The following is an 86,926-nucleotide window of genomic DNA, read 5'->3' as shown; positions in this document are numbered from 1 at the left end:
TTCGACCAGGGTTGTAACGCGCGGATTGCCGCATAGTCTGTGAGCACAACGTAAATGAGCTGGGCGATCACCGGCAGCTTAGGAGACACCTATGAGCGAAGAGCGGTCCAAGAAGAAGCGTCACTATTATGCACGGTATTGCGATTGGGGGATCAATGTCGTTTTCGAACGCGACGGCGCCATCGATCGTTTTCCGGGCGAGATTTTGCGTTTCAAGACGCGGCAGGCCCGTGATGCTTGGGTGGCTGACGAGGTCTGGGACGGGACGTGTCGGCGTGAGGGATTGAGTGCGCGCGACCTGAAGCGGGCTTGTGGCTCGGCAGAGCGGTTTTGGTATCCTTCTGTGCGGGGGGAGGGGGACGAACAGGAGACCCATTATGAGGTGCTTGGTTAGTTGCGCGCTTCTTGTGCATGTGTCGGTGCAGGCACAGCCTGCACCGGAGCCGGGTTGAGTGCTGCGATATTGCGGTTTGGGTGGAATTTATCACATAATTCACATTACCGGTGTAGGACTTTTAGCCGGGGCACATTCTAAACTGGGTTGCGACAAATCCCCTATCTTGCTGGAAAGCAAGGAGAACGGACATGGCCCACACAGAGTTAGGATTGCGTGAAAGACGCGCGATTGAAGACATGTTGAACGCGAAGATGTCAGTGGACAAGATTGCAGCTGAGATTGGGAGACATCGTTCGACCGTGTTTCGCGAGATCAAGCGAAACAGATACATTGATAATGAGCTCCCCAATCTTAGCGGTTACTACGGTGTGACTGCACAGAGGTCCGCCGTCGACCGGCGCGCGTGTCGACGCAAGCTGGTACGGTTTATTGAATTGCGAGATGCCGTGATCAAACAGCTCAAAGTTGGCTGGTCTCCGGAACAGATCGCGGGTCGACTTCAGTTGGACGGCCAGGAACTTCGTGTCAGCCACGAGACAATCTATGCCTACATTTACGGACCCGATGGCCAGTCCGAAGAATTGGCGCGGTATCTACCGCATCGCCGTAAGAAGCGGCAACCAAGACGCAGGCGAACGCCTCGAGGCCTTGCTTTCCCACCAGATCGGTCGATTCACCAGCGGCCTGACTATGTTAAAACCCGCGAAACATTTGGTGAATGGGAAGGCGACCTCATGATTTTTGAGAGAGCGCAGGGTAAAACCAATGTTGCTTCTCTGGTGGAACGCAAAACGCGCTTTGCCGTTCTGTTCCGCAACAACGACCGCAGTACGACGCACCTGATGAACAAGCTGATGAGTGTGATGGAACCCCTGCCCCAGTCGGCGCGAAAATCGATCACCTTTGATCGAGGGATCGAATTCCGCGACTGGCGCAAGCTGAAGCCCGGTATCGGAACCGAGGCGTGGTTCTGCGATCCGCAGGCTCCGTGGCAAAAGGGTGCAGTCGAGAATCTGAATAAGCGCGCACGGCGGTATCTACCACGCGATGCACCCGTGGCCGCGCTCTCAAATCGAGACATGAAATCGATTTGCGATCGCTTGAACGGCACGCCAAGAAAGTGCCTGGGCTGGCGCACGCCAACGGAAGCCTTCAGAGAAGAACTGATGAAAATGAGATAGAGGAACGCGTCGCAACGGGTCTTGAAATTCTACGGGTGAATTCACGAACGAAGTGCAAATTCTGTACGAATACAGAGCGTTGCATGGAGTATGAAGAATGGGAATCCACTACTGTCACCTGAAGCTGGTCGAACGTCGCAAGCTTGCAAAATGGCTTGAAGCCGAAATGCCGATCGCGGATCGCTTGGATCGCGACCCTTCCACGATCTACAAAGACATCAAGCGGAACCGGTACACGGACGACGAACTGCCCAAGTTGAACGGCTACTACGCCTTAAACGCTCAAGGCATGTACGAGAAGCGCCGCGCCATCCATCGAACAATGATCGTTCTCCCTGAACTCAAGGCTGCCATTGAAGGACGCCTGAAAGCTGGCTGATCGCCCGAACAGATCGCGGGCCTTCCTGCACCCTGTTCGTTTTCATCGACGATGCCATCAGCACATCGATACAGCTGCGGTTTGTCGATTCCGAGAGCACATTCAGCTACTTTGAAGCACTGGAGCTTTACTTGGGGCAACACGCTCGTCCGGTGGCGTTCTATTCTGACAAACACACGGTGTTCCGGGTTGCCAATCAACAACAGACCTTCGGTGTTGGCAGGGTCCGACTTGTTGAGCCATGCCGACAATCTTATGTGCGCCTTACGGGCATCAATGCAGGTCGCTGGCAGAACGAAACCAGCCGGCCGCGCGCTACGGTCTCGCCGTCCCTGTCTACAACGCAGATCGAAATCTCTTTCAGCGGCACGTCCAAACCGCCATAGTATTCCATAGGTCGTTCTCCTCTACAGAATGGGCGTCTGCTTTACCGCTTTGCTTGCGCTGTTTTGAGGTCAATCATACTTTGGTTCAACAAAGCCCCGGCTCTTCTAAGATCGCTGATAATAGGTCATACACTCCGGCTGAAAATGCCTCATTACGGCGATAGAATGCCACGATATAGATTTCAGTGATGTCGCGTATTGGAAGCCAATGTAGGGTTTGATCGGCGGCTCCCCGCGCGGTCATCTCGTCAACGATGCCGATGCCACCACAATCACGCACCAAAGAACAAACGTCAGCACAGAAGGGCGTGGTGCAGGCAGGTTCGTAGTCAACATTGCAAACGCGAAAAGCGCTGCGGATGTGCGCTCCCATTGGAGACCAGTCGGGATCATAGCAGACCAGAGAAAATTTCGCGATTTCCTTACACATAAGTTCGCGCGCTCGTGCGAGGGGGTGATCGGTCCGCATCACTGCAACGAGAGAGGTCTTGCCTACTATGTGGGCTTTAAATTCTGCCTTTGGCGGGACTGCCATCTGCAAGCCGATATCCGCAACTTGATTTCGCAAATCTTCTTCCGGCGCATGTATCAGCAGTTTAAGCGATTTCCTCCAGTCGCGGTAGCCGGCGCGCCTTAAGATGGGCCCTAGAAACCCGTCTACCAAAGCTGGTGTGACAGATAACACAGGAGGTTTCGTTCGCTGGTTTCGTAGGGCTGGTAGACGTCCGCGTATTTTCGCATGAGCGTCAAATATGGGCTTGGAGAGGGCGTAAATTTCTTCAGCCTCTTTGGTGGGTGTAAGCCGTTTACCGTTTCGGTGAAACAAAACGACGCCTACTCTTTCTTCGAGGCGTTTAAGTTGGGCGCTTACACCTGGCTGCGAGATACGCAATAGGTGCGCGGTTTCGGTCGTTGTACCGACGCGCATCAGCGTTCCTAAAAGTTGAATTTCGCGCAATTCCATATATCAGCCCATTAATAAGAAGCCCTCTATTTATTATTATCCTTACAGGGTTACGCTGTCTAATATGATGTTCAAGCCAAGATCTGGTTTATCGAATGCTCGCTATGGGTGCCAAAATGTTCTATACTTTCGACCCTTTATGGAGCGGCACCTGTGACAAGGCTGTTGCTCAAATTTTGGATCATCCCGGCGCATTCGGGCTGACGAAAGAAACCTTCGGGCTCGTCGCTCTGCGCGAAGATACAAAGCGACCAGCAGGATATGTACTGAATGGGAGCTGGCAGTGCTATCCGTGTAGCGTGGTAAAGGCTTTTCATCTTGTGCATGCGTTGCACCGCCTAGAAGAGGGGACGATTTGCGCCCCCGACGATTTAGATCAAGCAATCATCGATATGATCCGCTGGTCCTCTAATACCGCCACAAACTACGTTATCGATTTTCTGACGGGTACCACTGGTGACACGGTGTTAGGCCAAGCAGAATTAGAGGCTTATAGGAGGAAACGACAGGGCCTCAACCGCTATTTCGCTGCGTTAGGCTGGCCAGAATGGGATGGATGCAATATCGCAATGAAGCTGAGCGGTGACACACGTTATGGACGCGAAGCGCAGTTGGCTGGCGCGAATGGAGAGAACCTGAACAGACTAACTCCGCTGGTCGGGGCCCGACTATTTTTTGACCTTTTCGCGGGCAATCTTCCCTTAAGCCGAGCAAGCGCTAAAAAAGCAAAACAGATATTACTGCGGGATCGAACAAGCTTAGACGCTGACAATCCATTATTCCAGGTTGCAGATTTCTTGGGGGGTGGGATGCCCAGTGACGCGAAAATTTGGAGCAAAGCAGGCCATACGGGCTGGACCGGTGATCCGCGCACTTCGTATTTCCGGCATGATCTGATCCGCGTTGCTGTGCCAGATGCAAAGCCCATCATCCTATCTATGATGACCCAGGGTCCCCTGATGGCTGAATATGGTAACGAACTCTTCCCCCAAATAGGGCGCATTCTCTTGTCAAACCTTCTCGATGCTAGCGATGCGCACTGAGTTAGCGCCGCGCTCTACACCTCACAAAATAGGAGAGACCCAATGCCACTAAAAAGATATCTCAGCTCAGCCGCGTTTATAGCCGCATTTGCGACGTCCCCGCTGGCCGCTAAATCGCTGGTATTCTGTTCGGACGCTTCCCCTGAAGGGTTCGACCCGGCGCTATATACCTCGATCACGACCTTCGATGCTTCATCTCGGACCATTTTCAACCGTATTGTGGAATTTGAAACAGGCACTACTAATGTTGTGCCCGGCCTCGCGGAAAGCTGGGAAGTGTCTGACGACAAGCTGGAATATACGTTTCACCTGCGCAAAGGAGTGAAATTTCATTCCAATTCGAGCTTCACGCCAACCCGTGATTTCAATGCGGATGATATTCTCTTCAGTTTCAACCGTCAGCGTCTAGCAGATCATCCCTATCATAGCGTAGCTGAGAGCAACTGGAGCTACTTCGAAGCCATGGGGATGAGCGAACGGATCGCCGATATCATTAAGGTGGACGATTATACCGTTAAGCTGGTTCTCAATCGCCCCGAGGCACCGATGATGTCGAACCTTGCAATGGATTTTGCGTCGATCCAGTCTAAAGAATATGCTGACCAGATGCTCGCGGCCGGCACGCCGGAGAAACTGAACCAGGCGCCGATCGGGACGGGACCGTTTGTTTTTGTGAACTATCAGAAAGATGCGGTCATTCGGTACGAGGCCAACCCAGATTATTGGGAAGGCGCCTCTCCGCTAGACACGCTGATCTTCGCCATCACGCCCGACGCTTCCGTACGCTATCAGCGATTGAAAGCAGGTGAGTGTCAAATTATGCCTTATCCCAATCCTGCTGATATTCAGGCTATGCAGGATGATCCTGAGATAAAGGTTCTGACGCAGGAAGGCCTAAATGTCGGATATCTCGCTTATAATACATTGATGAAGCCCTTCGACGACCCGCGGGTACGCAAGGCGCTCAACATGGCAGTAGACAAAGCCGCGATTGTCGATGTTGTCTATCAAAGGTCCGGCCAAATCGCGAAAAATCCGCTTCCGCCGACGATCTGGTCCTATAATGATGCCGTTACAGACGAGCCTTATGATCCGGAAGCCGCCAAAGCGCTTTTGAAAGCTGCTGGTGTCGAAGATTTGACAATGAAGCTCTGGGCTATGCCTGTTTCGCGTGCGTATAACCCGAATGCGCGGCGCATGGCTGAAATGATGCAGTCTGACTTTGAAAAGGTTGGCGTTACCGCAGAAATCATTTCCTACGAATGGGGGGAGTATCTTAGTCGGTCAAAATCAAAAGACCGGGACGGCGCAGCTCTTCTTGGGTGGATAGGCGATAATGGCGATCCGGATAACTTTCTGTCAGTTTTGCTGGGTTGCGATGCAGTCGGTGGCTCGAATGCTGCAAATTGGTGCTTTGAGCCCTACGACGAGCTGATCCAAAAAGCCAAAACAACTTCCGATAAGGCAGAGCGTACAAGGCTTTATAAGGAGGCCCAGATCATTGCAAAAGAGCAGGCTCCCATGTTGAATATTGCCCATTCGGTAGACTTCATGCCAATGTCACAGAAAGTAGATGGATATAAGATCCATCCGATGGGCACACATATTTTCTACGGCGTCGACATTCAGGATTAAGCAACTTGGGCGGTGCCGCATTTTGGTGCCGCCCGCCACAAGGCAAGATACCACGCGACTTTCAAAGCCGCGTGGGAATGATCATCAGCACAAATGATTGGTTATTATTCTACGCTGTCATAAATACTTGTCTTAGGCTTTGAGCCCTTGCAAACCATCCCGCGATACATTCCCTGGGAGTTGAACGGCATTGCAATATTACCTGCCGCATCCACCGCGATGATCCCACCTGAACCGTCGTTGTCGGCGAGATCCTGCATCACCACATGATCGGCAGCAGTGGCAAGGTCTTCGCCCGCGTGTCGCATCCGCGCTGCGATTTCTCCGGCCGCGTTCCAGCGGATGAATATCTCTCCGTGCCCCGTCCCAGAGACCGCGCAGGTTGCGTTATCCGCAAAGGTGCCCGCTCCGATCATCGGCGTGTCGCCCACGCGGCCTGGCGCCTTGGCGGTCATCCCTCCGGTCGAGGTGGCGGCGGCGATATTGCCGTCCTCATCCCGCGCCACCGCGCCAACGGTGCCATGGCGGCGCGCCGGGTCGTCAGACACCTCGCCACGTGCGCGCATCTCCAGCGTCTCCTGAAGCGCGTCCCAGCGGGACTGGGTGAAAAAATAGTCCCGGTCGCCAAACTCGAGCTCTGCCTGCCGCGCGACCTCAAGCGCATTGGGGCCGATAAGGGTAACATGCTCGGTCTGATCCATCACTGCGCGGGCCAGTTTCACCGGGTTCTTCGGCCCGAATACGCCAGCGACGGAACCCGCACGACGGTCTTTGCCATCCATCACGGCAGCGTCCATCTCTTGTTTGCCCTCAGAGGTATAAACTGCCCCGCGCCCTGCGTTGAACAAGGGCTCATCCTCCAAGGCGCAGACCGAAGCGATCACCGCGTCCAAGGCACTGCCCCCGTTGCGCAGCACTCCCTCGCCCGCTTCGAGCGCGCGGGCGAGGCCAGCGTGATAGGCGGCCTCTTTCGCGGGCGTCATGTTCTCTTTCAAAATGGTTCCGGCACCGCCGTGGATAGCAAGGGAATAGGTCATTTTGGTCCTTTCAGTCCGGCCTGCTCGGCGCAATAGGCCGCGATTTCGGCATGAGTGGCGATCCAGCAGTCGCCTTTGGATTTGATGTGGTCGATCAGCTCGTCGAGGATGAAGATGCGCGAGCGGTAGCCGGTGATATGCGGGTGCATGGTCAGCAAGAACAGCGCGCCTTCGTCGTAGGCCCCGTCGAATTCGCGGCGGAAGATGTCGAGCACATCAGTAGGCGGCGTATAGGGCCGCTGCGCGCCGAAACGGTTCATCATGAAATAGACGGCATCATCGCGGATCCATTCGACGGGCAGTTCGACGATCCCGGTCGGTTCGCCTTTTTCTATGATCTCATAGGGGTCATCGTCCGAGAACAGTGAACTGTCGTACAAGAGCCCCATCTCGCGGGCGATCGACAGGGTGCTGGGGCTGTAATCCCAAGACGGGGTGCGCATGCCGACAGGGCGGGCGCCGGTGATCTTTTCCAGCGTGTCAGCAGAGCGTAGCATCAAGTCGCGTTCTGCCGCGCCCGAGACCTGTGTGTTACGTTCGTGAATCCAGCCGTGCAGGCCGATCTCATGTCCCTCGCCGGCGAGGCTACGCTGCTCTTCGGGGTGTAGGAGAGCGGAGACGGCGGGCACAAAAAAACTGGCCTTCACCCCGTGCTGGTCAAGCACCTTGCGAATGCGCGGAATGCCTCGACGGGCGCCATATTCGCCCCAGCCGAGGCGGGCGATGCTTTCGCCGCCGTCGCGCAACTCATTAGTTTCATGGTCACTGTCAAAGCTCAGCGCCACGGCACAGCGCGCGCCGCCGGGCCAGGTTTGGGGCAGAAGATTCTGCCCCGCGCGCACTTGTTCGACCAGCCCGCGCCAATGCGCTTCGTCCCATTCATGCGGCTCGCTCATACGTGACCTCCATCGACGGATAGAATTTGTCCAGTGATCCAACCCGCACGGTCGGAACAGAGGAATGTGACCGCGTCCGCGATATCCTGCGCACGTCCCAATCGGCGCATATGGATGCCGCCAATGATCTGCTTTTGCCGCTCTGTTCCAAAGGCGTCCCACTGCTTTTCAGTCGAAGGGTTCGACAGAACGAAGCCGGGAGCGACGGAATTGACGGTGATCCCCTGCGGCCCCAGTTCCAGCGCCAGTTGTTTGGTGAGACCGACGAGCGCGTGTTTGGCAGCTGCATAGGCCTGGATACCCGTAAGGCTAGGCCGCAAACCCGCGCCGGAAGAGATTGTTACAATCCGCCCACTGCCCGCTTGTTTCATCGCCGGGGCAAATCCTTGGGCGCACCATATAGCAGCATCGACGTTGGCCTGAAAAATGGCGTGCCAATCGGCTTCACTAATTTCTTCGAGCGGGCGGCCTACCTGACCACGAACGCCGCCGGCAGAGGTGATCAGCCCATCAACGCGCCCATGGTGTTCAGTGATCTCGCGACAAAGGGCCAAAGTTTGGGCCCGGTCGCCCAAATCGCCCTGATGCAGCGTGACGCCTTCTGCCTCGAGCGGGGCGAGCCCGGCTGCGTCGATGTCCATCGCTGCCACAGTAGCACCTGCGGCGTGCAGCTCAGTCAGGATCGCTGCACCGATGCCCTGAGCAGCACCGGTGACGACAAAGACCTTACCTGTCAGATCAATCTTCATGCGGGCAGCAATAGGTTGACGAGGTCGGCGGATTGTTCGCGCTTTCCGTCCTCAATGTCATGAATGAGATCAACCATCCGAGCCAAGGTCGGCACGGAAATACCCGCTGTCCGGCCCAGATCGACCATGACGCCGATTTGCGCATCCACCTCGGTCTTGCGCTTGCGCACAGCAAGATCGCGCCAGATGCCGGAATGGGTTTTGGCCGTTTTGCGGTTATGCGCGACCATCCTGTCCATCGCCACTTCGATCGCGGCAATATCATTCGCGAGGAACGCTTCGGGATCGAAGCCGTTGAACCCCAGCGGTGCGACACCTTCATGTGCTGCGAGGGTCATCACCTCATGCCCGAGCGCCCTATAAGCGGCGCGATGTTCAGGACGGGCCATGGCGTCGGACATGCTGTCCGGCGTGAGAGCAGTGCAGAAGAGCAGAGAGCCATAGCCCATTTTGCCCCAGAGATAGCCCCAAATATTATCGGTTGCTACGGCATCCGGCTCGACCAACTTTAACAGCGTGTGAACCTCGGCGACGCGGTCGGTCATGCTGCCGTCCAGCTCGCCCACCGCCACTGCCGCGCGATTGCCGAAGAGGATACGCCCTGGCTCCAGCCAATCCGCCCCATAGTTGACGAAACAGCCCACCGTGTTTTCTGCGCCGATCCGTGCCGCGATGACTTTTTCATTTAGCCCGTTCTGTGCCGAGACGACGTAACCCCCGGGGGCTAGATGAGGGACGAGCATTTCCAACGCGGCGGTGGTGTGATGCGCTTTCACGCAGAGATAGATGCGCTCGTATTGTCCGGCCAGTTCGCTCGGTGTGCTGGCTGGCAAGACCTGAGAGAACTCCTCCACCGGACCTTCGATACGCAAACCGGTGGTGCGCATGGCCTCGACGTGCTTGTCGACAACATCGACCATGTGAACAGCATGGCCAGCGCGTGCGAAGTAGGCGCCGAGAATGCCGCCGATGGCCCCGGCGCCCCAGATCAGAATGGGTGTGTCGCTCATGCCCAATCTCCTTCCAACTGCGCGCGGGTCTCGCGCACGGCGATCTCCCATAGACGGTCCGTATCGGCCTCTGGCTTTTGATAGACCCCGCCATAGTTGCCATCACCAATCAGCTCGCGCACACCCGCGGCATTCCGATCGCGGAGCTTGTCGAAGGGAACAAAAGGCTTTTGCTTATCCGGCAATTCACGGCCCGGTAGGCGGGTCCAGGGAAAGTTTTCCATCCAGGAAGCGTGGCTTGCGATTGGATCGATCTCCTGCACACAGCTCCACGTTTCGGGTGCGCGCCACCAGTCATGGAAGCGGCAGCGGGCGCCTTCGTTAGCTTCCATCCACTCCATTGTAACCGGCTGCACCGGGCTGTTGCCGCCGTGTCCGTTTACGATCAGCACGCGACGGAAACCAGTCGCATAAAGACTGTCGAGGATGTCGCGCAGGAGCGCCGCATAGGTGCTGAGTTTCAGCGATACCGAGCCAGGGAACCCCATGAAATATGGTGTGAGGCCGTATGCAACCGCTGGAAAGACCGGCACGCCGAGCGGTTCAGCAGCATCGGCCGCGACTTTCTCGGATAAGATGGAATCGACCGAAAGGCTGAGATATGCATGCTGTTCGGTGCTGCCGAGCGGTAGCACACAGCGGTCATCGGTTTTCAGGTAATCTTCGATCTCGAACCAGTTGCTTTCAGATATCTTCATTCTGTGGCGGCCTTTGTATCTTTGGTGGTGGCCCGGCATCGTTCGATGGCAGGCAGGATTTCTGTGCGAATGGCGTGAATGTCGGGGGTGTGGCGGTATTCGAATGCAGTTTGCTCCGCGCGCAGCGCACCGCGCAGATAGTCCGCCCCGGTGGCATAGATAACGACGTCTGCGTTGCGCATGGCTGCGGAAAGGCCTTCTTCGTCGCGTACCTTCATGGTCAGCTGTGTCACATGCGGCGCGAACCGCAGAATGCCTGCTTTCATGATTGTGACGAAGCCTGGGAAATAAGAATAGGCCAGCGTTATAGCGTCGGGCGGAATGGAGGCGAGCGCTACGCGGGTTGCTTCATTTGGGATTAGCGTAAGGCCGATGACTTCCACATCGGGCAGAATCTCTCGCGCTTTGGCGAGCAGGGTTTTTGGCGCGATCACCAGATCGACGTCGCTGGGTGGAGCGGCGGCGATGTCTTCCAGCACAGCGGCTTCGATCTGATCGCCTTCGGGCAAATAGGCGTGCAATTCGTCCGCATAGGCGCGGGTGGCATCGATAAAGTTGCCGACCATCAAAATGCGGATCGGACGGGGCCGCGCGGTGCTTGCCATCGATATGCGCACCGCCAGTTCCGAGGCGTTGACGCCACAGGCCCTGGCAAGAGTGAGCAACTCGGCAATTTGTTGATCAAGTTGGCGAAAGCGCCCGTCCGTCGCGCGGCTACCGCCTCCGCTGACGAAGGTGCCTGAACCGACCCGCCCTTCGACCAGCCCTGAGGCTTGTAGTGCCGCATAGACATTGCTGACGGTGACGGGCGAGATCTTCAGCCGCGCGGCCAGCGTGCGCACCGACGGTAGCCGCGCGGCGGCGGGCAGTTCACCCGAGGCGATTCCAAACTCCAGCGCGCCGCGCAATTGCACCGAAAGCGAGACTGAAGACTTGCGGTCCATCGCCTGGATAATGCGGTCCATCGCCCGTTCAAAAATATCTTGCTCTCGCATCATGGTGTTACAGTGACCGAAAACAGTTCATTCGACAAGATAATTATATACGTCATATTAAGAGGTTTTGCGGGGGTATCCCGCAATATTGTTACATTTAAATGTTGACCGCTCTAAAAATAGCGGTCTAGTGTGACTGCAAGATATAACACATGGAGGATGACCAATGACTAAACTTACCTTGAAATCAGCCGTAGCGGCCTTAGCGCTGGCGTCGGCTGCCCCGGCGGTTATGGCGGCTGACCTCGTGGTCGGGCTGCGTGCAGGTCCAGATTCCATTGATCCGCATTGGTCAACTCTGGGGTCGCAGGCAGAGGCGCTGCGCCATGTGTTTGATACGCTTGTGGACGTTGACGAAAAACTGCAGCTCAAGCCTGGCCTCGCCGTGAGCTGGGAGCCGATCGACGACACCACATGGGAATTCAAGATGCGCGAAGGCGTGAAATTTCATGACGGTACCGACTTCACAGCCGAAGATGCGAAGTTCTCGATTGAGCGTATCCCCGAGGTTACCGGCCCGATGCCAATGACCCTCTACACCAAATATGTAGACAGTGTTGAAGTGGTCGACGACTATACATTGCATGTAAAGACCAAAGGCATGGCCCCCTCGTTGCCGAATGACTTTACTCGATTGTTCGTTGTGCCTTCTGAGACCGGCATGGAGGCTGGCAACGAAGAATTCAACTCCGGCGAGAAGGCCATCGGTACCGGCCCTTACACATTCGTATCCTGGCAGCCCAAAGGCGATCTAGTCCTTAAGCGCAACGATGATTACTGGGGCGGAGAAACCGCTTGGGAAACAGTCACACGACGCGAGATCCCAGAAGATACTTCGCGTGTTGCGGCTCTGCGCTCCGGCGAAGTTGATCTGATCAACTACGTCCCCGCGTCCGATTATCTCGCGATGAAAAACGACGACGAAATTGATACTTTCGTTTCTGATTCCATTTACATTCTGAACATCGCGCCTTCTGTGAAGGACGAAGAACCTCAGCCGATCAAAGTCAACGGCGAAGAGGTTGAGGGCAACCCGCTGCAAGACCTGCGTGTGCGGAAAGCGCTCGATCTAGCGATCAACCGTGACGTGCTGGTGAACGTGGTGCTTGAAGGTCTCGGCACCCCGGCCAATCAATTGATGCCGGAAGGCTTCTTCGGCTACAGCCCGGAGCTGGGCAAGCGTGAGTATGACATTGAGAAAGCCAAGGAGCTGCTGGCCGAGGCCGGCTACCCGGACGGTTTCGAGATTGATTTCACTTGCACCAACAATCGCGTGCCTGGCGATGCCGTGGTCTGCGAGGCCCTGGCGCAGATGTGGTCGCGTCTCGGTCTGACCGTGAACGCGCAGGCGCTTAACGGTACCGTGTTCTTCCCCGCTGCCGCGCGAGAGGAATACACGATGACCATGTCCGCCTGGGGCACGCTGACCGGTGAGGCAGCCTATACCTATGGTGCGCTGGTTCACACAAAGGACGCCGAGAAAGGGTTTGGTAACTTCAACCGTTCGGGCTACTCCAACCCTGAGTTTGACAAAGTGTTTGGCGAAGGCTCTCAGACCCTCGAACCAGAAGCGCGTAAGAAGCTCTACGAAGAGGCGTCTTTCATTGCGATGGATGACCGCGCGCTGATCCCAACGGTGATCTTGCAGACTGTATGGGCGGCGAATGCCGATACCATCGACATGACCGCACGGGTGGACCAAGAAACCCGCACTTACGCGATCAAACCGGTCGAATAAGGCCTCACCAACCCGGACGCCCGCAGCTTTGCTGGCGGGCGCCTTCCCTTTTTGCTCTCATGGGCGAGGTCGAATGCTCAGCTACTTTATCACCCGAATTGCACAGGCCATTGTCGTGGTTTTTGCCATGTCGGTCATTGTCTTCGTCGGGGTCTTCGCCATCGGCAATCCGATCGACGTGATGATCGACCCTGGTGCCACGCAGGCGATCCGCGAAAAGCTGATCGCGCAATACGGCCTCGATCAGCCCTTGGTCGTGCAATACTGGACCTTCCTGCGCAATGTCTTCGCGGGCGATCTGGGCACTTCGATGGTCTATAACATACCGGTCGTCGATCTGGTCTTCTCCCGCTTTCCAGCTACGCTTGAGCTTGTCGCCGTCTCGGTCCTGATCGCCGTGGGCGTGGGCATTCCTGCTGGTCTCTGGGCCGGGTATCGCCCCGACAGCTTTGGTGCGAAACTCGTCATGGCGCTTTCGGTGCTTGGTTTTTCGGTCCCGACCTTCTGGATCGGCATGCTACTGATTATGGGCTTTGCCGTTGAGCTAGGCTGGTTGCCATCGGGAGGACGAGGAGATGAGGCGACCTTCCTTGGCGTGTCCTCCTCGCTCTTCACCCTGGATGGCTGGAGCCATGTGATCATGCCCGCGATTAACCTGTCTCTGTTCAAGATGGGCCTGATGATCCGCCTCACACGCGCTGGAATGGTTGAGGCGATGGGCACCGACTACGTCAAATTCGCCCGCGCCCAAGGACTGCCGGACCGGCAGATCGTTTTCAGCCACATTTTGCGCAACATCTCGATTCCGATCGTGACGGTGCTGGGGCTTGAGCTTGGCTCGACGCTGGCCTTCGCCGTGGTAACTGAAAGCGTGTTCAACTGGCCTGGTGTCGGCAAGCTGATCATTGATTCGATCCTGCAACTCGACCGCCCGGTGATGGTCTCTTACCTCATCATGGTCGTGATCCTCTTTGTCCTCATCAACCTTGTGGTTGATCTCGTCTATGCTCGTCTGGACCCGCGCGTCCGTCTGAAAGGAGGCGCATGATGTCCGAGATTATCGCTGAAAATATCGCCGCCGTGCCCTCGGCCCCCCCTGTGGAAACCCGCGCCAAGCGGCTGCGCAACTTTTGGTCCGACTTTCGCGAGTCTTGGGTGGCTGTGGGCGCCTTAACCGTCATCGCTGTTCTGCTATTTCTGTCTTTCGGCGCGCCGCTGGTGTCGCCACAAGATCCCTATGATATGGCGATGCTTGATTGGCTCGACGCTTTCCTGCGCCCCGGCACCGAAGGGTCGGGGGGCTATACCCATCTGCTAGGCACCGACAACGCAGGCCGCGATATGCTTTCGGCGATCTTTTACGGGCTGCGCACAAGCTTTGTGATCGGTCTCTCCGCGGGCGCCTGTGCGCTGCTGGTTGGCATCGTTGTGGGGCTGACGGCGGCCTATTTCGGAGGGCGGATCGAAGCTTTGCTAATGCGGATCGTTGATCTGCAACTCTCGATGCCCGCAATTCTGCTGGCGCTGGTTCTGGTGGCGATGCTGGGTCAGGGGATTGGCCAGATCATTCTCGCACTCGTCGTCGCCCAATATGCCTATTTCGCCCGCACCACTCATGGCGCCGCGAAGGTCGAACGCGGCAAGGACTATATTGAGGCCGCCCGCTCCACACCTTTGCCGACGCACCGTGTGCTGTTTAAACACCTCCTGCCCAATGTGCTGCCCCCGCTGATCGTTGTGGCTACGGTGCAGGTGGCAAGCGCCATCGCGCTGGAGGCAACGCTGTCCTTCCTTGGCGTGGGGCTGCCGCTGACCGAACCCTCGCTGGGATCGTTGATCTCTAACGGATTCAAATACATCCATTCGGACCGCTACTGGCTGTCTATCTATCCCGGATTGGCTCTGATGGTGACCGTAGTTGCAATCAATCTTGTGGGCGATCAAGTCCGCAAAGTACTCGATCCGAGGAACAGCCGATGAGTGCCGCACTAGAGGTCAAGGGACTGACCACGCAATTCAGCACTCGCAAGGGCGCGGTGACAGCCGTGAACGACGTGAGCTTTTCGGTCCAGCCAGGGCGGATTCTCGGCCTGGTAGGCGAAAGCGGCTCGGGTAAGAGCGTTACAGGCTTTTCCATCATGGGACTGATTGACGAGCCGGGCAGAATCATCGGCGGGCAAGTCATGGTACAGGGTGCCGACATGCGCAAGATGAGTACCGAAGAGCAGCGCAAGATGCGCGGCCGCGCCGTATCGATGGTGTTTCAAGACCCGATGATGACCCTGAACCCCGTGCTGCGCGTTGGCGATCAGATGGCGATGGCAGTGCGGGTGCATGATAAGGTCAACAAAGCCGCCGCATGGGAACGCGCCCGCGAAGCTTTGGAGATCGTCGGCATCCCAGCACCTCGGGAACGATTGCAGGCCTATCCGCATCAGCTGTCAGGCGGCATGCGCCAGCGGGTGGCGATTGCGACCGCACTGTTGCACCGACCAGCAGTGATCATCGCCGACGAGCCGACCACCGCACTTGATGTCTCGATTCAGGGCCAAATTCTTGCCGAGGTGCGACGTTTGGCCGATGACATCGGCACCGCCATTGTCTGGGTGACCCATGACCTCGCCGTGGTCTCATCGCTCGCAGACGATATCGCAGTGATGTACGCAGGCCGCATCGTCGAAAGCGGGACGGCCGAGCAAGTCATTGCTAACCCACGCCATCCCTATACGCGTGGGCTGATCGATTCGGTGCCGGGCTTACATGAGCCGGGTCAAGACCTGCCGCAGATCCCCGGCTCGACCCCGCAACTGGTGAACCTGCCGTCGGGCTGTCCGTTCCGTTCGCGCTGTCCGCGTGCGACCGACATTTGCGCGTCGTTCCCACATAATACTGGAACCGAGGCACATTCCGTTCTGTGCCACCATCCGCTTGAGGCCACATGACCGATCCCATCCTGAAAATCGACGGCGTTTCTAAGCGGTTCACCCGAAAGCCGGGGCCGATAGTTAGCGGAATCGATAAGCTCACGGGCCGAAATTCGACCCAGACTGTGCATGCGGTCAATGATGTAACACTGAGCGTGGCGCGTGGCGAGGTGCTCGGCATCGTTGGAGAATCCGGCTGTGGAAAATCTTCCATGGGCCGCGTCGTTTCTGGCATCTATGCGCCAACTGAGGGTACGGTGACGCTCGAAGGTAAGCCGGTGGCACGTGATCATCGCGGAAATGTTGAAAAACTGACGACGCGCGTTCAGATGATCCACCAAGATCCGTTTGCCAGCCTCAATCCGCGCATGAAGGTGGGCGAGATCATTGCCGAAGGTCCACGTATTCACGGGCTGATCCCGGCGCGTGAAGTGCAGGAACGGGTGCGCAGCCTACTGGAACAGGTGGGGCTTGAGGGTGCCTATGCCAACCGTCTGCCACATCAGTTCTCAGGTGGGCAACGTCAGCGGGTCGCCATTGCGCGGGCCTTGGCAATGCAGCCAGATCTACTGGTGCTGGACGAGGCCGTGGCCTCGCTCGACGTGTCCATTCAGGCGCAGGTGCTTAATCTCTTTATGAAGCTGCGGCGCGAGTTGGATCTGACGGCGCTGTTTATTAGCCATGACCTCTCGGTCGTGCGCCATGTCTGCGACCGGGTCGCGATCATGTACCTAGGCCGCGTGGTTGAGACCGCGCCAGCGGATGAACTCTACGCCAAACCATTGCACCCCTATACCGAGGCGCTGTTCGGCTCGGTCCCGACGCTCGGCACGGGGCGCGCGCGTTTTCATCCGATCAAGGGCGAGATCCCCTCCCCAATCAACCCGCCTAAGGGCTGCGCCTTTCATCCGCGCTGTCCGTTGGCCGGGCCGCGCTGCAAGGCCGAAGTGCCGCGCCTTGTGACCCCATCCGACAACCGCAGCGTCGCCTGCCACCTACAGGATGGTGGCACCGGCACGCAGACTGGAGCCACCGCATGAGCCATTCCTTGAACACCCGGGTGGCACGGTTGAACGATGTGCTGGTTTCGGTGAACCTGCTGAACTGGGATGCGCGGGTGATGATGCCCGCAGGCGGAGCCGAAACCCGCGGCCATCAGATTGCCACCTTGATGGGAATCGCGCGCGAGATGATTTTGGACCCCGGCATGGGCGAAGCTGCCGAGGCTATGCTGAATGGGAAGCCATCCGACCTCGATCGCCGCGCTGCGCTTGCGGTGCAGGATGCGCGCGCCCATCACGGCCGCATCCCCGCTGATCTGTTGCGTCGACAGGCCGAACAGTCGATCACCGCCGGGGCTGCCTGGACCGAGGCGCGACGGACCGGCGATTTCGCGCTGTTTCAACCGCATCTGCAGAGTATCGTCGATCTGGCGCGCGAGAAGGCGCAGGCGCTTGGCTATGACGATCATCCCTATGATCCTATGGCCGATGTGTTTGAACCGGGGGCAACGGCGGCAAAACTCACCAGTTTCTTCGATCAATTGCGCGATGGTATTCGCCCTATTTTGGATGCCGTCTTGGCCTGCCCTGCCCCGCGCAGTGATTTCCTGTTCCGCAATTATCCGGTAGAGGACCAGCAAGCCTTCTGTGCCTATATTGCCGAAGCACTTGGCTATGACATGGCCCGCGGGCGGCTTGATACGGCAGTGCATCCGTTTGAGATTTCCATGACGCGCAACGACGTGCGGATCACCTCGCGCTGGAACCCAAATTACCTGCCGATGTCGATCTTCGGCACGATCCACGAAGCGGGCCACGCGCTTTATGAGATGGGCGCAGCCCCGGCGCTGACACGCGGGGCGCATGCGACGGATATGATTGGGCTATACGCTGTCGCGGGCACCAGTTTTGGCATGCACGAAAGTCAGTCGCGCCTGTTGGAAAACCACATTGGCCGCACGCCGGCGTTCTGGGCGGTGCATTACGGGCGGCTGCGTGACACCTTCCCCGAACAACTCTCCGACGTTAGCGAGGACGAGTTCGTCGCCGCGATTAACCGCGTCTCGCCGGGTCTTACCCGGGTCGAGGCGGATGAGTTGACTTATGATCTGCATATCATGCTGCGGGTGAAGATCGAGATGGCACTGATGGACGGCTCGCTGGACGTTGCAGATGTGCCCGAGGCATGGAACGCGGCGATGAAGTCCGATCTGGGACTAGATGTGCCGGACGATGGCATGGGGTGCTTGCAGGACGTGCATTGGTCGCACGGCTATATCGGGTCTTTCCCGACCTATACGCTGGGAAATTCGACCGCGGCACAGATCATGGCGCATCTGGATCAGACGCGACCCGCCGTGCGCGAGGGGGTGATTTCGGGCGACTATGCGCCGGTGCAGGCCGCACTTGGCGATTTAGTTTGGCAGCACGGGCGGTCGTGCAGCCGGGCGGAGATACTCGGCGGTATCGGAGCCGAGGCTTATGACCCAACGTCCTACCTTGCTTATCTTCGGGGAAAGTTCGCCGAATAGGTTTAGCGCCCTTGCTGAGTCACGCTGGCAGAGACAGTTCGCGCGGGGCGGTGATAACGCAATCCGCGTCCGCATAGACCCAATCGCCGGGTTTTATGGTAATGTCGCCAAAGCTGACGCGCACGCCCATCCGCCCTTCGGTTGGTGTATTACCGCGCCGGGCGGTGGTGCCGAGCGCATGAACGCCTATCTCCAGCGCATCAATCCCCCGGCTGTCACGGATCACCCCGTTGATCACTACCCCACGCCAGCCGTTGCGTGCCGCGATTTCCGCCAATCGGTCCCCCATCACCCCCACGCGCATCGACCCGGCTGCATCGACGACCAGCACACGACCCGCGCCAGGCTGCTCAAGCGCGCGCAGCACCGGGCGGTGGTCCTCGAATGTTGAGAGCGTCTGGCATGGGCCAAAGTAGCTCAGCGGCCTGCCAAACTGGCGGAACTGGAGCGCGCAGACCTGTAGGTCGGTGTGGTATAGGTCATAAAGATCAGGGGTCACGATCACGGGTTGGGTCATCTGGAGGGCTCCTTATGGCCTGTCATTTGTGGCCCGCGCGGGGGCGAAGATCAAACCCCGATCGGCTTACCCACCGCTGCCACATCCTCGAGACTGGAAACGATAGCTACCGCTTCAAGGCCAGCGCTGAGGCTGCAAAGAAAACAGGAAAGGAGACCAAAACATTGACCGCGTCATAAACCACGACGCATAACTGAGGGTGGGTCAAATCTCGGTGAAAATACCGGGTCAGTTCTCAATGACAATCAACAGGCCTGGGCGCTGTTCTGTGACAAGACCTTAGTTGCTGTCGCGATATATTCTTGTACAGGTTGCAACCAGAGTGGTTAAAGGCCACTTTGCTGCAGTTTTCCAAGTTCACTATGAAAGGTCATGTCGTTTATGACGTCCCGCAAAGATCGAAGGCAGGAACTGCGTCGGCAAGCCATCCTTGAGTTGGCCGAAATTTTCTTTGCAAGACAGGGTATAGCAGCAACTACCCTAGACCAAATTGGCGCTGAACTAGGCGTTACAAGAGCAAGCCTCTACTATTATTACAAGGACAAGGACGACCTTGTTGTAGCCGTCCTTCAAAAGGCGCTCGACAAAATGAACCGCAAAGCGGCGCGGGAGATGGCAGGGCTGGATGATCCTTTGCTTAAGTTGAAGGCGAAGGCCCGCAGCTATGCCCTCGCAACGGTGAGCATGCGGCCCGGCAAGATAATCTCTTATAGCTTTGATTTTCTCATGCAAATTCCAGAGGCGGCGATACTCTTGAGGAATGACATGGATAGCATAAGGATACTTCTTGATGAAGCGCTACATCAAGGTCTCATCCGAGATGTCGATCTAACTATCTTTACTCGACTTTTATATGATGCGCTCAATCGGACCCCTATGCTGTGCGCAGTGGACGGCGCATCAGCTGAGAATGTGTTCGATAGAATTTGGGACATATTTCTTGGTGGGATTGAACAAACCTAGGAGCAATTCCCCTGAACGTACTGCGCTATCTAGTAACTTTTAACAGAAGCGCTAATTCCTGCGCCTATACCGGTGTACGAGGTTTCGAGGGCTTGAATTTACTTGAGTGAAGAAAGCCCGGACTCTCACGGTGCCGCCCCGATCAAAGAGCTTCCTCCCAGATTTTAACCCTATGATAGTATATATGGCTTTATAACCTGACGCGGGCCGACGGATATGCCCGCATCAATGTTTTGCTGTGAGGGGTAGAGAGTTGAGTGATCCAGAACGGATAGAGTTGCTTGAGAAGGTTCTTGTGAAATACATCGAGCGTTTTGGGCTCATAGATGAGGCTCGCGCGTACTTCATCCATCATGCAAGTACCAAAGATGTCCCGCCTTCAAAAATGCACTAGGCACCATGGTCTGGTGTGAGATCTATCCCACTATTCGCGGTGGGCGGGGAGTGCCAAAGTTGGTCATTGCGTCATTCGAGCGCTAAAGCCCTATTTTCGACTGCTTTCCGTCCTGTTAATGGCATATTGTGGTGGTGCCTGTAGAGGCAGCTCTGACTTTAGGTAGCTGCAAAGCGTGCTTTACGGACTGCGGTCTTTAGAGAAAAGCGCTTAGACGCATTTAAGGCTGGAGAAATTGGTGCCCCCACGAACCAAAATTGACATCGCGACAAATCGGCGAGACGCCCATGAAACTGTTTTTGGTATTCGAGAAGATACCGTATCGCGTGGCGTTGACTTGGCAGGGGCCGAAGTTACGGCCATTTTCGCGGATGGTACTTCAGAAGAGCTGATCTGGCGTGCGCTCGACCAATGGACGAGAGGTGGGGCGGCCGGTAAGAGTGTGGCGCTATCCTATAGTTTTGGTGTCCATGAATTGTCAGCCAGCAAGCGGTTGGCATCTCTTGAGATCGACCTGTCCCCGGCCAGTTCGGTGTTTGACATCTCATTGGCCAGTGAAGGCTCAGCTGGTGGTAACACACCTACATCACATGTCGGGTTTCCATTCAGACTGGCACCGGGTTTCGAAGAAATGGGTGGCCGCGTAACAGCGACGTACTCTGGTGAGGTGAATCTCGTTGAGCGGCCTGCCCAGGGGGACCTTTATACAACATTGACGATCGATTTCACCAACCTTCCGGCCGGCGGTCTATTGGGGAAGGCCGAGTGGGATTCAGATATCGATACGACGAAATATGCAGGAGATCTTGCTCCCAGCCGAGGTCAGGATTTCTCGGGCCGAAACACGCTGAGGGGAAGCGCTGAAGCGGATTTCTTGTTTGGTGGTGGTAGCAACGATACCATCGATGGGCGTGCTGGGATTGATACCGCCGCCTATTTGGGGGCCAGGGGGAGCTATACTCTTACGATCAGTAAGAGTGCGACGCGCATCACAGATCGGGAGGGCTCGGAAGGGCGAGACACCCTAATCGACATAGAACAGCTGGCGTTTTCAGATCACCTTATGGACTTGGAAGACTACTCCAGTCTGACACGGCTCAGCTCATCCAAGTTTTCTGATTTGGCGAAAGTCTATGTCGCCTACTTTGGACGTGCTGCCGATGCCGAGGGGCTATACTTCTGGGCGGATAAACTGGCGGAAGGTATGGATATGCATACCATCGCGAGCCACTTTTCCCAATCCGCAGAAGCCAAAGCGCTGTACCCCAATACAGGCGATACGTCCGGTTTTGTAAGTGCAGTCTATGCAAATGTCTTGGGCCGTACACCTGATCAGGCCGGATTTAACTTTTGGACCACTCATCTGAGTAACGGGTCCCTGTCCCCGGCAACCTTCGTGCTTAGTATCATAGGAGGCGCGCAAGGAGGCGACATTACCTATCTTTCCCACAAAGCGGATCTTGGTGTCTACTTTTCCGCCATCAAAGGCATGTCAGATGTGTCGGACGCCCAAGAAATCCTGAACATCTTTGGCGATCAAGCCACCTCAAACGTAGAGGCGGCGAAGGACAGCATTGATCGTTACTTTGATGCTGCTTCTGCAGATAATAGCGGACAGTTCATCTTCAATCTTATTGGTGTGGTGGACGATCCTTTTGCGGGAGCGCTTTGACGCCGCTCGCCTTCAGGTGGCGTAGTGAGGCGCAGGAGGGCAAAAGTTCTCCCTTGCTGCACAAGTTCACTAATTTCGGATAAATCCTTGCAAATGCGGCCTTCTGGTAGGCTTGGCGCCGGCTACGAGAGCATAAACGGTTAATCACTTTGGGCGAGACCTCGCCATAAATCTGGTGCCACATGTCTTGGGGATGTATTTTGGTCCTATTGCGCCTCATAGACGTTCTGCGCCTTTGAGCGCGCTGTAGGATAGGTGTGATCATGATCGCATTTTTTGGATCTTATTTGCTGGTGCTGGCTGTGGCGGCCTGCCTTTGCCTCGCGCTCGCGTTAGCCTTGGGAGCTGGCCGGTAACGCGTTAGGTTTGGACAGATACACCTGTGGTCTGAGCAGTGCCCCGACAGTTGGTGTAACTCCCGCTGGTAGCGCGGGCTGAGCGGAGCCTTCGCATAGCGAAGCGAGGCCCGTGCAAGTCGCTTGGCGGCCATGGTTGTTCTTCCGCTAAGGTTTGGTGTGCGACTTTTGTCCGAGGAGAGCAACCATGACCAAAAACGGTCTATCAGATATCACCGCGCTGCGTGCGCAGCTTCCAGTCAGCGCTCTATAGACCAAGAGGTTGAAGCGCTCAGGAATTCTCGGTTGAGTGTCACACCAATTCCAGGGCCTGACGGCACGGGCATCACGCCATTTTCAGTTTCTAACGGCTCGTTAACGATGTCCGTCTTGAAATAGCGGCTCGAGCTGGAAGTATCGCCAGGAAGAGAGAAATTTGGGAGGCTTGCCAAATGAATGTTGTGGGCGCGGCCCACACCCGCCTCTAACATGCCGCCACACCAGACCGGTACGTCAAACGCAGCGGCAATATCATGTATCCGTAGGGCCTCACTGAAGCCTCCAACACGTCCTACCTTGATGTTGATAACCCTCGCTGCGTCTGTTTCGAGGGCCTTCCGTGCATCCTTTGCCGATCGGATGCTTTCATCTAGGCAGATAGCGGTTCTCAATCTGGCTTGTAGGGCGGCATGATCGTGCAGATCATCATATGCGAGCGGCTGCTCGATGTAGTCTAAGTTCAGTTCATCAAGGGCATACATCAGGTTCATGTCGGAGAGAGAATAGGCAGTATTTGCGTCAACCGTCAGGGGGGTATCGGGTAGCGCTTTCCTTACAGCACGAACGAGACCCAAGTCATGGCCCGGCTTAATTTTTAGTTTGATACGCTGATACCCTTGAGCGACATGCGCTTTCGCCTTTTCAACAGTCGCATTGATTTCATCAATCCCAAGAGACACTCCCACTGGCACAGACCGCCTGAGCCCTCCTAGAAGTGTGCTCAAAGGTAGCTGCAGGGATTTCGCCCAAAGATCCCAAAAAGCCGTTTCGAACATGGCTTTTGTCATCCAATGCCCGCGCCAGGGTTCTAGCATCTCCGCAAACATTGCTGGATTGTCGAAGCTCTTTCCCATAGCTTTCGGAAGAATTGCTTTCTCAGCCAAATCTAAAGCGCCGGGGATAGTGTCTTCCAAATAATTCGGAAGAAGGTCCATGACCCCTTCACCGTAGCCTTCGAGATGGCCACTGCGTAGTGTAAGTAACGGAAAAACTTTATTATACATTGTTCCGCTTGAGATCGTGAACGGATTGAGCAGTGGTAGCTCAATCAGTCGAATCTCTGCACTATCTATAGTAAGGGAAGAAGACATCGATACCTCAATAGTCGGTTTATTTTCTTATTTCTTGATCAGGGATCATATAAGATTGCCGCATGCGTATCAGGCCGTTGATCAAACATGAAAACCTTGGTCATGCAGTGATATTAATGCCTTAAGGAGACAGGTATCTCCTTAAGGCGCAAAGATGAATTAATTCCAGCTAACCTCGTTGAAGCGCAAGACTTCGTCAGGCGTCGGTGTGTATGAAACTTCTTCTGTCATGATATAGTTCGTATTGTACGAGAATAGCGGAGCCCAGTAGGCTTTCTCCGCAATAATCTTGAGCGCTTCTGTATAATTCTTTTCGCGTTCTGCGGGGTCTGTTGAACTGTCTGCGACTTCCAAAGCGGCTAGAACAGCACCATCTCGTGCATCATCTTGCCCTCCATGCTTGAAGAAATGGCTCACCATCGCAGAGGCGTCATTGATTGATGACGAACCCCACGTAAGCGAGCCGATCGGAACCTCTCCCGAACTATTCAAATCCCTAAGGGCGGAGTACTGCAGCATTCGGAAATTCGTCTTGATACCCACAGCATTCAAATAACTGGTTATCGCTTCAGCATATTCACGGTCGCGATAAGCGTAGAAGTCTGTAGTAAAACCGTCCGGATAGCCCGCTTCGGCCAGCAGCTCCTTGGCTTTGTCTGGGTCGTAGGGGTAGGTTTTTACATCCTCTGTGCAGCCGAACTGGCTCGGGAAGCAGGCTGTCCAAATGACTTTGGATTCGCCCTTAAGTAAATTATCCACAATTGCTTGCCTGTCGATGGCGTGATTTACGGCCTGGCGCACCTTGAGCTTTGTAAACGGGTTATCAGCACCTGTTCTCCCAGCTGCATCCATGGGAAGATAGGCTACTCTCATAGTGCTTTCATTTTTCACCACGAACCCATCTCGACCAGACATCTGCTCTGCCATATCGGTGGGGATCTGCCACGCAAGATCGAGTTTTCCTGTAAACAACTCGGCAAGCTGGCCGTTCACATCAGGTATCACCCTAACGTCTATTGTCTGGATCTGAGCGTTTCTTTTTGGACTTTCAAAGCGTTCTTCGAAGGCCTCCAGTACAAACCTTTTTCCTGGGTCCGACATTTTTACTCGGTATGGCCCGGTTCCTACGGGCTCGGCATTCATCCCCTCAGAGCCAACTCGTGAATAATACTCATTTGGGTAGATGGCGACTGCGCCGGAAAGATACTCAAGGGCCGCGGGGAAGGTTTTGTTTAGATTGATACGTACAGTATACTGATCAAGTTTCTCCGCGCCCTCCATCCAGTTCACGTTGCTTTGCGACAAAACACCGTTTTCAGGGTTCGTAACGTAATTGATCGTAAACACGACATCGTCGGCGTCGAATGTCTCACCATTGTGGAACACAACGCCCTCACGGAGGTCGATCTCTAGTGTTTTTTCATCGATCCACCGCCAGTCTGTCGCAAGGTTTCCTGTATACTCGTTTGTGACTGGATCGCGGTACAACAGATTGTCCCAAATCGCGCGGCTCATGACCATGCCTTCGCGAGAGTTGCTGTAGTAACTGTCTAGGCTTTCCAAAGACTTAGCAATTGAGACATTCAGAGTGTCCGTAGCTTTTTCGGCATAGGCCATATGGGTGAAGCCGGCGCACATCGCTAACGTCAAGGGAAAGCAAGACAGCTTATTCATTTATTGTACTCCTTCGTTTTAGCTCTTTAGATCGACAAAGATGCGGTGCGCTCATTTGGCGGTAACGGACAAACACCATTTGCAGAGCCTCAATCTCATGCCTTGTCGATCGTATTAAACTTCGATACAATGTATTTAACTTTAAGCAACCATGCTTGTTCTTTTCTGTCAAGAACAGTCTTTCGACTGCTTGGTTCGTAAATGTTAGGAATGCGCATGCCCAACCCCCCAAGCTCACTCTTCGTTGGGTCTCTCGCTAAGGGCCTCAAGATCTTGCGCGCGTTCGATTCGAGTGAAACTGAATTGGCGCTTAGTGAACTTGTCCGTAAAACTGGTCTCGATAAGAACTCTGTCCAGCGATTGGCAAACACACTCTACCTTGAGGGCTTTTTGTATAAGGATGAGTTAAGCCGACGCTTTAGACCGTCCCTCGCCTGGCTTGAGCTCGCAAACGCCTATTACTGGTCTGATCCCCTTGTCGCTCTGGCAATGCCTAAACTTATCGATTTGTCGAGAGAATTAGGCGAAACGGTCAATCTGGCTCGCCTAACGCAGGCTCATGTTATTTACGTATTTCGCCTGCCGACGACGAAGTCCAGATTTCCTGCAACTATTGCTGGAAGTAAGCTGCCCGCGCTCGGGACAGCGTCTGGCCGAGCGATGTTGGCTACGTGGGAGAAAGATGCTCGTGACAGCGCTCTGCAAGATTGGCCTTTACGCGCAGCCACTCCGGCCACGATCCTGGATCGTACCCGGATCGCTGAAGACGTCGCTTCGGCTGCCCGCGATGGATATTCGATTACCTATGATCAAGCTATGGTAAATGAAATCAGTATTGCGGCCCCGATACGCAACCAAGCTGGATACGCAGTAGCTGCGGTCCAGTGTTCGGTTTCGAGACTCAATTGGCAGCCAGACCAGATAGCCACAAAAATTGTTCCCGCTTTGACAACTACTGCCAATAGCATCTTGGATCCCTTGCGTGCTGAGTGACAACTTTCAAGGATCTTCGTGGATGCTGGAAGAACCTCTTGGAGGTAGAGCAAGATCCAAAGCGGAGGCCCCATCGCGCCCAGACCACATGGATTTAAGGATGGCCTCAAAGTCCCGACAACGAAAATAACATTGTATTCACTCTACTCGGCATCGAAAACTTGCGAGAACCCATCGAAATGTACCGGTGCCATGCCGCTGACCACGCCGAATACTTACGCAGATAGCTCCCCACAACGCTTTAGGCCGCCAGCATGAGGCCATCCCGCTCGCGATCTGCTCTGCTACACCCCGTACTAAACGTAAAAAGGCTACGCTAACCGAATAGCGTAGCCTTTCAGGGCACGGGACGCTCCTTGGAGGGAATTGCGTCCTAGTATGAGAGAAACATGCCCTGATCCTTACGAGAGTAGTACAAGACCTACTTAGTATCTTTTTTCACACTATTGAGGTCCGATACGATTTGTTCTTTCAACGCTGTAGCAGAGGTGTCGATGGAGGAAAATACTGCAACTGCCAGGCCGACCACTGCGGCTGTCAGCACAACCCAATCAACTGTAACCGCACCGTCTTCGTCGCGGGCAAACCGCTTTAGTTTTAGAGCAAACTTCATTGGCCTATTCCTTTCGTTATGACCGTCTGAAGCTATTGATACTTTCCGTCTATGGCCTGAATACGGCTAGAGCGGCTGGAAGCTTGGTGATTTCGAGGCATAAATAAGGCGGTGCGCACCTGTAGGTTGATCCATGGCACTTCAAGATGATCTGGCTCTCGTTATGAGGGTGCTTTCGGACAAAGACCCGTTCGAGGGCGCTCAATTTCAAATGCCAAAAGAGTGAGTGTCTCGCCAACATCCGGCGATTGCCTTCAGCCTCGATTCGATGGTCCGTCCGACTACATAAGCCCCCCTCAAGGCGAAGTCACTTCTGCCGCCGATACTGGTCGTCGCCGGCATTGGCCCGATGGTGCAAACTGTGCAATGTGAAGGAAAGCTTAATGCCCACCGTCAAGTGATAGCCATGGCGCGGCGGCATGGTGTTTCCGGGTCACTACTGACTACTTGGCGGCAGTATAGTAACGGCAAGTGACGAAGGAACCTTTCACATCGCAGGCTAATCCGATCAAGGCCAGACTGCTTCCGGACTGTCGGGTTGAGGCGGCCCTTCCGAACGGACAGTGCGTCGTCTCGCCAACCACATTTGATGCCGGAGAGCTTGCCCGGTTTCGGGTAGTGGTGGATTGGCGATGATTCCGTTTCCGGCGGGTGTGGAGGTGGGGATTACAGGCGGCGTCACCGATATGCACGGGACATGAGAAGAATAGAACCCTTACTTCACAAATGGCATCAATCCGGCCTGCCCGCCTTTGTCGGCCACAAACTCTACACCCCATTGTGTGAAGTGGGTCTCGTCCCAGAGCAAGGGGCGGCCCTTATCGTTCAGCATATGACACGCATTTTGAGCGCAAAGCATAGACAGAATATCAATCATCTCGACTTCAGGTTCTGCAGCGATCACAGCATTGGTTGGCGGTGTCCACGAACGGATATTCTTATAGGCATAACCACTCAAGCCTTGGGTAGTGCCCAACTGGTTTGCGAGTTGCACGGGGCTACGCTTGAACGTCTTGTTGCTGACCGCGTAAATCTGCGCATCGGTGCGGGCGGCCAACTGTTGAAACGAGGCAGACATCACCGCTAGTGATACATCACGCCATGCAAAGGCCAACACAATCGCATCCGCCTTCTCAAATGCAGGGCCGGACGTGGCAAGATCCATCATCTCGGGGCACTTTGTTAGCAAATTGGGGTCTTTGATTGAATAAGGATTATCCTCCTCCAGGAAGGTCTTCAACATACCCCCTGCCAGATATGGGATGTTGCAAGTGGTCCAAACAGAACGTGTAATCAGGTCAACGGTCTTTTCAGCATCCAGCGCGGCCAGAACATTTACGTAATCGGCGGCTTGGGAGTCTCCGATTATCAACACGTTAGGCCGTATGTTCTGTGGATCATCCGCATAGTCCTGTTGGCGTTGTAAATTTAGGAAATACGGCCACAAGAATTTCTCCATAGCTTCCATGTCCAGTGTATTCAACGAATAGAGTGCATCAGGCCCGCGTCCGGGCCACCCACCGGTGCCCCAGGCATGCAAAGGCAGAGCAAAGGCGACCATAACCACCGCAATTGAAGCCCGCCATGCGGTCAAAAAGACATGTGTACCGCGTCGCAAAGGTTGTTCTACGATGAAGAATAGCGCGGCGGTCCCAAGAGCGACCAGTGCCAGTAATCCTGCCGTTTCCGCAGGTTCAGGCGGGCGTTGAAGAATGTAAAAACCAAAGACAACAATCGGCCAATGCACCAGATATGCAGAATAACTGACATCGCCCAAGGCACAGAGCACCCGGTTGGAAACGGCCTTAGACAGAAAAGACGCGGTACCTACCCAGAGCAATACCCCTGTTGCCAGCACAACGGGCAAGGCAGCAACGCCAGGGAAAGGCGTCAGCTTATTATAGGCAACAAAGCAGACCACCACCACCGCCAAGGCTAGCGCGTATAAGCTGTGCTTGAGCAAAGCTGATCTGGGCACATAGGGTTGCCCCAGAAAGGCCATGCCCCCTAAGCAGAATTCATACCCGCGCAGCGGCATCAGGAAGAACGCCGATACCGGGGAGACACCCATGAACCAAAGACTTGCAAAGCACGACAATATGGCAACCGCGACAATCAAAAGAACGGGACCCAGACGGCCAAGGCGCGCCCCCAACACCATCAAGACAGGCCAGATCAGGTAAAACTGGATCTCTACAGCTAAAGACCATGTGTGCAGCAACGGCTTGCGAATGGCGTCCGCGTCAAAATATCCTGCTTCAGCCCAAAAATAGAAGTTTGAAAGCCCCAAGGGGGCAAGGATGCTCACCGCTGAAAGCCGCTCAAAATCAAACGCTGCGAATAGAGTAAGCCCGGCAAGGAACACTCCGACAGCTGTGGCAAAAAGCGCCGGAAACAACCGCTTGATGCGCCGAATGCAGAAATCCCTATAGGCGAATCTACCGTCTTGTATTTGACCTAAAATGATCCCGGTCATCAGGTAACCGCTGATCACAAAGAAAATATCAACCCCAATGAAGCCACCTGAGATGGGCGGAATATCGAAGTGGAACAAGATCACCGCAATTACGGCAATGCCACGTAGGCCTTGAATGTCCAAACGACGATCCATGATGGGGCTCCATAAGCAGTATTAGGCCTTTTTCCCGAAGGACCTCGACAGAAACTTCCAAACAGGTGCGGCAGGATGGCCTGCCCCGCTGGCGTCGTGTTTGGCCTTGAGATGGCCTAGAGGCGCGCTCGGCGTCATGCCCTTCCAACGATTTTTGCTTTTGCGGGCTATAGTCTTGATGTCGACCTGCTCTCAACCTTTAATGTGTGGCGTAATATTGTGAGCAGTGTCCCAACAGTTGGCGTCACTCCGCGGGTGGCGCAGGCTAAGCGGAGCCTTCGCATAGCGAAGCGAGATCCGTGCGGGACAGTCGGACACTGTTCAGCAGGCCGCTGAAGGAACACAGTATGCGAATTTTGATGGTTCAGCTTGCAGCAGTTTTGTTTCGGTGTTCGGGTCAGGCCTCGGCCTTCAGCATCGCTGCGATGGATTGAAGGATGATGGCATTGGTGTTGATATCGCTATATGTCTTGCTGGCAGCCCCTGTTCTTTGATTGATGCTGGAAGCAAAGCCATAAGGCGTTTTGGACTTATCGCGCACCAAGGATAGCAACTTGTCGCAGAATGGGTGGTCCCTGTAAGATGCCCACAGATAGGCTGCTTTAGAGCTGATCGAAAGGTGCTCTTCTCGAAATTCTTCGGTTCGATGTGCATCCAAACCGGCTACGGTGTCGGTGGCCCAAACCCTTTCGGCGACATCGAATTGAAGACCTTGATAGACAAACCAGGGGTCACTGTTGATCGGTGTCTCAGACACAGCGATCATCCGTCCGGTTTCTCTATACTCGTCGAGCTGAGCGGCAAAGAGCACATCCGCGAGATAAGCCGACTCCGGCGACATACCGAACTCAAGCGCTTCCGTTAGAAGGGGCTCCGCGCCAAGGGGGCCAATATGCCCACAAACTTCGAGCAGTGCCATCTGACCATCGGAGGGGCTTCGGCCCTGAAAAACCTCATAGGGTGATTTTACTTCGATGCCCCAGGTTCGAAACGCCCAAGCGGCATAATGCGCGCAATGTGATCGGAAGGTGGTTTCCAATTGGCCGTTTTCGACGGAGTAGACAATGCCATCTTTTACGATGTCCCGTAGGTCCCATCTCTCCACCGTCGATGCTGCGCGATCCTTCACTAGGGGATGGATCTCGAGGTTGTACAAAGCGGATAAGAGACGGCCTGCATCACAGCCATCAAAGTTGCGATTTCCCCATTTGATCTTATCTGTGGCGATCCAGCCTTGGGGTAAAAGTCGGCCTTGGGAGCGGCGCCCCGCCAGATTGGGCAGGATACGCCTGATAGATCTTTGGAACTTCTTGGGCGTGATCAGGCCCAAGTCGACGGCAGCCATCAACGCGAAGATGTGGCTTCCTACATCCCACATCGTGACCGCCTCATGGAGCCTGCGCTGACCAGGGGCAAAACTCGCTGTGGCAGGGCAAAGACCAGTTTGGGGGTTGGTCCATTTCTCGAAATAAGACCAGGCCACCTTGGCATCCGCCAGCAATTGTGCGCGTGCTTCCTCACTTCGCTGTCCCGAAGCTTCAGTGACTTGCAGATTGAAGGACTGGGTTCTGCGGTGATGGGTGATGTAAGGGCCGGTTGGCACGATACGCCTGACATAGGCCGGAAGCGCCACAAAATTGGAGATCCCATCCGTCTCAATCTCACCAAGGGCATTTTTCAGCGCAATCCGATGGGCTCGGTTTTGCACAAGATCTGCTGAAATGACGAGAACGCAGTCCCCTGTACCGGCCGCTGCTCCTAAGGGGGTTCTTAGGTCGCGGGCATCTTGGATGGGGATTGCTGGTAAGTTCAGGATGTTCTGCGCAGTCAATCCGGCTTCACGAGCGGTCCCAAGTTTTATGCCAATCCCGTAGCCCCCCTCAGGAGCGGAGCTTGGGGGAGTGGGTGGTGTTTTCTGCGTATGTCTGAAGATGTCGATAGGGTCGCTTGAAGAGGAGGTTTCTTGCAAAGTGATCCAGTAGCCGGCGGCAGGACTTGAAGAGGTCTCAAAGCCAAAGCTCGAGGGCTTTCCTTCAGCCATGAGCTCTTGTCGAAAGGTCGCTAGGACTTTGCGGTCTGGGTCGCGGATATTTTGGGGCAGGACAAAATGCAGCCCGACGTTTCGTCGGTAGGCGTAGGCGTCGCGGAACTGGATGTCGGAGGCAAGGATTGGGCTGACCCAGTGATCTCCCGTTTGGCTGAGCGCTTGTGATGCGAATGCTGTGGCGGCCGCCTCAAGGGCCGCCATGGGAATTGCCGAGAAGTCCCGTGCAGACAAATAGTATACGCGTTCCACAGATTGAGGCTGAGAAAGACTGTAGAGGTTAGACGCCTGCTGTAGCTGCACTCTTTGGCCGCCCACCATTCTGGCCACGCCGTCTTTCCAAGCCTCAGGTCTGACCTCCGTGCTCCTGGGAGGGCGCATTAGGACATTTCGGATGCCCGCCGCCCGCACGCCCGATGGCGCAAGGGGGCTATCGACCAGGTTGCAGGCAATGGTTTGACTAGCCGCCCCAAAGGGTTCCCCTGCTAGGCTACCACCTAGAGCCTCCTGCAACGAGCGCCCCGCCTCATAGGCTGCACGGGCCTGAAAATACGGCGTCATGCGTCCAAGGTTTGGGACAAGCGGTACAACTTCGATCAGACCAGGAGTGCGTTCAAGGTGCCCCCGAAGCGCGGCTGATAGCGTGCTGTTGGCGGTCTCCAGCGCGCTCTGCCCCAAAAGTGTCGGATCGACCACACAGGTCACTGGCAGGCCTTTGCGCATCAGTGCGTCGAGAACAATGGCGGTTCGGGCGAGATCAGTGCCCGGGGACAGGTCATCTAGCACGACAAGTGTATTTTGAACCGTCGTACTGGATGCGACTCCAGTTGTTGGGAAAGCCAAAGCGATGGGAGCGGCTGTGCCCCACTTGAGGAATGTTCGTCGCGCGATCACGTCAGCTTCGCCTGCTCAAATCTGTATCCCACACGGGTCATGCGGCCCCAAGAGGCCAAGGATCCTGTTGCCGCCCGCCAGACGGCTTGGATCACGCAAATATAGAGAACCTGACGATAATAAACGCGTTGCAAGGGGAGCAAAAGCAGCAAGCTTCGGTCTTCCTTGGGGTCGAACCGAAACGCGATAACGGCGCTCAAAATTTCCAGCGCTGGCAAAGCAAGATATGCAATCAGCAATGGGTTGGTCAGAAGATCTGCGTAATCCTGTTCTGTGGCTCCAAAGGTCATGAAAAACTCTACAAGGAGAAGTATGAGAAACAGGTCTGCCAGAGGTGCGATGAAGGGCATCAGGTAGCCGAAGATCGCCAAATCCGGAAGCGCCACGAGACCCAAGCTGCGGCGTTCTCCTATGGCACCTAGGTGTTTCCAACCCGCCTGCATCATGCCCAGGGACCAACGCAGACGTTGGGTCATCAAAGCCCTGAGGGGTGTGGGGGCTTCCGTAAGGGCCACAGCGCGGTCTTCATAAATGACCTGATAATCTGATCGCAGCATTGCCATTGTCATATCGGCATCTTCGGTCAGCGTTTCGGTAGAAAAAATGCCAGCTTCCATAAGTGCCGTGGCGCGCCATGCACCAATCGCTCCGGGCACAACCGTGATGGCATTGAGATATTCCTTGGCGCGGCGCTCGACAGCTTGCGCCGTGATATACTCCAGTGCCTGCAGGCGCGTGAGGAGATTGCCGCGGTTGCCGACCACGACCCGTCCGGCCACAGCGCCCACTTGAGGGTCATCGAAATGGGTTGCCAACAGCCCGACGGCATCAGGTGCGATCTGTGAATCCGCGTCAATGCAGATCAAAACCTCGCATTGGGATTCATTGAGTGCTGCGTTGAGCGCGGCGGCTTTGCCCCGATTGGGCTGTCTCAGAACGGTCACGAGCGGATGATGCGCGAAACTGATCGCCTTCTCGTAAGTGTTGTCGGTCGAACCATCATCTACAACGATAATGTCGAAGTCGGGGTAGTCGGAGTAGAGGGCCTCCCGGATACATTTTTCGATGACCTTCCCTTCGTTGTATGCAGGTATGACAATCGTGACGGAAGGCGTGTCTTTTGTCGGAGACGTAACATGGCGTTTGCGCTTTGTGGCCAGCAGCAAAAGACCCACCGAGCGGAAAATCCCGATGGCGAAGACAGACCAGAACGCGATTTTTAGAAGAGACCAACTGCTTCCGATCGCCAGAAAAGACATGTTGCCGAAGGTCGATGTTACGCGACTCCCTTCGGGCATGAGCAGGTCCGGCGGCGCACCCAAGAGCTCTCCCAAAGTGGTGAATGTATATCCCTGTTCGCGGAGTTCGGAGATCACCCGCGGTAGGGCCGCCACGGTCTGGCTTTGGTCCCCTCCTCCGTCATGCAACAGAACAACACCGCCGGCATTGATCTCCACCTGTCGGATGATCTCATCGGCAAGCTCATCGGCAGTTTGCGTGATCCAATCGCGGGGGACGATATCCATGCCCGCGATAATGTATCCTGCTTTCTCCAAAGGCATGAGAGAAGCGACTTCTTTGGAGGTTATCGGCCCTCCGCTGCGCATGTAAGGCTCACGGTAAAGCCGCATGTTTTTGCCTGTTATGCCGTTGAGCAGCAGCTGTGTAGAGTTGATCTCTACCTTCGCGCGGGCTGCCGAGACCTTTCCCATGTTCGGGTGTGAGTAAGTGTGAGAGCCCAGTTCATGCCCCTCTGTCAGAATGCGCGTAACCAAATCCGGCGCAGCTACTGCGCTGTTGCCCAGAACGAAGAAAGATCCCGGCGTCTGGGTCTCTTTCAAAATGTCCAGGGCGGCGGGTGTATGCTTTGGATGCGGCCCATCATCAAAAGTCAGAACAACTTGGTTGGGCGCCCCTCCCCCATAGAGTTGAACGATACTGGCTCGCGGAAGCGCCTCATAGGAGACCGCCGAAATCTTGCCGGTATCGGTGAATTCTATCAGGCGCTTTCCCACTTGGGGCATCGAGACCGGTGCCACAAAGGGCCCGTCCCCCAGAAGCTCCACGTAGTTCGACAAAACGATATTTTGGAGGCTCTCGCGCTCAAGGCCGCGCCCTCGTGTGGTTTGGTCGATGACCGCCCATATTCCCGGATCTTCATAGCCTAGCCCGCTAAGACCAAATGCGGTTACCCCACGGTCCTGCAAGTTCAGAATTTGGTTATGCGCAGAAGCGGCCTCCAGCATCCACGTCCGGTGCTGGCGGCCTTGGCCGTCTACATAGCTCGCGCGCGTATTACCTACTGCAGCGGCAAACTCCGGCTGCTTCTCTTGATCAGCAAGCGCAGTCATTATCTTGGCGAAGGATTGGATCTCTGGGCGCGGGCGCCCAGAGATCCAATCGACAGCATGCGTGCCAAGCTCAATAACAAGCTTGCCGGGCGCGACGTGTCTTTGAAGCGATGCGATATGGCGATCAAACCAATGTTTGTCGGCAAGGGGCTGGGGCGCAGATCCGAGCCAATACTCCTGATAGCCATTAACGATCACGGTATCAAAAAAGCGGTTGGCAATGACCAGCAGGCTATCGGACGCACTACTGGGCAGCTTCACGCAGGATGCCAGCTCTCGTTCGTTCAAGTCTGTGGTGACTTGGCGGCTGAGCGTGCTGAATACATTCTCTCGCAGAGAGGTAAGCGGCCTTGCATCTAGGCAGAAACCCTCCACAGGGTTTTCTGCTGGCTGTAGGCTGAAAAAATTCCCAAGCGCTGTTGTGACCGTCTCAGGTCCACCCTCAGTGGTCAGAAGCCGCGAAGTCGCCGGATCGATCTGAAGTATGGGCATCACTTTCAGGGACGGGTTCTGAGCCGCATATTCCCACAGAGAATCGCGGGTTTCTTCAGTGACGCCGCGCACTTCGACCCTGCCCTTTGTGGTTGTCAGATGAAACCATGTGGGCAGAACCACATGGAGAGTACCACAGCTTTCGTCGAGGGACTTGGCTGCCCAAGGAAGGTCGGCAGGTACAACTGCAAATACTTTCTGCGTTTGATTGGGCGCTGAAGGTGACCCTTCTTCCTTACCAGTTGTAGAGCACTGGTACTTCTGCGCTTCCTGCTGAGCGTGAAGATCGATCGGCGCAAGATTGGGGTTCTGATCTGTTTGGCGCAAGGAAAAGGCACGGGGGTCTGATGCCGTGGTGCGTCCTTTCAACGCGCCGATGGGTTCGGGCAAAGCGGCTTCCAGCCCCCCATCCGAGCCCACGGTCATGGCAAAGAGCATCAGCCAAGCAACTACCCCAATCGCAACTGTGCTGGCGGATAGGAGAACGCGAGATTTTCTCTTGCGGCTGGGATCCAGAAAAACGCGGTCAGCCAGACCTCGGTTGATGCGAGGCTCATGGTATCCACGCTGCCTCTTTGCGCTCTTCTTGGCTGGTTCTTTCCAATGGCTTGATTTGAACATTCGCATCTTCCGCTCCCCCGCATAGAAGCGCGTGAGGCAAAGAACCGAATGAAGCCTTCCAATGAGGAGCGACCTGCCTAAGGAGCTGATCCCGCTCCTGTTGGAATGGGGCCGTCGGGCCTGGATGGATCACTCAAATATCACTGGTAGGCGACTGGGGGTTCCGGACCGAATGGCCCGCGTAGCCGCAACATCTATGCAGCTACCAGTATAAATTGAGGCAGGAACAAGTCACCCAATTGCACAATTTAGGCCCAATTTGCAATCTAAGATTGTGCTACTGTTTCTTCTCGGAAAACGTTGGCTCACTTTGGAGTGGACTGGTGATGAAGGAGAGAGGCGCCAGCCAAGTTGATTCGCGGAAGATGGAGAATCATTGACAAGTTCCCTGCCGCCGAACATTTTGAAACGCGGCCTTGGATCCTACAGCCCTTGGCCGTCCCAGTAACGGCTACAGCTTCGGCTGTAGCCGTTCATATATTAGCTTCAATCAGATCATTCTAATGCGCGGTCTTTCCCCCCCCAAGCGTTTTCCACGCGCATAAGGGCGGATGAAAATCCGTGCCTCATGCCCAATTTTCGATATGGACGCTTTGAAGGAATGGAAGCTTGCATGATGCCAGCAGGGTCATCAGCTTTTTGCCGGGTCATCTTATCCAAGTTGGCATTTGACCCGAAGTATACGAGAGAGCTTCATATGCCGAGCTTTCTCTGCGTTGCACTGATCTCGTCTCTGAACGTATAGCCGCGGACCAAGTTCGGATCGCCTTTGACAGGCCACCAATCGGTTTGCCCAGGATAGTTGCGCCAAACACGGTCAAAGCGGTCTACGACATGCTGAATACAGCTGCTTTCGCCGGCGGAGCGGCCCGCTCGCCCGTTGTTCGGCCAGTACCATGTGAGTTCGTGACACATGCGTCCATAGGCATCGACGCTCCACTTTCCCGCCCCTAAGCTTGTGTTGTTTTGAGCGCACCAAGCCCGCGCTTGATTATTGGGGCCAAAATAGATGCCCCCTTCGCAATTTTCCGTCCATATCGCCGTTTTTCCCATATAGGCGGCCATGATTTGCTGAGGCGCGGGGGTTCTGGCGCCCGGCGGCAAAGGGTCAGCCATAGCGCTGACTGGCAAAGCGGCTAGGAAAATACGAGCAAGCCATGCATTCTGGCGGAACATAAAAAAGACTCCTTCGACCAAGGTGAGCTGTAAATATCAGAGTCATCTGTCTCATTTTCCAAGTCAATATATATCTACTATGGCCCTTATAGAGCAGAATAATACCGCCTCTAAGATACGCCCAAGCTACATATTGATATTAGTCATCTCTTTGGCGTTTAGGTAATTCACAACCACAAGATGTTATGGGCGCTCTAAGCCTTTATCATTACACGGTGTTGCTGGGTTGGATAGAATGTTTGACAAGCGCTCTGACTGATCGCGCCAGCACACCGAAAATGGGGAAACTTACATGTTTGCAAAAGATGAACTGAAAACAATGTCACGCAAGGAGCTGGAAAAGCTCTTGAAAGACGTAAAAAAGGCTTTGGCCGCGGCTACGGCGCGAGATCATCGAGAAGCGAAAAAAGCAGCTGCTCGAGCTGTTGCTGAGTATGGGTTCTCTTTGGACGACATATCTGAAGCGGAAGGTGCAAAACCGAAACAGAAGAAAAAGACGGCAAGAAAGCCTTCAAAGCCGGTTTTTGCCAACCCGGAAAATACCAGACAGACATGGACCGGTAAGGGGCGGCAGCCCAACTGGTATCGCGATCAGATCGCTAGGGGAACAGAGCGGGACGCAATGCGCATTGCACGCTGAGGGGCGTGCTGTTGCGGGTCGGTGGGGGGGGGGCTGAGGATTGTCAGACCGGGGACGATTTCCCTTGGCGCTCATCTTTTTGGTAGGCGCCCCGTCAAGGCCATGCAGTCCACTTTTGGCACATCGGGTGTCAAGGGAGTGGTGCGCCATGATCAGAACGACGCCTCTGCCTTGGTTCCAAACACCTCTGGTCGCCAGCTGATAGACTAACCTACCGTCGGGGCGCATCTTCGAGCGGCTCAGAGCAGTTTTCTAAAAAAAATCGTGGCGGCTCTTGAAGCGTGAGATCCTAAGACGTAGTTTCTTATCGACTGGAGCGGCAACAGGTTGTGAAGGTCAAATTCGTGACTTCGGGCACGTGGATTAAAATGCGCTTGAACGACGAACTTTCGTGCCTTCGGGCACGTGGATTGAAATAATGGTGGTAGAGTTTACCTAAATAGCCATCGAAAATGGCAATGGAAGAAACCGGTAGACAATCGGTAGGGCTGCTTCGAGAAATCGAAGCAGCCCTTTTTCCATAGGGCGTTCAAAGCTGGAAAACAGTAGCTAAAAGTACCTTCAGCGATGAGGGTTTTCTTTGAGGTGAGTAGTGGAAAGCGATTGTGCAACCGGTGGTCTGGAAATTCTCATGACACCATGTCCGAAGTTAAGAGCAACTGGCCACACCTAGGAATTATGACATAGCATCGTGTGAACATCTCTGGTCAAATGTCTTCCGATGGTTCCGCTCCTTAAAAGTAGCACTAACTTGCGAGTATGAAAAATTTAATTTCACGAGGTATATCGAAAGCCTTTGCCCGTGCTCGGCCACAGCGGCCTGAGGCATCAAAGGCTGATGCGGGGGGCGATATCGGTATTCACACGCCGCAGGACCCTTTCGAGATCTTGTCGCACTGCTTGTCGATTGACTTGGAGGTCGATCCTAAAGGAGCCCGAATATTCGCCTTCGCTGCCGTGCCGGAAGGTGGAGGAGAGGGGATTGTCCATCGGAAAGGTGATTTGAAGGCCGCGCTTAAAAAGCTTGACTTATACTGCGCGGGTTTCGCGCGTGTCATTGGCCATAATATTCTGCGCCACGACCTGCCGCATCTTATGGCGGTGTCGCCGCGCTTTGCGAAGTACGCGGAAGGCCCGATCGATACCCTATGGCTTAACCCCTTGGCTTTCCCGAACAACCCTTATCACAAGCTGGTCAAACACTACCACGATGGGCGGCTTCAAAGTGGACACGTCAACGACCCTGAGTTCGATGCGCGTCTTGTGTTTGCGGTCTTACGCAACCAAATTGAGGCCTTCGTATCGCTGAACGCGTCGTCGCCAGAGACGATGATAGCCTATCATTGGCTTTGCTGTCGGGGTCCTGGTAGCAGCGGGTTCGATCGATTGTTCAGCGATCTGCGCGGAGCATCCATCCCTACTGAGGCGGAAGCGCACAGAGCTATTCAGATGTTGTTGCAAGAGGCAGCATGCGGTGCGCAGGTGGACGCTGTGCTCGACCGGCTCTCGGACACTGGGCTGGGCTGGCCGATGGCATATGCCCTTGCTTGGATTTCGGTCGCGGGTGGGGATTCTGTTATGCCGCCTTGGGTGCGGGCGCAATTCCGCGACGCAGCACGGCTCGTCAGAGACTTGAGAGACACGAATTGTCGTGATCCGCACTGTGCCTATTGCGCAGAGCATAATGATCCCACCCGGGCCCTCGAACGATGGTTTGGCTTTGCAAGTTTCCGTCCTGAACCAGCTGATGAAAACGGACGTCCCCTTCAGGAAAAAATCGTTGCCACGGCTATGGAGGGCGACCATCTGTTGGGCATATTGCCGACGGGCACGGGCAAATCCATCTGTTATCAGATCCCCGCGCTGTCTCGGTTCGACAAGACCGGGGCTTTGACAGTGGTCATATCGCCGCTTGTGGCCCTGATGGCAGACCAGGTCCAGGGTTTGGTACGGGCAGGAATTTCTTCGGCGGTCACCATCAATGGCCTTTTGTCGTTGCCGGAGCGTCAGGCTGCGCTCGATAAGGTGCGGCTTGGTGACGCTGCCATCTTGCTCATTTCGCCCGAACAATTGCGCAGCACAACGGTTCGGTCGGTTCTGTCGCAGCGCGAGGTGGGCCTGTGGGTGCTGGACGAGGCGCATTGCGTGTCTAAATGGGGGCACGATTTCCGGCCTGACTATCGTTACGTTTCGCGCTTTATTAAGGAAAGCTCCGGCGACGAACCGGCTCCTGTGCTTTGTTTGACTGCGACAGCAAAACCAGACGTGGTAGAGGATATTTGCAGTCATTTCGAGGAGCGATTGGGCGCTGAATTGACGTTGATAGACGGTGGCGCCTCTCGTTCAAATCTGAGCTTCGCGGTGCTGCCAACCCAGCGGGCAACCAAGATGGCGGATATCCTCGATACGATCGAGTCCAAACTTCCGCGCGAGGGAGCCTCAGGTGCAGTGGTCTATTGCGCGACTCGAAGCGCCACAGAGCGTGTGGCAGAGTTTCTAAAGCAACAGGGCATTGCAGCTGAGCGATATCATGCAGGCCTGAGCGCTGAGGACAAACAAGAAATTCAAGAGAACTTTCGCGTGGGCAATCTGCGCGTGATTGCCGCCACCAATGCTTTTGGCATGGGGGTGGATAAGCCGGACATCCGTTTGGTGGTTCACGGCGACGTGCCGGGATCGCTAGAAAATTATCTGCAAGAAGCGGGGCGCGCCGGTCGGGATCGTGAACCGGCAAATTGCATTCTCTTGTTCGACACCAAAGACGTTGATCGGCAGTTTAGCTTAAGTGCGCGGTCGCGCCTTGCACGGCATGAGATCGCCGCGATCCTAAAGGCGCTGCGACGCCTTGATTCTCGGACTGGCAAAGGCGGTGAGATCGTTGCGACGCCTGGGGAAATTGTTCACGAAGAAAAAGATCGCGATTTCCAGCGGGACAGCAATACCGACGATACGCGTGTGAAGACTGCGGTCTCTTGGTTGGAAGAAGCGCACCTTCTGAACCGCGAAGAAAACCGGGTGCAGGTGTTCCCCGCGTCGCTGCGGGTGAAAAGCATGAAGGAGGTCCGCGAAATTCTTGCAGCCGCCGAACTTACCGAACGGCGCCGCACGGATCTGGCGGCCATTGTGCAACACATCATCAACGCGCCGCAGGAAGATGGCATCACCACGGACGAGCTGTGCGGCGTGAGTGGCCTCACGGTGTCGGGCGTGCGCAAGGCTTTGGCAGATCTTGAAGCTCTGGGGATCGCAAAGGATGATACGAACATCACCATCTTCGTCCATGTTCGTATTGAGAATGCGTCACCGAAACGGTTCGAAGCGGCGTCCCGCCTAGAAGCCGACCTGATTGCGATCCTGCGAGAGCAAGCCCCGGACGCGGAGATCAACGAGGCTTGGCCTTGCCATCTGGCCTCGGTGGCGCAGGCTTTACGAGAAGAGGGACACGCCTCTGTTCGGCCCGACATCGTTGAGGGCCTACTCCGTGGGATTGCGCAGGATGGGCGCGACATGGATGGCGGCAGGGGCAATATCGGGTTGCGCAAGGTATCCAAGGGCAGCCTTCTGGTTCGAATGCAGCGGTCGTGGTCCGTGATCGAGCAGACCGCCCAACTTCGCCGACAGGCCGCGGAAAGGTTGGTTTCATACCTGATCGACAAGGTTCAGGCGGGCGTAAAAGGTAAAGATATCGCCGTTGAGACTACGCTTGGTGATTTCCTTGCGGCGATCAACAGCGACGCGCTGTTGCGCGCGTCTGTCAATGATCCGTCGAAGCTTATGGATCGGGCGCTGTTGTGGCTGCACGAGCAGCAAGTCGTCACACTGGGCAAGGGGCTGTCGGTGTTCCGTTCGGCCATGACGCTGCACATCAATTCGAAGGGGGGTGGCTTCACCACCCAACATTTCGCGCCGCTTGAAGACCATTACAGCGAACAAACCGTCCAGACCCACGTGATGGCGGCGTATGCGGCTAAGGGAATGGATGATATTGGTACCGCTCAGCGTTTGGCCCATGACTATTTCTCTCTCGATCAGGCCGACTTTATGAAAGCCTGGATGCCGGGGCGGATGTCGGAGTTCAGGCGGCAGGCCACGCCCCAGTCCTATGCCGAGATCGTGAGCGAGTTGGGAAATTCGACACAAGAGCAGATCGTGCGTGATGACCGCGAGCAGACCAATGTGCTTGTGCTTGCGGGGCCGGGCTCAGGTAAGACACGTGTGCTGGTCCATCGCGTCGCCTATCTGGTTCGGATCAAGCGTGAAGATCCAAACGGCATTTTGATACTTGCTTACAATCGCCACGCTGCCTCCGAGATACGGGAACGCTTGCGTCGACTGATCGGCGACGATGCTCGCTTTGTGACAGTCTTGACCATTCACGCCTTGGCCATGCGGCTGGTGGGCGCAAGTTTCGTCGGACGGGCCGGGCAGGATGATCCCGATTTTGGGACGCTTCTGACCGACGCGACACGTCTCTTGCGTGGGGATGGGTTGGACAAGGTCGAAGCCGAGGCCCTGCGGGAGACCTTGATCCAGGGGTTCCGCTGGATTCTCGTCGATGAATATCAAGACGTAGGCCCCGAGGAATACGCTTTGATCGCGGCAGTGGCCGGTCGCAGCATTGATGATCCTGATCAACGGATCAGCCTCTTCGCTGTCGGCGATGACGACCAGAATATCTATGCGTTTGCCGGTGCCTCGGTGCGCCACATTCGGCAATTTGAGCAAGACTATTCGGCCAAGCCGGTTTTTCTGACGGACAATTATCGATCTTCGAAAAACATCATCAGCGCAGCAAATGCGGTGATCGACGGGTCTCGGGAACGTATGAAAACAGGGCATAAGATCGCCGTCGATCAATCGCGGCAAAAGGACCCGGCTGGGGGTATCATGGAAAGCCTCGACCCGGTGGCGCAGGGGCGGGTCCAAATTCTTGGCTGTCCGGCTGGGAACGATTTTCAGGCCCTTGCGGCAATCAGCGAGATGATCCGTCTTTCAAAACTGATTCCAGATTGGAGTTGGAAGGGGGCGGCTATCATCTCGCGTGATTGGCGCAGACTTCTCCCGGTCCGCGACTTCGCGGAGGCGCATGGAATTCCCGTCGAAATGGCGAACGAGAACCTGCCAGGTCTGTGGCGCACCCGCGAGATGCGGATGTTTATAGACAGTTTGCGCGAAAGGCGTGTGGCGAGGGCCGGCGTAAGGGATCTCACCGAAACGCTGAACGCAATACCTTTAAGTCGTTGGACCGACCGAATTGGCGAGGGCCTCGGCCAACTTGCGCGTGAAATTGACGGTAAGGCGCTTCCGACACCTGATGTTATTGAATGGTTTGCCGAATGGTCGAAGGATTCATGGGGCGAGCAACGCGGACTCAAGTTGTTGACCGCGCACCGCGCCAAAGGCCTCGAATTTGATGATGTCGTGATCATGGATGGCGGCTGGGAGCGACCCTCACGAAACGAAGATCAAGACGCGCCGAGGCGCTTGTTTTATGTCGCTATGACCCGTGCGCGGCGTAATTTGATCGTTATGAGCAACGACAATCATGAATATCTTCCCACTGTGTCGCCTTCCGTGATCACGCGGCAGGTCGTGCCTGACTTGGCGTCAGTACCCGGCCCACGCCGCTTCTTTCAATCGCCTGAAATGAAGATGGTCGACCTCTCATTCGCAGGGCGCCAAGGTGATCGGCATGCTGTTCATAGTGCAATCGCCCAAGCACAGGTCGGCGCGCCAATCAGGCTCTCTAGTATCGGAGATCGCTGGCAGATCGAGGATGTTCAAGGGCGGCCCCTCGGGCGGATGTCCAAAGCATTCGCGCCACCGGTCGGCACGAAATTTGTCACCGGCGAGATCGCGGCCATTATACATTGGCGCAAAGAAGACGCAGGCGAGCGTTTTCATCACCTGCTTAAACGCGCGAGCTGGGAGGTCGTTGTGCCTGAGCTGGTTTTTGAAGAGGTCAAAGGAGAATGAAAGGGCTTCACGATAAGATCAAAGCGGCAAGTAGAACCGCCCCGGGTTTACCGGAGAGCGTTTGGTTCGCATGTTAGGCTGCTTTTTCATTTGAGTTTAAGGTTGCATAGAACATCTCCTCTGCTTCATGCGGCGTGACATATCCCCAATCGACCCATTTCAGAGTTTCCCACTCGACCGCCTCTGCGGTCTTCCACGGCCGGCCCCAACCGGTGAATGGCCTCCGCTTTGAAGAGGCCGATGATCGTCTCTGCCAGCCCGTTGTCATAGCTGTCACCTACACTGCCCACCGAGGGTTCGATCCCGGCTTCAGCCAGACGTTCGGTATAGCGGATTGACACATACTGGGCGGTTTCAACCGGTCGTCGCAACACCCCTTTGATGGAGGTGTAGATGACAAAAACAGGCAAACGAAGGTCCGAACGTTCGACTCGGGACAAATTAAACTCTCCAGGAAGGCCGCCAGTCTGGCAACGTGAGAATCTATGCCGGTTCTGGCGGGCCTTTACAGAGGGGCTATCCAGTGAGGATGCCGCCGTTGATGCCGGTGTCTCTGCCCCTGTTGGAACCTGATGGTTTCGGAGCTCTGATGGAATGCCTCCCACACATCTTGCGCCATCGGCGCCCTTATCGAAGAACCGTAGCCTTTCCTTCGCAGAACGTGAGGAAATAGCTTTGGAGTGCGCGAGGGGCACAGGTGACCGCGCCATAGCGCGCAAGCTTAGGAGATCGCCCAGCACGATCTCTCGAGAGATCAGGCGCAATTCGGCAACCCGTGGCGGAGACTTCGAATATCGTGCGTGCGATCAATGCACAATGGCATGCTGATCGTGCAGCTAAGCGGCCAAAAGCGAGTAAGCTCACCCTCAACCCGCCCTGCGCGACTACGTGCAAGATCGGTTGTCCGGTCTTATCGTCACACTGCGTATTCCGGGGTGATCCGCCCACCGTTTCCGGTTTATGCGTCCATCCGTTCCGATTTTATCCGCCCGCCCCTGTGACGTGCTGCTGCGAGGCAATCTGTAACCGGCTACCCTTCGTCCTTTTGGCATGAAGGAAGCCTGATGAAGAGATTGTCAATTCACCTCGCCCAAAATGCCATCCATCACGCGCCGAACCTTGCCGGTCGCAAACGCATCGGTGCCGAACTCCGCGAGATCTGGAACGCGGCCCCCCTCGTCAAGGCCGAAACCAGCTTGGCCGAATTGGTCACCGAGTATCGCGATACAGCGCCGAAACTTGCTGCATGGCTGGAGGAGAATGTCCCTGAGGGTCTCACCGTCTTCACCTTGCCAAAAAACCACCGACGCCGCATGCGCACCTCCAACCCGATGGAGCGCAGCGTGCGGCAGGAGTTGAAACGTCGCACCGTTAAGGTCCGGGTGGGCACGTCGCGTATCAGGGCCTTATTCGCCACGCTTCGGTCGAACGTTTCGATTCACTTTTCTTGCATCATCTATCGGAGTAAAGGTAGCGGCTAACAAGCGAGCCCTGGCCGCAAATCAAAAGATCAGCTAGGCCGTGCCTTCTTGTGTGCTCGGCGAGACGCACGCCCCTTCAATCCGGCTTTCGAACGCTTCTCCCAAGCTTGTTTCCAAACGTTTGCTTTCTCAGGCGCGCTGATATCGGGAATAGAGATCAAGGGTGTGATCCCAGTTTCACGGGTTATTTGTTGAGCGGTGCGCAAAACTGGATGGCGGATTTCCAAAACGAAAGCGACGATAAGAGACAGAGCTACGCTTCCCACCCCGCCGATAGCAGCGATGATCGTACGACTGGATGTAATCGGATATTCCGGCAGTTCAGCGGCTTCGAGTGTAATCAATTCTTCACTGCGTTTATCGATTTCCAGCGAAGCCCCCACGTTTGCTGCACTGCGGCGCCCGGTTGTGATCACCAGCTGATTTTGCAACTGCTCCAAGCGCCGCTCGAACCGGGCCAGCTCTCGATCAACTTCAGGAGAAGTTTGCAGGCTGCTGTTCAGAGCATCGCGTCGCTCCACCAGTTGGTCTCGCTGGGTCGAGAGGTTTTCCAGCGTTGCATCGAGTTCAGCTTGCCTGCGGGCGATGGTGGCCTCCCGCGCGTTCGGAGAAACCCTTGTGCGGGCCAGGCGGGTGGCAACAATCTCCCGATCCAATGTGAGGATCGCTTCATTTAGGTTGCCGATTTCACTTTGACGAAACAGAAGACTACCTTCCAACGCCAGATCGTTGGCTGCTTGGAAATCGGCACGCTCGGCCTCAAGGGTGGCAATGTCGCGGATCAGGTTTTCTTCTTGGCGTTGAAGAAACTCTAAGGTTCCAAGGGTCTGCTCGCGGCGCTGCGCGATCGACAGGCTGCGGGTACGGTCAGCGAAGTCTCGCGCCACGGCCTGCGCATCGGCAGGATCATTCATCCGGGCAGTGAAAGATAAGGTAGAGAGGATCCCGTCATTCTCATAGCCCTCACCTGTGGACCCAGCCCCTGTGATGGTGATCGAGCCTCGCAGGAGCTCGACTTTGTCGCTCATGCGCAAAGCTGGCATATCATTATACAGGTCATGTTTTTTGATGACATCAATGATATTTCCTCGCGCCATCAACTGCTGCTCGATCAACAGCAGGCGGCGCATTGGAGAGCCTTCAACCGTCGAGGGGGCAAGATCATTAGAGACTTTTGGCAGTTTGATCTGGATGACTTCGGATGATTGATAGACGTGGGGCGCTGACAAGGCGCTGATGACGGATGCAATGCTGCCCAACAGAATGACCATGATGATTGCCCGCGACCGGCGGCGCAACATGTCGATGACGTCGTCGAAAGTGTAGATCGGGCCCATCGGTCTCTTTCCTATAGCACATGAATCCGGCTCCGGGTCCGGGCGGATTGATCAGGCTAGATCAAAAAAACTGGGCGAGAATAGGGCGTCGCAAGCAGGGATAAGAGCGCATATTAGATCCTCCTTCGAACATATTAGCCTTCTACGGGCAGACCATTTCTGAGCATCAGCGGCTCTGCCGCGCTCGTCTTACGGCTGAAAAGAGGCTTGGACCAACCGCCGGTTACATGAGTAGCTTGAGGGAAATATCCGTGGTGAGCTTGTCTGCGAGAATTTTGATCAGCCGTTCGCTTGCATCACGTTGAGCAGCTACGCTCAGATTGTCTCTGGTGAGAAATGACGTAAAAGACTCCACCGCGCCAGAGGCAATGGTTTGTCCAGTGCTCTTGGAGATCAACTGGTAGCTTACGCGCCCCAACACGTGAGATCGGCTGGCCCCGGCAAGCTCAAGACCTTGCTCGGACAGCTCAATATCGTAATTAAGGATATGCTTGGCACTCAGGTTTCGGCCGAGCTGTTCTTCGAGGTCGCGCACCAGGAAATATTCTTCACGGGTGTTTGGAGCGGCCACCTCAATGTCGGAAAGGATTGCTCCTGTTTCAGAATTTGTGCCGTAAACCGGCGTGAAGCCACAAGCCGGGAGACCAGCTAGCAAGGCGCATATGACAAGGATTTTTCCGGATCTCAGGACTTTCACGTTTTCACCTTACTTTCGAAAATTCAGCGCAATGCGCCGCAGGGCGGGCTGTTATGGGGTGCGTTTGCAATGTTAAGCACAGGGCTGCAACACCTGACTACCCCCTCCCTTCTCGCCCGGGGCATCGTTTAAGGCGCAATGCTTTAGGAGTGCGGATTGTCGTAAAGCGCCCAGTCTCATGCGAAACTTCGGGCTGAAGATGATCAGCTCGTTTTTCGGCTTCGCAGACAAGACCGCAGTATAGCCACCGGAACGGTGGATTTGATGACAGCAATACAGTGTCGGGGGCCACGTAGCCGATGCCGGCCTTACGACCTGCGTCTTGGGGTGTCGTTGCCCCCTACCTATAGGGAGTAGCCCGATCGTATCAATTGCCGCGCAGGGGCAGTTGCGGTCACTTTAGAGCATAGAGGTGGAGTCGCGGCCTGTTGGCCGAAAGACGCTCTGTTCACATCTTTACGATTTCGCCTAAGGCATTTTAAAGGAGGCATCCATGCAAGCCCAAGTCGTTCACGATACGTCTGCCAAAGCGCCTCCCGTTCCGCCCAAACGCCCGGCTGTTGAGCCGGTCTCTCGCAACCCTGCCGCATCGGCGGGCTCAGCGGGGGAGCCCAGTCCCGCCCGGATCCTCACAGAGGCGTTCGAAGACCTGCGCCGCCGCATGGCGACGCTTGAAGGACGGATTGTTGAAGGATCTACCACCGGGGAGGTGGCGCGTATCGCTCAGATGCTTGAACGGGTCGAAGATCGGTTGGGGGCGGGAGCAAAAGGTTCCACGAAACTGTCGAAACGCGCACCGGGCAAGCTACTGGTCACTTTGTTGACTCTCTGCGCCTTCGGGATAGGCATTTTTGCCGCCGAACACATGCCGGAATTGGGCGATGGCCTTGAGCAGATTACGCTTGCTACTTCAACATTCTGGCAAGCGGGTCTTGAGCGGATCGGCGAGCTAAACATACAGTAATTGTCGAGTTCGCCTATCTGGCGGAGCCTAGATCGCCGAGGGACGCGTCCCACGCTGTGCGAGCAACCTCTTCGTCGCCTGACAACAGCGCATCCGCAAAAAATGCGCCCGCGATGTGACCTTCGCGGATGTCGATGTCGCCTTCCGAGGACAGCAGATAAAGACGTGTGGCGAACAGACTAGGTGCGGCACAGGTCAGATCTTCCCAGACACCAAGCTGAACAGCGAAGACCCCCTCCTCCTCAAGATTGTCCTGTGCGACGATCCTGTTGATCGCGCCGACAAGGAAGCCGATACACCGCGACGTCAGCCAATCGGCTTCACTCAAGGGGCCGCCTGCCCAGGCCGCGCGTTCGACATACGGCCTGAGAAGGCGCGTCGCGCGCCTACGCGCTGCAGCGGTATTCATCGCACCTATCAGCAAGGTGATCCCCTTCTTGCGAATCTCGGATTTTGTGAATGGGCAAAACCAGTGTAGCATACAGGACGAACTCGCGCTGACAGGAGCGTAGCATGCCCAGACGGGATCTTCCGCAACCGCCCAATTTCACCGAGATGAACGCGAGGGCGGAGGTCGGCGCTGTCGAACGCGAGCATCTCATGACCCTGATTGGCGCGCTAAGCATGTCATGGTCGAACAATGAGAGCGTCTTGATCTATCTAATGATGGTGCTTTTGCGGACTGATGATGTGTCCGCAGCGCTGGTGTATGGCACATTGAACACAGCGCGCGCGCGTTCTGACCTTGTGTCGCGGCTAACCCGCGTACGGGTTTCGGACGTGGATCTGCGGCGCGAAATGGATGATATTCTGACCGCGCTCGAAAAATGCGGCAGGGTGCGCAACGACCTGCAACATGCTTCCTACGAGTTCGACGCTGCAGGGCGTCCGATTTCCACCCGCTCAATGCGGGTCGAACAGAGCCGCAAGCGGTTGAGCTTCGGCCGAACCCGCCCTATCGATGCGGCTCGGCTGGCCAAGATCACGGAAGTGGTCGACGAACTGGGCCGCATCAATCAGCGACTTTGGGCTCTGCTGCCGCGGCTGGAACAGCACGCAAACCCCGCAGACTAGAGATCTTTCATTCTTGCCAAAGCAAAAGTGTAGGCAGTCTTAGCGTTTTTCCAAATTCCCAGCAGCCCTCACCTATTAGGGTTAACCCCATATGACAGCGGTTAAGACCCTAATTGGCGTGTCGTTAAATTGGACAGAGGTGACGCATGCTTCTCCTACTGCGGAGCTCGACCCCATGAGGGGGCCGGCAAGCTAGCCGCGGTGAACAGGGAAACGGAGAGCTAGGTCTGTCGCAGATGAGATAGCCGCTGCGAGGCCGTGATCACCGTCTCCGACCATAAACGGAGTAAAAAAATGTCTCTCATTGATGATGACAATGCCATCGCCCTAGCACTTGCGGGGGCTGCCACCGCGGTTCGCGACGATGACGCAATCGATGCCGATCAGGGCAATAGTGGTGACAATCAGGCCAATGCGGTCAGGTCCCGTGTGAACCAGTCGGATGACGATGGCAACCGGCGCGATACCGACAATACCGACAATAGCCAACAAAATGTCGGGAACGTAGATAGCAACGACAGCAATGACGGCAACCGGCGCGATACTGACAACACCGACAACAGCCAGCAGAATGTCGGAAACGTAGATAGTAACGACAGCAACGACGGCAACCGACGCGATACCGACAATACTGACAACAGCCAGCAAAATGTCGGAAACGTAGATAGCAACGACGACAACGACGGCAACCGACGCGATACCGACAATACTGACAACAGCCAGCGGAATGTCGGAAACACAGATAGTAACGACGACAATGACCAAGATAACGACCTAGTCGATTTCGATGATCTGGGCGAGTTCGACATCGATAGCTTGTTGGCCGATGCCCTGAATGGCTCTGGCAACGATATGGCGTTCTCGCTCGATCAGACAAACAATCTGACCGACAACGATAGCGTGAGCAATCCGGATGTGATCTATAATGGCGGTTCACCGGGCGGCACGGGCGGCCAAGGCGGCGATGGAGATGCTGCGTACCATGCGCATCCGGCTGACGCTGGCGATGGCGGGCCCGGGAATGGCGGCGGCTTCTACCAGACCGCAACCGCGAATGGCGGCACTGCCTCGATGCAGGACTTCAACGCTGGAGGCGCTTCCGGTGGTCCGGGTCATGACTCGATGGACGTTCAATCCATGACCTCAGCGGATGTGGCGCTGACCCAAGAGGCGTTCACCATGAACCTGACGCTAGGTGCCAATATCCAGTACAACCTAGCCGAGACATCGGTTGTCGGCGGAGCTTCCTCCGATACCGGGGATGCGGACGACGCCTAACAACAAACCACTCGTCCCGGCGGGGGTCAGACCCCGCCGGTTCGTTTCCACCTTGTAAGGATCTTTCGAGGAGGGTGCGATACAGATGGATGTTGTCGCGCCCGGCGCCGCGAGCGCCGTTCCCCTCGCGCTGCGCTCGAATGTGGTCGAAGGCGATCTCGTCGATTTCAACATGCTATCCAGCGCAATGTGATCCGCGACGGCGCCCCTTTTTGATACAACATGCCCAGACGGGTTTTCAGCGCTTTGTGTTGTGCGTAAACGAGAATGTCAGCATTAGCGGTTCAACGGTTCAACGGTTCAACGGTTCAACGGTTCAACGGTTCAACGGTTCAACGGTTCTGCGCAACTATTGCGACGTGATTTTCGCGGGCGGGGATATGGTCCGCGCCAACATGATATTTCAAGACAACGTGGTGATTGATGAGAACGCGATGCGCGTGATCGGCAACGGTGCAAAGGTGACCGCCGCAACTCTCGGCGGTCACCGAACTGGGACGCATTAATTAGCGACTTTGGGCTCTGCTGCCGCGGCTGGAACAGCACGCAAACCCCGCAGACTAGAGATCTTTCATTCTTGCCAAAGCAAAAGTGTCTTGGCGTTTTCCAAACCCCGCTGCAGCCACTCACCCATTAGGGTTAACCCTATATGACGGCGGTTAAGACCCTAATTGGCGTCTCGTTAGATTGGACAGAAGTGACGCATGCTTCCCCTACCGCGGGGCTCGACCCCATGAGGGGGCCGGCAAGCCAGCCGCGGTGAACAGGGAAACGGAGAGCTAGGTCTGTCGCAGATGAGATAGCCGCTGCGAGGCCGTGATCACCGTCTCCGACCACAAACGGAGTAAAAAGATGTCTCTTATTGATGATGACAATGCCGTCGCCCTAGCACTCGGTGCCGCCGCCACTGCAGTCCGCGACGATGACGCAATCGACGCCGATCAGGGCAATAGTGGTGACAATCAGGCCAATGCGGTCAGATCCCGTGTGAACCAGTCGGATGACGACAACAACCGGCGCGATACCGACAACACGGACAACAGCCAGCAGAATGTCGGAAACGTAGATAGCAACGATGACAACGACAACAACCGGCGTGATACTGACAACACTGACAACAGCCAGCAAAATGTCGGAAACGTAGATAGCAACGACGACAACGACAACAACCGCCGCGATACCGACAATACTGACAACAGCCAGCAGAATGTCGGAAACGTAGATAGCAACGACGACAATGACAACAATCGCCGCGATACCGACAATACTGACAACAGCCAGCAGAATGTCGGAAACGTAGATAGCAACGACGACAATGACCAAGACAACGACCTGGTCGATTTCGACAACCTGGGCGACTTCGACATCGATAGCTTGCTGGCCGATGCCCTGAATGGCTCAGGCAACGATATGGCGTTCTCGCTCGATCAGACAAACAATCTGACCGACAACGATAGCGTGAGCAATCCGGATGTGATCTACAATGGCGGTTCACCGGGCGGCACGGGCGGCCAAGGCGGCGATGGAGATGCTGCGTACCATGCGCATCCGGCTGACGCTGGCGATGGCGGGCCCGGGAATGGCGGCGGCTTCTACCAGACCGCAACCGCGAATGGCGGCACTGCCTCGATGCAGGACTTCAACGCTGGAGACGCTGCTGGTGGTCCGGGTCATGACTCGATGGACGTTCAATCCATGACCTCAGCGGATGTGGCGCTGACCCAAGAGGCGTTCACCATGAACCTGACGCTGGGTGCCAACATCCAGTACAACCTAGCCGAGACATCGGTTGTCGGCGGTGCCTCCTCCGACACCGGGGATGCGGACGACGTCTAACAACAAACCACTCGTCCCGGCGGGGGTCAGCCCCCGCCGGTTCGTTTCCACCTCGTAAGACTTTTCGAGAAGGGCACGATTCAGATGGATGATGTCGGCGAGTATATCGAACGTTTCGCGGGCTATCTGCGGCTTCTCGAGAACGAAGAACGCATAAAGCCCCTTTTGGAAGGTAAGGCTCCCGACCTTGGCATTGATCTGTCGCTCATTCCTGAACAACCTCTGCCACCACCTTCCGACCCAGTTTTGCTAGCCCAAACTGCCGGTGCCGCGCTCCCGCTCCCTGCGGCCAACGCCCTACCCTCTTCGCTCCAAACCCCGAACTTTGCCTCAAACGTGCCGATGCTGCCTTCGGCCAGATTGGCCGAGAGCGCCCCCTATTTTCTGCCACATAGCTATGCGTCGGGCTCATCCGCTGCGATGTCGGACTATGTGATTACCATCAAGTATTTCGCCATTGGATCGCAGCTCATTCATATCCGCCAGCTCAATGTCCTCGAGGATGGCGACACGATCCTTGAAAACCCCGAAGCCGGACGGCCCAGTTGGGCTGATGTGGATACCAACGCGCGCCGTGCCACGCTTTTGGAGGATCCCAACCTGCCTGAGGTCGCAGCTGAACTTGTAAGCCTGCGCGACACAATCGCCGACCCAGTCACCTTCCCTGCAGCTCTTCGGGTCGTGCTCGACGCACAGGTGGATGCCGCGCAGACGGGAGACCCCGAGGCGGAGGGTTCAGAAAGCTGGCTTGCGACGCTGGCCGTTGAGAGCGAGGGCATCTGGCTCAACGGCGTGTTGACCGATACGCCCCCCGAGCGCCCTGATTTCAGCAAAAATGACCGCCCTTCCGATCCAGATTTGGTATCCGCCACCGATCTCGGGTCGACCGTGCAGAGCGGGGACAGCCTTGATCTTGAAACGGAGGGGCGAAACGGGCTCGAACGACCGGGGATGGAGGCCGAACTCGGCGGCAATCTCGCGCTGTCCTCGGCCACGATCCGCGATACCAACGACGTCGGCGGCACACTCGTTGTGATGGGAAATGTTCATGACCTGTCGGTGATCTGGCAGACCAACATATTGTCAGATGTCGACGAGGCACATCTTGCAGGACCAGTGAACCCGCTGACTGCGGGCACCAATGTGCTGACCAATCTTGCCCATTTTCAGACTGATCTGTCGTTAATCGCGCCCGGCGCTGTGAGCGCCGTTCCCCTCGCGCCGCGTTGGAACGTGGATGTGGTCGAAGGCGATCTCGTCGATTTTAACATGCTGATCCAGCACAATATGATCCGCGACGGCGACCTTTCTGTACAACATGCCGAAACGGGTTTTCAGCGCTTCGTGTTGGGCGAAAACGAAAGTGTCAGCATGAGCGATCTGACAGTTCTGCGCGACTATTACGACGTGATTTTCGTGGGCGGTGATATGGTCCGCGCCAACATGATATTTCAAGACAACATGGTGATTGATGACGACACGATGCGCGTGATCGGCACCGGCGCAGAGGGAACCGCCGCAACCCTCGGCGGGGGCAACACGCTGTGGAACGAGGCATGGATCCATCGCAGTGGCACCGATATTTTCACATCTGTTACCGATGGCGCGTGGGATTTCCTTGATGTCCTTACAGGACGCGAAGGGACGCTCGACGACCCACCCGATCTAGCGGTTCCAGCAGGTGGCAACATGCCGCTACGGGTTCTTTTTGTCGAGGGTGACTATCTTGATGTTAACGCGATCCACCAGACCAATGAAATCCACGACGCCGACGCCGCCTTGCAGCTCGGGGTGGGGGAGATGTCGCTTTCGACCGGCGGTAACACGGCCGCGAATGTCGCGCAGATCTTCGACGTTCGTGGACAGGGCAATGTCGCGATGGTTGAGGGTGAGCATTACGACGACGAGATGATGATCCAAACCAACATTCTGGCCGAGGACCAAGACGTGCGTACGGTGGATGCCCAAACGCTTGCAAGTGAAGTCATCGCCTTTCTTGATCCCGACCTCGTGACTGAGCCCGACGCCGACGGCCAGTTCAACTTTATCCCGATGCATGCAGGAGACGACATGATGAGCGGAATAATGGCATGACCGGACATAACGATACGCCCGTCCCCGTTTTCGAGCCCGGCTTGCTGCGCCGACCTGAGGTTGCGCGAATGATCGACAACCTGCGCGCCGCTGACCTGTTGGGGATATTGCCCGGAGATAACGAGGCCCCATCCATCTCCGAGAAAAAAAACGGCCAAGAGGGCGCTCAGTTACATGACACGGCGCCTGCCTCAAAACCACGCAAAGCGGCGTGTCAGGCACCAATAAATACAATAACACCCAAGAAGCCACCCCTCCAGCGGCGGCAGGCGGACGAGGATTTTCGTGCCGCGCTCGGTCGATCGCAAGCGGCGTTCCGGGCCAACATCATCACCGTCGTCATCTTTTCTTTCATCGTTAACGCGTTGCTGCTAGCAGTCCCTGTCTACCTGTTTCAGGTCTCGGACCGCGTCCTGTCGAGCCGCAGCCTTGATACGCTGATGATGCTGACGCTCATTATCGTCGGGCTGCTGTTTGCTCATTCTCTCATTGACGTGGCCCGTCGGACTGTGCTGATGCGCACCGCGGCTCAGATCGAAAGCCGTCTCGGCGCGCCAGTCCTCGCGGCTGCCGCCCGCGCTTCGCAGAACGGCTCACCGATGGAGTTCCAACGGCTCGGTGATCTGCAACAGATCCGCAGCTTTATCACTGGCTCAACGCTGATGACGCTGTGCGACCTGCCCGTGGCGCCCCTTTATCTGGGAACGCTCTTCCTCATTCACCCGCATTTTGGATATATCGTCACGGTAACAGCTCTTCTCCTGGGTTTGATCGCGTGGCTAACGAAGCGCTTCACCGCGATTCCCTTTGCCCAGGCCAACGTCAATGCGGCGCGGGCAAACCTGCAGGCCGACGCGCTGGCCCGAAATGCGCAGGTCATTAACGCAATGGGCATGACGCCTGAGTGTGTGGTGTTGTGGGGCCGCGAAACAGCCGCCTCGCTCAAGGCACAGGTTCTGGCGCAGGAGCGCAATGTGCTGGCCGCGGGAGTATCGAAATTTGTTCGGCTGATCACCCAGATAACCATTCTCGGATGGGGAGCCTACCTTGCTTTGCAAGGCGGTTTGAGTGCGGGTATGATTATCGCAGCTTCGATCATCGGCGCACGTGCGCTCGGGCCGATTGAGGGTGCAATCGAAGGCTGGAAGAACGTCGTATCGGCCCGTTCAGCCTATGATCGCATCCGCTACTTGCTGCAGAACTCACCGCTCAACATCTCCCGGCTGGAGTTGCCACGGCCCAAAGGTCACTTGACCGTCGAGCGCGTCCTATACGTCCCCCCACCGCAAAAGAAGGTGATCCTCAACGGCATTTCTTTCGAGCTTAAGCCTGGGGAATCCCTGGCCATCGTTGGTTCGTCGGGGGCGGGGAAAAGTACATTGGCACGGATGCTGGTGGGTTCAATCATGCCAACCGCTGGCGGGGTACGCCTCGACCAGATGGACTTGCGCAACTGGAACTTACGCCAGTTCGGCGCCTCGATCGGCTATCTGCCGCAGGACGTACAGCTCTTTCCCGGTACGGTGAAAGCCAATATTGCCCGCATGCGCAGCGATGCGAGCGATGAGGCGATCTTCGACGCCGCCGAGATCGCCGATGTCCACGGGCTGATCTCGCAGCTACCTGGGGGCTACGAGACCTTCGTGTCGATGGACGGCGCACCGCTCTCAGGCGGGCAGAAGCAACGGATCGGTCTGGCGCGGGCCTTCTTCGGCGATCCGCGACTGGTCGTGCTCGACGAACCGAACTCCAATCTCGATACAGCTGGAGAACGGGCGCTGGCGGCCGCGCTCGCCCGAGCTAAAGCCCGCGACATCACGGTCGTTGCGGTCACGCAACGCCCGTCGCTCTTGCGCAATGTCGATAAGATCCTAGTGCTCGAAAAAGGGAGCGTGAAGATAATGGGTCCGCAGTCCGAAATCCTGCCGTGGCTGCAGGGCAAGTCACTGCCACCCGCCGCCACGTCACCGCAAATGTATGAAGGTGAAGCCCAATGACCGCAGTACCCGATCTGGACGCCATCTATTCTGACGTACCCCGCACCGCCCGAGGGGCAACGCTCTTTGGCTATGCCGTCATGCTCGCCGGACTTCTGAGTTTCGGCTGGTGGTCTGCAACAGCGCCAATCGCCGGAGCGGTGGTTTCCGGTGGGGTCTTCGTTACGACAGGCCAAAACAAAACCGTGCAGCACTTCGAGGGCGGAATTATCGAAAAGATCCATGTTGCAGAAGGGGATGTTGTTACCGAGGGAGAGACCCTATTCACCCTGAGTGCAACGGCTGCAGAGGCCGATCTCGCGCGCTTGAGACTGTCGCGACTGCGTCTGGGGGCGATGGAGGCGCGGCTGATGGCCGAGGTTGAGGGGCGCGAAACGCTCGATTACCCAGACCAGATCCTCGCAGCCTCCAATGAGGCCGAGATCCGCGCAGCGCTGGCCGAACAGCAGGAGGTATTCGACGCACGCCGCGAGACGGTAAATGCAGACCTGACTGCGATCTCTCACGACCGCACATCGCTTGAATGGCGCCTGGGTGGGATGAAAGAAGAACTGAACGCGCTGCAACTTCAGGCTGGCTTGTTCACCGAAGAGGTGGCAGCCAAGCGCACGTTATTTGAGCGCGGCCTGACCCCACGGTCCTCGGTGCTTGCGGTGGAGCGCGCGCAATCGGCGCATATTTCTCGGATAGCGCGGATTAAAGCCGAAGCCGCAGAAACAACCGAACGGATGGCGGGCCTCGATGCCGCGGCCGAAAGCGTCAGAACCGACGTAGTGCGGTTCGGGCTCGAAAGCCTGCAGGAGGTGCGCAGTCAGATCGACGATATTGATGAACAGATGCGCCAGGCCCGGGATGTTTTGGACCGGCTTAATATCGTCTCACCTGTAGAGGGGATCGTGGTCACAATGAACAGATACACCCCAGGCGGAGTCATTAGAGCGGGGCAGGTCGTCGCCGAAATCGTGCCCCTGCGAGAAGAACTGGTGATCGAGACGATTGTGCAGCCCAAAGATATCGACGTCGTGCGCCCGGGACAGGAAGCAAGCATTCGTTTAACGGGCTTAAATCAGCGCGTTACGCCGGTCCTGTCAGGGTACGTAGACTATGTCTCGGCAGACGCCCTGCCTGGGGATAGCCTTCGACAAGGTGAGTTTGGCGATGTCTATTTGGTGCGTGTGGCACTCCACGCGGGCGAAGAGCTGCGGGCACGCGATTTCACACCACGTCCTGGCATGCCGGCTGAAATCCAGATCCGCACCGCTGACCGCACATTCCTCAATTATCTTACACAGCCTCTAAGAGACAGTATGTCTCGCGCGTTCCGCGAGGATTGAGGCGCGTGCGAGACTGTCAGAGACCTGATCTCGCGTCGGTCAATGCCTTGGTTCGGAAGTCATCGCTTCGGTGATATCCATTGTTTCATAAAGTGCCGCCATGGTCCGGTTGGTGACCCCAAGCTTTCGCATGACGTTTCGGACATGGATCTTGATGGTGTTCTCGCTCAACTCCATCTCATAGGCGATAACCTTGTTGGACAGGCCACGCTTGAGAGCGGCCAAGACTTCGGTCTCTCGATCCGAAAGCCCGGCTGCGCAAGCGGCTGTCTTTGCAGGCTCGCCAGCATCTTCTACAGCGTTCAAGGCCACTGCGTGATCCGTGGCGGACAAGACAGGATCCAAGGCATTGACGCAGCCCTGGCGAGCTGCACTGCGGACCATCTCGGCAAAAACGGGGCGCGGCATGTCGAGCATGATCTTAGGCATTTTTGGATCAGGCGTTTGGTCCCCTCTGCCATCGCACAGCAGCAAAAACGCCGCGTTGGGAAACGTCTGTCGCATGGCCGGAATGTCACTGGCTTCGGACACAAGTGCGCAAGTGACGGGAAGAAAAGCAATCTCAGCAGCTTGGCTTGCATTGTTAACGGATAAAACTCTAACTTCGGGCAGACTTGACGTTAAGAATTCACAAAGACACTCGGAAAAAATGCACCGGCGGTCAATGACAACAACTGTAGGTTTCATGGTTCGAATCTCCTGATTCCGCCGAAACCGGTAAAAAAGTAACATAATCAAGCGCTAAAAGGCGATTCCGGCAGCACGGTTTCCAAGTAAAAAGCAGCTTCACCAGTTTACCCTAGGTAAAGTTTTGGGCAAAATTATAAATTGGCCGGAATGTGACGTTGATGCGCGCAAAACAAGTGGTTCTCGTCTTTATCAAGCCTCTTGCCGAACGTTTTGAAGGTATCCGATGGGGTGGACGCCCCCCGGCGGCATCGAAATGTGCCAAGGTAGCGGGTGTTGAAACACTTCTACGAGGAGAGCGTCCTTGAACGAGGTTAGCATCATCGGCCTGGATTTGGCCAAGAACGTATTTCAGGCCCATGGCGCCAGGGCGGACGGCTCCGTTGTATTCCGGCGCAAGCTATCGCGTGCGCAGCTGTTGACATTCCTGAGTCATCACCAGCCTTGCGTGGTAGCCATGGAAGCTTGCGCAAGTGCCCATCACTGGGGCCGGGCAATAGGCGATCTTGGCCACGAAATCCGGCTGATCCCACCTGCCTACGTGAGGGCAAACGGTCATGAGACCAGGTTGGGAGACCCATTATTCCGGACGATGTGCCACCGAGCACGGGTATCCGAACTGGACCCGACCTGCATATCTTCATAAGGGCTCGCGGCGTTTGAAAGGCCGCAACTTTGAGGCCGGACACACGACTGCACCTGATCACATGCCCGATCGTGTCAAGAAAAGTGCTTGCATTCATGGGGGCGTCCACACACGACGGTCGCGTGGCCATCGACAACAATCCAGTGGAGAGAGCTCTGCGATCAATCAATATTAGGCGAAAGAACTGGCTCTTTGCAGAGGCCGAAGCAGGTGCGGAAACTTTGGCTCGACCGCATCCACAACCACAAGATCGACAAGTTGGATGAGCTGCTGCCGTGGAACAGGAAAGCGTTGCCACAAGGAACCGACAGTCAAGCCGCGTAAACTGCGGTACCAATGGCGAGACTACGAAGTATACCTTATCGGCTACTTGGTGGTCCCGCGAACAAGCCACTACCTGTACGCGGGAAGATTTCGGTCGATGGGGGAAAGGATCATTCCACCCTATACATCAAGTGTAGAAGGTAAGGGATATGAGTACTACAGCGACAAGGCTGTATCCGACCATGAGAGTGAGGTCGGCTTTCCAGTGGCGTTTCATTTTGGCTCCAGTGCTGATCTTGTAAAGCCATTGTTGAACTAAAATAAGGCAAGAATTGGCGGATGGCGTGACCATAACTTGCCGATGCTGTTGGTCTCCGATCTGACGCCAGGTTATAGGATCTTGCACAAACGGTCATTCGGACAATGTGCAGCTAACGAAGTAAGCATCCGGCGTAGACCGCGGTTATGCGGCTTTGGCGATCAGACTTTGCTTCCAGTTCCATGTATCGATGTCAATCCCGAGGCAGGGCTCACATGGGTCCTCCGACGTTTACCTGATCACAAGATCATCGTATCGATGAACTCATGCCGTGGGTCTGGAAGGCGGCATCGTGAGCATTCCAACCGATCCGTTGGCGCATGAATGTCGCTACATTGTCGTGTTCATGTCGTGGTCTCCTTCTCGCCAGGGCCTCAGATTGAGCACCAGAATGGAAGGTGAGCGCCTGTGATTGTCAGAAAATTACGTCTGGAAAAAGGGCTGTCGCAAGAACAGCTCGCGCATATGGCCGGCATCAGCACGCGCACGTTGCAGCGGATTGAGCGCGGCGCCACTGCCAGCCCAGAAACGTTGAAATGCATCGCCTCTGTTCTCGAAACCGATTTTGAGAATCTACGGAAGGAACAGCAAATGCCCCCCGAAGAACATCCCGAATTGCCCAGACTCTCAGCCGAAGAGAAAGAAGCCATGGAGTATGTCCGTGACATCAAGGCATTCTACATACATCTGCTTGTCTTTGCCGTAGTGATCACCGGCCTGACGATCATAAACCTGTTCTTTACCCGAGGATATTTTTGGGTGCTTTGGGCCGCGTTCGGCTGGGGCATTGGCTTGCTCTCCCATGGCCTCAGTATCTTCGAAACCTTTAACCTCTTCGGGGACGGTTGGGAGAAACGACAAATCAAAAAACGAATGCGCCGCCAAAAATGACATGATGTCCACTATCAATGATGGACACCCTCTCAACGCTATATCGGTATCAAACACAGCGCCTGCGCCGGGCGGATACTTTTGAAGATACGCTTCGATCAGCGATATGAAGAAGGAATGCCGCTCGCGAAGCCTGCAGCACTGTGTCTTTTACGCGAACCGACTGTGCGTGAGCATAGGAGGAAAAGCCGATGATGGCGCGACGTTCAAAGACGGCTCGATTTTAAAGACAGCGGCCCCGCAAAGGAACTTTCGCCGAATTTAAGCGATCAGGTCGAACTCGATCAGATCGCTCTTCAGCCCGATGGTGGAAATCGTGCCGCCGTCTTCGAATGACCAGCTTTTTGCGTAGATTTCAGCCGAGCCGCTGGAATCATTGAAGGCATCCATATGAATAAAGATGATTTCCGTGGGCAGGTTCACAACCTTCACATTGCTATAGGTCTGCAGCAGAAAGTCCAGATAAACACGCGCCTCTTGGTCAAACGCTTCAAAACGAAGCGCCTCTTCAAGAGTGGTAGGACCTGGGGCTTCCAAGGTATCGGGAATTTCTGACGCGATTTCGGTATTGAGCAGCTTGAAAAGATCATCCTGGGCGAGCCTGTCGAGGTTGGTGATCTCAAAGCTTTTGAAAGCAGCATCAAAATTTTGAAGAAAACTGTTTTCTTTCGCGACCGTCGCCGAACTGCTGGCCGATGCGGTTTGCGTGTCTTCAGCAGAGGGTTCAGCCGTTTCGTCTGCCGGAGCGGAAGCTTCCTCGCGGGGTCCCGTGTTTGACGGCAGCGCGAGTGTCTGCATCGACAGTTCGTGAGTATCCGTGACAGGCGCGGGTCCTGGCAACTGAACAACTGCAGGGGCTTCCGTGTCGAGGGTGATGTTGAGCGCGCCGGCCAGTTTGGTTTCGTCGGTCGCAGTGGCGGCTTCTATGGTGCGCGCTTCTGGATCGGGCGTGTCCGAGGCCAGCAGAAGGGCTTTCTCTTTCGCTTTGACTTCAGCAACTGCTGCAGAGAGCTTCTCGAGGTTCAGCTCCGAGGGGCCGGACGTGTCGTCGACAATCTCGGCCGCATTGCTTGCAGGAAGCGGGAGACCTGCGGCAAGAGCGACAAAGCTGAGGCTGACCCCCACAGCTTTTGCACTTTGCCCCGAAAGGCCCACCATCAAGCCATCCCGGTTGGCGGAAGCGGCCATGCCTTGCTTGCCAAACTCCAGAGCAGAAACGGCGGCCGGGGCCTTTTGCGCCTCACCTTCCGGACTCTCAAGGGCCTCCCGTGATGTTTCAGGCGCATGCATCATGGCTTTTCCATCCTCGAGGCCGCTTGGTCCTTCCGCGTCATCGGCGATGATCATCGGGGTGGCGGCGACCAGTTCGTCTGACATCAGATAGACCGACCACACCAAAGCTGCGAGAGCGGCCGCGGGATGAATGAAGATCACATCCCGGTGGCGTTTGCCCATTGAGACAACATTGGGCGCGCCGCGTCCGAAGCTTTCCACGGGGCGCACCCGGTTGGAGAATTGGGTAACCAGATCTTGCAGGCTATCGCCCTTGATGGGCGCCTCTTGCAGTTGGCTGCTGACGAGATAGATCCCGTCAAACCGGCTGAAGTGAACTAGCACTTCCCCTTGAGCGTCCAGAAAGACAAACCACGGGTCGCCTTCATCGGTTATTCCGCGATCAACCTCCGTCGTGACGCCGGCCTGCGCCAGAATGCGCTGCGTACGATAAAGGTCCGCCAGTTCCTGGTTGGACCACCCCATAGTCGGCACCGCCAGATTATCTGACTGCTGCAGAAAAGAGATATTGGCATCAGACCCACAGGCCGGCTCAGCAGGTGCTGCCATGTCCCCTGCCCCACCATAGATGTCGGACATCTTGACGTCATCCGCCGCAGCCGGCGTCTCGCTCAGGTCAAGAACCGATTGCGCACGGGACTTCATCAGGTGGGGGAAGCGAATAACATCAGACATCAAGCAAATCCTTTGCGCCACCATAGCATCCTTGGCGCAAAGACCAAGACGTTAGGATCCCCACAAGTTCGCCAGAAGCGGTAAAGGCTGCAAGCATGCCACAGGGGCGATATTTTGCCTAAGAATAAAAGGCTTTGCGTGTGCAAAAATTCGCCGAGCCTGACCTGTGCGCTTTGTGTCCAGGTTGCTGGAGTGCGACAGGCTAAAATTCACTAAGGCTACGTAACCTTCTAATATTCTGTCTTATTTTTCTGGCGGCCTGTTGGGCTGACTTGTCCTGAACCCGCCCATTGACGCATTTTCAACAGCAAGCCTCTTTAAGCGAATTCACATCAGGTCGATTTCGCGATAGGACCCGCAGACAGGATGCGTGACCTTACGCGAAAAAGCCTTTATAGCGGGACAAATACGTTCGGCAGTGAGAGATGTTACCCCCCAATGAGTGCCCCCAACCCGCTCCAAAAAGCCTACAGGAAGTTTCGTGCGATCTTCGGCGCGACTATCCTGTTCAGTTTTTTCGTCAATCTGCTGATGTTCGTGGGGCCGCTCTACATGCTCCAGATCTATGATCGGGTGTTGGCCAGCCGGAACGAGATGACGCTTGTGGTGATCACCGTGATCGCGGTCGCTCTTCTCATCACCTACGGCATGTTGGAATTTGTGCGCTCGCGCATGCTCGTGCGCGCCGGCCTGCAATTTGACAGCATTCTGTCGCGCCCGCTTTTTGACCGCGTGGCGCGCATGCAATTGGTCAACCCAAATGGCGGAGCGCGCTCGGCTTTGGGGGATGCAGACAAGGTGCGCAGCTTTATCACCGGCCAGGGCGTATTGGCATTTTTTGACGTCCCCTGGACCCCCATTTTCCTCGCTTTGTGCTTTGCGTTCCACCCGTGGTTGGGCTGGGTGGCTCTGAGCGGTACCGTGGTGATCTTCGTCCTGGCTCTGCTCAACGAGTATCTAACCCGGAACGCGCTATTGTCGGCCAACAATGAAGGCCAGCAAGCCTCAGAGTTCGCAGGAGCGACAATGCAGAACGCTGAAGTCATTCGGGCCATGGGCATGCAAGATGCTTTGGCGGAGCGCTGGAAGGTCAAGCGCAATGGGATGCTCGTGTCTCAAGCGCAGGCAAGTGACTGGGCTGGCGCTGTCATGTCGAGCTCCAAGTTTGTGCGCATGGGCCTTCAAGTGGCCATTCTCGGGACGGGCGCTTACCTTGCAATGGGGGGGCAAATTTCTCCCGGCGTCATGATTGCGGCCTCCATTGTCATGGGCCGCGCTTTGGCCCCCGTTGAGCAAGCGGTTGGCCAGTGGAAAGAATTTGTTGCTGCGCGTCAATCCAATGCCCGTTTGAAAAAGCTCTTTAATGCGGTCCCGGATGAGCCCAAACGTCTGCAACAGCCAAAGCCCAAGGGCCACCTTACGGCGGAAGGGGTTACCACCGTTGTGCCTGGTACCCGCGACACGATTTTGCGCTCAGTCAACTTTGATTTGCCGGCCGGCCACACACTTGCGCTCATCGGGCCAAGTGGCTCGGGCAAAAGCACCCTGGCACGTCATTTGGTTGGCGTAGGCGAGCCGATCAGCGGAGCCATTCGTCTCGACAAGATCGAACTTTCGCACTGGGACCGCAACCAGTTAGGACAAGCCATCGGCTACTTGCCCCAGGACGTAAAACTCTTTGCAGGCACCGTGGCAGAAAACATTTCTCGCTTTGCAGATGGTGCAACAGACGACGACATCATCGCCGCGGCCAAACGCGCTGGCGCGCATGAAATGATCTCTGGCTTGAGCGATGGCTATGCCACACAGATCGGGAACGGCGGTGGCCGGCTTTCGGGCGGCCAGCGGCAAAGAGTTGGCCTGGCGCGGGCGCTCTTCGGCAATCCTTGTCTGGTGGTTCTGGATGAGCCCAATTCCAATCTGGACAGTGAAGGCGAAGAAGCCCTAGCGCGGTGTCTGGCCCAGCTCAAAAGCGAAGGCAAATCGATCGTTTTGGTTACCCATAAGGCCAATATTCTCAGTGCGACCGACTACACCTTGATCTTGCGGGAGGGTACCGTGCAGCGGTTCGTTCCGACTAAAGAGCTCTTGCAGCCTCAGCAGCCCCCTCAGCAAAAGCAGCCCCAAACAGTTTCACTGTCGACCGCCAAATTATAGGTTTTCGGCAGGATCTCATCTAGCAATAAGGGAAGAGGGAGGCGTCCTTGCCTGAGAGGCAAAGCCGCTCTTCTGCTCAGCCCCGCGACAACATATTTAGGATACGCCCGTGGCGACATCAGCAACGGCCTCAAGCCGACTTACGAAGATGGCCAATCCGCGAAAGTACTCTTTCGCCGGCTATATCATCCTGCTCATCACCTTCGGGGTCTTTGGGACTTGGGCTTACTTCGGCATCATCGCCAGTGCCGTCGTTGCTCCAGGCGTTGTCGCCTTGGAAAGCGACCGGAAAGTCGTCCAGCACTTCGAGGGCGGCATCGTTCAGGAGATCCTGGTGCGTGAAGCCGACTTCGTGGAACAAGGCGATCCACTGATCGTCCTCGACAATATCCAAGTCAATTCCGAGATCGCGGTGCTTGAGCAGCGGCGGGCAACGTCGGAAGCCCTGATTGCGCGGCTGCTCGCCGAACAGACTTTTGAAGAAGAAGTCTCTTTTCCCGCGGAGCTTCTCGCCTCCGACAATCCCAACGTCAAAAGCGCCGTACAGGCGCAGCGCAACATCTTTAATGATCGCCGCTCTATCTTCCTGTCTCAGACAGAAATCCTGGAATACCGCGCGGAGCAGCTAAGCGGACAGGCCGAGGGTTATGAAGTCCAGCTCGCGGCATTGGAAAAGCGCTTCGAGTTGCGCAGCGAGCTTTTTGAACGCATGCGCACCGGCGAAGAACGTGGGGTGATCGAAAGCAATCGCCTCTCCGATATGCAAGATGAAGTCATCCAGATTGAAGCCAGCATCGGCACCGCCATGTCGGATATTGCTCAAGTCAAAGCGGCCGCGGGGGAAGCGCGCCTGAACATTCTCAAGCTCAAACAAGAATACAGCGAACGGGCAAACAGCGAGTTGAAAACCGCGCGATCCGAGCTTGCCGAGATCAATGAAAAACTGACAGTGGCTCAAGACAGGATGCGCCGGACAACGATCACAGCGCCTACCACCGGGAAAGTGCAAAGCCTTGCTGTCACCACGCGCGGTTCCGTCATCCGCTCGGGTGAAATTCTCATGGAGATCGTGCCCAGTGACGAAACGCTTCTCATCGATGCGCGCGTGGCCCCTGTGGATGTCGACAACGTGCGCCCGGGGCTTGAAACCGAAGTGAGGTTTTCGGCCTTCAAGGCGCGGTTGTCGAAGCTGGTGCTGGGCGAAGTTTTGTCGATCTCTACGGATGTTGTGACCACCAAAGATGCCAATGAGCCGCCTTACTATCTGGCCCGGATCAAAGTGCCCGACGAGAACCTGACGGATGAAATCCGAGAAGGTATGACCGCCGGCATGCCTGCGGACGTGGTCATCTTGACGGGGGAGCGCAGCGTGCTGCAATACATGTTGGATCCGTTGTCCGAAGCCATTTTCAAAAGCCTGCGGGAAGAGTAACCTGCAGATATAAGGGCATTCTGAAGGAAATCTGAGTGCCCCATGGGGAGATGATATGAGTGGCGTCAAGCGTGCGGGAGATTATCTGGCAGCAATCTTTAAACTTGGGCGCACCGAACGCTTGGCCAAAGCAGCTTATCGCGCCCTTGAGGCCAATGAGGCGCGCTTAAGTGCGCTGGAACGTCGCATTGATGAACAATCGAACCGTTGGGAGGGGCGGGCACGTCATCTGCAAGATGGCGTCAAACAGGTCATTCACGGTGAAACCCAAGCGCTAATGGCGCGCAATGCAGAGCTTGCGCGCAACTTTGTCGAGGTCTCGCGCCGCCTCGACCAGGTCTTACTTGCCACGCAGCAAGATAACGTTTCCCTCGCCCGTCCGGATCCGGTGCCTCAAGCCAGCGAGGGGCTCAATGCGGTCATGGACAGCTTTTATCATAAGCTGGAAAACAAGTATCGAGGCACCCCGTCCGACATCCGCAACCGTCTGCGGATCTACCTGCCGGATGTCGAAAGCGCTGTCATACGCACCGGCGGAAAGCCAGTGCTGGACCTCGGCTGTGGCCGCGGAGAATGGCTTGGAGTGCTGGCGGACGCAAATCTGAGTGCTCGGGGCGTCGATACGAATGCCGTGCAGATCGGAGAGGCGCAAGACCAGGGGCTGCAGGCGCATCAGGGTACAGCGCGCAGCGCATTGACCGAAGCGGACGACAACTCATTGGCCTGTATCACCGCGCATCACCTCATCGAGCATCTGCCTTTTGAGGAGGTGCTTTGGATCACCCGCGAAGCGATGCGCGTTCTTGCCCCGGGCGGGGTTTTGCTTTTCGAAACCCCCAATGTGCGCAACATTCTGGTGGGCGCGACCTCATTTCACAATGACCCCACCCATCTTCATCCCATGACCGACCCTGTGCTTAATGTCCTGTTTGAAACGGTGGGTTTTCACCCAGTGGAAACACGGCATCTGCACCCCCATGAAAAGCTGGCCGAGTTCATGGCCAAGCCGGGGTTTGATCCTGAACTCGCCAATTTGATGTTCGGCGCCCAGGACCTGGCCGTTTTGGGACATAAACCGCTCGAGGAGACCTAAGATGCGGATCGGCGTCGTCCGTACTCAAGTACCTTTTGTTTCGGGGGGCGCAGAACGCCATGCCGCAGGGCTCGTCCACGCCTTGCGCGAATACGGGCATGAGGCCTGCGAGATCAGCCTGCCTTTCAAGTGGTATCCTGTGGCTGTTCTGGCCGACAGCATTCGCGCCGCGCAGATGATCGATCTGTCACAGGCCGAAGGTGTGCCCATAGACATGATGATCGGACTCAAGTTTCCCGCTTATCTTGCCGACCACCCCAACCCGGTTTTTTGGCTTATTCATCAGCACCGCCAGGCCTACGACTTATGGGATGCTGGAACGTCAGATCTTTTGGATGCGCCGGACGGCATGATGGCGCGCAACATGGTCCAAAGCGCAGACCGTGCTGCATTTGCACGCAGCAGCCGGCCAATCTACGCAAATTCTCGGAATGTCGCGGGGCGTTTGGAGAAGTATCTCGGCCTGCCATCTACGCCGCTCTACCACCCGCCCCCATTGGCAGAACAGTTGAGACAGGGGGGCTATGGTGATTACCTGTTCGCGCCGGGGCGGTTAAACCCGTCCAAGCGCGTGGACCTGATGTTGCGCGCGCTGGCCAAAGTGCCCGGCCCCTTACGCTTGGTGATTGCCGGCGTACCTGAGAACCCAGCTTATCTGGAAGAGCTGCGCAATCTTGCCGCCGCTTTGGGGATCTCCGGCCGTGTGGAGTGGCTGGGCGGGATCGATGACGCCACGATGATCCGCCACTATGCGCAATGCCGGGCGGTTGTGTTCACACCGCAGGATGAAGACCTGGGCTACATTACCCTGGAGGCCATGCTTTCGGGCAAAGCCGTTATTACCACGACGGATGCAGGCGGACCGCTGGAGTTCATCTCTCATGAGCGCGAAGGGCTCATCACCGCGTCGGATCCTGAGGCGCTTTCTCAAGCCTTCATCGCTCTGCATGAAGATGCCACCCTGGCGGAAACCATGGGAAGCGCAGGCCTGAAACACTACCAGGGCCTGAACATCTCCTGGGAACATGTGGTGCAAACTCTGACCGGTGAGCCTGCCAAACCCGCTCCAGGGCCCGCGCAGATTGCCGCTCTCGAAGCGAAAGCCGCAGCCACACCAGCCAAAGATGCGGTGGCGCGGGTTCAAGCGGCCGTGGCCCCGCCGCCCGCGCCGGAACTGCCCTTTACCTCGATCAAAGAGGTTCTAAACGCCTACGACTTCGATACCATGCCGCGCGAAGAAGGGGTGGGTCCCGCCCCCGTGGAGCCGGGCTTGGCGCAATATCTTGGCACCCACTGGACCCGTTATCTGACCACCCTGCATCATGTGGTGGATTGCGCCCCGCGCAACGTCCTCGATGTCGGTGTCTTCCCCCCATTGGTTTTCGAGGCGATGGTGGCCAACGCGCTGCCTGAGGTGACCATGAGCGGGATCTGGGAAGGGCCGTACCCCTATGCGCAGACGGTCAAAAGCCTCAGTCCTGACCATCCGGATTTCTCCATCGAACTGCGCGCTGCGAATATCGAACGCGACGTGATGCCCTATGGCGACGCCGAATTCGACATGGTTTTGGGGATGGAGATTTTTGAGCATCTCGCACTCGATCCGCATTTCTTCCTGTCTCAAGCTGCACGGGTCCTGCGGCCCGGTGGTCATGTCATCCTGACCACCCCGAATGTCGGCAGCCACCGCGGTGTGCAAAAGATGCTCAATGGGCAGTCCCCTTACTCCTTTGGGCTTTTTGTTCCGACTGGGGGCGTCTACGGGCGTCACAACCGCGAATATACACCCCGCGAGGTCGAGGCGCTGGCACATGGAGCTGGGTTTGAAACCCATTATTTGGGGACCGCGGATGTCTATGAAGATCATGTAGACCCTGCGACGGCAGCCCTCCTGATTGCCCGGGAGGATGATCTGGCCCTTCGAGGAGAAACCATTGTTTTTGTTGGCCGTAAAGCAGGAGAGCCCACTGCGCCGCCCTTGGGGCTTTATCATGGCGACCCGGCGCGCCTGTCGGGCAAGTTGGCTCTGACTAAAGAAGAACCCATGACAGGGCTTACGCAGGTGACAGCGCAGAATACCTCCGCCGGTTGGTGGCCTGCCTCCGGCAATCAGGCAACGGCGCTCTTGGCGGAATGGATCAATGACGAAGGGTATCTGGTCCATACCAATGTGATCTTGCCTCTCGCTGAAGCTGTGGCCCCGGGGCAGGACACGACCTTCAGCTTCCGGCGGGACCAAAACGAGATGAACCAAGGCGGGACCTTGAGATTGCAACTTTTCCAGACCGGTGTTGGGGCCTTTACCGGCACGGGGCGGGCCAATTTGCTCACCCTGCCCTGTTCTGAAGCGGCCTTCCTTGCTCTGGCCAAACTGGCCGTATGATGCTGTCCCAAGACCCTCTCTCTAGGATGACGATCCACTGGGTGAGCCCCCTCCCCCCGGCAGAGACGGATATCGCGCATTATACCGCCCGTATCTTGCCGGCTCTCAGTGCCCGTGCCGAGGTCATTTTATGGACCAATGCGCTTGAGTGGGATGTGTCTTTGGAGCGGTATTGCACCGTCAGGCACTTTGATCCGGACACCATCTTGCCGCGCGCGTTTACGGCCGCCCGATGCGGGACCGGTCCCGAAGTGGTGTTTATCCATATCGGCAATTCCTGGGTCTACCATGCTGGGTTTTTGCGACTTGCACAACGCATTCCTTCGGTCATCGTCCTCCATGATCTGGCAATTCAGGAACTGATGATCGAAGCCGTCGAATACAACGAATGGGAGGCCACGCGATATCTTGCGGGTATGGAAAAATGGTACGGCGCGGAAGGGAGGCAGATCGGGGAAGCGTGCCTGAACAAGGACAAGAGAGGCTCCGAGATCTGCAGCAGAATGCCTGGCTACGAATTGGTTCTGGAAAAAGCCCTTTCAGTTCTGACCCATAGCAGCCCGGGGCAAGCCGTTATTCAGGCGCGTTTCGCCGAGCCGGCATGCCACCTCCTGCCTCTACCTTTTGAGATCGGTCCCACGCCTCAGCGCGCGCAACTCTCACACGGCCCCCTGCGTCTTCTCCAATTCGGCTGGATTGGCCCCAACAGGCGGCTGGAGCAAGTTCTGGACGCGCTTAGTCAAATGCCTGCAGATTTTGATTTCCGGCTCGATATCATGGGAAAGATCTGGAACCCGGCCATCATACAGGCCAAGCTCGTCGAGCTGAACCTTGCTCATCGGGTTCATCTTCATGGCTTTGTGTCCGAGGCCGTTCTGGAGAACGCCCTGCGCCAAGCGGATCTGGTGCTGAACTTGCGTCACCCCACGATGGGGGAGGCATCGGGCAGTCAGTTACGGATCTGGAATGCTGGGGCGCCCGCGGCGGTAACTTATCACGGCTGGTATGCAGAGCTTCCAGAAGATGTCGTTTATTTTATCGACATCGACGATGAGGTCGCGCAATTGCATGCGCTGTTTACAACTCTGGCTGCAGATCGCAGGGCGGGCGCTGATATAGGTGCGGCAGGGCGGACTTACTTCGAAGCCCATCACGCCCCGGATTCCTATGCAGAGGGAATCGTTAAGATCGCCCAACAAGCTGTTGAAAAAGATAATGAAAAACTTGCGGTCCGCCTGAGCGCTAAATATTATTTGGAAAGATTGGGCCTCGCATGAATGGGGCGAAGCAGTCAGTACTCAGATCGCAGCCTGTTTCAAGCTACCGCTAGGATGGCGCGGCAAGGGGCGTTAGATGTTTCTTAGGCAGGACAGTAAGTTGAAGGCTATTCTTCATGTCGATGATGATCCTCTTGTGCTTGATATCGTTCAAGCAATTTTTCGGCACAGTCAGGGGATAAAGGTTACGTCTGCTCAGAGCGCTGAGGACGCTTTGCAGTTGATCCCTAAGCTCCAGCCGGATCTGTTCATTGTGGATATCGCAATGCCGGATATCGGGGGATTTGAGCTTCTCCTCAAGCTGCGCGAGATGTCGGAAGCGAAAAATACTCCGATCATCATCCTGAGCGGCAGGGTTGGAAGCTTTATCACGCATAATCCATTCAGAGACATGGCTTCGGTGATTTTGCAAAAACCTGTGGATCCTGACAGGCTTCGCTGCGAAGTCGACGACATACTGGCGAACGGCCATTTTGACGAGGATTGAGTGTTGGAGACCCTACTGTGATGTCTGTGAAGATGATGCGTTAATCCTTAAAGAACCATAAAATACGAGCGAAAATCGAGCGTTCGATAGTCTCGAGAGGTAGACCTCGTGGCAAACATGTAGCTCAAACATGTAGCTTGTGCGAAAGCCGTGCCTGAGCGCTGTTTGGAATGAGATGACCCCTTCCCTCGGGTCAGCCCTGCAAGGAGTTGCTATGCGCACGCACCGACTATTGCTTGGCATGCTTGCCATCACGGGCGCCGGCGTTGCAGCCTGCACCGTACCCTCAATGCCCGAAGCGCCCGACGGCGCGAAGGTTTATGCTTCAGAGCTGTTGCCCTGGAATTGGAAGTCCGCCATGGAATTGAAGAGAATTGCTGCATGACGCTGGTCGCGCGCATCAAGGTCACATTGTCCGATGTCGAGCCTCAGGTGCTTCGGCGCTTTGATGTGCCCCTTAAGATCAAGCTGAACCACCTGCATGATGTGATCCAGGCGGCCATGGGATGGACCGACAGTCACCTGTATGAGTTCAGGGCCGGCGGCAGCGGCTGGGGCGTGCCAGATCCAGATGGCTTTTACGATGGCCCGATGCCCGCCAGCAAAACCAGCCTGCTTGACGTGATCGAAGATGTGGGAACCAAGACCATCCATTACATCTATGACTTTGGCGACAACTGGCACCACGTGATCAAGATCGAGAAAATCGATGGCTCTATCACGGGCGCCGCATATCCACGCCTTGTCAGGGCTATCGGTGCTTGCCCTCCGGAGGATGTGGGTGGCTTTTGCGGCTACGCTGACTTCCTCGATGCCATAGCCGACCCCAAACACGAAGAACACGACCGGATGCTGGAGTGGTATGGGGGACAGTTCGACCCGAATGAGGCAGAGATCGGCCGCATCCTCGATAACTTCGAGCGTCTTGCCAAAAAATGGGCCCCGAAACCGCGTAAACCAAAAGCCGCACCCAAACGCCTCTGATCAATACGGCGCGCCAACGGCCTTCGCCGAAGGCTTACGCCATTAGTGCCCATATCTATTTAATAGAGAATATCATGGAACTCATGCCGACCGACGTTCAGCCGATCCCAGTCGAGGGATCGACGTCATTTTGCGGGGACGCCTCAATCAACGGGCATTAACCCGGTATCGGTTTTGATACGGTGAGTGATTGAGTTGGCCTGGCCCAACGTTTGCTCTACGAAGCAACCCTTCCTAGCCGCCTGTATTAAAGCAATCTGATCTTTCAAAGGTGACGAACTTTCCAGCAAAACGTCAATATGGAAGGACGTAGGCGCAGTCTCATAAATACGGCCCTTGGGCACCCATTGCCAATTGGCCTCTGCGTTTACCGAGAGATCATCAATTTTTACGTCCATACGCTTCGCAAAAGCCCTGATCTGGGTCATGATGCATCCAGTAAGCCCTGCGATAAAATGGGCCAACGGTGGTGGCGCACTCGCATCACCACCGTGGAATGGCCCCTCATCCGTAGCAATACTGAAGTTCTCCACCATTGGTGCAGTCATCGCTACATCGAGCTCATTGCGCATCTTGCCTACCGCACGTCCTTCGCAGGTAAAGGTGACGGTCGTTGGGTCTTTTGGCTGGCTGACGCTCATCAAAAGTTCACCTCGTTGGAACCCTTAAGACCAAGGATCGCACGTGCTTCGTCGGGGCTTGCAATCTGATTTCCTTGCGTCTCGAGAATGCCGCGAACTTTTTCAACCTGTTGCGCATTCGAAGTCGCAAGCTCGCCCCGGGAGATATACAGCGAATCCTCTAGCCCCACTCTCACGTGACCACCCATTTGCGCACCGACTGCAGCCATTCGCATCTGCTGAGCCCCTGCGCCGATAACCGACCATTGATAGGCGTCGCCAAAAAGTTTGTCAGCCGTGCGCTTCATAAACACTAAGTTATCGATATCTGCTGCGATGCCACCGAGGATGCCCATGACGAACTGCAGGAAAATTGGCGCTTTAAACATGCCGCGATCAAGGCAGAACTTTAGATTATAGAGGTGTCCGACATCATAGCATTCATGTTCGAACTTAACCCGGTGCTCCGGACCCCCGAGAGCTTCCGCTACCATCCGGATGTCGGTGAAAGTATTGCGGAAGATGTTATCTTCTGACCCCTTCAGGTAATCCTTCTCCCAATCTTGCTTCCAGCTTTTGTAGCGATCAGCCATCGGATGCAGCGCGAAGTTGATCGACCCCATGTTAAGACTGCACATTTCGGGGCTGTAGTGACGCGCAGCAGGGATACGTTCTTCGACAGTCATCACCGGGTTTCCGCCGGTAGAGATATTAATCACTGCATCGGTTTCCGCGCGGATTGCAGGCAGGAATTCGGAGAAATGCTCGGGATCTACCGTGGGCGCACCGGTCTCAGGGTGGCGCGCGTGCAAGTGCAAGATAGCAGCGCCTGCTTTGGCCGCAGCAATAGCCTGTTCAGCGATCATTTCGGGGTTGATCGGCAATGCATCCGACATGGTGGGCGTATGCACAGCTCCGGTAATCGCACAGGTTATGATTGTCTTAGGCATGTTTCACTCCTCGAATATCGCCACGGCGCGGGTGAACCCGGCTGAGGCGGCTTTAATTTTGAACGGAAAACAGGACACGAGAAAACCATGTCCGGGAAGCTGGTCCAGATTGGCCAGCTTTTCGATATGACAATAGCCGATCTCCATACTGGCCCGATGGCCCTCCCAAATGATCGACGGGTCTCCATCTTTCGCATAGCGTTTGGCAGTAATTGAGAAAGGAGCATCCCAGCTCCAGGCGTCGGTGCCAGTCAGTCGCACGCCTTGCCGAAGCAGATGCAAGGTTGCTTCGCGCCCCATGCCACAGCCACGCCCAAGATAGTCTGGATGGCCGTAGCGTGCGCCTGCAGAGGTATTTACCAGCACGATATCGAGCGGCTGTATTACATGCCCAATTCGTGCCAGCTCCGCGTCGACGTCTTCGGGCTGAACAATGTAGCCGTCCTCAAAATGACGGAAATCTAGTTTCACCCCGGCGCCAAAGCACCACTCCAGAGGCACCTCGTCAATGGTAATCGCCCGCTCACCGTTATTCATAGTGGAGTGATGGTGGTAGGGCGCATCAAGATGAGTGCCGTTATGTGTCGCGATGTTTAGGCGCTCCACTGCCCAACCTTCCCCCCCCGGCAACTCTTCATGTTGGAGACCCTCAAAGAACCCAGCGATTTGACCGGCTGTCTGCTGGTGGTCCAGATATTCTATCTGAGGAAGCATAATGTCAGGGTCGGACTGGATATCCGCTTCTAAGGCAACGGAAAGATCGACGAAACGTCTAGGCATGAGAGCTCCTTACAGCAGAAAGGTGGTGAGGGCGGGAAAGGCGATGACAACAGCCAGACAAACCAGCATCATTATCGCAAATGGGGCAGCGCCGATGAAAATGTCCGCAAGTTTGATCGAGGGATCGTTGAGCGTCGATTTGATCACATAAACAGATATGCCGAACGGCGGGGTAAGAAGGCCGATTTCAATGGCAATAACAGTTACGATACCAAACCAAATCAGATCGACGCCCATCGGTTGTAGGATCGGCAGCATCAATGGCACGAGGATCAGCATTATCGAGGATGAATCGAGGATCATTCCGAACAGGACGACCACAAGGCAATAGAGCATGATTAGCGCCAAGAACCCTAAGTCGGCTTGTGCGACCAACGCGCCAAAGCTTGACGGCAAACCTGAAAAAGAAAGCATCCGTGAATACATCTGCGCCGCGATGATCAAAAAGCAGACCGAGGCCGTGACCAGACCAGTCTCGACAAGTATCCTCCACAGACTGCGCAGGTTTAGGGTGCGTTTTGCGAAGCCAATCAGCAACGCGCCTGCAGTACCGATGGCGCCAGCCTCTACAGGAGTGAAAAAGCCTGCATAAATGCCCCCCAAAACCAGAGCGATCAGAGCTGTAATTGGCAGTCCTTTGGCTAGGATTTCGGTCCTGCTGAGCGCTTCTTCGCTTTGGCTAAGGTTGCTGCCCACGAAGCGCGGTGCAAAGATTGCCATACCAACCGTCCCTGCGACGAAAATAAGTGCTAGCAGCAACCCCGGCCCAAGACCGGCCAAAAAGAGATCGCCGATGCTTTGTTCGGTAAGCAAGCCATATAGGATCAACAGTAAACTCGGCGGGATCAACATGCCCAACACAGAGGAGCCAGCTACCAACCCCACCGAGAAACGTGACGTGTATCCATGGCGGCGAAGCTCTGGGACGGCAATTTTCGTAAAGACCGCTGCGGAAGCGATTGAAATACCGGTGATTGCGGCAAAAATAGTATTGGCAACGATGGTGCCGATACCAAGGCCGCCGCGGATTCGACGAAAAGCCGCGTTCGCCACGTCAAAGGCGTCGCGCCCCATACCGCTTTCACTGACGACAAAGCCCATTAAGACGAAGACCGGCACAACCCCGAAAAAATAGGAAGAGATCGCGTCATTCGCTGCTAAGCCCAGCATTTTGGATGCCATCAGAGCGGAGCCCTTGATCGCCCAAACGCCGGCGAAAGAACATGCTATTAATGCGATCGGAACATACATGCCGAGAAAGACAAGTAGACCCATTAGTGCGAGCGCCAAAAGGCCAATATCAAAAGGGGTCATTTGGAATACCTACGCAAAATTCTGGCGGCGAATTGAAGTGATAACAGGACGGAGCCCAGTGCTAACATCGCCTTGATTGGCCAGGTTGGAGCGGTAAAGTCTCCAACCGCGCCTACAAAATCCCCACGCTCCCATGACCGTATCAGCATCGGCCAATGTGAATAGAGAATTGCGCTCATTACCGCGATACCCGTAAGGTCGAAGATGGTCTCTAGTCCTCGCGCTAGTCGAGGCAGACGGCGGTGCAACAAATCGATCACACCGTCACTACGTGTCATCCGGCCGGCCTTTAACGCCTGTGGCGCTTGGAGAAAGACAATTACAACGATCGACAGTGATACGATTTGTGGAACGCCTGCGATCGGCGCTCCCCAAACATTGCGGCCCACGACATCCGCTGTGATCAGTGCTACCAGCCCGAGGATTAGCAATGAACCAACCACGTTACTGGCTTGCGTGACCACATCTAGTGCGATCAGCAGGCGGGGCTTGCGTGCCCCCCCTTCTGTCTGGGCCGCCTGTGTCATTCTGCGTCCCAATCACGCAACGGAGTCGCGCCGGCTTCACGCATCGTCTGCATGTAGAGCTTAAGGATATCCGAACCGGGTTTGCCTTGCGCATCCAAGCTTTCAGCCCATTCCTTGGCTGCATTATCCATACCCGCAGCCCATTCCTGGCGCATCTCAGCCGAAGCGTCTGAAAGGGATGCCCCATTTTCGCTCATGGTAGCGAGTGAACTATCGACTGCCTTTTCGAGTTCGGTCAAATACCAATCACGCGCGGCGTCTGCGCCGGTGACCAGCGCGGCCTTCACTTCTTGCGGAAGCCCATCATACCAGTCCTGGTTTGCGCAAAGCGACCCGGCGTATTGAGCGCCAAGCCCAACGTTCGTGATATAGGGAGCAACTTCATAAAGTTTGCTGGGCAGCGCAGCTGAAGCAAAAACAATCACCCCATCGTATACGCCAGTTTTAAGCTCATTGTAGTAGGTAGTGAGATTGCCCGCTACGCCGACCGCACCGGTCCCCGTGAGCCAATTGATCGCAGGCCCCGGCGCTGCGATTTTACGCCCTTCAAGATCGGCAATTGTTTCTACCGGGAAGTCCGTCATTAACAAATAATCGTCAATCCCGATTGGCGCTCCCAGATACACGACGCCGTTCTCTTCATAGGCCGCCCTCATTCGCTCATCTTCACGGTGGAGCTTATCCATGAGCTCAGAAACCTGCCTTGGATCCGCACTCACGAAGGGCGTATAGTAGGTTACATTTTGCACCGCGAGCTTAGCCGGGTCGAACAGCGATTGGCATAGCCCAATTTCGGCCAAGCCCGCTTCGACAGTTTCCAACTCATCTCCGACCTTGGCGATAGCGCCGCCATACTGTCCGTCAAAACTTATACTATGGCCGCTGCCTTCGAGACTGCTTTGCACCGTCGGCGCGAAAGCCTCATCCAACATCTTGACCCATCGGAACACACTAGGATGGCCGGCAGCCACCATAGCTGAGAAGTCTTCTGCTTTGACCAACGACCCAACACAAGCAAGCGCTGTCGCTACCGTTACCAATTTCTTGTTAAACACTACCGTTCCTCCCAGTTAGCAATACAATTTAAGGTCTACAGCCCTCACGGGTGCCACCGATCACGAATGACACGAGCGCGGCTATCAAGTCGTCAGTATTAAGAGCCTCCTCGTGCCCCATCAGCCGCTCGATACGACCATCGCGCGAGATGACCGATGCGAGCACTCCAAGCGCGAATTGATAGGTCATCCCGGCGCGACCTCGATCAAGCCCACACTGGCACATGGCATCTATGAAACGCTCAGCCGTAGGGTCATAGCATTCCTGCACCAGCGATTGATCGCGCGCATGACCGACAATCAAGCCAGCAAAAATCCGTGCATAAGCTTTACCACCCCCTTCCACCCCGAGGGTCGGCCGGAATAGTGCATCAAACACCTGCGCCAGTGCATTCGGCGCATGAAGATCAACCTGATCTAGTAAAACCAACCTACTATCATTGATCTTCTTCGACCGGTGTCGGATCACTTCAGCATAAAGATGTTCTTTATTGCCAAAGTGATAATGAAGTAGGCCCTGGCTGACCCCCGCGCGCACTGCGATTGCCTTCATTCCTGCCCCTTCAAAACCGGCCTCGGCAAACTCGACCTCCGCAGAAGCAAGAATATTACGCAAGGCAGGAGTGAGGCCTTCGACAGATTTATGAACCACATCTCTCATGGCCTCAGGCTAAACACTGACTGATCGATCAGTCAAACACTATTTTGCAAGTCCTTATCAAGGGGGTCTGCTCCGGCTCAGTGCAAAATCCTACGCTAAGAAAGATTTTCCCTGACGCTAGCACCCTTTGCGGAATTTACATTGAGACATGAGCTGAGATGCACGACTGCGCTATCTGAGAGCCTATTTTACATCCGTTTCACAAACCTGCGTTTGTGAAAGCCGCCATTCGCTGCGCTGCGCATAAAATCACACAGTGCGGACTAAGAAGACCTTCATTCCAAACTGACCAAGGTCCGTTTGAGAGTTGCCTGCCAACAATAAACTGTATTGGCTTCTGCCAGGTTGGGAGAGGCATCATGGATTTTTCTGCATTCAGAGAAGGCGAGCGCGAGGGATGGTCAGCACGGGCACGGCTGTATGGTGACGCCACTGCACGTGTAACACTTCAAACCATTCCGAAGTTGCTGGACCATGCAAGACTTTTTCCTGGCGCAAAGGTGTTGGACGCAGGCTGCGGCCCCGGGTTTGTCGCAGCTAACGCCAAACTTCTTGGCGCTGACGCTGAAGGCATCGATTTTTCGGAAGGAATGGTTGCGCAAGCAAGAGTGCAGTTTCCCGACATCAATTTCTCTATCGCTGACATCGAAGATTTGCCTGCACCGGACGAAACGTTTGACGCTGTCCTGAGCAATATCGTTCTGTTCCATGTAACCGACCCTGAACAGGCAATGTCCGAGGCCCGCCGTGTTCTCAAGCCAAATGGAAGATTTGTGTTTAGCCAATGGCTCGGACCTGACCGTTCGGAACTCTACCGGCTCTTGTTCGACGTTTTAGGACGGCAAGCAGATATGTCGCGTGCGGACCCTGCACCAAATGCATATCTTTTGTCCGATGAGGCCCACGTTTCTGAAATGATGGAACGCACGGGGTTCACTGACATCAAAGCGGAGATTGTCGAGAATGTTCTGTATGCTCCGGGTCCCAGCTTTTTCGACTTCTTCATGAAATTCGGTGTTCGCGTGCCTCTTATGTTGGAACGTCAAGAACCCGATGTGCAGAACGCAATTCGAAATGAAGTCGATGAGGTGACTGCACCGTATCTCTCGGATGGAGTTTACAAGTTGCGTATGCCGAGTGTCGTATTTTCAGGTCAAGCAGTTTAATGTGCCGAGTGTCTTAGCAGACCTTTGTGCATCGCGCAGCATTCGTTACATCGGGCTCTGAACTGCCGTTCGCTGCATCGAGAAGGAACGACCGGTTTTGCTTAACGTAGGATTTAGCACTGAGCCGGAGCAGACCCCTTGATCAGGAGATCTGGCGCACAACCACACGACCGGTTCGGGGCACTTCGATCCTGAAGTGTTTCGCCTGCGTCAAATTCTGGATAAGGGGCGCGCGAAAGCAGACCCAGTTTTCATGTCCGGCGTGACGCACGCTTTCATAGCGGATACCAGCCCGCGTGCCTTCATCCCGGACGCGTCGTCCGAAAGCCTGCGCTACAAGGTAACTCGCATCGTCGGGATCATGATATTCCGGATGCGCTCCGAAAATGTCGACATAGTCTCCATCAAGGTCCGCCTTATATTGGCGATACGTCTCGGATTTCTGCGTCAAGGCGCTCAGCGCGATCTCCTTGCGCAGTCCATTGGCAATCTCCAGCAGCGCGGTGTTAGGATGGGTCGAGCCATACCACGCCCCGAGGCTCGCATCAGAAAACCGCAGACCGCCGGGCGATCCGTGCAGAAACGCCGCCATGACGACGCTGGCATTTGGGACGCCATACACCCATTCCGCGCGGGGCAGGCGCGCGAGCCGTGGGCTTACGAGGCGGTCGTTTGTCCAGCCTTCCAGTTCCATGACGGCCTCAAGGTCGTCGGGGGTGGTGACCGCGTCAAAGGCGGGGATCGGCGGAAACCGTGAGGGGATAAGGCGTGTTGTGCCCGCAGGTGCGGGCGAGATCGCGTAGTCTGTAATTTTCATGCAAACACAAGATCGTCTTCGGTGACCACCTCAAAGCTGCCCTCCGGTGCCCCAAACCCCATATTGCCGCCGCGCCAGGCATCAAGATACCGGCGCACGGACATGAGACCATCGTGCCCGCCTTCCAGCATATAGGCCATAGGCGAAGCGCCGGCGAAGAGAGTGCCCTGGTGGGGGCCCTTCAGCCAGACCAGCGCCTGACGCTCATCTTCAAACAGAATGGTCAGCGCCTTGTAGATACCAAGTATAGCCGAAATCCGTAACAGCGTATCAAGAGGCAGGGTCAACGGCTGATGTTCACGCGCCTTCTTCATCCATTGATGATAGGTAGAGCGGCCCGGATCACCCAAGATGGCGATACGATCCGCTTCGCTCAGGTCAAACCGATCAGCGATTTCCCGGAAGGCGCGCAAGCCCGGCGCGCTTGTCCGCTCCCGATCTACTCGGGAGATGGTATGAAATTGCACAACCTCGGGGGAAACCGAAGTGTTTGAAAAATTTGCAATCTGCATATCGAGCCCCCTTCATCCACTTACAGACATATAGTCTATATGTGGACAAGTCAATAACAGGGAGGTCTTGCATCCTTCGTGATCATTGTCGTCCCGGCAGACGAGCCGAAGTCCGGTCAGACTTGTCACTTTTGGGCACACCCGTAGGTAACGTTCGGATGTGACGGGCCTGAGTGTCACATATGAATGGCGCATCAGCGTTTGTGACAGTATCAGGGTGTCAGCCACCCTAATGTGACGGATTACCCATGCCCCGGATCGGATATGCCCGCGTCAACACTACAAGCCAGGATCTCGACATCCAGAAAGCGAAGCTGAAAGATGCAGGCTGCGAGATCATTCGTTCGGAGACCGGTTCCGGTGCCTCCCGTGATAACCGCACCGAACTGGCCACCGTGTTGGAATCTCTGCGCGCGGGCGACGAGCTGGTTGTGCATCGCCTCGACCGCCTGGGTCGTTCAACACGCGACGTGCTGAATCTCGTGCATGAGCTTGACGCTAAAGGTGCCTCTCTTCGCGTCCTTGAACCGGAAGTGACGACTGCAGGTGACATGGGGCGGATGGTTATCACCGTTCTCGGCATGATGGCCGATATGGAGCTGAAATTCATCCGTGATCGTCAACGCGCAGGAATCGATGTCGCGAAGGGTAAAGGTATCTACAAGGGGCGTCTAAAGAAGGTGGATGACGCAGAAATCCGCAAACTGGCATCCGAAGGCATGTCCAAGGCCCAGATCGCCCGGGACCTAGGCATATCCCGCATGACTGTTTACCGTGCGCTAGGCACAAAAAACCCTAAAGCGGAGATGGAATTTAATAAACCCAATGGCTGCTGAGCGGACTTTACTGCTGTTCGCCAGCAGCGTATCAACGTCCGCTATAGGAGTAATGAAGCTTGGTTGCCGCGCAGAACTGGCCGATGCGCTTTAGTTGCGTTGACCAACACGCAGACACCGCTCAAAAAGGGTGTGTTGACCAACAAGGACTAATTCATGAGAGACGACGATCGGGACCCGCACTGGGATGACCTTGAAAAATTTCTTGAAGATCATCCAGAGCACCGAAAGGCCTATGAATTATTCCAAGAGATGGCGGATGAGACGCCTCGCGGAATGGTCCTGATCATCGCAGCGGAAATGGATAGAATGCTTGGCTTGGCAATCCGAAATTTTTTGAATGATGGGGCGGGGCTGAAGGAATTGGACAAAGACAATCAAGGGCCTATCTCCACTTTCTCATCGAAAATAAACCTTGCACATGCATTAGGGATTACTTCTGACGAAGAGCATCGAGACCTCCACCTCATTCGCAAGGTTCGGAATGAATTTGCTCACTCGTCCAGCGCTTCTCTTTTCGATCCGTCGATAAGAGCGCGAATTAGTGAGCTTTCAATGTCAAAAAAAGTTAGTGAACCAGACGTAAATCTCGAAACCAACGCTGCTTTTCTCATCGGGCAGCTTGCAGCTGCGATTGAGGGCGCAAGAGCTACCAACTTACCAGTATTGCCACGAATATATGGGCCCGAGGCTGGGTGAGGTAAGCCGCAAACAGAGTCAAAAGCAGACACTCGCGCAACATGCAATATCGGTCAAAGTGGGCTCTGAACTGCCGTTCGCTGCATCGAGAAGGAACGACCGGTTTTGCTTAACGTAGGATTTAGCACTGAGCCGGAGCAGACCCCATCAACCGCGACCACCTTAACGTCATTCGCAGCTGCTGCCTCACATTTTAGGTAAGATTCGCCCTGACCTGCCGTTCAATTACAGGTAGCCGCTCTGCAGCACTGCTCGTCGAATCTGCTACCCGCTCCACGCGCGAAATGCTTCATTCGGCGAATTCAGGCTCAGCTTTACTCTATCAGCCTACACTTTTCGCGAAACGAGCCGGTAGCCGCGCTTTTTCTTGGTGCGATAGAGCGCGGCCATTGCGTCATGGGCGCGGCTCGCATCTTCGAAGAGTTCGATCCGGTGCCGTCCTTGGGTGCCGATCCGGCCCCATTCTCTGAGCAAGGACACGCCCCCGAAGAGGTCCGGCATCAAGCGCAAACGGTAGAACCTGTACATGTTGGTTTCGGGGTCCACGCGCTCAATGCGGAGATCTTTGGGGAACAGTTCGAGCTGCTGCATCGTTATACTGAAATCTCAGGGCACATCCTTGCATTTCGGCTATCTGAAGACATCGTCACCCTGACGGATGGGGAAAAGGCGCGCCGCCACGGACCACACGTCGGCGCGCAGGCTTTCAATCTTTTTGAAGGGCTCGAAGCACGCGATCGAGGGCTTTGCCTTGCTTGGAGTGCTTGGCAGGGGCGTCCTTGACGAGGTTGTAGTAAGCGGCGGCATCGTAGATCTGAACGGGCAGGCGCAGATCACTTGCCGTTAACTCACCTTTGGCCGCCAGAACGGCGTAAGCGGCGACATAAAGATTGGCGCGCGCGGTTACTTGGGTGGAGCGTGCATCAAGCAGAACCTGTTCGGCATCGAGAACATCAAGCGTCGTGCGTGCGCCCAACTTGGCTTCTTCCCGGACGCCGTTGAACGCTGTCTGGGCTGCACGGATCTGGCGATCGGAGGCTTGAAGTTGGGCGTTGGCCGAAGCCAAACTAGCATAAGCATTCCCGACCTCCTGAACGATCTGACCGCTTACCACGTGAAGGTTGGCGCGCTGAGCATCGAGCTGGGCCATGGAGCGTCGCACGGCAGAAGACAATGCCCCCCCTTGGTAGATCGTTTGGCCCGCCTCAACACCGATACTGCCCCCACGGGTGTATCTGTCCTCATTGAACGTTTCGTTGAGGCCGTAGTTGCCTCTCAACGTGATCCGGGGCGACATGGCCGCTTCATTGGATTCGACCGCAAGACGTGCAGCAGAGACCTGGTGCTGCGCCGCTCGCACAGCCGGGTGTTTCCGAACAGCCAAAGCCTTGGCCGCTTCGAGGTCCCGGCTTACATCTCGAAGGACAGGCGGAGGCACGAGGTCTTTGGGGTCTTGCCCCACAGCGTTGCGGTATTCTTCTTCGGCGCGCAGTAAAGCGCCTTGCGCGGCAGCCAGCCCACTGCGGGCCTGAGCCAGTTGCGCCTCGGCAAGCGCCACGTCCGTGTTGGTCACCTCCCCCACGTCAAAGCGATCACGCGCGGCGCGCAGTTCTTGAGTGAGAAGGCGCAGGTTGTTGTTGCGCAGTGCCACGATATCCCGGGCTTCAATGACACCCATATAAGCGGCAACGGCGCGCAGCAGGACCTGCTGCTCAATGTCCAAAAGGGTGTAGCGGGTCGCCAGAACTGTTTCTTTAGCAGCTTCGACCCGGTAAGCGCTTGCGCCAAAATCATAGAGCAGCAGTTCCCCGATCAGATTGATCGAGGCGGTAAGGTTGTCCGTGGAAGTCGCTGGGGCAAGGCTCGACGCCCGGGTGGTGCCAAAATTTTGCGTCACGCCCCCCGCCCATCGCAATACGGGTTTGAGAGCGGATTTCGCGCTGGCCACATCTTCATCCGCCGCCCGTAGCAATGCACGGTTCTGATCCAGCAACCCCGAATGCTCGTAGGCGTCGATCAAAGCGTCGGCCAATGTCTCTGCCAAGGCAGGACGTGGCAGCAACGCCAATACAAGAGGCAGCGCAATGCTTGCGCGGCGCAGGGGGTTTTTAGGTCTGCTGTTACTCATTACTCGATCACCTCTTAAACTGCGTTTATATTTTTGTACTTCGCGTGGTCTTGGCTGACCCGGAAACGTCTTTGCTCAGCCCCGCCTCACAGACCTTCCGAGCATGGCGGAATCCGTTGGGGCCTCAAGCTTCTTGGGAACGAGAGCGCACTGCCACACGCATACCTCCTCCTACCTGCTAGTCTGAATCAGACATGAGTTTGGTGCAAGACAGTCTCTACATCCTTTGCCACATCGTCCCATGTTCGTAGCGAGGTTTGGCTGATTTTTTCTTCCAAGACCTGACGGTGCTCGGGATCTGCAATCAATTTATGACAGGCGTCGTAGATGCTGCTGATCGACCGGGCATCACAATATTCTACCATGTCCCCGCCCACTTCGGGCATGGAAGAGTTATCTGCTACCACAGCCGTTTTGCCAAAAGAAAGGCTCTCACCGATTGGCAGCCCCCACCCCTCATAAAAACTCACGGTCGCGGTGAAGAGGCAGTTTTCATACAGAAAGCCAAGCTCGGTGTCGCTGGGGCGTTTGGCAAACTGCACCCATCCGCCGAGATTACCGGTGGCCTCCATCAGGCTTTCAAAGTCATCGTTGTACCACCCTGGCTTCCCCGCGAAGACCAGCTTGGGCACATTAAGCCCCGGGGTGCGGGTTAACCGCAGCCAAGCCTGAGCCAAGGACCAGAGGTTTTTGCGCGATTCCATCGTTCCCACCACCAACACAAAGGGGGTTTTGGTGAGGTTCAGCACAGATTGGTCCAATCCTTGCAGACTGCTGAGGCGTGATTTGAAGGGCTTGGAGGGGTCGTCTACGCGGTTAGAATGCACCACGCTAAATTTTTGCACCAAAGGCACCACGTCGATCGGACGCTGCTTGCCAACCTCGTCCATGAACCGCTGCAAATCGCGCGCCGTGTTTTCAGAGTTTGCGATAAACCGGTCACAGTACTCCATGGAAGACAACAACCAATGATAAAACTCGCCCGAAAAATCGGCAGCGATATGCTCTGTGGCGATCAGCGGGATCAGGTCATGAACAAGCTGATAAATTTGAAGACCCTTGGTGTCCTTGAGACGTTGCAGAGCTGGTTCCAGCCCGTCGATGTTCCAGATCGCGCCCAGAATGATCAGCTGATCACCCGGCTTGACGATCCGGCTCATGACTTCGCGGGGCGCTTCCTCAATAGCCTTGGTGCGCGCAGGTGCTTTGCGCGCTTTGAAGGCGTTCCACTCCTCGATGCTGGAGCCCATCTTCGCGAAATAGCGTTCATGACCACGTGCGGCATGATAGGAGCGCAGTTGATGATAAAACCAGTACTTCAAAGGTCGGTTGCGGTAGCGCACCAAAGTGGGCGCGGCATCGTGCTGGGAGCGAGCTTTTCTACCAAAAAAGACCCGTCCCAGTTCGTCAGCCGAGAACTCCTTCATATTCTCGAGAAAATCCGCCTCAAGCGCCACATACTCTCGACGTGTCCGATCCCAATAGCTTAGCCGAACGTTCTCGGCGCCAAGGCGCGCGACCATGCGCCTAATGACCTCGAAAGACACCCGTTGAATGCCCGAAACAGAAGTCTCCTTCTCCACGTAAAGAAGGATGTCGGTCAGGTCGAAATAATACATAGGCGGTCTATTTTCCTAGGCTCTGGTGGCAGCGGCTCAACAGCGGTAGAGTTCTGCCCTGACAGCATTAACTGACGAAGAATTTAGCGTTCCTCAACCCCGGAAGCGATGATAAGAGGACTTATGAGCCCTATATACTATGATCTTTCGGAACAGTTTTTGTCCTCTGGTGTCAGATTCCAGTACTATGGGATCGCCCGGACCGTCATGGAAGTGGGCTATGAGCTTGCCCGCTCACCCGCCGATGTCCGCTTTGTCGTTTTTTCCCCAGCCCATGAGCGTTTTTTCGAGGTAAGCCCCCGCATCGGCGCGGAGTCAGAGACAGGTGTCTGCGACCCCAATATTCCTAACGAAGCCAAGCCTATGCGGCTGCGCTATAGCTTTCCTGAGCCCCATAAGTTGCGGGATGCGCTCCACCCTTTCGTACACGCTGCGGTAAAACGCATCTGCCTCAAGAGATGGCGGCGTGCGGTCCCTGAGGGGCATGTGCGCGAAGTGGACCTGTCGGGTCAGATCGTGGTGTCGCTCGGACGTCCCAAAATGATGGCGGATTATCTTGTGGCGTTGGACAATCAAAATATACGCATGCGCTTTGTCCCGCTTCTGCATGACATGATTCCCTTACACGAGTTCGCTCATCCGCGCCAAAGCATGTTCGCGC

Annotated in this window: 69 protein-coding genes and 7 pseudogenes (1 of these 76 cut by a window edge); 43 read left to right on the top strand and 33 right to left on the bottom strand. The window is 55.8% G+C overall.

Annotated features, from left to right (window positions below):
* Positions 1–91 precede the first annotated feature (91 nt).
* The 4 genes and pseudogenes from HTT03_RS09885 to HTT03_RS18740 all read left to right on the top strand — a co-directional run.
* Positions 92–394, top strand: a complete 303-nt coding sequence (locus tag HTT03_RS09885) for a hypothetical protein (RefSeq protein ID WP_174857929.1) — start codon at positions 92–94, stop codon at positions 392–394.
* A gap of 191 nt (positions 395–585) precedes the next feature.
* Positions 586–1,578 carry an IS30 family transposase gene (locus tag HTT03_RS09880; RefSeq protein ID WP_174857928.1) on the top strand — a complete coding sequence of 331 codons (993 nt, stop codon included), beginning with the start codon at positions 586–588 and terminating at the stop codon, positions 1,576–1,578.
* Between the two features lie 97 nt (positions 1,579–1,675).
* Positions 1,676–1,954, top strand: a pseudogene (locus HTT03_RS09875) (helix-turn-helix domain-containing protein); the annotation flags it as partial.
* 14 nt (positions 1,955–1,968) lie between these two features.
* Positions 1,969–2,155: pseudogene (locus HTT03_RS18740) on the top strand (ISNCY family transposase); the annotation flags it as partial.
* A 273-nt stretch (positions 2,156–2,428) separates the two neighbouring features.
* Here the strand turns inward: HTT03_RS18740 and HTT03_RS09870 are convergent.
* Entirely contained in the window at positions 2,429–3,307 is an 879-nt protein-coding gene (locus HTT03_RS09870; RefSeq protein WP_174857927.1) for a LysR family transcriptional regulator, read from the bottom strand.
* A 116-nt stretch (positions 3,308–3,423) separates the two neighbouring features.
* Here HTT03_RS09870 and HTT03_RS09865 point away from each other — a divergent pair, with 116 nt between their 5' ends.
* Both HTT03_RS09865 and HTT03_RS09860 read left to right on the top strand, forming a co-directional pair.
* On the top strand, positions 3,424–4,350 hold the full coding sequence (locus HTT03_RS09865) for a serine hydrolase (RefSeq protein ID WP_174857926.1): 927 nt from the start codon (positions 3,424–3,426) through the stop codon (positions 4,348–4,350).
* Between the two features lie 42 nt (positions 4,351–4,392).
* Positions 4,393–5,985: an ABC transporter substrate-binding protein gene (locus HTT03_RS09860; protein ID WP_174857925.1), complete on the top strand. Its 1,593-nt coding sequence runs from the start codon at positions 4,393–4,395 to the stop codon at positions 5,983–5,985.
* A 104-nt stretch (positions 5,986–6,089) separates the two neighbouring features.
* Here HTT03_RS09860 and HTT03_RS09855 read toward each other — a convergent pair whose 3' ends face one another.
* Genes HTT03_RS09855 through HTT03_RS09830 form a run of 6 tightly spaced genes read right to left on the bottom strand, consistent with a single transcriptional unit; the run spans position 6,090 to position 11,373 of the window.
* Positions 6,090–7,022: an isoaspartyl peptidase/L-asparaginase family protein gene (locus tag HTT03_RS09855; protein WP_174857924.1), complete on the bottom strand. Its 933-nt coding sequence runs from the start codon at positions 7,020–7,022 to the stop codon at positions 6,090–6,092.
* A complete protein-coding gene (locus tag HTT03_RS09850) occupies positions 7,019–7,918 on the bottom strand; it encodes a polysaccharide deacetylase family protein (protein ID WP_174857923.1) in 900 nt (299 codons plus the stop codon). The genes HTT03_RS09855 and HTT03_RS09850 overlap by 4 nt, the downstream gene beginning before the upstream one ends.
* A complete protein-coding gene (locus HTT03_RS09845) occupies positions 7,915–8,667 on the bottom strand; it encodes an SDR family NAD(P)-dependent oxidoreductase (protein ID WP_174857922.1) in 753 nt (250 codons plus the stop codon). The genes HTT03_RS09850 and HTT03_RS09845 overlap by 4 nt, the downstream gene beginning before the upstream one ends.
* The gene (locus HTT03_RS09840; protein ID WP_174857921.1) at positions 8,664–9,677 is read right to left on the bottom strand and encodes a ketopantoate reductase family protein; all 1,014 of its coding nucleotides are present in this window, start codon (positions 9,675–9,677) and stop codon (positions 8,664–8,666) included. Before HTT03_RS09840 ends, HTT03_RS09845 begins: the two co-directional genes overlap by 4 nt.
* A complete protein-coding gene (locus HTT03_RS09835) occupies positions 9,674–10,375 on the bottom strand; it encodes a creatininase family protein (protein WP_174857920.1) in 702 nt (233 codons plus the stop codon). Before HTT03_RS09835 ends, HTT03_RS09840 begins: the two co-directional genes overlap by 4 nt.
* Complete coding sequence (locus HTT03_RS09830; RefSeq protein WP_246253306.1) at positions 10,372–11,373, bottom strand: GntR family transcriptional regulator; 1,002 nt, start codon at positions 11,371–11,373, stop codon at positions 10,372–10,374. The genes HTT03_RS09835 and HTT03_RS09830 overlap by 4 nt, the downstream gene beginning before the upstream one ends.
* Positions 11,374–11,536: 163 nt before the next feature.
* Here HTT03_RS09830 and HTT03_RS09825 point away from each other — a divergent pair, with 163 nt between their 5' ends.
* The 6 genes from HTT03_RS09825 (at position 11,537) to HTT03_RS09800 (ending at position 18,565) form a co-directional block, all read left to right on the top strand.
* Positions 11,537–13,108, top strand: coding sequence for an ABC transporter substrate-binding protein (locus HTT03_RS09825; protein ID WP_174857919.1), 1,572 nt, complete (start codon positions 11,537–11,539; stop codon positions 13,106–13,108).
* 73 nt (positions 13,109–13,181) lie between these two features.
* Complete coding sequence (locus HTT03_RS09820) at positions 13,182–14,156, top strand: ABC transporter permease (protein WP_174857918.1); 975 nt, start codon at positions 13,182–13,184, stop codon at positions 14,154–14,156.
* Positions 14,156–15,088 carry an ABC transporter permease gene (locus HTT03_RS09815; protein WP_174857917.1) on the top strand — a complete coding sequence of 311 codons (933 nt, stop codon included), beginning with the start codon at positions 14,156–14,158 and terminating at the stop codon, positions 15,086–15,088. The genes HTT03_RS09820 and HTT03_RS09815 overlap by 1 nt, the downstream gene beginning before the upstream one ends.
* Positions 15,085–16,050, top strand: coding sequence for an ABC transporter ATP-binding protein (locus tag HTT03_RS09810; RefSeq protein WP_174857916.1), 966 nt, complete (start codon positions 15,085–15,087; stop codon positions 16,048–16,050). The genes HTT03_RS09815 and HTT03_RS09810 overlap by 4 nt, the downstream gene beginning before the upstream one ends.
* Positions 16,047–17,072, top strand: a complete 1,026-nt coding sequence (locus HTT03_RS09805; RefSeq protein ID WP_174857915.1) for an ABC transporter ATP-binding protein — start codon at positions 16,047–16,049, stop codon at positions 17,070–17,072. Before HTT03_RS09810 ends, HTT03_RS09805 begins: the two co-directional genes overlap by 4 nt.
* Positions 17,069–18,565, top strand: a complete 1,497-nt coding sequence (locus HTT03_RS09800; protein WP_174857914.1) for a carboxypeptidase M32 — start codon at positions 17,069–17,071, stop codon at positions 18,563–18,565. Before HTT03_RS09805 ends, HTT03_RS09800 begins: the two co-directional genes overlap by 4 nt.
* A 19-nt stretch (positions 18,566–18,584) precedes the next feature.
* Here the strand turns inward: HTT03_RS09800 and rraA are convergent, their stop codons facing one another.
* A complete protein-coding gene (rraA, locus tag HTT03_RS09795; protein WP_217482685.1) occupies positions 18,585–19,082 on the bottom strand; it encodes a ribonuclease E activity regulator RraA in 498 nt (165 codons plus the stop codon).
* A 59-nt stretch (positions 19,083–19,141) separates the two neighbouring features.
* Between rraA and HTT03_RS18585 the strand changes: the two are divergent.
* The 3 genes and pseudogenes from HTT03_RS18585 to HTT03_RS09785 form a co-directional block, all read left to right on the top strand.
* Positions 19,142–19,261: pseudogene (locus HTT03_RS18585) on the top strand (ATP-binding protein); the annotation flags it as partial.
* 193 nt (positions 19,262–19,454) lie between these two features.
* Positions 19,455–20,045 (top strand): TetR/AcrR family transcriptional regulator, encoded by a 591-nt coding sequence (locus tag HTT03_RS09790; protein WP_174857913.1) that lies wholly within the window; start codon positions 19,455–19,457, stop codon positions 20,043–20,045.
* A gap of 632 nt (positions 20,046–20,677) precedes the next feature.
* The gene (locus HTT03_RS09785; protein ID WP_174857912.1) at positions 20,678–22,111 is read left to right on the top strand and encodes a DUF4214 domain-containing protein; all 1,434 of its coding nucleotides are present in this window, start codon (positions 20,678–20,680) and stop codon (positions 22,109–22,111) included.
* Positions 22,112–22,706: 595 nt separating this feature from the next.
* Here the strand turns inward: HTT03_RS09785 and menC are convergent.
* Both menC and HTT03_RS09775 read right to left on the bottom strand, forming a co-directional pair.
* On the bottom strand, positions 22,707–23,816 hold the full coding sequence (gene menC / locus HTT03_RS09780) for an o-succinylbenzoate synthase (RefSeq protein ID WP_174857911.1): 1,110 nt from the start codon (positions 23,814–23,816) through the stop codon (positions 22,707–22,709).
* Positions 23,817–23,975: 159 nt separating this feature from the next.
* Positions 23,976–25,490, bottom strand: a complete 1,515-nt coding sequence (locus tag HTT03_RS09775) for an ABC transporter substrate-binding protein (RefSeq protein WP_174857910.1) — start codon at positions 25,488–25,490, stop codon at positions 23,976–23,978.
* Between the two features lie 201 nt (positions 25,491–25,691).
* Between HTT03_RS09775 and HTT03_RS09770 the strand changes: the two genes are divergently transcribed.
* Positions 25,692–26,483, top strand: coding sequence for an IclR family transcriptional regulator (locus HTT03_RS09770; RefSeq protein ID WP_343035580.1), 792 nt, complete (start codon positions 25,692–25,694; stop codon positions 26,481–26,483).
* A gap of 421 nt (positions 26,484–26,904) precedes the next feature.
* On the opposite strand, the gene HTT03_RS09765 is transcribed toward HTT03_RS09770, so the two are convergent.
* The 5 genes from HTT03_RS09765 to HTT03_RS09745 all read right to left on the bottom strand — a co-directional run bounded on the left by HTT03_RS09765 (position 26,905) and on the right by HTT03_RS09745 (position 37,285).
* The gene (locus HTT03_RS09765; protein ID WP_174857908.1) at positions 26,905–27,096 is read right to left on the bottom strand and encodes a hypothetical protein; all 192 of its coding nucleotides are present in this window, start codon (positions 27,094–27,096) and stop codon (positions 26,905–26,907) included.
* Between the two features lie 715 nt (positions 27,097–27,811).
* On the bottom strand, positions 27,812–29,707 hold the full coding sequence (locus HTT03_RS09760) for an acyltransferase family protein (RefSeq protein ID WP_174857907.1): 1,896 nt from the start codon (positions 29,705–29,707) through the stop codon (positions 27,812–27,814).
* A 397-nt stretch (positions 29,708–30,104) separates the two neighbouring features.
* Entirely contained in the window at positions 30,105–32,072 is a 1,968-nt protein-coding gene (locus HTT03_RS09755; RefSeq protein WP_246253307.1) for a DUF3131 domain-containing protein, read from the bottom strand.
* A 569-nt stretch (positions 32,073–32,641) separates the two neighbouring features.
* Positions 32,642–35,914 carry a trifunctional glycoside hydrolase family 18/polysaccharide deacetylase/glycosyltransferase family 2 protein gene (locus HTT03_RS09750; protein ID WP_174857905.1) on the bottom strand — a complete coding sequence of 1,091 codons (3,273 nt, stop codon included), beginning with the start codon at positions 35,912–35,914 and terminating at the stop codon, positions 32,642–32,644.
* 888 nt (positions 35,915–36,802) lie between these two features.
* Entirely contained in the window at positions 36,803–37,285 is a 483-nt protein-coding gene (locus HTT03_RS09745) for a DUF995 domain-containing protein (protein WP_174857904.1), read from the bottom strand.
* A gap of 292 nt (positions 37,286–37,577) precedes the next feature.
* On the opposite strand from HTT03_RS09745, the gene HTT03_RS09740 reads away from it, so the two are divergent.
* Together HTT03_RS09740 and HTT03_RS09735 are read left to right on the top strand one after the other, a co-directional pair.
* On the top strand, positions 37,578–37,925 hold the full coding sequence (locus tag HTT03_RS09740; RefSeq protein WP_174857903.1) for an H-NS histone family protein: 348 nt from the start codon (positions 37,578–37,580) through the stop codon (positions 37,923–37,925).
* A gap of 759 nt (positions 37,926–38,684) precedes the next feature.
* A complete protein-coding gene (locus HTT03_RS09735; protein WP_246253304.1) occupies positions 38,685–43,901 on the top strand; it encodes a RecQ family ATP-dependent DNA helicase in 5,217 nt (1,738 codons plus the stop codon).
* 73 nt (positions 43,902–43,974) lie between these two features.
* Here the strand turns inward: HTT03_RS09735 and HTT03_RS09730 are convergent.
* A pseudogene (locus tag HTT03_RS09730) lies at positions 43,975–44,251 on the bottom strand (IS3 family transposase); the annotation flags it as partial.
* A 43-nt stretch (positions 44,252–44,294) separates the two neighbouring features.
* Between HTT03_RS09730 and HTT03_RS18975 the strand changes: the two are divergent.
* Positions 44,295–44,816: pseudogene (locus tag HTT03_RS18975) on the top strand (transposase); the annotation flags it as partial.
* A 149-nt stretch (positions 44,817–44,965) separates the two neighbouring features.
* A complete protein-coding gene (locus HTT03_RS09720; RefSeq protein ID WP_217482684.1) occupies positions 44,966–45,382 on the top strand; it encodes a transposase in 417 nt (138 codons plus the stop codon).
* A 29-nt stretch (positions 45,383–45,411) separates the two neighbouring features.
* On the opposite strand, the gene HTT03_RS09715 is transcribed toward HTT03_RS09720, so the two are convergent.
* Positions 45,412–46,719: a GumC domain-containing protein gene (locus HTT03_RS09715; protein WP_174857901.1), complete on the bottom strand. Its 1,308-nt coding sequence runs from the start codon at positions 46,717–46,719 to the stop codon at positions 45,412–45,414.
* 223 nt (positions 46,720–46,942) lie between these two features.
* Positions 46,943–47,416, bottom strand: coding sequence for an LPS assembly lipoprotein LptE (locus HTT03_RS09710; protein WP_174857900.1), 474 nt, complete (start codon positions 47,414–47,416; stop codon positions 46,943–46,945).
* Between the two features lie 493 nt (positions 47,417–47,909).
* On the opposite strand from HTT03_RS09710, the gene HTT03_RS09705 reads away from it, so the two are divergent.
* Positions 47,910–48,380 (top strand): hypothetical protein, encoded by a 471-nt coding sequence (locus HTT03_RS09705; protein ID WP_174857899.1) that lies wholly within the window; start codon positions 47,910–47,912, stop codon positions 48,378–48,380.
* 13 nt (positions 48,381–48,393) lie between these two features.
* Here HTT03_RS09705 and HTT03_RS09700 read toward each other — a convergent pair whose 3' ends face one another.
* On the bottom strand, positions 48,394–48,708 hold the full coding sequence (locus HTT03_RS09700; RefSeq protein ID WP_174857898.1) for a hypothetical protein: 315 nt from the start codon (positions 48,706–48,708) through the stop codon (positions 48,394–48,396).
* 185 nt (positions 48,709–48,893) lie between these two features.
* Here HTT03_RS09700 and HTT03_RS09695 point away from each other — a divergent pair, with 185 nt between their 5' ends.
* From HTT03_RS09695 to HTT03_RS09665, 7 genes are all read left to right on the top strand, one after another.
* Positions 48,894–49,454 carry a hypothetical protein gene (locus HTT03_RS09695; RefSeq protein ID WP_174857897.1) on the top strand — a complete coding sequence of 187 codons (561 nt, stop codon included), beginning with the start codon at positions 48,894–48,896 and terminating at the stop codon, positions 49,452–49,454.
* Between the two features lie 294 nt (positions 49,455–49,748).
* On the top strand, positions 49,749–50,732 hold the full coding sequence (locus tag HTT03_RS09690) for a hypothetical protein (RefSeq protein ID WP_174859639.1): 984 nt from the start codon (positions 49,749–49,751) through the stop codon (positions 50,730–50,732).
* Between the two features lie 212 nt (positions 50,733–50,944).
* Positions 50,945–51,238 carry a hypothetical protein gene (locus HTT03_RS09685; protein ID WP_174859638.1) on the top strand — a complete coding sequence of 98 codons (294 nt, stop codon included), beginning with the start codon at positions 50,945–50,947 and terminating at the stop codon, positions 51,236–51,238.
* 346 nt (positions 51,239–51,584) lie between these two features.
* Positions 51,585–52,568, top strand: coding sequence for a hypothetical protein (locus HTT03_RS09680; RefSeq protein WP_174859637.1), 984 nt, complete (start codon positions 51,585–51,587; stop codon positions 52,566–52,568).
* An 84-nt stretch (positions 52,569–52,652) separates the two neighbouring features.
* A complete protein-coding gene (locus HTT03_RS09675) occupies positions 52,653–54,662 on the top strand; it encodes a hypothetical protein (RefSeq protein ID WP_174859636.1) in 2,010 nt (669 codons plus the stop codon).
* Positions 54,659–56,659: a type I secretion system permease/ATPase gene (locus tag HTT03_RS09670; RefSeq protein ID WP_174859635.1), complete on the top strand. Its 2,001-nt coding sequence runs from the start codon at positions 54,659–54,661 to the stop codon at positions 56,657–56,659. Before HTT03_RS09675 ends, HTT03_RS09670 begins: the two co-directional genes overlap by 4 nt.
* Positions 56,656–57,993, top strand: a complete 1,338-nt coding sequence (locus HTT03_RS09665; RefSeq protein WP_174859634.1) for an HlyD family type I secretion periplasmic adaptor subunit — start codon at positions 56,656–56,658, stop codon at positions 57,991–57,993. The genes HTT03_RS09670 and HTT03_RS09665 overlap by 4 nt, the downstream gene beginning before the upstream one ends.
* A gap of 39 nt (positions 57,994–58,032) precedes the next feature.
* Here HTT03_RS09665 and HTT03_RS09660 read toward each other — a convergent pair whose 3' ends face one another.
* Positions 58,033–58,725, bottom strand: coding sequence for a helix-turn-helix transcriptional regulator (locus tag HTT03_RS09660; RefSeq protein WP_174859633.1), 693 nt, complete (start codon positions 58,723–58,725; stop codon positions 58,033–58,035).
* Between the two features lie 259 nt (positions 58,726–58,984).
* Here HTT03_RS09660 and HTT03_RS09655 point away from each other — a divergent pair.
* The 3 genes and pseudogenes from HTT03_RS09655 to HTT03_RS18900 form a co-directional block, all read left to right on the top strand.
* Positions 58,985–59,227 (top strand): annotated as a pseudogene (locus HTT03_RS09655) (IS110 family transposase); the annotation flags it as partial.
* Positions 59,228–59,439: 212 nt separating this feature from the next.
* Positions 59,440–59,650: pseudogene (locus tag HTT03_RS09650) on the top strand (IS66 family transposase); the annotation flags it as partial.
* Positions 59,651–60,317: 667 nt separating this feature from the next.
* Positions 60,318–60,800: a 2TM domain-containing protein gene (locus tag HTT03_RS18900; protein ID WP_174859632.1), complete on the top strand. Its 483-nt coding sequence runs from the start codon at positions 60,318–60,320 to the stop codon at positions 60,798–60,800.
* Positions 60,801–61,061: 261 nt separating this feature from the next.
* On the opposite strand, the gene HTT03_RS09640 is transcribed toward HTT03_RS18900, so the two are convergent.
* Positions 61,062–62,768 (bottom strand): relaxase family protein, encoded by a 1,707-nt coding sequence (locus HTT03_RS09640; protein ID WP_174859631.1) that lies wholly within the window; start codon positions 62,766–62,768, stop codon positions 61,062–61,064.
* Positions 62,769–63,134: 366 nt separating this feature from the next.
* Between HTT03_RS09640 and HTT03_RS09635 the strand changes: the two genes are divergently transcribed.
* The 8 genes from HTT03_RS09635 to HTT03_RS09600 all read left to right on the top strand — a co-directional run bounded on the left by HTT03_RS09635 (position 63,135) and on the right by HTT03_RS09600 (position 72,581).
* Positions 63,135–64,925 (top strand): type I secretion system permease/ATPase, encoded by a 1,791-nt coding sequence (locus HTT03_RS09635; RefSeq protein WP_246253432.1) that lies wholly within the window; start codon positions 63,135–63,137, stop codon positions 64,923–64,925.
* A 109-nt stretch (positions 64,926–65,034) separates the two neighbouring features.
* Positions 65,035–66,357: an HlyD family type I secretion periplasmic adaptor subunit gene (locus tag HTT03_RS09630; RefSeq protein WP_343035776.1), complete on the top strand. Its 1,323-nt coding sequence runs from the start codon at positions 65,035–65,037 to the stop codon at positions 66,355–66,357.
* A 55-nt stretch (positions 66,358–66,412) separates the two neighbouring features.
* On the top strand, positions 66,413–67,450 hold the full coding sequence (locus tag HTT03_RS09625) for a class I SAM-dependent methyltransferase (protein WP_174859630.1): 1,038 nt from the start codon (positions 66,413–66,415) through the stop codon (positions 67,448–67,450).
* Between the two features lies 1 nt (position 67,451).
* The gene (locus HTT03_RS09620; protein WP_174859629.1) at positions 67,452–69,833 is read left to right on the top strand and encodes a glycosyltransferase; all 2,382 of its coding nucleotides are present in this window, start codon (positions 67,452–67,454) and stop codon (positions 69,831–69,833) included.
* A gap of 26 nt (positions 69,834–69,859) precedes the next feature.
* Positions 69,860–71,110, top strand: coding sequence for a glycosyltransferase family 4 protein (locus HTT03_RS09615; protein WP_174859628.1), 1,251 nt, complete (start codon positions 69,860–69,862; stop codon positions 71,108–71,110).
* Positions 71,111–71,210: 100 nt separating this feature from the next.
* Positions 71,211–71,597, top strand: a complete 387-nt coding sequence (locus HTT03_RS09610; RefSeq protein ID WP_174859627.1) for a response regulator — start codon at positions 71,211–71,213, stop codon at positions 71,595–71,597.
* A gap of 214 nt (positions 71,598–71,811) precedes the next feature.
* Positions 71,812–71,982, top strand: coding sequence for a hypothetical protein (locus HTT03_RS09605; protein WP_174859626.1), 171 nt, complete (start codon positions 71,812–71,814; stop codon positions 71,980–71,982).
* Positions 71,979–72,581 carry a plasmid pRiA4b ORF-3 family protein gene (locus HTT03_RS09600; protein WP_174859625.1) on the top strand — a complete coding sequence of 201 codons (603 nt, stop codon included), beginning with the start codon at positions 71,979–71,981 and terminating at the stop codon, positions 72,579–72,581. Before HTT03_RS09605 ends, HTT03_RS09600 begins: the two co-directional genes overlap by 4 nt.
* Before the next feature lie 143 nt (positions 72,582–72,724).
* Here HTT03_RS09600 and HTT03_RS09595 read toward each other — a convergent pair whose 3' ends face one another.
* The 7 genes from HTT03_RS09595 to HTT03_RS09565 are packed head-to-tail and all read right to left on the bottom strand — an operon-like array spanning position 72,725 to position 78,488.
* Entirely contained in the window at positions 72,725–73,222 is a 498-nt protein-coding gene (locus HTT03_RS09595) for an OsmC family protein (protein WP_174859624.1), read from the bottom strand.
* On the bottom strand, positions 73,222–74,151 hold the full coding sequence (kce, locus tag HTT03_RS09590) for a 3,5-dioxohexanoate:acetyl-CoA acetone transferase (RefSeq protein WP_174859623.1): 930 nt from the start codon (positions 74,149–74,151) through the stop codon (positions 73,222–73,224). Before kce ends, HTT03_RS09595 begins: the two co-directional genes overlap by 1 nt.
* A gap of 3 nt (positions 74,152–74,154) precedes the next feature.
* On the bottom strand, positions 74,155–74,931 hold the full coding sequence (locus HTT03_RS09585) for a cyclase family protein (protein ID WP_174859622.1): 777 nt from the start codon (positions 74,929–74,931) through the stop codon (positions 74,155–74,157).
* Positions 74,932–74,940: 9 nt separating this feature from the next.
* Positions 74,941–76,245 carry a TRAP transporter large permease gene (locus HTT03_RS09580; protein WP_174859621.1) on the bottom strand — a complete coding sequence of 435 codons (1,305 nt, stop codon included), beginning with the start codon at positions 76,243–76,245 and terminating at the stop codon, positions 74,941–74,943.
* On the bottom strand, positions 76,242–76,772 hold the full coding sequence (locus tag HTT03_RS09575) for a TRAP transporter small permease subunit (protein WP_174859620.1): 531 nt from the start codon (positions 76,770–76,772) through the stop codon (positions 76,242–76,244). Before HTT03_RS09575 ends, HTT03_RS09580 begins: the two co-directional genes overlap by 4 nt.
* Entirely contained in the window at positions 76,769–77,827 is a 1,059-nt protein-coding gene (locus HTT03_RS09570) for a C4-dicarboxylate TRAP transporter substrate-binding protein (protein ID WP_343035773.1), read from the bottom strand. Before HTT03_RS09570 ends, HTT03_RS09575 begins: the two co-directional genes overlap by 4 nt.
* 28 nt (positions 77,828–77,855) lie before the next feature.
* Complete coding sequence (locus HTT03_RS09565) at positions 77,856–78,488, bottom strand: TetR/AcrR family transcriptional regulator (RefSeq protein WP_174859619.1); 633 nt, start codon at positions 78,486–78,488, stop codon at positions 77,856–77,858.
* 359 nt (positions 78,489–78,847) lie between these two features.
* Between HTT03_RS09565 and HTT03_RS09560 the strand changes: the two genes are divergently transcribed.
* The gene (locus HTT03_RS09560; RefSeq protein ID WP_174859618.1) at positions 78,848–79,654 is read left to right on the top strand and encodes a class I SAM-dependent methyltransferase; all 807 of its coding nucleotides are present in this window, start codon (positions 78,848–78,850) and stop codon (positions 79,652–79,654) included.
* A gap of 142 nt (positions 79,655–79,796) precedes the next feature.
* On the opposite strand, the gene HTT03_RS09555 is transcribed toward HTT03_RS09560, so the two are convergent.
* Together HTT03_RS09555 and HTT03_RS09550 are read right to left on the bottom strand one after the other, a co-directional pair.
* Positions 79,797–80,471, bottom strand: coding sequence for an RES family NAD+ phosphorylase (locus HTT03_RS09555; RefSeq protein ID WP_217482790.1), 675 nt, complete (start codon positions 80,469–80,471; stop codon positions 79,797–79,799).
* The gene (locus HTT03_RS09550; RefSeq protein ID WP_174859617.1) at positions 80,468–80,983 is read right to left on the bottom strand and encodes an MbcA/ParS/Xre antitoxin family protein; all 516 of its coding nucleotides are present in this window, start codon (positions 80,981–80,983) and stop codon (positions 80,468–80,470) included. Before HTT03_RS09550 ends, HTT03_RS09555 begins: the two co-directional genes overlap by 4 nt.
* 248 nt (positions 80,984–81,231) lie before the next feature.
* On the opposite strand from HTT03_RS09550, the gene HTT03_RS09545 reads away from it, so the two are divergent.
* Together HTT03_RS09545 and HTT03_RS09540 are read left to right on the top strand one after the other, a co-directional pair.
* The gene (locus tag HTT03_RS09545; RefSeq protein WP_174859616.1) at positions 81,232–81,819 is read left to right on the top strand and encodes a recombinase family protein; all 588 of its coding nucleotides are present in this window, start codon (positions 81,232–81,234) and stop codon (positions 81,817–81,819) included.
* Positions 81,820–81,975: 156 nt separating this feature from the next.
* A complete protein-coding gene (locus HTT03_RS09540) occupies positions 81,976–82,518 on the top strand; it encodes an MltR family transcriptional regulator (RefSeq protein ID WP_174859615.1) in 543 nt (180 codons plus the stop codon).
* Between the two features lie 327 nt (positions 82,519–82,845).
* Here HTT03_RS09540 and HTT03_RS09535 read toward each other — a convergent pair whose 3' ends face one another.
* The 3 genes from HTT03_RS09535 to HTT03_RS09525 form a co-directional block, all read right to left on the bottom strand.
* The gene (locus tag HTT03_RS09535; RefSeq protein WP_174859614.1) at positions 82,846–83,109 is read right to left on the bottom strand and encodes a WGR domain-containing protein; all 264 of its coding nucleotides are present in this window, start codon (positions 83,107–83,109) and stop codon (positions 82,846–82,848) included.
* A 115-nt stretch (positions 83,110–83,224) separates the two neighbouring features.
* Positions 83,225–84,646: a TolC family outer membrane protein gene (locus HTT03_RS09530; RefSeq protein WP_174859613.1), complete on the bottom strand. Its 1,422-nt coding sequence runs from the start codon at positions 84,644–84,646 to the stop codon at positions 83,225–83,227.
* A 188-nt stretch (positions 84,647–84,834) separates the two neighbouring features.
* Entirely contained in the window at positions 84,835–86,073 is a 1,239-nt protein-coding gene (locus HTT03_RS09525) for a glycosyltransferase family 4 protein (protein ID WP_246253430.1), read from the bottom strand.
* Positions 86,074–86,751: 678 nt separating this feature from the next.
* Between HTT03_RS09525 and HTT03_RS18735 the strand changes: the two genes are divergently transcribed.
* Positions 86,752–86,926, top strand: partial view of a glycosyltransferase gene (locus tag HTT03_RS18735; protein WP_343035772.1) — the 5' end (the start) only. It continues 743 nt past the right edge of the window; the window shows 175 of its 918 coding nt (coding positions 1–175); the start codon lies at positions 86,752–86,754; its stop codon lies off the right edge, out of view.

The organism is Sulfitobacter maritimus, from assembly GCF_013346665.1.
In the GTDB taxonomy this organism is placed as follows: Bacteria; Pseudomonadota; Alphaproteobacteria; order Rhodobacterales; family Rhodobacteraceae; genus Sulfitobacter; species Sulfitobacter maritimus.
Note: the sequence above shows the minus strand (reverse complement) of the source record. Positions and strands in the feature narration are given on the sequence as shown.

Excerpts from the sequence above, each read along its gene's own strand:
- HTT03_RS09735 (WP_246253304.1), top strand. The coding sequence starts at position 38,685 with ATGAAAAATTTAATTTCACGAGGTATATCGAAAGCCTTTGCCCGTGCT.
- HTT03_RS09740 (WP_174857903.1), top strand. The coding sequence starts at position 37,578 with ATGTTTGCAAAAGATGAACTGAAAACAATGTCACGCAAGGAGCTGGAA.
- HTT03_RS09575 (WP_174859620.1), bottom strand. The coding sequence starts at position 76,772 with ATGACACAGGCGGCCCAGACAGAAGGGGGGGCACGCAAGCCCCGCCTG.
- HTT03_RS09720 (WP_217482684.1), top strand. The coding sequence starts at position 44,966 with ATGAAGAGATTGTCAATTCACCTCGCCCAAAATGCCATCCATCACGCG.
- HTT03_RS09705 (WP_174857899.1), top strand. The coding sequence starts at position 47,910 with ATGCAAGCCCAAGTCGTTCACGATACGTCTGCCAAAGCGCCTCCCGTT.
- HTT03_RS09615 (WP_174859628.1), top strand. The coding sequence starts at position 69,860 with ATGACGATCCACTGGGTGAGCCCCCTCCCCCCGGCAGAGACGGATATC.
- HTT03_RS09600 (WP_174859625.1), top strand. The coding sequence starts at position 71,979 with ATGACGCTGGTCGCGCGCATCAAGGTCACATTGTCCGATGTCGAGCCT.
- HTT03_RS09860 (WP_174857925.1), top strand. The coding sequence starts at position 4,393 with ATGCCACTAAAAAGATATCTCAGCTCAGCCGCGTTTATAGCCGCATTT.
- HTT03_RS09695 (WP_174857897.1), top strand. The coding sequence starts at position 48,894 with ATGCCCAGACGGGATCTTCCGCAACCGCCCAATTTCACCGAGATGAAC.
- HTT03_RS09595 (WP_174859624.1), bottom strand. The coding sequence starts at position 73,222 with ATGAGCGTCAGCCAGCCAAAAGACCCAACGACCGTCACCTTTACCTGC.
- HTT03_RS09640 (WP_174859631.1), bottom strand. The coding sequence starts at position 62,768 with ATGTCTGATGTTATTCGCTTCCCCCACCTGATGAAGTCCCGTGCGCAA.
- HTT03_RS09665 (WP_174859634.1), top strand. The coding sequence starts at position 56,656 with ATGACCGCAGTACCCGATCTGGACGCCATCTATTCTGACGTACCCCGC.
- HTT03_RS09770 (WP_343035580.1), top strand. The coding sequence starts at position 25,692 with ATGTTAGGAATGCGCATGCCCAACCCCCCAAGCTCACTCTTCGTTGGG.
- HTT03_RS09885 (WP_174857929.1), top strand. The coding sequence starts at position 92 with ATGAGCGAAGAGCGGTCCAAGAAGAAGCGTCACTATTATGCACGGTAT.
- HTT03_RS09715 (WP_174857901.1), bottom strand. The coding sequence starts at position 46,719 with ATGGGCCCGATCTACACTTTCGACGACGTCATCGACATGTTGCGCCGC.
- HTT03_RS09830 (WP_246253306.1), bottom strand. The coding sequence starts at position 11,373 with ATGATGCGAGAGCAAGATATTTTTGAACGGGCGATGGACCGCATTATC.
- HTT03_RS09765 (WP_174857908.1), bottom strand. The coding sequence starts at position 27,096 with ATGAAGTTTGCTCTAAAACTAAAGCGGTTTGCCCGCGACGAAGACGGT.
- HTT03_RS09880 (WP_174857928.1), top strand. The coding sequence starts at position 586 with ATGGCCCACACAGAGTTAGGATTGCGTGAAAGACGCGCGATTGAAGAC.
- HTT03_RS09800 (WP_174857914.1), top strand. The coding sequence starts at position 17,069 with ATGAGCCATTCCTTGAACACCCGGGTGGCACGGTTGAACGATGTGCTG.
- HTT03_RS09565 (WP_174859619.1), bottom strand. The coding sequence starts at position 78,488 with ATGAGAGATGTGGTTCATAAATCTGTCGAAGGCCTCACTCCTGCCTTG.
- HTT03_RS09805 (WP_174857915.1), top strand. The coding sequence starts at position 16,047 with ATGACCGATCCCATCCTGAAAATCGACGGCGTTTCTAAGCGGTTCACC.
- HTT03_RS09865 (WP_174857926.1), top strand. The coding sequence starts at position 3,424 with ATGTTCTATACTTTCGACCCTTTATGGAGCGGCACCTGTGACAAGGCT.
- HTT03_RS09775 (WP_174857910.1), bottom strand. The coding sequence starts at position 25,490 with ATGAATAAGCTGTCTTGCTTTCCCTTGACGTTAGCGATGTGCGCCGGC.
- HTT03_RS09535 (WP_174859614.1), bottom strand. The coding sequence starts at position 83,109 with ATGCAGCAGCTCGAACTGTTCCCCAAAGATCTCCGCATTGAGCGCGTG.
- HTT03_RS09870 (WP_174857927.1), bottom strand. The coding sequence starts at position 3,307 with ATGGAATTGCGCGAAATTCAACTTTTAGGAACGCTGATGCGCGTCGGT.
- HTT03_RS09550 (WP_174859617.1), bottom strand. The coding sequence starts at position 80,983 with ATGCAGATTGCAAATTTTTCAAACACTTCGGTTTCCCCCGAGGTTGTG.
- HTT03_RS09525 (WP_246253430.1), bottom strand. The coding sequence starts at position 86,073 with ATGAAGGAGTTCTCGGCTGACGAACTGGGACGGGTCTTTTTTGGTAGA.
- HTT03_RS09605 (WP_174859626.1), top strand. The coding sequence starts at position 71,812 with ATGCGCACGCACCGACTATTGCTTGGCATGCTTGCCATCACGGGCGCC.
- HTT03_RS09755 (WP_246253307.1), bottom strand. The coding sequence starts at position 32,072 with ATGGTGGGCGGCCAAAGAGTGCAGCTACAGCAGGCGTCTAACCTCTAC.
- HTT03_RS09530 (WP_174859613.1), bottom strand. The coding sequence starts at position 84,646 with ATGAGTAACAGCAGACCTAAAAACCCCCTGCGCCGCGCAAGCATTGCG.
- HTT03_RS09760 (WP_174857907.1), bottom strand. The coding sequence starts at position 29,707 with ATGGATCGTCGTTTGGACATTCAAGGCCTACGTGGCATTGCCGTAATT.
- HTT03_RS09670 (WP_174859635.1), top strand. The coding sequence starts at position 54,659 with ATGACCGGACATAACGATACGCCCGTCCCCGTTTTCGAGCCCGGCTTG.
- HTT03_RS09625 (WP_174859630.1), top strand. The coding sequence starts at position 66,413 with ATGAGTGGCGTCAAGCGTGCGGGAGATTATCTGGCAGCAATCTTTAAA.
- HTT03_RS09555 (WP_217482790.1), bottom strand. The coding sequence starts at position 80,471 with ATGAAAATTACAGACTACGCGATCTCGCCCGCACCTGCGGGCACAACA.
- kce (WP_174859623.1), bottom strand. The coding sequence starts at position 74,151 with ATGCCTAAGACAATCATAACCTGTGCGATTACCGGAGCTGTGCATACG.
- HTT03_RS09545 (WP_174859616.1), top strand. The coding sequence starts at position 81,232 with ATGCCCCGGATCGGATATGCCCGCGTCAACACTACAAGCCAGGATCTC.
- HTT03_RS09840 (WP_174857921.1), bottom strand. The coding sequence starts at position 9,677 with ATGAGCGACACACCCATTCTGATCTGGGGCGCCGGGGCCATCGGCGGC.
- HTT03_RS09635 (WP_246253432.1), top strand. The coding sequence starts at position 63,135 with ATGCGTGACCTTACGCGAAAAAGCCTTTATAGCGGGACAAATACGTTC.
- HTT03_RS09820 (WP_174857918.1), top strand. The coding sequence starts at position 13,182 with ATGCTCAGCTACTTTATCACCCGAATTGCACAGGCCATTGTCGTGGTT.
- rraA (WP_217482685.1), bottom strand. The coding sequence starts at position 19,082 with ATGACCCAACCCGTGATCGTGACCCCTGATCTTTATGACCTATACCAC.
- HTT03_RS09585 (WP_174859622.1), bottom strand. The coding sequence starts at position 74,931 with ATGCCTAGACGTTTCGTCGATCTTTCCGTTGCCTTAGAAGCGGATATC.
- HTT03_RS09850 (WP_174857923.1), bottom strand. The coding sequence starts at position 7,918 with ATGAGCGAGCCGCATGAATGGGACGAAGCGCATTGGCGCGGGCTGGTC.
- HTT03_RS09825 (WP_174857919.1), top strand. The coding sequence starts at position 11,537 with ATGACTAAACTTACCTTGAAATCAGCCGTAGCGGCCTTAGCGCTGGCG.
- HTT03_RS09810 (WP_174857916.1), top strand. The coding sequence starts at position 15,085 with ATGAGTGCCGCACTAGAGGTCAAGGGACTGACCACGCAATTCAGCACT.
- menC (WP_174857911.1), bottom strand. The coding sequence starts at position 23,816 with ATGTCTTCTTCCCTTACTATAGATAGTGCAGAGATTCGACTGATTGAG.
- HTT03_RS09855 (WP_174857924.1), bottom strand. The coding sequence starts at position 7,022 with ATGACCTATTCCCTTGCTATCCACGGCGGTGCCGGAACCATTTTGAAA.
- HTT03_RS09790 (WP_174857913.1), top strand. The coding sequence starts at position 19,455 with ATGTCGTTTATGACGTCCCGCAAAGATCGAAGGCAGGAACTGCGTCGG.
- HTT03_RS09815 (WP_174857917.1), top strand. The coding sequence starts at position 14,156 with ATGTCCGAGATTATCGCTGAAAATATCGCCGCCGTGCCCTCGGCCCCC.
- HTT03_RS09745 (WP_174857904.1), bottom strand. The coding sequence starts at position 37,285 with ATGTTCCGCCAGAATGCATGGCTTGCTCGTATTTTCCTAGCCGCTTTG.
- HTT03_RS09620 (WP_174859629.1), top strand. The coding sequence starts at position 67,452 with ATGCGGATCGGCGTCGTCCGTACTCAAGTACCTTTTGTTTCGGGGGGC.
- HTT03_RS09750 (WP_174857905.1), bottom strand. The coding sequence starts at position 35,914 with ATGACCGTGGGCTCGGATGGGGGGCTGGAAGCCGCTTTGCCCGAACCC.
- HTT03_RS09660 (WP_174859633.1), bottom strand. The coding sequence starts at position 58,725 with ATGTTACTTTTTTACCGGTTTCGGCGGAATCAGGAGATTCGAACCATG.
- HTT03_RS09845 (WP_174857922.1), bottom strand. The coding sequence starts at position 8,667 with ATGAAGATTGATCTGACAGGTAAGGTCTTTGTCGTCACCGGTGCTGCT.
- HTT03_RS09540 (WP_174859615.1), top strand. The coding sequence starts at position 81,976 with ATGAGAGACGACGATCGGGACCCGCACTGGGATGACCTTGAAAAATTT.
- HTT03_RS09680 (WP_174859637.1), top strand. The coding sequence starts at position 51,585 with ATGTCTCTTATTGATGATGACAATGCCGTCGCCCTAGCACTCGGTGCC.
- HTT03_RS09675 (WP_174859636.1), top strand. The coding sequence starts at position 52,653 with ATGGATGATGTCGGCGAGTATATCGAACGTTTCGCGGGCTATCTGCGG.
- HTT03_RS09560 (WP_174859618.1), top strand. The coding sequence starts at position 78,848 with ATGGATTTTTCTGCATTCAGAGAAGGCGAGCGCGAGGGATGGTCAGCA.
- HTT03_RS09690 (WP_174859639.1), top strand. The coding sequence starts at position 49,749 with ATGTCTCTCATTGATGATGACAATGCCATCGCCCTAGCACTTGCGGGG.
- HTT03_RS09835 (WP_174857920.1), bottom strand. The coding sequence starts at position 10,375 with ATGAAGATATCTGAAAGCAACTGGTTCGAGATCGAAGATTACCTGAAA.
- HTT03_RS09580 (WP_174859621.1), bottom strand. The coding sequence starts at position 76,245 with ATGACCCCTTTTGATATTGGCCTTTTGGCGCTCGCACTAATGGGTCTA.